This window comes from Balneola sp. EhC07 (genome assembly GCF_001650905.1).
Classification (GTDB): domain Bacteria; phylum Bacteroidota; class Rhodothermia; order Balneolales; family Balneolaceae; genus Balneola.
In genome coordinates this window covers 1-115,343 of sequence record NZ_LXYG01000001.1, presented here as the reverse complement: position 1 = coordinate 115,343, position 115,343 = coordinate 1, and the positions used below count along the sequence as shown (strand labels likewise).

General features: G+C 37.8%; 87 protein-coding genes (1 of these 87 running past the window's edge). 56 read left to right on the top strand and 31 right to left on the bottom strand.

Annotation, left to right across the window (positions count from 1 at the left end):
- A protein-coding gene (locus A8B79_RS00440; protein ID WP_066216523.1) for an ammonium transporter crosses the window boundary here: on the top strand, window positions 1-830 show its 3' portion. It extends 505 nt beyond the left edge of the window; 830 of the gene's 1,335 nt are visible here — the last part of the coding sequence; the start codon falls outside the window, past its left edge; the stop codon is at window positions 828-830.
- An 11-nt stretch (window positions 831-841) separates the two neighbouring features.
- On the opposite strand, the gene A8B79_RS00435 is transcribed toward A8B79_RS00440, so the two are convergent.
- A complete protein-coding gene (locus A8B79_RS00435; protein WP_235603510.1) occupies window positions 842-2,662 on the bottom strand; it encodes a dihydrolipoyl dehydrogenase family protein in 1,821 nt (606 codons plus the stop codon).
- A gap of 115 nt (window positions 2,663-2,777) precedes the next feature.
- Between A8B79_RS00435 and A8B79_RS00430 the strand changes: the two genes are divergently transcribed.
- From A8B79_RS00430 to msrA, 14 genes are all read left to right on the top strand, one after another.
- The gene (locus A8B79_RS00430; protein WP_066216520.1) at window positions 2,778-3,086 is read left to right on the top strand and encodes a hypothetical protein; all 309 of its coding nucleotides are present in this window, start codon (window positions 2,778-2,780) and stop codon (window positions 3,084-3,086) included.
- A gap of 62 nt (window positions 3,087-3,148) precedes the next feature.
- Window positions 3,149-3,625, top strand: a complete 477-nt coding sequence (locus tag A8B79_RS00425) for a hypothetical protein (protein WP_066216518.1) — start codon at window positions 3,149-3,151, stop codon at window positions 3,623-3,625.
- Window positions 3,626-5,896, top strand: a complete 2,271-nt coding sequence (locus tag A8B79_RS00420; RefSeq protein WP_066216515.1) for a TonB-dependent receptor — start codon at window positions 3,626-3,628, stop codon at window positions 5,894-5,896.
- A 190-nt stretch (window positions 5,897-6,086) separates the two neighbouring features.
- Window positions 6,087-6,947 (top strand): LEA type 2 family protein, encoded by an 861-nt coding sequence (locus A8B79_RS00415; protein ID WP_066216513.1) that lies wholly within the window; start codon window positions 6,087-6,089, stop codon window positions 6,945-6,947.
- 3 nt (window positions 6,948-6,950) lie between these two features.
- Window positions 6,951-7,409 carry a methylated-DNA--[protein]-cysteine S-methyltransferase gene (locus A8B79_RS00410; protein ID WP_066216511.1) on the top strand — a complete coding sequence of 153 codons (459 nt, stop codon included), beginning with the start codon at window positions 6,951-6,953 and terminating at the stop codon, window positions 7,407-7,409.
- A gap of 95 nt (window positions 7,410-7,504) precedes the next feature.
- Window positions 7,505-9,088: an amidohydrolase family protein gene (locus A8B79_RS00405; RefSeq protein ID WP_066216508.1), complete on the top strand. Its 1,584-nt coding sequence runs from the start codon at window positions 7,505-7,507 to the stop codon at window positions 9,086-9,088.
- Between the two features lie 17 nt (window positions 9,089-9,105).
- Window positions 9,106-9,570 carry a BAPKO_0422 family outer member beta-barrel protein gene (locus tag A8B79_RS00400; protein ID WP_066216499.1) on the top strand — a complete coding sequence of 155 codons (465 nt, stop codon included), beginning with the start codon at window positions 9,106-9,108 and terminating at the stop codon, window positions 9,568-9,570.
- Between the two features lie 24 nt (window positions 9,571-9,594).
- A complete protein-coding gene (locus A8B79_RS00395; protein ID WP_066216496.1) occupies window positions 9,595-10,137 on the top strand; it encodes a PepSY domain-containing protein in 543 nt (180 codons plus the stop codon).
- An 84-nt stretch (window positions 10,138-10,221) separates the two neighbouring features.
- A complete protein-coding gene (locus A8B79_RS00390; RefSeq protein ID WP_153038304.1) occupies window positions 10,222-11,016 on the top strand; it encodes a DUF6090 family protein in 795 nt (264 codons plus the stop codon).
- 248 nt (window positions 11,017-11,264) lie between these two features.
- On the top strand, window positions 11,265-11,975 hold the full coding sequence (locus tag A8B79_RS00385; RefSeq protein WP_066216491.1) for a hypothetical protein: 711 nt from the start codon (window positions 11,265-11,267) through the stop codon (window positions 11,973-11,975).
- Window positions 11,976-12,227: 252 nt separating this feature from the next.
- Window positions 12,228-12,932 carry a DUF6090 family protein gene (locus tag A8B79_RS00380; protein WP_066216486.1) on the top strand — a complete coding sequence of 235 codons (705 nt, stop codon included), beginning with the start codon at window positions 12,228-12,230 and terminating at the stop codon, window positions 12,930-12,932.
- Window positions 12,933-13,025: 93 nt separating this feature from the next.
- The gene (locus A8B79_RS00375) at window positions 13,026-14,336 is read left to right on the top strand and encodes a DEAD/DEAH box helicase (RefSeq protein WP_066216484.1); all 1,311 of its coding nucleotides are present in this window, start codon (window positions 13,026-13,028) and stop codon (window positions 14,334-14,336) included.
- A 219-nt stretch (window positions 14,337-14,555) separates the two neighbouring features.
- Window positions 14,556-14,942, top strand: a complete 387-nt coding sequence (locus A8B79_RS00370) for a DUF4019 domain-containing protein (protein WP_066216481.1) — start codon at window positions 14,556-14,558, stop codon at window positions 14,940-14,942.
- Between the two features lie 488 nt (window positions 14,943-15,430).
- Entirely contained in the window at window positions 15,431-15,925 is a 495-nt protein-coding gene (msrA, locus tag A8B79_RS00365) for a peptide-methionine (S)-S-oxide reductase MsrA (RefSeq protein ID WP_066216479.1), read from the top strand.
- 169 nt (window positions 15,926-16,094) lie between these two features.
- On the opposite strand, the gene A8B79_RS00360 is transcribed toward msrA, so the two are convergent.
- Together A8B79_RS00360 and A8B79_RS00355 are read right to left on the bottom strand one after the other, a co-directional pair.
- Entirely contained in the window at window positions 16,095-18,692 is a 2,598-nt protein-coding gene (locus tag A8B79_RS00360) for a M14 family metallopeptidase (protein ID WP_066216475.1), read from the bottom strand.
- 82 nt (window positions 18,693-18,774) lie between these two features.
- Entirely contained in the window at window positions 18,775-21,033 is a 2,259-nt protein-coding gene (locus tag A8B79_RS00355; RefSeq protein ID WP_066216472.1) for a DUF5916 domain-containing protein, read from the bottom strand.
- A 151-nt stretch (window positions 21,034-21,184) separates the two neighbouring features.
- Between A8B79_RS00355 and A8B79_RS00350 the strand changes: the two genes are divergently transcribed.
- From A8B79_RS00350 to A8B79_RS00340, 3 genes are all read left to right on the top strand, one after another.
- Window positions 21,185-22,141, top strand: a complete 957-nt coding sequence (locus tag A8B79_RS00350) for a pyridoxal-phosphate dependent enzyme (RefSeq protein ID WP_066216469.1) — start codon at window positions 21,185-21,187, stop codon at window positions 22,139-22,141.
- Between the two features lie 166 nt (window positions 22,142-22,307).
- Complete coding sequence (locus tag A8B79_RS00345; protein ID WP_066216466.1) at window positions 22,308-24,191, top strand: YfbK domain-containing protein; 1,884 nt, start codon at window positions 22,308-22,310, stop codon at window positions 24,189-24,191.
- A 179-nt stretch (window positions 24,192-24,370) separates the two neighbouring features.
- Entirely contained in the window at window positions 24,371-25,900 is a 1,530-nt protein-coding gene (locus tag A8B79_RS00340) for a vWA domain-containing protein (RefSeq protein WP_066216463.1), read from the top strand.
- Between the two features lie 87 nt (window positions 25,901-25,987).
- On the opposite strand, the gene A8B79_RS00335 is transcribed toward A8B79_RS00340, so the two are convergent.
- Complete coding sequence (locus tag A8B79_RS00335) at window positions 25,988-26,941, bottom strand: DUF2911 domain-containing protein (RefSeq protein WP_066216460.1); 954 nt, start codon at window positions 26,939-26,941, stop codon at window positions 25,988-25,990.
- A 111-nt stretch (window positions 26,942-27,052) separates the two neighbouring features.
- Between A8B79_RS00335 and A8B79_RS00330 the strand changes: the two genes are divergently transcribed.
- The 4 genes from A8B79_RS00330 to A8B79_RS00315 are packed head-to-tail and all read left to right on the top strand — an operon-like array spanning window position 27,053 to window position 30,665.
- Window positions 27,053-27,907 carry a hypothetical protein gene (locus tag A8B79_RS00330; protein ID WP_066216457.1) on the top strand — a complete coding sequence of 285 codons (855 nt, stop codon included), beginning with the start codon at window positions 27,053-27,055 and terminating at the stop codon, window positions 27,905-27,907.
- A 7-nt stretch (window positions 27,908-27,914) separates the two neighbouring features.
- Window positions 27,915-28,844 carry a hypothetical protein gene (locus A8B79_RS00325; protein WP_066216454.1) on the top strand — a complete coding sequence of 310 codons (930 nt, stop codon included), beginning with the start codon at window positions 27,915-27,917 and terminating at the stop codon, window positions 28,842-28,844.
- A 2-nt stretch (window positions 28,845-28,846) separates the two neighbouring features.
- On the top strand, window positions 28,847-29,593 hold the full coding sequence (locus tag A8B79_RS00320) for a hypothetical protein (protein ID WP_066216451.1): 747 nt from the start codon (window positions 28,847-28,849) through the stop codon (window positions 29,591-29,593).
- 4 nt (window positions 29,594-29,597) lie between these two features.
- Window positions 29,598-30,665: a hypothetical protein gene (locus tag A8B79_RS00315; RefSeq protein WP_066216449.1), complete on the top strand. Its 1,068-nt coding sequence runs from the start codon at window positions 29,598-29,600 to the stop codon at window positions 30,663-30,665.
- Between the two features lie 64 nt (window positions 30,666-30,729).
- On the opposite strand, the gene A8B79_RS00310 is transcribed toward A8B79_RS00315, so the two are convergent.
- On the bottom strand, window positions 30,730-31,707 hold the full coding sequence (locus A8B79_RS00310; RefSeq protein WP_066216446.1) for a DUF4369 domain-containing protein: 978 nt from the start codon (window positions 31,705-31,707) through the stop codon (window positions 30,730-30,732).
- A gap of 668 nt (window positions 31,708-32,375) precedes the next feature.
- Between A8B79_RS00310 and A8B79_RS00305 the strand changes: the two genes are divergently transcribed.
- Window positions 32,376-33,434 carry a T9SS type A sorting domain-containing protein gene (locus A8B79_RS00305; RefSeq protein ID WP_161485120.1) on the top strand — a complete coding sequence of 353 codons (1,059 nt, stop codon included), beginning with the start codon at window positions 32,376-32,378 and terminating at the stop codon, window positions 33,432-33,434.
- A gap of 165 nt (window positions 33,435-33,599) precedes the next feature.
- On the opposite strand, the gene A8B79_RS00300 is transcribed toward A8B79_RS00305, so the two are convergent.
- Window positions 33,600-33,968: an endonuclease domain-containing protein gene (locus A8B79_RS00300; RefSeq protein WP_066216861.1), complete on the bottom strand. Its 369-nt coding sequence runs from the start codon at window positions 33,966-33,968 to the stop codon at window positions 33,600-33,602.
- 232 nt (window positions 33,969-34,200) lie between these two features.
- On the opposite strand from A8B79_RS00300, the gene A8B79_RS00295 reads away from it, so the two are divergent.
- Complete coding sequence (locus A8B79_RS00295; RefSeq protein ID WP_066216441.1) at window positions 34,201-34,443, top strand: hypothetical protein; 243 nt, start codon at window positions 34,201-34,203, stop codon at window positions 34,441-34,443.
- A gap of 186 nt (window positions 34,444-34,629) precedes the next feature.
- Complete coding sequence (locus A8B79_RS00290) at window positions 34,630-35,403, top strand: hypothetical protein (RefSeq protein ID WP_066216438.1); 774 nt, start codon at window positions 34,630-34,632, stop codon at window positions 35,401-35,403.
- 18 nt (window positions 35,404-35,421) lie between these two features.
- Here the strand turns inward: A8B79_RS00290 and A8B79_RS00285 are convergent, their stop codons facing one another.
- Window positions 35,422-37,227: an ABC transporter ATP-binding protein gene (locus tag A8B79_RS00285; RefSeq protein ID WP_235603508.1), complete on the bottom strand. Its 1,806-nt coding sequence runs from the start codon at window positions 37,225-37,227 to the stop codon at window positions 35,422-35,424.
- A 202-nt stretch (window positions 37,228-37,429) separates the two neighbouring features.
- On the opposite strand from A8B79_RS00285, the gene A8B79_RS00280 reads away from it, so the two are divergent.
- The 3 genes from A8B79_RS00280 to A8B79_RS00270 are packed head-to-tail and all read left to right on the top strand — an operon-like array spanning window position 37,430 to window position 39,806.
- On the top strand, window positions 37,430-37,924 hold the full coding sequence (locus A8B79_RS00280) for an NfeD family protein (RefSeq protein WP_066216432.1): 495 nt from the start codon (window positions 37,430-37,432) through the stop codon (window positions 37,922-37,924).
- Between the two features lie 8 nt (window positions 37,925-37,932).
- Window positions 37,933-38,868 (top strand): SPFH domain-containing protein, encoded by a 936-nt coding sequence (locus A8B79_RS00275; RefSeq protein ID WP_066216429.1) that lies wholly within the window; start codon window positions 37,933-37,935, stop codon window positions 38,866-38,868.
- 2 nt (window positions 38,869-38,870) lie between these two features.
- Window positions 38,871-39,806 (top strand): SPFH domain-containing protein, encoded by a 936-nt coding sequence (locus A8B79_RS00270; protein WP_066216425.1) that lies wholly within the window; start codon window positions 38,871-38,873, stop codon window positions 39,804-39,806.
- Window positions 39,807-39,894: 88 nt separating this feature from the next.
- Here A8B79_RS00270 and A8B79_RS00265 read toward each other — a convergent pair whose 3' ends face one another.
- Window positions 39,895-40,743: a M23 family metallopeptidase gene (locus A8B79_RS00265; protein WP_066216422.1), complete on the bottom strand. Its 849-nt coding sequence runs from the start codon at window positions 40,741-40,743 to the stop codon at window positions 39,895-39,897.
- A 29-nt stretch (window positions 40,744-40,772) separates the two neighbouring features.
- Between A8B79_RS00265 and A8B79_RS00260 the strand changes: the two genes are divergently transcribed.
- The 4 genes from A8B79_RS00260 to A8B79_RS00245 all read left to right on the top strand — a co-directional run bounded on the left by A8B79_RS00260 (window position 40,773) and on the right by A8B79_RS00245 (window position 46,611).
- The gene (locus A8B79_RS00260; protein WP_066216420.1) at window positions 40,773-41,363 is read left to right on the top strand and encodes an RNA polymerase sigma factor; all 591 of its coding nucleotides are present in this window, start codon (window positions 40,773-40,775) and stop codon (window positions 41,361-41,363) included.
- A gap of 695 nt (window positions 41,364-42,058) precedes the next feature.
- Window positions 42,059-42,958, top strand: a complete 900-nt coding sequence (locus tag A8B79_RS00255; RefSeq protein WP_153038302.1) for a hypothetical protein — start codon at window positions 42,059-42,061, stop codon at window positions 42,956-42,958.
- A 62-nt stretch (window positions 42,959-43,020) separates the two neighbouring features.
- Window positions 43,021-43,992 carry a FecR family protein gene (locus tag A8B79_RS00250; protein WP_066216414.1) on the top strand — a complete coding sequence of 324 codons (972 nt, stop codon included), beginning with the start codon at window positions 43,021-43,023 and terminating at the stop codon, window positions 43,990-43,992.
- A gap of 6 nt (window positions 43,993-43,998) precedes the next feature.
- Window positions 43,999-46,611 (top strand): TonB-dependent receptor, encoded by a 2,613-nt coding sequence (locus tag A8B79_RS00245; protein WP_066216411.1) that lies wholly within the window; start codon window positions 43,999-44,001, stop codon window positions 46,609-46,611.
- Window positions 46,612-46,624: 13 nt separating this feature from the next.
- On the opposite strand, the gene A8B79_RS00240 is transcribed toward A8B79_RS00245, so the two are convergent.
- The 6 genes from A8B79_RS00240 to A8B79_RS00215 form a co-directional block, all read right to left on the bottom strand.
- Window positions 46,625-47,035, bottom strand: a complete 411-nt coding sequence (locus tag A8B79_RS00240) for a hypothetical protein (protein WP_066216409.1) — start codon at window positions 47,033-47,035, stop codon at window positions 46,625-46,627.
- Window positions 47,016-48,137 (bottom strand): 6-bladed beta-propeller, encoded by a 1,122-nt coding sequence (locus tag A8B79_RS00235; RefSeq protein WP_066216406.1) that lies wholly within the window; start codon window positions 48,135-48,137, stop codon window positions 47,016-47,018. Before A8B79_RS00235 ends, A8B79_RS00240 begins: the two co-directional genes overlap by 20 nt.
- Window positions 48,138-48,203: 66 nt before the next feature.
- Window positions 48,204-48,410: a hypothetical protein gene (locus A8B79_RS00230; protein WP_066216403.1), complete on the bottom strand. Its 207-nt coding sequence runs from the start codon at window positions 48,408-48,410 to the stop codon at window positions 48,204-48,206.
- Window positions 48,411-48,533: 123 nt separating this feature from the next.
- Entirely contained in the window at window positions 48,534-48,899 is a 366-nt protein-coding gene (locus A8B79_RS00225) for a helix-turn-helix domain-containing protein (protein ID WP_066216401.1), read from the bottom strand.
- A 132-nt stretch (window positions 48,900-49,031) separates the two neighbouring features.
- Complete coding sequence (locus A8B79_RS00220) at window positions 49,032-50,396, bottom strand: sensor histidine kinase (protein WP_066216399.1); 1,365 nt, start codon at window positions 50,394-50,396, stop codon at window positions 49,032-49,034.
- A gap of 11 nt (window positions 50,397-50,407) precedes the next feature.
- Window positions 50,408-51,784: a sigma-54-dependent transcriptional regulator gene (locus A8B79_RS00215; RefSeq protein ID WP_066216397.1), complete on the bottom strand. Its 1,377-nt coding sequence runs from the start codon at window positions 51,782-51,784 to the stop codon at window positions 50,408-50,410.
- Between the two features lie 269 nt (window positions 51,785-52,053).
- On the opposite strand from A8B79_RS00215, the gene A8B79_RS00210 reads away from it, so the two are divergent.
- Complete coding sequence (locus A8B79_RS00210; RefSeq protein WP_066216858.1) at window positions 52,054-53,304, top strand: efflux RND transporter periplasmic adaptor subunit; 1,251 nt, start codon at window positions 52,054-52,056, stop codon at window positions 53,302-53,304.
- A 94-nt stretch (window positions 53,305-53,398) separates the two neighbouring features.
- Here A8B79_RS00210 and A8B79_RS00205 read toward each other — a convergent pair whose 3' ends face one another.
- Window positions 53,399-53,755, bottom strand: coding sequence for a four helix bundle protein (locus tag A8B79_RS00205; protein WP_066216394.1), 357 nt, complete (start codon window positions 53,753-53,755; stop codon window positions 53,399-53,401).
- A 120-nt stretch (window positions 53,756-53,875) separates the two neighbouring features.
- On the opposite strand from A8B79_RS00205, the gene A8B79_RS00200 reads away from it, so the two are divergent.
- The 12 genes from A8B79_RS00200 to A8B79_RS00145 all read left to right on the top strand — a co-directional run bounded on the left by A8B79_RS00200 (window position 53,876) and on the right by A8B79_RS00145 (window position 74,841).
- A complete protein-coding gene (locus A8B79_RS00200) occupies window positions 53,876-54,565 on the top strand; it encodes an ABC transporter ATP-binding protein (RefSeq protein ID WP_066216391.1) in 690 nt (229 codons plus the stop codon).
- Between the two features lie 20 nt (window positions 54,566-54,585).
- Window positions 54,586-57,045 carry an ABC transporter permease gene (locus A8B79_RS00195; RefSeq protein WP_066216388.1) on the top strand — a complete coding sequence of 820 codons (2,460 nt, stop codon included), beginning with the start codon at window positions 54,586-54,588 and terminating at the stop codon, window positions 57,043-57,045.
- Between the two features lie 10 nt (window positions 57,046-57,055).
- Entirely contained in the window at window positions 57,056-59,470 is a 2,415-nt protein-coding gene (locus A8B79_RS00190; protein WP_066216385.1) for an ABC transporter permease, read from the top strand.
- A gap of 10 nt (window positions 59,471-59,480) precedes the next feature.
- On the top strand, window positions 59,481-61,892 hold the full coding sequence (locus A8B79_RS00185) for an ABC transporter permease (RefSeq protein ID WP_066216382.1): 2,412 nt from the start codon (window positions 59,481-59,483) through the stop codon (window positions 61,890-61,892).
- An 8-nt stretch (window positions 61,893-61,900) separates the two neighbouring features.
- Window positions 61,901-64,342 carry an ABC transporter permease gene (locus tag A8B79_RS00180; protein WP_066216379.1) on the top strand — a complete coding sequence of 814 codons (2,442 nt, stop codon included), beginning with the start codon at window positions 61,901-61,903 and terminating at the stop codon, window positions 64,340-64,342.
- A 12-nt stretch (window positions 64,343-64,354) separates the two neighbouring features.
- Window positions 64,355-66,769 carry an ABC transporter permease gene (locus tag A8B79_RS00175; protein ID WP_066216376.1) on the top strand — a complete coding sequence of 805 codons (2,415 nt, stop codon included), beginning with the start codon at window positions 64,355-64,357 and terminating at the stop codon, window positions 66,767-66,769.
- Window positions 66,770-66,780: 11 nt separating this feature from the next.
- Window positions 66,781-69,243 carry an ABC transporter permease gene (locus A8B79_RS00170; RefSeq protein WP_076782501.1) on the top strand — a complete coding sequence of 821 codons (2,463 nt, stop codon included), beginning with the start codon at window positions 66,781-66,783 and terminating at the stop codon, window positions 69,241-69,243.
- Window positions 69,244-69,250: 7 nt separating this feature from the next.
- On the top strand, window positions 69,251-69,937 hold the full coding sequence (locus A8B79_RS00165) for an ABC transporter ATP-binding protein (protein WP_066216372.1): 687 nt from the start codon (window positions 69,251-69,253) through the stop codon (window positions 69,935-69,937).
- Between the two features lie 2 nt (window positions 69,938-69,939).
- A complete protein-coding gene (locus tag A8B79_RS16105; protein ID WP_161485119.1) occupies window positions 69,940-70,212 on the top strand; it encodes a hypothetical protein in 273 nt (90 codons plus the stop codon).
- 46 nt (window positions 70,213-70,258) lie between these two features.
- Entirely contained in the window at window positions 70,259-71,230 is a 972-nt protein-coding gene (locus A8B79_RS00155) for a serine hydrolase domain-containing protein (RefSeq protein ID WP_161485118.1), read from the top strand.
- A gap of 209 nt (window positions 71,231-71,439) precedes the next feature.
- On the top strand, window positions 71,440-73,902 hold the full coding sequence (locus A8B79_RS00150) for an ABC transporter permease (protein ID WP_066216362.1): 2,463 nt from the start codon (window positions 71,440-71,442) through the stop codon (window positions 73,900-73,902).
- 60 nt (window positions 73,903-73,962) lie between these two features.
- Entirely contained in the window at window positions 73,963-74,841 is an 879-nt protein-coding gene (locus A8B79_RS00145; protein ID WP_066216359.1) for a class I SAM-dependent methyltransferase, read from the top strand.
- On the opposite strand, the gene mtgA is transcribed toward A8B79_RS00145, so the two are convergent.
- From mtgA to A8B79_RS00095, 10 genes are all read right to left on the bottom strand, one after another.
- On the bottom strand, window positions 74,842-75,792 hold the full coding sequence (gene mtgA / locus A8B79_RS00140) for a monofunctional biosynthetic peptidoglycan transglycosylase (protein WP_066216357.1): 951 nt from the start codon (window positions 75,790-75,792) through the stop codon (window positions 74,842-74,844).
- 46 nt (window positions 75,793-75,838) lie between these two features.
- Window positions 75,839-77,176 (bottom strand): InlB B-repeat-containing protein, encoded by a 1,338-nt coding sequence (locus tag A8B79_RS00135; RefSeq protein ID WP_153038301.1) that lies wholly within the window; start codon window positions 77,174-77,176, stop codon window positions 75,839-75,841.
- Window positions 77,173-78,480: a DNA recombination protein RmuC gene (locus A8B79_RS00130; protein ID WP_066216352.1), complete on the bottom strand. Its 1,308-nt coding sequence runs from the start codon at window positions 78,478-78,480 to the stop codon at window positions 77,173-77,175. The genes A8B79_RS00135 and A8B79_RS00130 overlap by 4 nt, the downstream gene beginning before the upstream one ends.
- Window positions 78,480-79,763, bottom strand: coding sequence for an NAD(P)/FAD-dependent oxidoreductase (locus A8B79_RS00125; RefSeq protein WP_066216347.1), 1,284 nt, complete (start codon window positions 79,761-79,763; stop codon window positions 78,480-78,482). The genes A8B79_RS00130 and A8B79_RS00125 overlap by 1 nt, the downstream gene beginning before the upstream one ends.
- A 5-nt stretch (window positions 79,764-79,768) precedes the next feature.
- Window positions 79,769-80,584: an alpha/beta hydrolase gene (locus A8B79_RS00120; protein ID WP_066216344.1), complete on the bottom strand. Its 816-nt coding sequence runs from the start codon at window positions 80,582-80,584 to the stop codon at window positions 79,769-79,771.
- Window positions 80,585-80,859: 275 nt separating this feature from the next.
- Window positions 80,860-81,393: a DsrE family protein gene (locus A8B79_RS00115; protein ID WP_066216339.1), complete on the bottom strand. Its 534-nt coding sequence runs from the start codon at window positions 81,391-81,393 to the stop codon at window positions 80,860-80,862.
- Between the two features lie 98 nt (window positions 81,394-81,491).
- Window positions 81,492-82,652, bottom strand: a complete 1,161-nt coding sequence (locus A8B79_RS00110; protein WP_066216336.1) for a DUF3095 family protein — start codon at window positions 82,650-82,652, stop codon at window positions 81,492-81,494.
- A gap of 60 nt (window positions 82,653-82,712) precedes the next feature.
- Entirely contained in the window at window positions 82,713-83,903 is a 1,191-nt protein-coding gene (locus A8B79_RS00105) for a phosphopentomutase (RefSeq protein ID WP_442855443.1), read from the bottom strand.
- Window positions 83,900-85,363 (bottom strand): hypothetical protein, encoded by a 1,464-nt coding sequence (locus A8B79_RS00100; protein WP_066216329.1) that lies wholly within the window; start codon window positions 85,361-85,363, stop codon window positions 83,900-83,902. The genes A8B79_RS00105 and A8B79_RS00100 overlap by 4 nt, the downstream gene beginning before the upstream one ends.
- 75 nt (window positions 85,364-85,438) lie before the next feature.
- Window positions 85,439-87,232, bottom strand: a complete 1,794-nt coding sequence (locus tag A8B79_RS00095) for a M3 family oligoendopeptidase (RefSeq protein WP_066216324.1) — start codon at window positions 87,230-87,232, stop codon at window positions 85,439-85,441.
- A 241-nt stretch (window positions 87,233-87,473) separates the two neighbouring features.
- Between A8B79_RS00095 and A8B79_RS00090 the strand changes: the two genes are divergently transcribed.
- The 4 genes from A8B79_RS00090 to A8B79_RS00075 all read left to right on the top strand — a co-directional run bounded on the left by A8B79_RS00090 (window position 87,474) and on the right by A8B79_RS00075 (window position 96,580).
- Window positions 87,474-88,514, top strand: coding sequence for a WD40/YVTN/BNR-like repeat-containing protein (locus A8B79_RS00090; protein WP_066216322.1), 1,041 nt, complete (start codon window positions 87,474-87,476; stop codon window positions 88,512-88,514).
- Between the two features lie 389 nt (window positions 88,515-88,903).
- A complete protein-coding gene (locus A8B79_RS00085; protein WP_066216319.1) occupies window positions 88,904-92,524 on the top strand; it encodes a multifunctional oxoglutarate decarboxylase/oxoglutarate dehydrogenase thiamine pyrophosphate-binding subunit/dihydrolipoyllysine-residue succinyltransferase subunit in 3,621 nt (1,206 codons plus the stop codon).
- 94 nt (window positions 92,525-92,618) lie between these two features.
- Window positions 92,619-95,243, top strand: a complete 2,625-nt coding sequence (locus tag A8B79_RS00080; protein WP_066216318.1) for a DEAD/DEAH box helicase family protein — start codon at window positions 92,619-92,621, stop codon at window positions 95,241-95,243.
- A 116-nt stretch (window positions 95,244-95,359) separates the two neighbouring features.
- Complete coding sequence (locus A8B79_RS00075; RefSeq protein WP_066216315.1) at window positions 95,360-96,580, top strand: aspartyl protease family protein; 1,221 nt, start codon at window positions 95,360-95,362, stop codon at window positions 96,578-96,580.
- Window positions 96,581-96,842: 262 nt separating this feature from the next.
- On the opposite strand, the gene A8B79_RS00070 is transcribed toward A8B79_RS00075, so the two are convergent.
- Window positions 96,843-99,446 carry a T9SS type A sorting domain-containing protein gene (locus tag A8B79_RS00070; RefSeq protein WP_066216312.1) on the bottom strand — a complete coding sequence of 868 codons (2,604 nt, stop codon included), beginning with the start codon at window positions 99,444-99,446 and terminating at the stop codon, window positions 96,843-96,845.
- A 137-nt stretch (window positions 99,447-99,583) separates the two neighbouring features.
- On the opposite strand from A8B79_RS00070, the gene A8B79_RS00065 reads away from it, so the two are divergent.
- Window positions 99,584-99,991 carry a hypothetical protein gene (locus A8B79_RS00065; protein WP_161485116.1) on the top strand — a complete coding sequence of 136 codons (408 nt, stop codon included), beginning with the start codon at window positions 99,584-99,586 and terminating at the stop codon, window positions 99,989-99,991.
- 44 nt (window positions 99,992-100,035) lie between these two features.
- Here A8B79_RS00065 and A8B79_RS00060 read toward each other — a convergent pair whose 3' ends face one another.
- Complete coding sequence (locus tag A8B79_RS00060; RefSeq protein ID WP_161485115.1) at window positions 100,036-100,734, bottom strand: M23 family metallopeptidase; 699 nt, start codon at window positions 100,732-100,734, stop codon at window positions 100,036-100,038.
- Window positions 100,735-100,844: 110 nt separating this feature from the next.
- On the opposite strand from A8B79_RS00060, the gene A8B79_RS00055 reads away from it, so the two are divergent.
- The 6 genes from A8B79_RS00055 to A8B79_RS00025 all read left to right on the top strand — a co-directional run bounded on the left by A8B79_RS00055 (window position 100,845) and on the right by A8B79_RS00025 (window position 108,962).
- On the top strand, window positions 100,845-101,711 hold the full coding sequence (locus A8B79_RS00055) for a TolB family protein (RefSeq protein WP_066216302.1): 867 nt from the start codon (window positions 100,845-100,847) through the stop codon (window positions 101,709-101,711).
- 114 nt (window positions 101,712-101,825) lie between these two features.
- Entirely contained in the window at window positions 101,826-103,511 is a 1,686-nt protein-coding gene (locus A8B79_RS00050; RefSeq protein WP_066216301.1) for an amidohydrolase family protein, read from the top strand.
- 16 nt (window positions 103,512-103,527) lie between these two features.
- Complete coding sequence (locus A8B79_RS00045) at window positions 103,528-104,889, top strand: amidohydrolase (RefSeq protein WP_235603507.1); 1,362 nt, start codon at window positions 103,528-103,530, stop codon at window positions 104,887-104,889.
- 8 nt (window positions 104,890-104,897) lie between these two features.
- Window positions 104,898-106,211 (top strand): amidohydrolase family protein, encoded by a 1,314-nt coding sequence (locus A8B79_RS00040; protein ID WP_066216296.1) that lies wholly within the window; start codon window positions 104,898-104,900, stop codon window positions 106,209-106,211.
- A 132-nt stretch (window positions 106,212-106,343) separates the two neighbouring features.
- Window positions 106,344-108,071, top strand: a complete 1,728-nt coding sequence (locus A8B79_RS00035; RefSeq protein ID WP_066216294.1) for a M28 family peptidase — start codon at window positions 106,344-106,346, stop codon at window positions 108,069-108,071.
- A gap of 399 nt (window positions 108,072-108,470) precedes the next feature.
- Window positions 108,471-108,962 carry a hypothetical protein gene (locus tag A8B79_RS00025; RefSeq protein ID WP_153038299.1) on the top strand — a complete coding sequence of 164 codons (492 nt, stop codon included), beginning with the start codon at window positions 108,471-108,473 and terminating at the stop codon, window positions 108,960-108,962.
- A gap of 320 nt (window positions 108,963-109,282) precedes the next feature.
- Here A8B79_RS00025 and A8B79_RS00020 read toward each other — a convergent pair whose 3' ends face one another.
- The 4 genes from A8B79_RS00020 to A8B79_RS00005 form a co-directional block, all read right to left on the bottom strand.
- Entirely contained in the window at window positions 109,283-109,714 is a 432-nt protein-coding gene (locus tag A8B79_RS00020) for a 6-carboxytetrahydropterin synthase (RefSeq protein ID WP_066216285.1), read from the bottom strand.
- A gap of 206 nt (window positions 109,715-109,920) precedes the next feature.
- Window positions 109,921-111,213, bottom strand: a complete 1,293-nt coding sequence (locus tag A8B79_RS00015; RefSeq protein WP_066216283.1) for a hypothetical protein — start codon at window positions 111,211-111,213, stop codon at window positions 109,921-109,923.
- 31 nt (window positions 111,214-111,244) lie between these two features.
- Window positions 111,245-113,944, bottom strand: a complete 2,700-nt coding sequence (locus A8B79_RS00010; RefSeq protein ID WP_066216280.1) for a TonB-dependent receptor — start codon at window positions 113,942-113,944, stop codon at window positions 111,245-111,247.
- Between the two features lie 349 nt (window positions 113,945-114,293).
- Window positions 114,294-115,343 (bottom strand): T9SS type A sorting domain-containing protein (locus A8B79_RS00005; RefSeq protein ID WP_153038298.1); only part of this gene is annotated, 1,050 nt, incomplete at its 5' end.

Below are 115,343 nucleotides of genomic sequence, written 5' to 3'. Positions count from 1 at the left end.
TTTGGGGTGGAGGATTTTTGAGCGAATCAGGAGAAATGGATTTCGCTGGTGGCACAGTAATTCATGTAAATGCCGGAGTTGCTGGATTAGTATTGTCATATCTGGTTGGAAAAAGAAAAGAACACAGCCTTGAAGAAGTTCGAAAACCTTCTTCGATCAAGTTTATGATCCTGGGATCGGCTCTGCTTTGGTTCGGTTGGTTTGGATTTAATGGCGGAAGTCAATTAGCGGCCGATGGTATTGCTGCAAATGCCCTTTTGGTAACAAATATTGCTGCTTGTGCCGGAGCTTTGATCTGGTTAACTATTGAATGGTTTATTGTAAAAAAACCCACTTTGATTGGTATGGCTTCGGGTGCAATATCCGGATTGGTTGGTATTACACCAGCTTCTGGATATGTAGATGTGACAGGCGCTCTGGCTATTGGTTTATTATCCGGAATAGTAGGGTATTGGGGCGTTGTTCACCTAAAATCATTGATGAACCATGATGATACCTTAGATGCATTTGGTATTCATGGATTGGTTGGAATTTTCGGGGCTTTGGCTACAGGAATATTTGCTAATCCCGAAATTAATAATGGCGCCGGTTTACTATATGGAAATCCCGGTCAATTTTTAGTTCAAGCCAAGGCTGTTCTTATCACTATTGCCTATTCAGGCATAGCAACCTATGTAACCTGGAAGATAAGTTCATTGATCACTAGTGGTGGAAGAATTGAAGAAAAACTTGAGTTAGAGGGCATGGATATTGGTTATCATGGCGAACATCACATTATAATCGGAGATAGCCAAGTAGTTTCACAATCTAACTCAACATCATTTAATTAAGGTGAGCTTCTCTAAACTACTCTGTCAGGGTCACTGTAATCCGGAATTTCTCCTTTATAGCCAAATATGCGCTTGATCCACTTTACGGTTCCGGCGCTTTGGTTTCTGATGTACCACTGATCGGCAGCACGCCTGGCTCCCAGTCCCCAGCTTGGGTAAGGATGAATGGTGTCAGCTATATTTCTGAGTGAAACCCCATTTTTCATTGCAACAGCATATTCTGAAATAAATTCACCTGCATGAGCTCCAACTACCGATGCACCTAAGATTTTTCCGGAAAACTTCTTGGCAAAGATCTTGATCATGCCTACACTTTCGCCTTCTGTTATAGCTCTGTCTATCTTCGAATATGGAAAACGATACACTTCAAACTTCTCTCCTTTTTCATTTAGCTCTTTCTCTGTAGCCCCAACGTGTGCAATTTCAGGTGATGTAAAAGTAGCCCATGTTATATGTTTCAGATCCATTTTCATTGGGATTTTAAGCATTGCCCTGGAAGTAGCTATTTTCGCCATGTGTTCACTCATGTGAGTGAACTGATATTTACTTGCTATATCACCAATGGCGTAAATATTTTTCTTATTGGTTCGGCATGAATTATTAATGGTAATTCCTTTTTTAGTATACTCAACGCCCGCCTCGTCCAGGCCTAATCCTGCCAGATTTGGTTTACGACCGGTAGCCATTAACAATTTGTCTCCGGCAACTGTTTTCTCTTTTCCGTCAACTTCTATATGTACAGAAACTTTCCCATTATTCTGAGATACAGATTTAACAGAAGCTCCCAATTCGTAGTTTACTCCTTGTCTTTTTAGTTCCTCAAACAAAATATCCGTCAGTTCGGGATCATCATTCATCATTATTTCCTCTGCCATATCTATAACAGTCACTTTACTCCCGAGATTTGTAAATGCCTGACTCATTTCCGTTCCGATCGGTCCACCACCAATAATGAGTAACTCTTCGGGCAGATCTTCGACCTCAAACAAACTGTCATTAGTTAAATAATCAACAGTGTCAATTCCTTCGATCGGCGGAACAAAAGCACTTCCTCCTGCAGCGATAAAGAAAAATCTGGAGGTCACTTTTCTTTTTTCTCCATCAGGTAATTTAATTTCTATTGTATGGGCATTTAAAAAGCTTGCTTCACCCTCAACAACGACAATTCCCATATCTTCAAAAATTTCCGGACGGTCTGCATCTTCGTATACTTCCTTCCGAATATCATCTACATGTTTAATTACTTTTTTGAAATCGATTTTTGGTTCACCATCAATCAATCCGTATTTACCCGCATCTCTGACTTGCTGAGCTACTTTACCTGCCTTCAAAAGGACTTTACTAGGCACACAACCTGTCCATGTACAATCTCCACCCAACTTGTGCTTTTCGATCATCATGGTTTTTGCTCCAAAGTTTGCACAAATACCGGATGCAGTCAGTCCTGCTGCTCCTCCTCCAATTACTACGCTGTCAAATTCAAAGCTTCCTGTTCCTTCGCTTTCACTGTCACTAACTCTGCTTCTTATCTTTTTGACTGTAGAATAAGCACCTCCGGCTACAAGAAGTACCACAACGCCATACACCCACCAAGGAACATTCTTTCCTGCAACTATCAGGTATAAATAAGCGGATATAAAAAAGAATGTGGTACTAAGAGCAGGAATTGCAATATTCTTTCCTTTACGGTAGTTCTTAACCAGCCAGCCCAAAGAAAGAGTGAAAAAAGGGATCGCACCAACGTATATAGAACCGAATATCAAAGGATTAACTCCATATTGCTCACCAAGACCAAGAAACCAATCTTTAGCCATTTCAAGAAACTCTGCCATATTGAACCGTGTTAGTTATGTATCAAGTTGTAATAATGTACAATAAAGATACCATTCACATAGAATTATACTTCACGAAACTGTAAATTATAACTCAGTATTGAACATCTGCTTTATGATCAAAAAACGATCTTTTTATTTCATACCTGTCGCATTTTTTGCTGTACTGGGTCTGTTTACCTCGTTGGTACATTACCACAGTGAGGGATTGGAATGTTTAGATCATGCTGAAGAAGCTCATCTTGTTCAAACCGAAGATTTTTGTCCTATTTCCACACTTGTTACGGACGATGATTTTTCTACCCCTTTTACTTTTGAAGTACTTCTATCTTCTGAAGATCAAATCATTCTGTATAATTCAGAAGAAGAGATTGACAATTTCATCGCTTCAAAATCCGGACGCTCCCCTCCTTTCACGGCTTAAGACCCATTCACTGCCTTTAAGGCATTCTTAATTACATTTTATAATCAAATTTTATTTAAGCCATGAAAAATTCATTTACTCATGCGGCTAAAACCGCTTTATACCTACTATTAATAACAGGCCTGTTCGCAGCTTGCAGTAACTCAACCGGATCAGATGATCACGAGCAAGAGCCCGTCGGAATTAGAATCAAATCAAATGGTCAAGGTGTGCTGGAATATATTGCACATCCATCAAATAGTACTACTACAGGTAGTTTATCTGTTGCCAATGGAAGTACAAATTCGTTTACAGTAGTTTTCCTGGATGAAGACCTGGATGAGTTTACGCCGGAGCCTGATGAACATTCAATTACATTTTCAGGAGCCGGTAACATTGCAGTTTTTGGGAATATTAACTCAGATTCTGCACCTTTCAGTTTTGATGTAACTGGAACTGCGGAAGGTTCATCTACTTTCAAACTTACAATGAATCATCAAGGTGCCGCGGAATTCGTTACTGTAGATCTTCCAATCTCGGTAACTACTTCTTCTAACTAGATGAAATACTTTTCGATATTAACAGCTTTGTTCCTAATGATGATCTCCGGATCATCTATGGGACAGAGTTCATCTTATTCAATATCAGGAAATATTTATGATAAAGAGACAAATGAGTCTATTCCTTTCGCATACATTCACCTGGAAGAACTAAACAGAACTGCTGTTTCAACAATTGATGGTGAGTTTGAGATAAAGAACATTCCTTCCGGAACCTATACTTTAACAGCTCACAGAATTGGATACAGAACTCAATCTCAAAAAATTGAGATAAGTAATAATAATCTTGAACTCGATATAAAACTAAATGTATCGGTACTTAGCTCTGAAGCTATTGAAGTTGTTGGAGAGGCTGAAGACTTAACCGGTTCCGGATTAGAGCATGCTTCAAAAAAGATATTTGGTTCTGATTTAAGACGAAATTTAGGTTCTACTTTATCTGAAACGCTTACCAGTTTACCGGGTTTTGACCAGAGGTCGAATGGAGCTGCCCCCGGAAGGCCTGTTATTCGGGGCTTAGGTGATGAAAGAGTCATGATCTTACAAGATGGAATCAGTTCCGGAGACGTATCTGCTCAGTCTTCTGATCATTCCGTTACTATAGATCCGGTTTCTGCTACCGAAATTGAAATTGCCCGTGGACCTGCAGCATTAGCTTATGGTTCTAACGCAATTGGTGGTGTTATTAATGTAGTCAAGAATCAAGTTCAAACTACACTTCCTTCTCAGCTTACCGGTACTCTATCCTTAAATGGACAAACGGTTAATTCAGGTTTATCGTCAGCAATTAATATTTCATTCCCGGTTAAATCTTTCGCCATTCAAGCTGATATCAATGGTAGATATGGATTGAATACTGACACGCCCAGAGGTGAGATCAGAAATACTTTTTATGAAACTACCAACGATGCCATTGGGGTTAGTTGGATTCGTCCCTGGGGATATGCAGGAGCCTCAACAAGTATTTATTTTAGTAATTATGGAATACCACCTGACCCAAATGGCCATCCTGATGGAGTAGATATTGAATTAAGAAAATATCAATACGATGCCCGTTCAGAAATACTTATCAAAAACGGCTTTTTTAAAGTAATTGAAATTGATGCATCATTTAAAGACTATAATCACAAAGAAATCGAAGGGAAAAGCAGTAATGGCAATCCTGTTATCGGAACAGAGTTTGATCTGCTTACAACCAATATTAATATCAGAGCGAAGCATAATAAATTCGGATTATTAAATAACGGCTCTTTCGGTTTCTCCTCAGAAATTGAAGATTATGTAGTTGATGGAGCAGGCACACCGCCTTCAAATAATTTTAAAATTGGCGCATACATAATTGAAGAATCGGATCTAGGACCACTTCATCTGGAAGCCGGAGCCCGTTTTGACTACTCATTGGCTACAACCGAGGAAAGGGGATTATTTTATGGGATTGGTGCCCGTAACGGTTCCATCGATTCTACTTTTTATAAGGACCGTGACTTTTCAGCTCTTTCAGGATCTGTTTCAGCTATTTATGACTTGGGAAAAGGATTTTCTGTAGGATCTACTATTCTGAGATCTTTCAGGGCTCCTTCTTTGGAAGAATTATACTCCGAGGGACCTCATTTAGCTTCCTACTCATTTGAAATAGGGAACCCTGATCTTGACCCCGAGCGCGCTTGGGCTAAAGAAATATTTGTTGGCTATCAGAACCGTATAGTAAATGCAAATGCTGCTGTTTTTCATAATGGATTTGATAACTATTTATATGCACGGAATACGGGACAGGCAAATATTCAACGTGCTGATTTATTGAACTACCAATTCATTGGAACTTCAGCAGAACTCTATGGATTTGAGACCTCCGCTGAAGTTCAATTATCAGAAACATTAGTAACAGATTTTTCTGTTAGCTATACAATTGGCCAACAAGACACTACTGATGAAAATGGGAGTAATAAAGGAACAAGACCGTTACCGCAAATACCTCCATTCAAAGCAAAAGCTTCTGTTAAGTATTCAAAAGATGGATTTGAAATTGGTACCCGATTCAAATATGCAGCAAAACAGGACCGAACCGGTGAATTTGAAAATCCTACAGACTCCTATTTTTTAACAGACTTATTTGCGCAATACAGATTCAACACTAAGAAGCTTCTTCACACTCTTTCGTTAAATGTGAACAATCTTCTGTACAAGGAATACTATAACCATCTTTCCAGAATTAAAGATCTGAGACCGCAACCCGGAAGAAACATTACAATTCTGTACAGGATCTATTTTTAAACAAAAAAAAGCCTCAATTTTTCAAGATTGAGGCTTTGTTTTAGGTTTCAAAAAAGGGTTTGAAAAATAGATTTGCGTCTTCATCGCATTATCTGTTCCCCTTAAGCGAGTACAAGAGAAACTCAGTCACACTTTGTTACAATTTATTTTGAAAATTTTTTTCCTTATTAAATCGCTGTAATTTGAGCACATGAAATTCTTTAAATACCTCCTTTTAATTACACTATACGCCACATTCAATATCAACTGCTCTGCACTAAAAGATTTGGCGTCCATACAAAAACCTGATCTTTCAGTAAATGATGTCAGGATTTCTGATGCTTCATTAAGTGATCTTGAGCTTACTTTTGATATAGAAGTTGATAACCCTAATGCGGTTGCTGTAAATCTTACATCATATAATTATGATTTCCTGATCTCCGATAGAACTTTTGTAAGTGGAGACCAAGCTTTAAGCACAGAAATTTTATCCAACAATAAAAGCATTGTGCAAATTCCGGTACGCTTTACTTATGATGAACTATTCAAAACCTTTTCAGATATCCGAAAACAAGATGAAACAAGCTACGCATTAAAATCTGTGATAGGAGTTGACTTACCTATTCTGGGATTCACAGAAATACCTTTGGAAAAATCCGGAGTAATTCCGGTTATTAAAACTCCAAAAGTATCCGTTTCCAGATTATCTGTTAAGAATTTATCTTTTACTAAAGCTGATCTTGAATTGATCCTCAACATTGATAACCCCAATGCTTTTGGAATTTCGTTAAGCGACACTGACTATACAATATCTTTAAATGGACTTGATTCGATCTCAGGAAAATCTTTAGATCCCATCAAGATCGAAGAAAAAGAATCAGGTACTATTTCGGTTCCTGTTTCATTAAACTTTATCCAATTGGGTAGAAGTGCTTATAATGTTATAACAGGAGATCAGCCTCTGGAATATACGATTTCCGGCAACTCGGATGTAGGATCAACGCTTCCATTTTTTAAAACTACCCCTTATAATTTTGATCGCTCAGGAACTGTCAACATTTTTAATAATTAAACAATGACCTTTGTAAGCTATCTGGAAACTCCAATCGGTTATCTCAGAATACTTTCTAACGGAAGTGGAATTACAGGAATTAAGTTTATGGATTTTGACGGTCCCGAAGATCCTGACATTCATACCGAATCGGCAAAAACACAGCTTAAAGAATACTTTGGAAATAAAAGAGATCGGTTTGATCTTAATCTGCTGCCGGAAGGAACCGATTTTGAGCAAAAAGTCTGGTCGCAGTTAAATAATATACCTCACGGAACAACTACTTCGTACGGGAAAATAGCCTCTCACCTTGGCGATAAGAATTTTTCGCAAGCAGTTGGTTCAGCAAATGGAAAAAATCCTATCGCAGTAGTAATTCCATGCCATCGTGTTATTGGTTCTGATAACAAGCTGGTTGGTTATGCAGGGGGAATGGAGCGAAAAGAATGGTTGCTTAAACATGAAGGCGCTTTACTTCTGTAACTAACTTTTACTATCACTAACATACCTTTTACTTAGATTTGTAATCGATTTCTGCTTCAAATCAGATCTAAGTTTCAATAACTAACTTTTTCGAAATGAAAAAAATATTTCAGCTGATCCTACTTGTACTTTTAACCTCTCCTTTGTTTGCACAAATGAGCGACGCTCCTGACCGAGCAGATGGAGAAGGTCCTTTTGATCGCTTGATCATCAGAGGAGTTAATATGATCGACGGTACCGGCTCCCCTGCTACCGGACCTGTTGATATCGTAATTGAAGGAAATCGAATTGCCAGTATCAGAACCGTTGGTTACCCGGGACTTCCGATCAATGAAAACAGAAGACCAAAAGCTGAGGCTAATGATAAAGTAATAGACGCAACGGGTATGTATTTACTTCCGGGTTTCATTGATATGCACGCACATACCGGAGGTGGGGCTCAGGGAACTACTCCGGAATATGTATATAAACTTTGGATGGCGCACGGAATCACAACCATCCGCGAACCGGGTTCCGGAAATGGAATGGACTGGACACTCCGTCATAAAGCCAAAAGCAAAAAGAATGAAATTACGGCTCCAAGAATTTCAGCATATATTTCGTTTGGGCAAGGAGCCTCAGAACAAATCATCAATGAAAAGCAGGCTCGCGATTGGGTTCAAATGATCCACAAAGCAGGAGCTGATGGAATTAAATTTTTCGGTGCATCCCCGAAAGTGTATGCAGCTGCTATTGATGAAGCCAATAAACTTGGTCTTGAAACAATGACCCACCACGCCCAAACCAGAGTGGTTTATAATAATGTACTCACCTCAGCTCGGTTAGGTTTAACCAGCATGACGCACTGGTACGGTTTGCCCGAAGCTCTTTTTGAAGATCGTATCATTCAGGATTACCCATTGAATTACAATTATAATAATGAGCAACACCGCTTTGAAGAAGCAGGAAAACTCTGGAAACAAGCAGCGGAGCCATATTCTGAAAAGTGGAATGAGGTTATGAATGAGTTGTTAGAACTGGATTTTACCCTTAATCCTACCATGACTATTTATGAAGCCAGCCGGGATCTGATGGCTCAACGTCGAGCTGAATGGCATGAAAAATATACACTACCTTCTCTTTGGAGATTTTATGAACCCAGCAGAATTTCACACGGTTCGTACTGGTTAGATTGGGGAACTGAGCAGGAAGTAGAATGGAAAAACAACTTCCGTTTATGGATGAAGTTTGTGAACGAGTATAAAAACCGAGGTGGAAGAGTAACTTTGGGTTCTGATGCCGGATATATCTACAAACTATATGGTTTCGGTTATATTCAGGAAATGGAAATGATGAGAGAAGCTGGTTTCCATCCTTTAGAAATTTTCCAATCAGCTTCTCTTAAAGCAGCTGAAGTGTTGGGAATGGATGACGAACTCGGGACAATTGAGGTAGGTAAACTTGCAGATATGTTAATTGTTGATGCAAACCCCATGGCAAATCTTAAAGTGTTGTATGGAACAGGTGCTATTTTGGTTGACAATGAGAACAATGTTAAACGCCATGGTGGAGTTGTTTACACTATAAAAGATGGAATTGTATACGATGCCAAGCAGTTATTAAAAGACGTAGAGAGTATGGTTGATAAAGCAAAAGCCAAAGAAAGCTTCGAAATCACTCAACCCGGAGTTAAATATTAATTTAAAACAACTTAGCTATGAAAATTAAAGCTTTACTCACATTAGCAACCTTAGTAATCGCAACTACTTCGCTAAAAGCACAAAATGAAGGGATTGCAGTTGGAGCTCAGCTGTTTTCACCTACAGGAATTACTGCCAAGGCAACTATTTCAGAAACTGCTGCGATAACCGGTGTTTTAGGATTTAATTTTAATGAGTTTAATAACATTATAAATCTACAAGCCAATCTTATACTGAGTGGAAATAGTGATTCCTTTAATGTTGAATCAGGAGTATTGAGGCCCTATTACGGTGTAGGTGTAAACTTCCTCTTTTCAGAAAATTCTGATACCGGAATTGGTTTCAGGATACCTTTGGGAATGGAATATTCGTTGCAAGACCAGCCTGTTGAACTTTATATGGATATTGCTCCAACAGTGAATGTTGAGACAAGTTCCGCATTCTTTCTCAGCAGTTCGATGGGATTACGTTATTTCTTTTAAACTGATAAAGCCAAAATATAATTAATGAGTTGGCACGCACGGCGGGATAACCGCAAAATTCACAGATGGGGAGCTATTATTATAGCTCTCCCTTTTTTGATCGTATTAATTACAGGACTTTTCCTTCAGGTAAAAAAGGAGTTTGCCTGGATTCAGCCTCCAACTCAGGAAGGTGTTTCTACAGATCTTGAAATTACTTTTGATGAAATTCTTGCAATATCTTCAACTATTGATAAAGCAGGTATTACAAAATGGTCAGATATAGATCGCCTGGATGTTCGCCCGGATAAAGGAGTAGTAAAAGTACGCGGGGTAAACAACTGGGAAATTCAGATAGACACCAAAACAGGTAATGTGCTCCAAGTAGAATTTCGCCGTTCCGGAATTATTGAAACCTTACACGATGGTTCCTGGTTTCATGATTCAGCCAAACTTTGGATCTTCCTCCCTTCCGGCATAATTGTAACTATTCTTTGGATCACCGGAATCTATATGTTCTTCATTCCCTACCTCCAAAAGCGGAAGAACAAAAAACGTTTGGATGAACTGAAAAGTAAACACGAGTAAACCCCCACTGGGTAATTTTTAGAATTTTGAAATAACCTCTGTTTTAACCAATTTCCTCTGTTAATAACAATGGGGGTTTGGGATATGTTTAAGTTTTTTCGACGGGTACGACAGGCTCTCCTTTCTGAAAGCAAGTTCAGCAAATATCTATTATATGCTATTGGGGAAATTGCTCTAGTAATGATCGGTATTTTATTGGCCCTTCAGGTTAATAACTGGAATGAAGAGAGATTGAAGAAAAACAGAGAGCAAGTATATCTGAATCTTTTGCTAAGAGATTTAAATACAGATATAGAGTTTTATAAATCAAATATTGAATTTTATGATCTGGTTCTCGAGAGTGGGATAAAAGTATTAGACTTTTCAGATGGTATAAATGATCTTAAATACACAAATTGGGAATTACTGGTAGACGCCTTCCATGCCAGTCAAATCTGGCCCATTATTATCGAAAGTGCAACCTACGAAGAATTAAAAAGTGCCGGTGAGTTGTCATTACTTAATAATTCAGTCTTAAGAGACCGGCTGGGATATTACTACGGAGGAGGAACATCCAGATACCAGAGTACTATTGGTATAAACCCTCCATACCGTAAAATGGCCCGAATGCAGATACCTTTCTCTATTTTGGATTACATGTGGGATGAATGCCATGAGACTGTCGGTGACATACAAGTATTACACAAATGTGATCCGGTTATTACCGAAGAAAAAGCCGGTGAAATATTGAATAAGTTAACCAACAATGAAGAATTGATGGGAGAACTAGGTTTTTTTATGTCAGCTATTCGTGGAGGATTTGAGCCATTAAGAGAACAGTTTAAACTTTCCGAACTAATTGTTAGTGAAATTAACAAATCTTTGGAGAAGGATAATTAATGCTACGCTTCTTCCTCAAAATACTATTTGAACCGCTGATTAAACTGATTTCAGGATTAACACAGGTTTTTAATCGTTTGTCATATCGAACAAATGTGAGATATCTAAAAATGATGCTTGGGGGTTCGAGATCTTTAGACTTCTCGCTACCGCTCGAAGTGACAAGCCATAACTCCGCTCCATCCCTGAAATCAGTTTAACCCACGACTCCTATGCTGAGATTTTTTAGACAAATACGACAAAAACTTATGGAACAGAATAACGTTCGAAAATACCTCCTTTATGCTTTAGGTGAAATTGCTTTGGTAATGATCGGGATCTTACTCGCTCTTCAGGTGAATAACTGGAATGAGGAAAGAAAAAAAGCTGATCTTGCAGAATCCTACTTAACTGCTTTAAAAGAAGATCTAATATTGGATATTGAAAATTTTGAGTATCAAATAGAAGATCTGTCTTTTCAGTTATCTCAAATTGACAGTCTGGAAGAAATACTATCTGAGCCTTCTTTAACCAATTCGGATTTTAATGACCTCATCAAAGCTAATCTTGATATTATTCAGACTTTTGAGACTGCTAATCTGAACAACAATACATTTCTGACTCTTCAAAATACCGGCAGAGTTGACCTGTTAGATGAGATCATCCAATTTAGATTATTGGATCTGAATTCTCTTCAAAAAGTTTATCAGGTTATGATAACTGACAATCTTCAGCTGAAATATAATTTAAGCGAAGATTTTATCAGTGAGGTTCCATTTTACTTTCACGAATTTAAAATTGAAATAAACGCCGATGTTGAAAGTGATATATGGAATAATGTAAACTGGGTGCAGGCACGTAGAAAGTTTTACACTTTCCTGAATATGATGAAAACGGTGAATGAGGTAGCAATAGAAATCACAGAAGAACTAAAATCAGAATCAGAAGATCTTTTGGAACTTCTGAATAATTTAAACTAATGCTCCGCTTCTTTCGCCAAAAACTGTCTGAACCAGGGATTAACCGGATGTTTGGATTATCACGGATTTTCTATTTTTTGTCATGTCGAGCTACTGCGAGACATCTAAAGATTTTGATGATAGTTCAAGGATTTTTAGACTTCTCCCTTTCGCTCGAAGTGACAAGCCATGGATTCGTGACATCCTTCAATCCCATTAATCCGCGGTTCAAAACCTATGCTTAGATTCTTCCGCCAAATACGAAAAAAACTCATGGAACAGAATAAACTTCGTACTTACCTCCTGTATGCGATTGGAGAAATTGCTTTAGTTATGATCGGGATATTGCTGGCACTTCAAGTTAATAACTGGAATGAGAAAAACAATCAAACACAAACTGCGCAGTATCATTTAGAAATTCTTAAGCAAAATCTTGAAGATGATAAAGAACAACTTAAAGATCTCTTACATAATGCCTATGACAGAGAACGTATGGCCTTGAACATGTCGGACATTATTCAATTAAAAACCGAACCTAATGATTCAATTGCCGGTAATATTGCACAATTACTTTTGGAGTTCAATTTTAAACCCCGAACCAATGGTATTGATCTATTAATTTCTTCCGGTAGTTTAGATGCACTTAATTCAGATATTCAGAACTCTATATCTAAATATTATCTATCTACAGAGGCAATTCAAGAAAGAGAAGAGATATCTAATAGGTTTATACATCAGTATGAGACTTTTGTATTTGAAAATTATAGTCAAATTTGGGGAAAAGGTAATACAAATGATATGTTTGTTCCGCTCTATAAAGATGACCAAAGACCTCCGATTTCTTTTGATCTTGAATATTTTTTATCCGATAAAACGATGGAGGCTTACATTTTTGCTCGGCTCTATCAGATTAGAAAACAAATTGATACATATGATCAGGGTCTATTGATGCTTGAAGAACTAAGCCAAAAAATATAAAAACTGATGGCACGCTTCTTATAAAGTAATCTCTTAAAGCAGAATCTCAGTTTTACTCTCATTTCCCGTCCTTAAAAGCCGTAGTTTACAGACATGTCATCTTCTATAAAAAATCAACGCGCTATTCTGGATAAACTGAGCATTAAAGAGCTCAATGAAATGCAGAAGACAGCTAAGTTCGCTATTCATACAAATGCTAATGTAGTTCTGCTCTCCCCCACGGGAACAGGAAAAACACTCGCTTTCTTATTGCCGATCGTCGAAGAACTGGATCCGGAATGTGAGCAGATTCAAGCCCTGATCCTGGTTCCTTCCAGAGAACTTGCTATTCAGATCGAACAAGTCGCTCGTGAAATGGGAACCGGTTTTAAGATCAACGCATTTTATGGTGGCCAATCTTTTTCCAAAGACAGATCCGAACTGGAAACGCCTCCTGCTATTTTGATCGGAACTCCCGGAAGAATCGCAGATCATTTACGGCGTGAGACTTTTGAAGTAACAGATATCAAGTCATTGGTACTGGATGAGTTCGATAAGTCGTTAGAGATCGGTTTTGAAGCTGATATGACTGAGATCATTGATGCCTTACCAAACGTGAAAAAGAATATCCTTACCTCTGCAACCAAAGGCATTGAGATCCCGGATTTTGTAGGGTTGAAAGATGAAGAGATTGTCAATTTTCTTGATATAGATAAACCTGATCTTGTTATAAAAACGGTAATCTCTCCCGAAAAAGATAAATTGGATACTCTGGTTGCATTGCTGAATCAGCTTGGCGATAAACGAGGTCTTGTTTTTTGTAATTTTAAGGATTCCATTCAAAGAGTAAGCGATTTCTTAAATCACCATAAAATTCCGCATGGTTGTTTTTATGGCGGACTTGAGCAAAATGATCGTGAAAATGCATTGATCAAATTCAGAAATGGAACACATCGTTTATTGATCGCTACAGATCTGGCCGCTCGGGGAATTGATGTTCCTGAAATGGACTTCATCGTTCATTACCATCTCCCGCTTAAAGCTGAAGAATTCACTCACAGAAATGGTAGAACGGCCAGAATGCATAGTGATGGCGTTGCATATGTTTTAAAATGGAGTGATGAAGATCTTCCTGACTTTATTCAACCGGATGGAGTTGAAGAATTATCGGTTTCAAATCCGCCAACAAAGACAGAATGGAAAACGCTTTATATCTCGGGTGGACGTAGAGACAAAATTTCCAAAGGAGATATCGCCGGTTTTTTCTTTAAAGAAGGAAAACTCAAAAAAGGCGAATTAGGTGATATTGAACTAAAGCAGGAATCGGCATTTGCAGCTGTTAAAGCTGATAAAGTGGAACAGGTTCTCAAACTCATCGACAATAAAAAGCTAAAGACTAAGAAAGTCAGGATTTCGGTGGTTTGAGTTTAAAATTTCAATACAACTGACTGAAATAACTAATTTTTAGTAGTGATTTAAATAATCATTTATATATTACTTTATAGCAAAATTAAAAAACTTCAGCAATGATATTGTCAAAAAAGAAATCTGAATCCCAAGCATTTATTTATTTCATGTTTTTTTTTAGGAGTAATCATTTCCGGTTGCGGGTTTTCTGAGTCTTTAAATGAATCAGATGTCGTTATGGATAATTTCTTTAAAGACAGGATAGAGAACAAACATTCAGGATCTGAAAGATTTTATGCTGAGTCTTTTTTAGAAAAAGTAGATAAAAAAGAATGGGCCAGAATTAAAACCCTGGTTGAAAAAGCAAACGGTACACTTCTTTCTTACGAAAAAACATCTTGGAATATCAATAAGAGATCAAATACCAACCCTGATAAATCCGGTACATTTATCGCTTATACATATAAAACTACATATGATAATGGAGCTGGTACAGAAACCATTACTGTTCTAAAAAATCAAAATAATCCGAGTTTTAGAATCATTTCTCACAATTTTAATAGCGAAATGATACAAGACGTTATTAATCAAGGTATCGATCAGGTAACAAAAGAGGATTCCTGAATCCACAAATTTTTCTGTTCTTAGAAATATTTGTGATCAAAACTACATTGTTCAATTTTAATTTACATAAAATTTAGCTCGGTTCCAGCTAACGCAAGCGTCTCGCTTGTGCATTTCTTACAAAAAATTCGTCCAAGTGTGACGCTTGAACTAGAAAAAACCTTCTCCTAATTTATGTTCCATACTCGTGAATGAATGTTATTGGTAACTCCGATATAAATCGTAGTTCTTCGATACTAAGTAAGAAAGTACACATAGCCTTTGTTCATGACTATTAAGACTGTTTCAAGACCTATTCCTTACAAAGATCCTGAAACAAGTTCAGGATGACCCTATATGTTTTACTGTTCATAAACTCTCATCGAATTACCTAACATCTACAAGGATGACCATGATTAAACTTTATCCAAAGCAACTTTTCTGCTATCATATCTGTTAATTAAACCTGAAGCAATACAAATCACATTAGACTAATTGAAAAAACTGAGATGGAAAATTTGAAGAAAGCCTATATAGCCGGCGGCTGTTTTTGGGGAATGGAAGATTTATTCAGAGTTCGTCCGGGAGTTAAAGATACTGAAGTTGGTTACATCGGCGGACAAAATGAAAACCCCACTTACAGAAATCACCCCGGTCATGCAGAAGGCATAGAAATTACTTACGATCCAAGCGAGACTTCTTTTAAAGAGTTACTGGATTACTTTTACAGAATGCACAACCCAACTACGGTCGATCAACAAGGGAATGATCGTGGTAGCAGTTATCGCTCTGCCATCTTTTTTCAAAATGAAGAGGAAAAAGAAATAGCTGAAGAAGTTATTCAGGTCGTAAATGTATCTAACAGATGGGATAGTGAAGTAGTTACTACTTTAGAGCCCTACACCACATTCTGGCCAGCTGAACCTGAACATCAGGATTATTTAGTTAAACATCCCAACGGATATACCTGCCACTTCGAACGGTTTGAAGAGAGTTATTTTTAGGGGTATTTGCTTATATAGAAGTTAACTCTTCCAGAGTTTAATATTTATCATTTCATTTTCGAATCTAGTTTTAACTCCGGAAGAGTTGGTGTAAAAATCATTCTATAAGTTTCTGAAACAAGCTCGGTCTGACGGCTTCAAGTCCGTCTGACCGAAATTCTAAAAAATATCAAAAACCCGGTACAAGCATAACCGCATTCTGCATCATTCTTGCCGGACCAATCCAGAACATTCTGTATTGAGTGTTATCCATTAAAAAAACTACATTTCCACTTCCCATTCCCTGAACTGCTGCGAATGCCTTACCGGCAGCTTTCTCTTTGTTTTCTTCTGAAGCATAACCAGAAGCCAACACTCCGTCTGCATCTTTAACATAATACCCAACTGAACTGAAAGATGGATCAGGCTTTAAGGCATTAGTACTGAATTTCAAAGAGTACAGTTTGTCCTTCATTCCAAAAGCTAATGGATGTGAATTGTCGATCATGGCCTTAAATGCAGAACCCGGAATTCTTCTCAATCCGCTGGAATCTTCCTGATCTTTATATCTGGTGTACGCTGCCGGATCTATTTTATCTCCATCTTCGTCCTCTTCTTCTTCAAATAATTCAGCAGATGAAATTCCTGATTCCTCTTTTGTCAACCAGCTTGTAGCTCCTTCAGTTGCGACCAATGTTCCACCATCACGAACCCAATCCTTTAATCGCTCTCTGGAGTTTTCATTAAAAGTTCCATTTAACCCATACCCTCCCGGTAAAATGAGAACGTCATAATCGTTCAGATCTAATCCGCCAAAACTACCTGATCGTATTCTGTCGATGCCAAATTCGGTCCATTGATCAAAAAGGAACCAGATCTGTCCAGCAGTATATGAACTAAATCCTGAATCAATCATCAAACCCACTCTGGGCTTTTCTATTGGTCTCATACTAGGAGATCCCAGATCGCTACCGGAATCCATTCTACCTGTGTTGAAACCGGCAACTTTCACATCTGCATAATCAGCAATTGTTTTCATATCCTGATGAATAGCATCTCCTTTATGAAGGTTTCTTCCCAAGAGCACCACCAAACTTCCTCTGGAATATTCCGTTCCAACTTTTGTAAATCCTTTTTCAGAAGAACGCACTTTATAACCGTGCTTCCACAGTTGAGCTAATGCTTTAGGCGCATTTCTTTGATTCCAGTCGATCACATAAGCATACTGAGCATTTCCGTTTGTAATTCCATTCGGATGAACTACTTCCTCATCGATCTGAGTTGTGTTTACTCTGATATTCGATGTAGTCCAGGCTGCATCCAGATTATAAGCCAATGGCGCCGACCATGTACTCATATCGTACATAACCGAATCTTTGATCTCCAGCTGTCTTCTCATAATTGTATTTATGAAAAGATGCGCCGGTTGATCCGTTTTGATAATAAAATCTCCTGCTTTGAACGACCTTGATGAAGCGTTTCCATCCCAATAACTGAAAGCATTTCTGATATTGAAATCATCGTTTGCCTGTTCAACCTGCACGCCCTGTTTCAACATCAAGTTCACAACATCGTAAGTATAATCGTTTGAATTGTTTGGAAGGATATAGGCTTTTGTATTTCCTTTTTGGGTATTCTGAGAACGAGCATCTTGAAAATATTCTACAAGTGCTTTTCTGTTTTCAACTGATGTCTTTACTATAGAAACGCCGTTCTTATAGTGATCAAAAACTCTTTGTCGAAGTGTAAGCACATAGCCGTCATTAGTTTCAACTGCTCTTCCACCACGACTGTGGCCGCCCTGCTCCGCCAACATTCCAATTCCACCCATAATACTTGGATAAGAAGAACCGTAACCCGGATAAAAGAAATCGAAGCGTTCCCGGGTTTCAAAGTTAACCTGAGCTTTATCAAATTCCTCGATTGCTCCACGACCAAAAACATCTGCCCATTTTTCATAATCAGCAGGCAGTTCATGATTCCTTGGAGTAGTTCCCGGCATCGTAAAATAGTTGTTGTTAAAACCCTGCTCATGAAAATCAATATGAACCTGAGGCATCCATTCCTGATAAACTTGTATTCTTCCTGCTGATTCAGGATGTATCAACCAAGTCCAGTCTCTGTTCAGATCAAACCAATAGTGATTCGTTCTACCACCAGGCCAGATCTCGTCGTGCTCCAGATCCTCTGCGTTTACATTCAGTACATTTGCCTGACTGGATTTGTACCAATATACATATCGATCACGACCATCAGGATTGATCATTGGGTCAATAATAACTACTGCATTGTCTAACCAGTTTTGTGTTTCAGAATCTGTAGAAGCTACTAATCGGTATGCCGTTTGCATTGCCGCTTCGCTACTGGAAGGCTCATTTCCGTGAACATTATAACTCATCCAAACTACTACCGGCTCTTCATTTACTGATACCGAATTAGGAGTATTAGCTACTTTTAAATTCTGTGCTCTTATTTTATCAAGATTACTGTGATTATCTGCGGAAGTAATGATCGCATAGTTCACAGAACGATTTTCGTAAGTGCGAGCATACTCGTGAAAAGTGATCTTATCAGAAAGTTCTGCCAGCTTCTCAAAATAGCTCATTACCTGATGATGGAAGGTGTATTGAGTGCCTAATTCGTAGCCCAGATATTCTGTTGGCGAAGGAATGGAATTATTATAACTGACAGAGGGATCGAACTGAAATCTTTCTACTGCATCCTGTAATTGAGCCGATGCAGAAATTGAAAGAAATGCAGTTATAAAAAGTAGCGTAAATTTTTTCATAGCGTAGTTAATTATTGTTGTGATCAGACTAACAAAATTTGTGGTAAAATGGGGTTAAATAATTTCCTGAGATCTTTTTCCTCTAGAAAATAAAAGTATGAGTGTACTTCACAAGAAAAGACCCGGATTCAATGGAGGGTAATCTCGGCAACCCCGTTTCTCTTGGATCTCTATTTGTATATGACTGCTCATTAACAACCAAATAGAAATCACGTCCTTCACTAAAGTTATATCTGAATCTTATATTTGCTCCGACTTTTTCAGACACATTACTGTATTGCATAAATGCGCTTAAAGTAGCTTTTTTGTTGAATGCGTATTGACCTCTGAATTGCCCAAGATGAGAGGTAAATTCTTTTGTTGATCTATTTCCTATATCGGGAAAACTAAGATGTGTAATCCTGTAGCTGCCTCCCAATTCAACTTTTCTGGAAACAAAGAATCTTGGACTTACATCCAGTTCCATAATGTTCCCATCGTAAAGTGTTCCAAATCCTCCATTAACACCTCCAGCTACTTTCCAGGCTTCGGAGAACTGATAACTGAAACCTGCTCTTGCCGTTTCATATACTTGTGAAGGAATAAATATCTTTCCTAATAAACTAAACGATTCCCCAACGGGCACATCGTCCTTTTCAAAAACAGCATTTATATTAAGCTGTCCATATTGCTTAAATCGACCTGTCCATTGAGTTGTCAATGTTCTTGATTGTAGGCCGGTATTAAAATTTCCAAACTCATATTCGTCATTATAAAATCGTCCAAAATAAGATGCGCTAATACTTGTTCTCTGAAAAACAGATTCTTCTTCTGGTAACCATCCATAGGCTAATTGCAGATATTTCTGAACGTTGCCGCCCACTCTTACATATCCGATTTCAGGATTAAAATCATTTCCCAGCCTTGTAACAGTAGCTTGATACCCAAAACCTGTACTGGTCACATTACGAGCAGACAACCTTAATGCTGATGTTTGATCTAAATCATATCTCTGCGAACTTCCCAGGTCATTGTCAACTGATTGGGAGACTCTGAATTCTAAAAAATGATTACTGAAAGTATTGATATCTCCGTCAGCACCATATACAATATTTGAACTTCCGTCTGCACCTAACCGACTTGTAAAGATCCCTCCGAGATAAGACGCTGAATTAAAAGCCTGCTTTCGTAAACGAAGCACTCCAAAATTTTCGGATGGCAGATTATCATTTTTTGCTGTTTGAAGATTTAAAAATCCTACATCCAGATCATTAACTCGTCCTGTTATCCTTGCTCCACCCAAAATCCGAACTTGATTCCCGCTACCATCTAACCCAATTCTTCTGCTGTAAAACACTCTGTCTCCTCCGAATGAGAAATCAAAAAGCCCCGCTCTTTGTTGAAAGAATTGTCTCTTTTCAGGAAAGAACAGTGAGAATCTAGAAAGGTTCAATTGTTGATCATCGGCTTCAACCTGAGCAAAATCAGTATTTACCGTGGCATCTAATGTCAGATTGCTGGTTACATTGTATTTCAGATCAAAACCAACTTCTCCTGTAAAATCATTCTCGAAATTATATTCGGATGAATCTGAATTGAGTGTACTAACTGAATTAATCCCTGTTAAACCATACGGAGTGATATATAGTGGGTTTTTAGATTCCACATCTTCGAGTATTACATCCTGAGCTTGTGATGGTTTCGCATTTCCCAACGACCAGTTTGGCGGAATAACAGGAAATATATGACGCTCATTATTTTTCGCGAGCCAGCGATACACTATGATTCCCATTTCCGTGGTATTATTAACTTCCTGTACTCCAATACTCGAAAAAGGAATCCTCATTTCGGCAAACCAACCTTCCTCTGTTTGAGTGGTTTCCACATCCCAGAATGCATTCCAGCTGTCATTAAAAACATTTCTTCCCCCGCTGAAATCGGCATCATTTGATAAAGCTATATCAAAGCGTACTCCATCGGGGTTCGTAAAAAACCAAGTAGCATTTTGGTTATCATTGAATCCATCAATAACGATTGCAAATACATCGTCGCTGCTATATTTATCTCTTGTTAAGGAATTAGTGGTTATGCTTTCCGGATTGGATGTAAAAAGTTCCCCTGCCACATATATATAGTTATCGTCATAACCCACTTTGAATCTTGTGACCTCACTCATCTCTCCCATAAAAACCGGTTCATATTGTACAGGCGTAAAAGCGGGAATAATATCCCAGGCGGGCTCGTCTATTTTACCATCTAAAATGATCGGAGATTCGATCCGTGACAATCTTAAGCTTTCCTGAGCTTTTGCGCTTTCAACAAATGCCAAAACAAACAGTATCCCTAAAAGTCTTTTCCCCAAAAAATGCTCCTTTATTTTAAAGTGTACGAAATTAGAACTTAAAAGCCTGAATCAGAACTCACTTTTCCAATTTTTACACCTTTATGCTGCTTTTAAAAGTTCAGTATTAAAGTCCCATTCTCCTTATTTTGGCTAAACTATTTGATAATCAATGATCGATACACTTTCTATTCCTACCATTTCTGACATTAAAGCTGCTCATCGGATAATTGATCCGTACGCTCATCGAACTCCTGTTCTCACCAGCGCAAAGGTGAATAACCGCTCGAATGCTGCCGTTTTCTTTAAATGTGAAAATTTTCAAAAGGTAGGAGCTTTCAAATTTCGCGGTGCCTGTAATGCGGTTTTAACTTTATCGGATGAAGAAGCTGGGCATGGAGTAGCCACTCACTCATCAGGAAATCATGCACAGGCACTTGCTTTAGCAGCACGGATCCGTGGAATAAAAGCTTACGTGGTTATGCCGGAGAACGCGCCGAAGGTAAAAGTAGAAGCAGTTAAAAACTATGGTGCAGAAGTTACGTTTTGTGAGGCAAGCTTGGATGCCCGAGAAGGCACTTTAGCGGAAGTTGTTAAAAGAACCGGAGCGACGATCATTCATCCTTACAACGACTGCAGAATTGTGGCCGGACAAGGTACAGCTGCTGTTGAATTGTTAGAGGAATGTCCTTTTCTGGATATTGTAATGACACCTATTGGTGGTGGTGGTTTATTGAGTGGTACAGCTTTGGCGGTAAAATCCATTAACCCCGATATTGAAGTAATTGGTACAGAACCTGTAGAGGCTGATGACGCCTATCGTTCATTCAAAGCAGGAAAATTAATTCCTGCATACAGTACCAATACTATTGCAGATGGACTCAGAACCTCCCTTGGGGAACTCCCCTTTCAGATCATCCAAAAACATGTAGATGATATCCTTACTGTAGATGAAGAATCTATCATTTCTGCAATGCGGTTTATCTGGGAACGGATGAATATGATCATTGAACCATCTTGTGCCGTTCCGGTTGCAGCGTTGTTCAATAATCAGGAGAGATTTGCAGGCAAAAAGATCGGGATTATCATTACCGGTGGAAATGTAGATTTAGACAACCTACCGTGGTAGAGTAAATACCAATTTTCAAATTACAAATAACAGCTTTAAAGTTCATTATACGTTAGTTCAACCATCTCCTGTGCTTGCTCGTCCTTATAACATCCTTATGTGATTTAACATCGGTTTACAATCGGTTAGGTTGAGTCACAATCTTCACTAAATTTAGGGAACCGTTATGAAGACACTCATTGCAAGCCTGTTGCTTCTCATCCTTCCGGAAGTAATTGATATACCAAATCCGGTAATTGTACAAGACAAAGTTAAAGTTCAGGGAACTGTCATTGATGCAGATACTCAGCAACCAATAGTTGGTGCCACAATTATTCTGAAAGAAGAGACCATTAATGAAACCTCTGATGCAGACGGTAATTTCGAATTCTTCGTTGAACCGGGAAACTACATATTAGAGGTTCAATACATTGGATTCAAAAAGTCTGGAAGACTAATCATGGTTCCAAAATCTGGGCTTGGCAATTTAATCATTTCATTAGACCCTGACGTTATTACCTTAGAAGAACAAATAGTAATCTCAGATGCTATTCAAACCAAACAGTTGGAAACTCCTCCTGGATTTGCGGGAAGGGTTAATTCTTATTCTGCTCGATCTATTCCATTTCCACCAAGTAATTTCAACACCGAAGAATACGCTGAAATTTCTGAAAACACCTTCAAATGGGCAACCAAAACTCCGCTTTCTACTTTTTCTATTGATGTGGACGGTGCTTCTTATTCCAATGTTCGTCGAATGATCATGGACGGTCGCTTGCCTGTAAAAGATGCGGTTCGTGTAGAAGAGCTCATTAACTATTTCAATTATGATTACGAACATCCTGGAGGAGAACACCCTTTTTCAGTGAATACCGAGGTTGGAAAAGCTCCCTGGAACCCGGATCATCAATTGGTTCAAATCGGAATTCAAGGTGAACAGATCGAAGCAGATGATCTTCCTCCAAGCAATTTAGTATTTCTATTGGATGTTTCCGGCTCCATGAATTCTTATGACAAACTTCCTCTCCTTAAAAAGGGATTCAAATTACTTACCAATCAATTAAGAGAAGACGATTATGTATCTATTGTTGTGTATGCCGGTAGTTCGGGATTAGTACTTCCGCCAACGTCAGGTGCAGACAAAGAAACAATTTTAGAGGCATTGAATAAACTTAGTGCCGGCGGTTCTACAGCGGGAGCCTCAGGAATCAAGCAGGCGTATCAAGTTGCTAAAGAACATTTCAAAGAAAATGGGAATAATCGAATCATCTTAGCTACTGATGGTGATTTCAATGTTGGCGTTTCCAGTAACAGCGAACTTGTGGATCTAATTGAAGAGAAGCGAGATCAGGGAATATTTCTATCTGTGCTAGGATTTGGTTCCGGAAACCTGAAAGATTCTAAAATGGAGCAGATCGCCAATAATGGAAACGGAAATTATTATTACATCGACAATTTACTGGAAGCCAAAAAAGTACTTGTTTCAGAAATGGGAGGAACCCTTCACACTATTGCAAAAGATGTCAAAATTCAGGTTGAGTTCAATCCTCAGAATGTAAAAGCATATCGGTTGATCGGCTATGAAAACCGTTTGCTAGCTGATGAAGACTTCAACAATGACAAAAAAGATGCCGGAGAACTTGGATCAGGACATACCGTAACCGCGTTGTATGAAGTGGTCCCGCACGGAGTGGATATAGATTCATGTTTAAGTGATATCGACCCACTTAAGTATCAAACGCCAACTACACCTGTAAATGGTTTTGATGATGAATTAATGACTGTAAAACTCCGATACAAACAACCTGATGGTGAAAAAAGCCAACTTCTTTCCCAGATAATAAAAAGATCAGATAGATCTGAATTATCAGAAAATCTCAAGTTTGCATCATCGGTAGCTTCGTTCGGTATGATACTTCGGGATTCAAAATTCAAAGGAAACAGTTCATTCGAAATGGTTCAACAATTAGCCAAAGAATCAAAAGGTGTTGATGAAAACGGATATCGTGCAGAATTCATAAAGATCGTGGAGCTTGCAGAGCTACTTTATAAAGGTGAAGCGAAAAAGTAATTTCACTATCCAATGACCACCTAAGAACAACCAATTTCCAGGTCTCTTTACTAACTTGGAAATTGGACGTTGGTTATTCAATATAGATTGTTGAATAAGTATGGTTAACTAAGTGAATTCGTATACGGGAACTTTTTCTTAAGAGTGAAGTAATTTCAATATTAACTAAATCTCTCGCTATGAAAATTTTTACTATTGCTGCTTCACTTGTTTTATTCATTTCGTGTACCGGAAGTTATTACTCGAACATTTATCATCCGCCACAACCAAATTTACAACCCGGTGAGGAATACGAAACAATAACTGAGAATACTTTTCTCACTCCATCTGAATATCCTCTATCCACTTTTGCTATTGATGTAGATGGAGCTTCATATTCAAATATCCGGAGAATGATCATGGATGGTCGCCTCCCTGTAAAAGACGCTGTAAGGGTTGAAGAAATGATAAATTATTTCAACTACGATTATCAACAACCCAAAAATGAAGAGCCATTTTCAGTACATACTGATATTGGACCATCTCCCTGGAATCCCGAACATCAACTTGTGCAGATTGGTATAAAAGGAAAAGAAATATATGCTGACGATCTGCCCCCAAGCAATCTCGTTTTTTTACTTGATGTCTCCGGTTCTATGGGCTCAAGAGATAAACTTCCATTGCTAGTGAAAGGGTTCAAACTATTGGTTAATCAATTAAGAGAACAAGACCTTGTATCCATTGTTGTTTATGCCGGAAGTTCAGGATTGGTACTTCCTCCTACTTCAGGGGATCAAAAAGAGAAAATAATCTCTGCTCTCGATGATCTATACGCCCAAGGATCTACAGCCGGTGGGGAAGGAATTAAACAAGCATATAAAGTAGCTCTTAAAAATTATAAGCAAGAAGGAAATAACAGAGTTATACTTGCCACGGATGGTGATTTTAATGTTGGAGTTTCATCTACATCCGAACTTGTTAAGCTTGTTGAAGAAAAAAGAGAACAGGGAATTGATTTGTCGATCTTGGGTTTTGGTACAGGAAATCTGAAAGATTCTAAAATGGAGCAAATCGCCAATAATGGAAACGGTAACTATTATTACATCGATAATTTACTGGAAGCCAAAAAAGTACTTGTTTCAGAAATGGGAGGAACCCTTCATACTATTGCTAAAGATGTGAAAATTCAGGTTGAGTTCAATCCACAGAACGTAAAAGCATACCGATTGATAGGCTATGAAAACCGCTTGTTAGCTGATGAAGATTTCAATAATGATGAAAAAGATGCCGGAGAACTTGGAGCCGGACACACCGTTACTGCTTTATATGAGGTTATACCTGAAGGAGTGCCTATTTCAAATAACTTACTTCCGGTAGATCCTTTAAAATATCAGGGGCAAATTTCTGAAGTACAAAGTAAGTACGGTAACGAATTATTGACCGTTAAACTACGATATAAAAATCCAAATGAGGATCAGAGCAGTTTAATAACAGAAATAATTTATAAATCTGAAGACACCGACCTTAATGAAAATCTCAAGTTTGCATCATCGGTAGCTTCCTTCGGTATGTTACTTCGGGATTCAAAATTTAAAGGAAACAGTTCATTCGAAATGGTTCAACAATTAGCCAAAGAATCAAAAGGTGTTGATGAAAACGGATATCGTGCTGAGTTTATCAAGATCGTCGAGCTTGCCGAGTTACTTTATAAAGGTGAAGCTAAAAATTAATTTCAACATCCAATAACCATTTGACAACAACCAATTTCCAAGTTAGTTAAGAGACTTGGAAATTGGACATTGGTTATTCAATATTGATCATTGATTGATTGCATCAATCCGGTTTTGCATAACTTGTTTGGTTCTGTCATCAGATGCCAACTCTTTTGCTTGTTTGTAGGCTTCTTCAGCCTTTTTAAGTTCCTGGGCTTCTTCATAAACCTCTGCCGCTGAATAATGTGACCTCCAATCATCTGACCACTCATTTCTCATTTCTTCGGCTTCTTTTAGACCTTCTTCTTTTTTGCCATTTAACACTAGTAATTTTGCATGTAAGCCTAATGTTTGAACACTTCGGTCAATTTGTAAAGCTCTTGCCGCCCATTGTAATGCTACATCCAGTTTGTAATCATTATTTTGCAGGTATGTTGCTCCCTGAACCCAACCTTGCCACGAAAATGCCGGAAGTGTTCTAAACTGATTTTCAATATGAGCAAAAGTAGTTTCCATTGGTATCTCAACTTTAAAAGGAACTTTCAAATGAGCCCATTTCAACGAAATATCTACGGAAGTGTCAGTATAATCACTAAATGAAAACTTCATCCATTCGTATTTACTGTCCATTTCTTCAGGAGTTACTGTAATCCGAAGTGCATCTTCACTTTCATCATAAAAATAACTTCCCCAGGCTTCATTGAAGTGTGAAAAAATGATCACCCATTCATCTTCTCCGGGAATAGTATGCATTCCATAAGAACCCGCTTTTAGTTTTTCCCCATTAATAAGTACATCATCAGTTACAGTGAAAAGAGTATTCTTATTTGCGCCTGTTCTCCATACTTGCCCATAGGGAACAAGTCCGCCCCAAATTTCCCGTCCTTTAATTCCTACTGAGTTATATTCAAAACTAATGCTTGTAAATCCTATGGTAATACTTCGTGTTTCCTTGGGGCTTGCCTGCGGAAGAGTCAGCGACACCGGTAGCTGAGCCAACACCTCCGTTGATACAAAACACATCATTAAAAATACTGCTGCAACAATACTTCTTTTCATTTTAAAGGAATTAATTTATGGTTTTGTCTAATCTAACAAACTTTAAGAGAATATTTCTGATTTGAAACAATGGAAGTGGCTTTTTCGTCTTAGTGAAAAAATTGCACCACCATGACACAAAAGGGCAGATTTAAAAAATCCAATAACAACGACGATTTCGACTTAGATTCCTATCTCGATGAACAAGCTCATAAAACTGCTGAAGCCACTCCACAAGTTGAAGACGAGCACGAAACTTCTTTCTTAAAAAATGCAGGCCTTGGTCTGGCTCTCGTATTCACTGCATTCCTTTGGTATCACGATTGGAGCCCGAAACAAGCTTATGCAAGTATTTTTGGTAGTGATGAAGCAACAGTAGTAGCAACAGGTCAAGCCGGGAATCAAATTGTAATAGACATTCCTGAGATCAGAATTCCCGAAATCACTATCCCTGAAACACGAGAGATTCAGCGAGCCATAGAGCAAGAACTAGCCAGAGCTTCAGCAAATGAAGAACTCCCATCAGTTACTGATTATTTAGTGGAATTAAAAGAACTCGGATTGCTGGAAGACGATAAGCTAAGCGCTTTTCAGGCTCGTCAACTTCATTCAGCAGGTGTCCCTGTTACCTATATTCAGGAAGTAGACAATGCAGGTTTTTTGGATGAGTTAAACTTTGTAGCTATTTCTGAATTCTATAACAACGATATCCCTCTAAGCTATATTTCTGAATTTGAAGAGGCAGGCTTTTTAGATAAAGTTAATTTTATCGGAATAAGCGAGTTCTACACAAACAATGTAACTATGGATTATCTAAGAACACTGGATCGGGCCGGATATCTTGATGATCTGAGTTTTGTGCATATCACAGAGTATTACAAAGCCGGAGTAACAACGGAATTCCTGAACGACCTGAAAGCAAAAGGACTGTATGAAGATCTGAGCTTTGTAGATGTTGTGGAAATGTATAAAGACGAAAATAACTAGGACTATTATGAGTAATCAAAGATTTAGGAATGACCTAAATAATAATTCCGATCCGGATTTTGATCTGGATGCGTATATAGATGAGCAAGCAAACGCCGGTGATCAGAATTTTGAACAAGAATTCGATTCGCATCCAACAACAAAAAGAAATCTGTTGGCCCTTTCGGTTATTTTAATTCCGGCAGTTTGGTTCTTTTTAAGTGACCCATTTTCGATTTTCTCTGATGACTCAAACTTTACTTCCTCTCAGGCAGGTCAGACCATTGTAGTAGAGAGACCACAACCTGATGTAAGGGTAATTACAGCACCTGCTCCTCCCATCCCTCGTCAGGACTTCAATTTTAATTTTAATTTCGACCCAGGTAATAGTGTTGCTGATCTTGGGATGAGCTATACGGAATATCTGGCACAGCTAAAAGAATATGGATATTTAGATTATTTTGGAGGAAGCGCTTCAACCAGACTATACCAAAACAATGTTCCTGTTGAATACATCGATCAATTTGGAAAAGCAGAAGTTCTAAATAATTTCGGAAGCACTTCTATCTCAAGATTGTACCAAAATCAGGTTCCATTTGAATATATACAAAATCTTGCTGATGCAGGTCTGTTGGAAAATTTTGGAAGTACATCTATCTCCAGATTATATCAAAACCAAATACCATTCGATTATATCATAGGATTTAAAGAAGCTGGAATTTTAGAAGACTTCGGGAGCACATCCATTTCCAGATTATATCAAAATAATGTACCTAGAGAATACATTTCAGAATTAGCAGAAGCCGGATACTTAGATAATTTTGGCAGCACATCTATTGTAAGACTCCATCAAAATCAGGTGCCTGCGAGCTTTCTTAAAATACTTGATGACAAAGGTTTATTAAATGATATGTCTTCCGAATCAGTCGTAACAGCATATGAATTAGAAGGTCAGTAATTATGAGTTCACAAAGATTTAGAAATGAGTTAAGAGGAGATCAGGACGATCCTGATTTCGATCTTGATTCCTATATACATGAAAAATCACATTCAGGCGAGCAATTTGAAGCTCAAGCTAATAACTCTTCAAAAGGTTCCTCTTTTCTAAAGAACACTTTTCTAGTTGTAGGACTTTCCCTTTTCGCCTTGTTGTACTTTAATGACTGGAGCCCTAAGCTGGTTTATGGTAATATTTTCGGAGTAGAAGAATATCAAAAACAATCAGTTGCCCCTGAGCCTTTACTTCCGGTCACCGCTAATTCAGAACCTGATGTTGTTATTGCTGACAGTGACCCGGCAGGAGCTAACGATATTGTTGTTACACAAGGACTTGAAAACTTGGCTCGTTTAGAGGCTCTTGAAGCCTTAGAAAGCCTCGAAGGTTTAGCTGAACTGGAAAACCTGGCAAGCCTTGAAGGTTTAGAAGAGTTGGCGAAGCTTTCAGCACTTGAAGCACTTTCAAATCTTGAAAATCCATCTTTCATTCAAGTAGAAAATAATTCGACTGAATTTCCTGCTAACCTGGAAGATTATAACACACAATTAAATGAAGCCGGACTCACTGATAAATTTGATACAGAAACGGTGGCTGAACTTTTCGACGCCGAAGTTCCGGTTCCTGTATTGAAAACATTGAATGACAGTGATCTGTTAAATACATTCGATATTTCATCGCTGATCGAAGGATATAAGAATCAAAGAAATTAATATTATGGCAAACCAAAGATTTAAAAATGAATTACGTGGAAATCAGGATGATCCTGATTTTGATCTGGATTCTTACATAGACGAGCAAGCCAATGCCAGCGATACAGAAACATTTGATCCGGAATATGTAGACCCACCAACCTCCACTAAAAGAAATATCATTGCTTTATTACTGTTTGCTGTGATACCGGCTGTATGGTTTTTAACGAGTAGTCCGATTTCCGTGTTCAACTTTGATAACGGCAACCAAACAACTGTTTCTCAGGGACAAAATGTAGTACAAGCACCATTACCTCCCGCTGCACCACTGCCTCCAAGAATTTCAACAACCGAAGGAGTCACTAGCGTATATCTGGATTATTTACAAGCTGCGAATGAAGCCGGATATACGAATCAAATCAATCCTACCGGAATACGGGCGCTGTACGATAGCGGTGTTCCCCTTTCTTATTTAGAACAGATGAATCAAGCCGGTTTTTTGGATGATTTTTCTTACTCCGGAATTATCGGATTGTATAACGGTGGAGTTCCGATGGAATATTTAACGATGATGAACGAAGCCGGATATTTGGATGACTTTTCTTATTCAGGAATCATTGGTCTATACAATGGAGGCGTTCCGACTTCTTATCTGGATCAACTTAATGTTGGTGGTTATTTAGATGATTTTTCCTACTCAGGAGTAATCGGTTTGTATAATGGTGGCGTTCCTAATGAGTTTCTTGCCCGAATGGAGGCCGGCGGTTATCTGGACGAATTTTCTTACTCAGGTTTGATAGGCTTGTACAATGGCGGTGTTACGGTTGAGTATCTGGACAGATTAAATGCAGCAGATCTGCTGAACGATTTCTCTTACTCTGCCATAATCGGGCTCCAAAGTTCGGGCGTTACTACTGATTACATTATTCAATTAAAAGAAGCCGGTTTCCTGAACACCTTTTCTTATTCAGGAGTCATCGGTTTGTACAACTCCGATGTACCAGTAAGTTTTATTCAGGAACTGGACAGCAGAAGTCTCCTCGTTGATATGAGCTATACCGATGTGATTCGTGCTTATGGAGATGGGAATTAGTCCCGTCATCCATATAGAGCCGTGTGCTGAACTTTATCATTAAATAAGGGAGCTTTCTTTCCAATCAATTTTGTTTTAAACGATCTGAATTTTCAACCATCTTGGTTAATGTACTTTCATCGATCCAGTATGCTTGCCCACTTTTATAAAAAGTATCTACCATATAAACATACACTGCATCTAATCCCTTAGTCTTAGTTTGAGCGTATTTATTAGTCAAAGTCATTACTATATATCTGAATACTTCCTTATCCATAGGGTTAGCAAATATCTTTTTGATTCCTTGTATAATAGAATCTGAATTTGATCCATAAAGATCTTCTAAGTATTCGTTTAGTTTGTTCTCGAATACAGGATTTCTATAGATTCCCCTATTCTCAAAGTCAGTCCCATTCCAAAAATTAAGCTTATACTTTTCGATTTCTCTTTGCCGGATAGTATAATCGTCAGAATAAATCCTACTAATATCAACTTCAGGTCTAAGAATTAAGTTTAAAAATTGACTATAATAAGTGTCTGAATGTGTATCCTTTTCTCTTCTCCGCAATGCAGTCACTTGTTCATTTATTGACGAAAGTTCTTGAGCTTTTCTTAAACTATCAGCTCCCGATAATCCCTCAAGTTCCTCTCTAATACTTTTAGCTCTGGTAGTTAAAGGAGCCATTTTCCTCTGAAGGTCAAAAAATAACCGGTTTTCAGTGGATCCTAAGACTTCCATTTTACCCACTAAGTCACCAATTTCAGACCTCATTGAAAAACTATCCTCATTAACTAAAAACTCAACAAAAACGCCATTGGGTGTATATAAAAAATACATTCCGGGATCTAGGTCTTCATCACCTTCAAAAATAACTCTTCCATTAGTGACCTTAGCTGTATCAGCGATATACGTTTTTTTACCCACATAATATCCTAAGTAAGCTTCTTCTTCAGTCCAACCTTCAACAGTAATTATAATATCATGAGAGTCATCTCTTTCCTGCCCAAATGAAGACGTAATAAAAATTAAGGACACAATTATAGGTGTGAGAAATATTTTCATAGAAATTTTTGTTTATGAATCACTTAATAGAAATTATTAAGAAAATACTATGGCTTTGAAATGTCAAGCCTGATCCCTGAATTGTAATTCAACTAACCTATCGCAAGCGTCTCGCTTCATCTCGTTCCCAAGCAGAGCTTCAACATTGCATTCCGAACGGGACGTTCGGAACGAGGTTGTGAGGTTTACTAGTTCCTAATCCCCACAACATCCCTCTGATCTCACACAAGTGTTCGATCGGTCTCCCTTCGAAGGGAGATTTAGAATCTTTTCATCAATTCTCTGACCCACCCTTGTTCCCTCCCTAACATCAGGGAGGGAAACTCTATAATTCCATTCAGATATTAATTACAACGTCCCCTTCCCTTGTTTAAGGGAAGGGACAGGGATGGGTTCGAACTTGTACCCAATTAAATTATTCTGTTACTTCGATTAAAAATGAGAACCTGCATTACTAAATATGGATTCATTAGTCGATTTTAAATCAAATTAATACAAATGTCAGAAATTACTCCTATTGATAGAATAAAAGAGTCGTTCTGGTTTTTAATTTTAATAACTAGACAAAGGTTTGAAAAGAATGGTTTTTGATAATGACTAAGTATTTTTTTTTAGTATCTATAATGAATATGATGCTCGTTTTTTCAATTCATGCGCAAAATTCACAGGTGAAAATCATTATTGTAGCTGGTCAATCTAATGCTTTAAATTGGCATGCTAATGCAGCTTTACTGGATACGAACAGCGTAGATGAATTAATTAAGTATTACTATCATACGGGCTTACCTCCTACCAGATCAGGAACCCCAATTAATTCCACTTCAAACAATACATGGACAACATTATCCTATCAAACTCAAGAGCCATATATCCTGCATAACAAAGATTTTTTTGGCCCTGAAATTACACTTGCAAGAGCGTTGTATTCAGAACTTCCGTCTATTGCAGTTATAAAAACGACCTATGCAGGAACAAGCTTAGCTGATGATTGGAAAAAAGGACTTAATTCAGGAGATCAGTTGTACAAACTCATGATGGCACAAATTGATACAGCAACAAGTATTCTTAAAAATGAAGGATACAGCTATGAGTTCGAAGGCTTTTTTTGGATGCAGGGTGAATCTGATGCAGCTAATTCAACTTATGCCAGTAACTACCGTTCTAATTTAGAAAATTTCATACAAGAGCTCAGAACCGATCTTAATACTCCGGATCTCAAATTTATTTTAGGAAGAATTGGAAACACTGCATCTTATCCTCACAAAGAATTAATAAGAGAAACTCAAGTTGAGGTAGCCGATTCCGACTCACTAGTTGATTGGGTCAGTATCGATGGCCTGCCTGTAGATACGGATAAAGTTCATCTTCTTGCTGAAGGAGTGCAAGAGTTAGGTATAAGAATGGCAAATTCATGGATGAATTTATCCGGTATAGCCATTGGAAACGAGGAGGTTAGTGTTGAATACAAAATTAAGTTATTGCAAAATTACCCCAACCCTTTTAATCCTGTTACTACAATTTCTTTTGAGCTTCCTTTCTCATCTTTTGTAAGACTAAGTGTTTTTAATCAACTGGGGCAAGAAGTTTCAACTCTTTTGAATAAAAAGATGATTGCCGGTAAGCATTATATTTCTTTAGATGCTAGTTCACTATCCAGTGGAATTTATTTTTATCGTTTGGTTACAGCAAATCACCAAATCTCAAAAACAATGTTACTCATTAAATAACCTGTTTCAGTTCGTCGCTTATAATTTTCGCTACTGAGCCTTCTCTGACCCACCCTTGTTCCCTCCCTAACATCAGGGAGGGAAACTCTATAATTCCATTCAGAATTTAGTTAAAGAGTCCCCTTCCCTTGACTAAGGGAAGGAACAGGGATGGGTTCGCTAACTTTAAGAAATAGCTTCCATTATTTTTTCAAAAACAAGCTTCTCATTAACAAGTTCTTCATTTTTAAACCGAATAACCTTCAATCCTAAGTTCTCCAGAACTATCGTTCTTTGCCGGTCATAATCTTTTTGATAATCATGCACTTTACCATCAATTTCTACGATCAGCTTATGTTCTGCACAATAAAAGTCAGCGATATAAAAGTATCTTTTAATTCCAGACTGTGTGTGAACGAAGGGTTTTTGACGAATAAACCTTAATCCCTTGAACCGTCTTTTTCTTACGAGTTCCCAGAATAGCTTTTCTGAAGGAGTTGGATTTCTCCGAAGCTCTCTTGCCAGTTCAGTAATATTTTTTCTAGATAAGTCCATTGAAAACAATACTGAATTCGTATTAAATTTTCTAGCCAATTCTCTGACCCACCCTTGTTCCCTCCCTAACATCAGGGAGGGAAACTCTATAATTCCATTCAGAATTTAGTTAAAGAGTCCCCTTCCCTTGGCTAAGGGAAGGGACAGGGATGGGTTCGCACTTGTGCCCGACTAAATTATTCAGTTACTTCGATTAAATAAATAATCCCTTATTGACGAAATGTGAATAGCCATGCTTGAACTTTTTAATGGAAGCTTAGTCATCGGTCTTGTAGTAAGTGTATCTGCTTTTTTAATTGGCTTTTTACTACGTAAAGGAATAGAGATTACTAAAAACCGGCTTCCCCAGAAACCTGATGGAGTTTGGCCAACCAGTTATTTTTTAATAAATCTGGCATCTATTTTTTGCTGGGCTTTAATTGGATTGGGTTTATTTGTAGGTTTAATACTAGTTATTGAATATATCCAATACTGATTTAACCTCATTCCCAAGCTCTGCTTGGGAATGCCAGTCGGAAGCTCCTGCTTCCTATGACAAATTGAAGCAAGTGAAGAAGAGCTTCAACATTACGTTCCGAACGGGACGTTCGGAACGAGAACTAAACGAAAACTCAGACTATTATATGAAAAATCTTACATCAAATATTCAAGTTACTAGGATATGAAAACTTGTGTTTTCTGTGGAAGCAACGTCAAAATTTCGAAAGAACATGTTTGGTCTTCTTGTCTTTTAAAGAAGAGAAAAGGTAATAATAAATATACAAGCAATTCTGTCGCTGATAAGTTTGTAGGACCTAATTCTTTACAAGTAAAAGATGTTTGTGAAAAATGTAATAACGACAATCTTTCTGAGCTAGATAGTTATATATGCCAACTTTATGATTCACAAATTAACAATGTCATCGAGGTAAATGATAAAATTTTATTTGAATATGATTTTTCTCTATTGTCTCGATGGCTATTTAAAACTCTTTATAATAATGCTAGATCAGGAAATGCTGATAAATATTTTATTGCACTTCTAAATACATTTAACCAATACATCCTAAATGGGACTAATAACCCAACAGCGTTTTTAGTCTTTCTTCAGCTTATAATTCCTTATGAAGAAGGCAACACTAAGATACCGCCAACTTACATGACAGCTGGAACAATAAATATTCCAAAACTTAATGTTGAAGATGTATATACATTTGTTGTATGTATAGATTCTTTTCGTTTTTTTATTGTTGTGCCTAGATTAAATGCAGAAATTAATATTTCCGAGCTTGAAGAACTGTTCTCTCAACTTCCTGCAACTAAGGCATCAGTTAGACTTAAAGATTCTATAGATAAACAATTAATTTCTGCTTCTGAAATTACTACACTATATGCTGTTGGCCCATTAATTATGAATGATTTATGTCTTTGGAGTAAACTAATTGACAAAAGATAAATTTTGCACAAGCACAGCTCACCCAACCTCCCCTGCCAAATCTCTGAACTGCAACTCATATAAATGGCTGTATAAACCGCCGTTGGCCAGTAATTCGGTATGCATTCCTTCTTCTACGATTTCGCCTTTATCCAGTACCAGAATTCGGTCTGCATTTTGAATAGTTGATAGACGATGGGCGATCACAAATGTGGTTCTGCCTTTCATCAATCGGTTTAAGGCTTCCTGAACTTGTGCTTCCGATTCGGAATCCAATGAAGAAGTCGCTTCATCCAACAGTAAAATTTCGGGGTTTTTTAGGATAGCCCGGGCAATTGCCATTCGCTGTCTTTGTCCACCGCTTAGCTTCACTCCTTTTTCACCGATCAATGAATCATATCCATCAGGATGTTCAACTATAAAATCATGGGCATTGGCATCTTCAGCAGCCTGAATGATCTCTTCATCTGTAGCATCCAGTTTTCCGTACTTCAAATTGTCTTTTATCGTGGTACTGAACAAGTGAACTTCCTGCGGCACAATGGATATATGCTCCCGAAATGATTTTACTTTCAGGTCACTGATCGGAGTTCCATCCAGTTTTATTACTCCCTTCTCAGCGTCATAAAATCTTGGAATCAGATTCAACAACGTCGTCTTTCCGGCTCCACTTGGACCAACCAATGCTATCGTCTCTCCTGCTTTTGCTTTAAAACTGATATTCTTTAAAACCGGTCGCTCTTCTTCATACCGGAAACCAACTTCCCTGAATTCCAATTCTCCTTCCACATCGGTTACTTCAATTGCATCCGGTTTGTCATCTATCTCCGGGATTTCATCCAACAGTTCAAAAATACGTTCTGAAGCTCCGGCTGCGGTATTTACGGCCGTGTATAATCTGGAAGTCTGGCTAATGGATCGGGAAATATTCAGTGCATAAATGATGAAAGCCACCAGATCTCCCGCACTTAATCGACCTTCAAGAACTTCTTTTCCTCCATACCAAAAAATAACCACTAGCGTACCCATGAACATGATTCCCACTCCGCTCCAGAACAATTGAGTAAGCACTACTTTCTTCCGGACGGTTCCGAATAATTTCTCAATAGAGTCAGAGTACCGGGTTACTTCATAGGTTTCCCGAACAAAAGCTTTCACCAAGCGAACAGCTCCAAGTGCGTCCTCGGCAACAGCGGTAGAATCTGCCAATTCATCCTGAATTCCTCGTGACAGTTTTCTGATCTTCTGTCCGAAATAACGAGTGGCAATCGTTACAAACGGAACGGTTACGAAGATCACCGCACTCAGTCTCCAGTTCAATGCAACCATCAACGAAACGGAACCGATCAGCGAAAAAGAGATCGTTAATAATTGTGGTAATGAATCCGTCAACGCTGTTCTGATGGAACCAACGTCGTTTGTAAGCCGTGAAGTGATCTCACCTAAACGTCTCTCCGCAAAGAACTTAAATCCCAATCGGTGAAGATGTTCATATACTTTTTTCCGGAGATCGGTGACAACCCTTTCCCCAACCCATTCCAGAAAATAATTCCCGGTAAAACTGAACAGCGATTGAAGTACGAACAATCCTATCAAGCCAATGGCGAGTAAGTTTAATAAACTGCCATCTCCTTTTTCGAATACTGCGTCCAGTAGTTCTCTTAGTCCAAGCGGAACTGTGAGCCAGATACCCGATGCCAGTAGAACAACAACCGTTGCAAAGTAGAACCTTCCTCTGTACGGTTTACTAAGCGCAAATATCTTGATCAGCGTATCCTTTAAGGAAGCAATGGAGTGATTTTTCTTTTGTTCTTCTTTTTTATCGGGCATTTGTGTCTTAGTCATTCAGAGCGAAAGCGATGAATCTGCAAGTCTGGTTTATACTTAGATTTGCAGATCCTTCGGAAGTATCCTCAGGATGACAATATTTAATTACTAATCATCTCAGGATGACAGCTCAAATAAACGCAAAATTAGTGCCAAGTAAACAAGATTTTTATCTCGCAATTTGGTATCTACTAAAGACAGTAAAATTCATCACAAAGCTATGGACAGCGAACTACTTACCTGGATCTTTTTAATTGGTGGAGTCATCCTGATGTTGCTCGAATTTGTGCTTCCGAGCGGTATGGCATTGATCTTAGGAGCAAGCGGACTTCTTGTTGCACTCGCACGTTTTCTCGGTTTTCTGGACGACCCGATTACTGCAACTATGGCATGGATATTTACTTCTGCAGGAATTTCTATTATGGCAATGCCATTCATAAGAAAATATTTGAAGGGAGAAACTTCTTATAAATTTGCGGATGAAGATTACGAAGCCATGGATCAGATCGTAGAAGTGGTTGAACCGCTGAATGAACATAACGACGAAGGAAGAATTCGTTTTCAAGGAATTTCATGGCAGGCCAGAACTTTGGAGGGAGAAGTTCCCGCAGGCACAAAAGTTAAGATCAAGTATCGAGACAATACCACCTGGATAGTAGAACCCGTGGATCAGATTCAGGAACCAACCTCAGAAAAACTTAAACACAAAAATTAAAGGCTATCATGTTTTGGACAAGTGTTCTTATCACATTAGTCGTTCTGTACTTCATTCTCACCCGATTATTTATCATCGTGGAAATGAGAGAAGAAGTAATACAAGAGCGACTCGGTAAATTCAAAAAGAACTTAAAACCGGGATTTCATTTTCTGGTACCGTTTGTGGATCGCCCGGCTTACAGACGCGAAATGCGTGAGCAGGTTCTGGATGTTCCAAGCCAAACTTGTATCACCAAAGACAATATTGAAGTGGCTGTTGATGGATTAGTATACATTAAAGTGATGGATGCCCACAAAGCCAGTTATGGAATCAATAACTATCAGGCGGCGGCTATTAATCTTGCTCAAACCACCATGCGTTCTGAAGTTGGTAAGATCACATTGGATGATACGTTTTCTGAACGAGAAGCCATGAATGAAAATATCGTTCGGGAAATTGATAAAGCTGCCGGTCCGTGGGGAATTAAAGTACTTCGGTATGAGATCAAGAATATCCGACCTTCCAATGAGATCGTGGACACCATGGAAAAGCAGATGGAAGCGGAACGTGAAAAACGAGCTGAGATCACTCATTCCGAAGGTTTTCGCCAGGCAAGGATCAATGAATCTGAAGGTGAACAACGAAGCCAGATCTTGGTTTCCGAAGGTGCTCGTCAACGCCGAATTAATGAAGCGAAAGGTAAAGCCAAAGAAATTGAATTGATCGCCAATGCAACGGCAAATGGAATTCAACGAATTGCGGAGGCCATGCAAAAACCGGGTGGAGAGCTTGCTGTTCGTACAAAATTGGTGGAGCAATATATCGAGCAGTTCGGTTCTATACTTAAGAATTCAAACGTTTCAGTACTGCCTACAGAAACGGCGAACTTGAAAACTTTCTTTGAAGGGGTAAGTAAAGTGAGCGATCACACAAAGAGTAAAGAAATTAAAGGAGACAACTAGTCATGGAAATCATTGAAATTATTAGCCAGGTTCTGGTTGGTCTTTTTACTTTGTTCATCATTTTCAAAGTGATCAAATCATTACGTCTTGTACCAAATCAATATTCTTACATTGTAGAAAGGCTGGGAAATTATCACAAAACGCTTGGACCCGGATTTCATGCACTGGTTCCTTTTGTAGATAAAGTAGTTTATAAACAAGATCTGCGTGAAGAAACCATAGAAGTGGAACCGCAAGAATGCTTCACTAAAGACAACGTAAAAGTTGAAGTAGACGGCGTGATCTATTTAAGCGTTATGGATCCGGTAAATGCAAGCTATGGAGTTACGGATTATCGCTACGCTGCTATTCAGTTGGCACAGACTACAACGCGTTCGGTAATCGGACTTATGGACCTGGATCAAACTTTTGAAGAACGTGCTTTCATGAGTAAAGAAGTGGTTAAAGTACTCAGCGAGATCGAGATACCGTGGGGAATTAAAGTTCATCGCTATGAGATCAAAAATATTCTTACTCCAAGAACAGTACAAAATGCAATGGAGAGACAAATGACCGCAGAGCGTGATCGTCGTGCCGTTATCGCAAAATCTGAAGGAGTTCAAGGCTCTAAAGTAAATGATGCGGAAGGTATCAAAGCGGAAATGGTGAATATTTCTGAAGCAGAAATGCAGCGACAGATCAACGAAGCGGAAGGTTTGGCTAATGAGATCGAATCTATTGCGACGGCTACCGCCATTTCCATCGAAAAAATTGCAGCTGCACTTTCACAACCTATGGGAGCTGAAGCTATGAAACTTCGTCTTTCTGAGAAATACCTGAATACACTGGAAGGATTGGGTCAGGATAAAAACGACATCATTCTACCAAAAGATATTTCAAGCTACGATGCGGTTATGAAAGGGTTGTCTTTGGATGAATTTAAGGAGAAGAAGAAGTAAGAATATCCAATATCCAACACCCAACATTCAATATCCAGTAACCAATTAAGGTTGGAATTTGGTTCTTGGGTATTGAGATTTAGCTATGCTAATAAGCTGTATAGGTTTCTTTTTCTTTTAGAGTTATGATCCCATCTTTGGTTGCAAATTTGACAGGTATTGAAATAAAGCCTCCACCCTTTTTTGCTTTTAATACCGTGAAGTGAAGATGAGGTCCTGTTACATAACCGGTAGCGCCGGAATATCCTATTCTTTCTCCTGCTTTAATTTTCTGTCCTATTCTTACAGAAACACCGTTCTTTCTTAGATGCGAATATTGGGCAAAAGTACCATCGTCATGTAAAATGGTTACATAATTAGCTTTATCTAAAAATGATTTGCCACTTCCTCCTTTAGAATAACTTTCCTCTGTTTCCACCACAATCCCTGCTCTGGAAGAGTACACTTCTGTTCCTTCTTTCATATTGAAATCCAAAGAATACCGGCTTTCTCCACTATGTGAAAACTTTCCGTTGTATCCCTGATCTAAACGGTGTTGTTCTCCAATTTTAAAAGGAAGTCTATAGCCCTCTTTGTCATTATGTTTTGCAAGAATACTACCTTGATAAAATATATAGCTGTATTTCATTCCCCAGGATGATTTTGGGTCTTTAACCTTCATTTCAGCAATTTTTTCTTTAGACCTCCCATTAAGGACTGTAATAAGTGGGTTACTTTCTGATGAAGTCATATTAGTCAGCTCAGCATCTAGCTCTATGGTTACAGGATAGTAATTACTATTCGATGCATACAAAGCAACTCCATTTTTTATTTCTCTTTTTTCTATAGTTACTGAGTTATCCTGAATTACCTTGAATCCACTTACAATAAGGATTACTGACAGCGCGATCGCGACCAATCTTATACTTTTAATATTCTGAAATCTTTCTTTGTTCATTAACACTACTTGGAATTATATTCTCTGATATGAACTCGCTCTTATTACAACTTATTTTATTGTTGGCCTCAGTTGATTCTGATGAATTAACCGATCCCGAACTCGCTATAAAGATAAAGAACGGAAATCACGAGGCATTTAAAAAGTTTTTTGACCGCTATAATGCATTTCTTCTTAATTATTTAATGAAGAGAGGAACTGCCAAAGAAGCCGCAAAAGACTTGGTTCAGCAGGCTTTTGTTATGATCTGGGAGAAACGCGACGAAATAGACGAAACAAAGTCTCTTAGAGCATTTCTGTTCAGAATCGGATATACAAGAATGCTGAATCTATTCAGAGATCATTCCAAATTCGATGAAGAGGCAGATCCGGAGGAGAATACATCTCATGAAGAACCTGAAGATGAGGATAACAAAAGAGCTGAGCTTAACAGCGCAATTGAACAAGCTATTTCAGCTATGCCTGAAAAGAGGCAAGAAGTTTTCCGGCTCTGTTTTATTCAGGAATTTACTTATAAAGAAGCTGCTCAGGTATTAGACGTATCCGTAAAAACAGTTGAAAATCATATGGGACTTGCACTAAAAGATATGCGCGAATCATTAAAACAGTACCGTTTGTAGATGTCAGCTAATTCGCTTACAAAAAATTATTCTGCTTAATCGTCCTGACGTTTTCAGAAAAAGTTTCCTACTACTCCGATCTTTAGAATTTTTGGCGAGCCAAGAACGCAATGTAATCTACGGCTCCGAAGGAGCAATCATTACACTCTGGCTGATTCTTGAATATGCATCATACACAGGTAGACCTTTTGTAATGATTAGTCGATGTAATGGAGTTCACGCCAATAATTCTTGGCGGGAGCTTTTGGTACTTTTGGCGGTACAAAAGTACACAGAGCAAAGAGGTAGTTACTTATTTTCAGGCTAAAACAAGTCTACCTACTTTTGTCTTGATACAAAAGTAGCAAAAGATCAAGCCGAAGTATTTAAGACGGGTTCACTGATCCTGCGCTGAATAATCCTAAAGGTCTTCGTGCATTCTGAGGTAATTAGTACACTCTTCACCAGAAAGGATTATTCCTGCTTCGCAGACGCATCCGGATCATACTCTCTTCTCCGTCTTAAATACTAAGGGCGAATTTTTCTACGATTATCAATATTAAACTGTCAAAGAATTACGTAACATCTACACCGTTGACTGCTATCTGAAATTTGTTTTTTGATTTTTTTAAAAAGGATTGGGGGTATTCAATTCTACTCGTGTACTAAAGGCAAATGACACAAATGTCTTTAATAAAAACAAAAGAGAAATCACTATGAAATCTTTACAAAACATATCAAAACTAACACTATTGGGCTTAAGCCTCTTAGTTACCTTTGCAGCTTGTTCTGCCGTAAATAATGATGTTGACACCCTTTCTGATGAAGACATCGAACTGGCTACACAAATTATCGGAGAGTCTGTATCTGATGAGAACTCCGGGATTATGAGTAGTATGTATGATGCCGTTTCCACTGTTGGCGATGAAGGCATTTCTTATGGAAATGATCACAGAAAAGTTGACCCGGATGGCAGAAGCGGAAGAGGAAGAGAAAATAATTACTCCTATTCTTATGATTCTGATACCGGCACACATACCTTAGAATATAATCGTAGTGTAAATCATGGTGACTTCAGTAAAAATATAGCACTACTGAATACTTATATCTTCAAATCTCCTGAAGGTGATTTTATAGCGCGCCCAAGAGCTAATGCAGATTCTATTGAAAGCGTAGATTTTACAGGAAATAAATCAGGTTCTGTAAATTCCCGAAGAGGAAGTTCTGAATTCGCTCGTGCAGATACTTTCGCTATTGCCGGCTTACACAGCACAAGTTCGATAGTAAGTATTGACGGAACTCATCACGGAGAAGGAAGTGCTTCAGGTTTTACCAGAGACAGCGTTGAGGTATCCAGAGATTTTACTGTGGACATTGAATTCCTGAATGTTGAAATCGAAAAAGATACCGTTGAAGCTAATGGTAACCTGGAACAAGGTGTAACCGGAACACTTAATTACAGCATAGTTTTAAACAAAGCTTTTGGGGATGAAGCTGATACTCAAGTAATTGAAGGTACTATTGAATTAACGGGAGACGGAACTGCCCTGTTAAGATTCAAAAAAGTAGCCAAAGTTGTTCGATTCTCATTAAAAGACGGATCAACAGAAGATTAAACTACTAACCAACATGAACTGCAGGTTGATGATTTAACCTGCAGTTCTTTTATATTAGAATCATGGAAACTAAAGACCTTTTACCTGATAACGATCAAGACCTGCTGTTGGCTAAACAGTTGGATTCTGCGTTACAATCGGGTGAAGGTTTTTCAGGTATTCAGGACCCATTGATTCAATCTCTTTTAGCTTACCAAAATAAAGAGCATACTCAGATTGACACTTTAATTTCAGAATCTTCTGAAATGTGGGATAAAGTGTTTTCAGAAACTACATCACAAAAGAAAGCCAGGATCACATCACTTTCAACCCGAAAAACGAATACATGGGCTTGGGCAACAGCAGCTACTGTATTGCTTGCAGCTTTCCTGGGAATTTTTTGGTTCACAAATTTAGATAATCCGGTTTTAGTCGCTCAAAGTGGAAATGCCATTGAATCGGTAATATTAGCAGATGGGTCTCAAGTGTCGCTGCGTCCGTATTCATCTCTCTACGAAATCGAATTATCAGATTCTAAGAGATCCTTTGAGCTTGAAGGAGAAGCCTTTTTTGTAGTTACTAAAGATATTAATAAACCTTTTTCTGTTGCTTCAGATAATGGAATTGTTACCGTATTGGGAACGCAATTCAATCTGAGCACATGGGGAAACGAGACAAAAGTATTTCTTGAAGAAGGAAGTGTGAGACTCTCCGATCTCCATCAAAATTCCATCGTTCTTAAACCGGGTGAAAAAGCCACTATATCTCAGAACTTATTAAGCAATGCATCTCCGGCAGACGCTGAAGAATTTAAAGACTGGCTGAATGACGAAATTGTTTTAAATAGCACTCCTGTTTCGCAGGTAATAAACGAACTTGAACATCATTTTAAAGCAACGATTGATATTTCAGGTATGCAAAATACATCAGAGCTGATATCTGGTACAATTGCATTGGATGAACTTTCTACCACACTCAATGACTTGGGTGTAATTTTAGGCGGCACATTCAGAGAAGTAAATTCAAATAGCTTTAAGTTTATTCCTTTAAATTAAGGTTTCATGAAAACCTTATTAAAAATAACTTTCTTTCTTTTTTGGGCAGGAATTGTAAACCAAAGCTTTGCACAGGATTCTTCTTCTCCAAAAACCTTGTTAGAATTGATCAGTTCTATTGAACAGACTTCAGACATGAGATTTCTGTACCGAGAAGCACTCGTAAGTAATATAAATGTCACCGTTTCTTCTGACTCCCCCACTCTTTATGAAGATCTCAGGTCTCAGCTTCTGGAATTTAATATCGGGCTTCAGGTAAACTCTGAAAGAAACCAAGCCTTGCTTTTCAAAACCGGAAATAAACAAAACAAACAAGAAGCTGTTATTTCTGGATATGTAGTTGATGCTGAAACCGGAGATCGATTGCCATACTCTACCATATCCTGGCTCGAAAATGGTGAAATTACAGGTGTAGCTTCCTCAACTTCAGGCACCTTTCACGCCCGCATAAATTCTTCCGGTTCATCGATTCCTCTTTTATTCTCCTTTGTAGGATACGAATCGAAACGGGTTGATTTCGACATTTCATCAAAATCTGAATTGAATGATATTGCTGTACGATTGCAACCAAGACTCTATGGCGGCAGCGAGATCATAGTTAATGGAAACTCTTTATTCAGTCCATCAGATACTGTGTTCAGTAGTTTAATCGAAGCCGGATCTTTTAGTCCTTTGGGGGACAACAACTCTGCAAAAGCTTTACAATCACTTCCATCGGTACTTGCGGGGCCGGCCATCCAGGATGGTTTAAATGTCAGAGGCAGTTCATCAGATGGCTTTCGCGTATTACTGGATGGAATAACGCTTTATAACCAAAGCCATTTATTCGGATTGCTGGACGGTCTTAATGCAGACGTTCTCAGAACCAGTGGTTTCTTTTATGATGTCACACCGGCTCAATTTCGGGCACCTCTTGGTGGAACACTTACCTTTTTAACCAAAACCGGAAACCTTCAAAATTTTGAAAGTTCTGTTGGCCTCAGTAACACCGCCTTAAGCGCCACTTTGGAAGGCCCTGTTGTTTTGGGAAAATCCAGTTTCCTGTTTTCAGGTCGCCATTCTTACATCGATGATTTAAACTGGTTTAACAATCAGGGAATCATAAAATACGGGCTGGATATAGATCGCAATTATGATTTTCAAAGTGATACGGTACGCAAATTTATAGATCGAAATGTACAAAATGTAAATGGTAATGCTTTTTTCTACGACTTACATGGTAAGCTGTATTTCGAGACTAGTTCGGGTTCACAATTGATTGCAAGTATGTACTTTGGGAAAGATGAAGCCAACCAATCCTATGATCGCCGAATTCAGCAACAATCACAAGAATTCAATACCAATAATGAGTGGTCGAGCAAAATGGTTAAGCTGGCTTATAACACTCAACTTCAACATGATATAAATTCTGAAAGTAGCATAGGGTTCAGCGATTATTATTCAAACTATTTGAAAGAGGATAACGACTTCCGAAGGCCCGAAAACGACAATAACAACCAAAACGCGACTATTGAGATCTTGCCGTTCAATTTAGAAAATGAACTTCAGGAATTTCAGATCAATCAGAGGTTCAGCAAATCCTTTGAACATTTTGGATTAGATTTTGGAGTCACTTACAGCGATTTCGAAGTTCTATATACTGAATTAAGTCCGCGTAACCAATCCTTCCGAAGCAGACGAACAAGTCAGTTACTGGACATGTTCAGTCAGTTTGATTTTGCAAATTCTACCGAAGCTCATGTCAGTTTAGGAGGCAGGTTATATTATTTCAGCAATGGAAAATATTTAAAATGGTCTCCAAGAATTAAAGCGCAGTTCTTACCTGAATCAGCAGTTTCATTTGGACTAGGCTATAGTAAAAACTATCAGTTCTTACATCAATTAGATTTTTTGACTGTAAACAGCACTGATTTTTGGGTTATGACTAATAATGAGCAACCACCCTCTTCAGTCAGCTATTTTACTACAAATGTAAGATTACGACCTTCAAATTCACTTTTCTTACAGGTTGAAGGCTATTATAAACTTTTTGACAATCTGCGAATTCACAGCTTAGCCGATCATTTTATTTCATCCTTTTTTGATGAAGATGATACAAACCCATTCCTTTTTAATAATACAGGAGTTGGTAAGGGTATTGAATTTCTACTGAAGAAACGATTCTCCCGATTCAGTCTTTCATCTACCTACACTCTGGCTTCTACAGAACTTGAGAATTTACTCATCAATGACGGCAAACCTTTTCATCCTTCTTATGACCGGACACATCAGTTTTCTTTGATTGGTGATTTAGATCTGTCTAATGGACTGAGTTTTTATGCCTCCTGGAATTTTGCAACGGGGACTCCAAATAATGTGCTTTCAAGAGATGAACAAGCAGAAACCAGAATCGGGGATTACTCAAGGCTGGATGTTTCTCTTAAATATATTCTCAGTACCGGAAATACAGAAAAAGCTGAATTCTTATTTTCTGTTTATAATCTGTTAAACACTCAAAACCCTTGGTATTCTGATTTTAAAGCAGGCAGGAATACAAACAATAACCGAATTATCCCCGGTTTGACTACCGTTTATGATCTGGGAATTCAACCCAGTTTCAGAGCAAAGCTGTATTTCTAGAATTGTATATTTTTTAATCCTTTCCTAGCTCTCCCAAATCTATAACCTTATCATCATAAATCAAGATTTTATAAGGCAAAAAAGGGATAAGTTCTCTTTTTCTAAATAACCCTTTCTCATCTTGAATTGAAAATAGTTTAATTGAATTTGCTGTTAAGTAATTCTCAAAATTAGAAACATATTTTTCATTTACAATTAATATAACTTTGTTAGAATTGGCATATTTACTATTCCACTCTTCAATTTCTTGCTCACATGGGGAACACTGGTTTACAGATGTAAATAATACAAATACCGAATCAGGTATTTCTTTTTCCCAGCCCAATTCCGTTAAAGTATCTACATATTCTTTAGGATGCTTGTTTGAGCAAGAAACAAAAACAATAAGACTTAAAATGATATAGCTAAATCTCGATAAGCTCATATATCCCAATTTTAAATTCCTCAGGATCCTCATCTTCAATAAAATAAAATTTGTTATTTTGCACCTTAATTAAGCGGTGATTAGCCTCTAGTGTTGTTATATAGGTATAATTTTCTTTTGAGTAAATTGAAAAATAGTAGTGCAAGTCAGATAAATCCTTAGAATCAAACCATTCCTCAGTACCATTTAAATAAAAATTACCTATGTATTCATCAGTACTAAACACTAATTCATTATTACTTTCTGATAAGCTATTAAGATAGTTTTCTTTTCTATTTCTGTTTTTTGATGATTTTTTTTCTCCCTCACCATAATTATCCGATTTAAACCCAAAGTACTTTATAAGGCTACCTGTTCTTAAATCAAACTCTTGGAATCTATAACTGTTTTGGTGTGAGACTAAAATAGTTTGTTTTTCTCTATCTATATAAAAAATTGGTCTGTAATAATAAGATTCGATATGCTTAAGATAGGGGTCGTAAGTACCTATATATCTATTTTTAAGTTCATCATTTTGGTTATCAACCTCAGCAATCATAATCAAAGGAGAATCGATTAATTCCTGAGAGTTATCAGTTGTTGCTACTGCCCCTGCTCCAAGAATTCCTACATATATATTTTTACCAACTACCTCAATATCATGTGAGGTTATATAATATTCTTTATTTTTAATCTTATAAATTGAAGTAAGATTAAGAGAATCATTTACGATTTTGATACCTCTTAAAGCATCATCGTAAACGTATAAATTATTAAGCTCATCCAATGTATATGCATATACAAGTTCAAACTCTAGGGGACCTCTTCCTGCCCTTCCAAATGTTTTTAAAAATTTACCCTTACTGTCATAAATAATGAACTTACTTTCAATCGTATCAAAAAAGTACATATTTCCAAAGGTATCAAACTCTATGTTATATAGAGGTGCGCCAATACTACCATTTTTATGATTTTCAAGAGTAATAGTAGAAATCTTATTCAATTTTAGCTGAATGTTTTCTTTAGTTTTTTTTGAAAAGTAAGCATCATTTGCATCTTCTTTTTCTTTTTGAACGCAGCTTAGAAAAGCTAACAAGAAAAAACACTGAACAAATAGTTTCATTGAATTAAATTTTAAAAAAGCCAACCTAGAAACTAGATTGGCTTTATTATTAAACGAATTTATAAGCTATCCTTCTATTATTATAACTGGCATTACATAACAATCTCGAGGATTACCAGCACAAGGATACCTATCGTACCTATCAGCCATTGCCCAATATCCATCCCCATCAAATGCCTCTGCTTTCTCGGGTTTTGCCAATAAAAAGCTCATGATAATTACAAAAATAAATGTAAATCCAAATCCAAATGATTTTAATTTCATATTCTTCATAGTCTTTCGAATTTAAGTTAATATTAAAAACCGATTATAGGTTAGACTAAGTGATTAATAATAACAATCATTTTCTGTATCTCTTTTCTGTATCTCTTTTCTGTATCTCTTTTCTGTATCTCTTTATCTGTATCTCTTTATCTGTATCTCTTTATCTGTATCTCTTTTCTGTATCTCTTTTCTGTATTCGATTGGTGAGAGTTTCGTATGCCTTTTAAAAAATTTATATAGACTTTGTTCGTTTACAAACCCGAACTCCAAACAAATAGAGTAGTACTTTTCGCTTGGATTTTTAGTAAAATATTCAATAATGTTTTTAATTCGTATCTCTACAAATGCTTCGGCTGGTCTCAGTCCATAAAACCTTCTATAGTCATAGGAAAATTTACTAGTTTTCTCGTAGCCCATGATTTCAGCCCATTCATTTACATTAGATATAGATGTTATATTTTCCTCCAACAAAGAATTAGCCTCATGAATTTCTTTCATAAAAAATAAGTTTTAGATTAATATTTCACCTATTTGAAACCTATATTTTTATGCCCTTCCTCTTGAATTTAATTCAATTAAAGCTATTTAAAGATTATAATCAAACTCTATCTTCTTTTTGATACTTAACCATTAAAACCTCAATCTAAAAACTGTTTTCCCTTTTTCTGACTCCAGCAGATACAAACTCCCGTTGTGTAGCCTCATAATTTGCCTGGATAAACTCAACCCGATTCCTGATCCCCCTTCCGGAGAGTTCTTGCTTGTTGTATAGAATGGAACGAAAATTTTCTCTGCTGATGACTCTTTTATACCCGGCCCATTGTCCTGAACATCTATAAAAGCATGTCCGGATTCATCAATACCACCTTTTAAGATCACTTTAGGGTCCTGCCTGTTTTTCAAAACCTTGAATGCATTTTTTACAACGTTGATCAAAGATTGTTCTATCAACTGGCTGTCAGCAACTACTTCAATAGAGTCAGATTCGAATTCAGTTTCAACCGTTATGGATCTGGAAAGAGCTTCTCCTTTCATTAAATTTTTAACTCTGTCTACGATTTCTTTCAGGTGTACAACATCAAAATCAGGACTTGGAATTTGTGTAATGTTCCGGTACGAATCCACAAACCGCATTAAACCTAAGCTTCTTTTGTTGATCGTCTGAAGAGCCTCCTTTACATCTTCCATTGTTTCTTCGGATATATCCTTATTCCCTTCTTCGCTCAATAAATTACCCGCTAACATTGTATTTACTGTATCAGATAGTGAGGCGATCGGTGTAATGGAATTCATGATCTCATGTGCTAAAACCTGAGTTAAGTTTTGCCAGGCTTCCATTTCTTTTTCTTCCAACTCAGATGAAATGTTGCTTAAAGAAATGATCTTATAAAGGTCTCCTTTTACTCTGAACTCGGTAGCAAAAATAGCGATCTGAGATTCTCTGTTTTTTATGGATGTTCGTACCAAAGTTCTGGCTCCGCCTTTCAGATCCTGAACAGCTTCAAATAAAGGCTCACTGATCTTTTTAAGTTGAGATACATTTCTTAAAACCGCGGTTCCCAATATCTTTTTTGCAGCCGTATTAAATAATTCTATTTCACCATCTTTATTGAAAGAAAACAATCCAATCCCAATATGCTGAACCACCGTTTCCAGATACTGATAGCTCTCTTCTCCTTTGGCTCTTTCCCGATTAAATTTTTCTATGATATTGTTGAAAACAGAGTTCAGTGATTCCAACGATTCTCCATATCCTTTATTAGAAAAAGACTGTGAGAAATCATTATAACTTATAGCTTCAAAAAATCGCTTAAGATTCTTATTTGTTATCTCGACATACCTGATAAGATTTATAACCTGAAGTACAACTACTACTCCTATCAGCACTAAACTCACATAATATTGAGTGTTTAATGCTATATAAGCTCCAACCAAAAGAACTATAAACAGAAATAATACTCTAAAAATAATTCCTACTCTCAGACTTCTAAGCATTATGAATCTCTTTAAAGTCCATATTTGTCCATCCTTCTGTAAAGTGACGCCCTGGTCAGACCAAGTTCCTCTGCTGCTTTAGAGATATTTCCTTCATGCTTTTTAAGTGCTTTTCTAAGAACCATTTTTTCAACTTCTTCCAGATTGTAATCTTCAAAAACAACTTGTTCGCTATCACTTATTTCCTGAGTTAAAAGAAAATCGGAAGGTTGCAATATTGTGGATTCACTCATAATCACAGCGCGTTCAGTTGCATGTTGAAGTTCCCGCACATTTCCCGGCCAACTGTGTTTCTCTAGCTTTTTGATGGTTTCTTTTGAGCATCCACTTACTTCCTTCTTGTATTTTTTTGAATACAGTTTTATGAAATGATCTGTTAATGCTTCAATGTCTTCAATCCGATCTCTCAATGGAGGTAACTGAATTTCTATGGTATTGATCCTGAATAAAAGATCCTGCCTGAATTTGGTGTCAGCTACCATTTCATTTAAAGACTGATTGGTTGCACATACTAATCGTATATCAATTTCTTTTGATTTTGCGGAGCCAACTCTGTTTACCTTTCTGTTTTGTAACACAGTAAGAAGTTTAGACTGAAGCGGTAACGGAAGATTTCCGATCTCATCCAGAAATAAAGTTCCTCCGTTGGCAAGTTCAAACCTTCCTGCTTTGTCTTCTTTAGCATCTGTAAATGCTCCTTTCACATAACCGAACAATTCACTTTCAAAAAGAGATTCTGTGATTGCTCCCATATCCACATTCATAAATACATTTTCATGGCGCGCTGATCTTCTGTGAAGTGCCCTGGCGATCATCTCCTTCCCGGTTCCGTTTTCTCCAAGAATTAAAACATTGGCATCAGTAGCTGCTACTTTCTCAATGGTATTGAATACATTTATCATTGCAGGACTTCTTCCGATGATATCCCGGTAATGATGATCTATATCGCTGTTGATCTGCTTTTGTGTCTCTTTTAATTCTGCTACTTCTCTTTTTGAATCCGTGAGTTGCATTGCGGACATTACCGTTGTAAGAAGCTTTTCATTCTTCCAGGGCTTTAATACAAAATCGGTGGCTCCTGCTTTTACGGCTTGTACAGCTTTATCAATATCACCATAAGCAGTTATAAGAATCACGGCTATGGAAGGGTCTATTTCAAGAATCTTTTGTAGCCAGAAGAAACCTTCTTTACCGCTACTCACATCTTCGGTAAAATTCATATCCAACAAGATCAGATCGTATCTGTTGTTTTTCAGAAGTGTTGGAATAGAATTCGGATCCTTTTCAGTTTCTATGGATTTCACATGTTGCTTCAAAAATAAACGGGCTGCCTGCAAAACATCGGCATCATCATCTACTACTAAGATCTTTCCTTTCTTGGAGGTCATATCAATTTGTTAGTTCACATCCTTTTATCAAATACTGTACCTAAAATGAATTCTATTGTTAAAATCGATTCCGGTTTATATAAAACGAATAACCTGAAATTTCAGGTGTTCGATATCGAACAGTAAGTGTATCAAAATGAACAGTAAAATCCTACTAAAGCCTCAAAAACACTGATCTGATGAGTTTCTGATGCTTTGGCACAGTAGTTGACATTATATAGGAAAGAAAAACATTCATCTTTAAAAGAGTTTAAGAACAGCCCATGGGAATGGACAAGAAAATTGAAAAGAAAAAGTGGACGCCTAAAAGGATTGGTCTAATTGTTATCGTTTTAGCCTTCATTGGATTTACTATCTACAGCTTTGCTTATATGGATTTCAGATCCACACTCAATGTCGAAAAAGAAAAGCTGACTATTTCCACTGTTGCTGAAAATTCGTTTCAGGAGTTTATTCAGGTCTCTGGAACAGTTCAACCAATTCGTACCATTTTTCTGGATGCACTGGAAGGCGGTGTGATCAAATCCGTTAATCTGGAATCGGGAACCAATGTAGAAAGAGGTGACACCATCGCTGTTTTAACAAATTCTGCTCTCCAACTAAGTGTACTTCAGCAGGAAGCAAGCCTTTATGATCAGATAAACAACGTCAGAAACTCCCGTTTAAATCTGGAACAGAATAACCTTCGGTTGAAAGAACAATTGATCAGTGTAGAAAATCAATTGAACCTTGCTAAGCCTGAATTTGAAAGACAAAAATCTTTGTACGAGAAAAACCTCACGTCTGAACAGGAATTTCAACAGGCTAAAGAAAATTATGAGTATCAGAAGAAGAGATATGAAATAAGCTCCGAGTCCTTTAAACGTGATTCAGTTCAAACAAGATCGCAACTCAGACAACTTGATGAATCTGAAAAACGAATGTTCAGAAGTCTGGATGGAGTTCAGGCTATTCTTGAAAATCTGATCGTGACTGCTCCAATTAACGGACAACTTACCACTGTAGAATTACAACAAGGTCAATCAATAAACAGAGGCGAAAGAATTGGACAGGTCGACATTTTAGATAATTATAAGATCAGAGTTGGTGTGGATGAATTTCATTTGTCCAGAATTACTACCGGTCTGGAAGGCTCTTTCAATTTTGCCGGCCAAACCAATGAATTGGTTATTACGAAAGTTTATCCGGTTATCAATAATGGCCAATTTCAGGTTGATATGGAATTTGTGAATGAGGCGCCGTCCGGATTAAGAAGAGGTCAAACTGCAAGAATCCGACTAGAACTTGGAGAGTCCTCAAATGCTTTGCTTCTCCCAAGAGGCGGTTTTTATCAAACCTCGGGAGGAAATTGGGTATTCAAGCTTAATGAAGATGGTACTCAAGCAGTAAAACAGAATATTCGATTAGGTCGACTGAATCCTGAGTATTACGAAGTATTGTCGGGATTAGAAGCTGGTGATAAAGTAATTACATCAAGCTATGACACTTTTGGAGATAATGAGGTTCTTGAACTGCAATGAGCATTCTGAAAAAGAAATATTGCCAAAATGAATCACCCAAAGACTTTTCAAAAAAGCTAACAGCTGTTAGCTATCAGCTGTTAGCTTTTCCTCCTCATTTTCTCCCAACTGCTATATATAATTTGCTCAACATTTTTTTTACTTCTATTAATTCATCAAGAATTATTTGGCAATTACCATCACTTACAAACCGTAGGTCATTTGATAAAATAATTTGGTATTCCAGTTCTGAAGCAGAGCCAAGTGCTATGTTTAAGAAGTATGCAAACTGGGAATCACTCCCTCTGCCACAACCTTCAGCAATATTTGTTGGAATTGAAGATGCTGAGCGTCGCATCTGTGTCACGAGTCCATATATCTCTTCTTTTGGAAAGCTTGTAGTAAGCTCATATACACGCAGTGCTACTTTGTGTGATTTCTCCCATACTTTCAAATCTCTGAAATTCTTCATAAGTCAATATAATTCATTGGTTAAAGCTGTTAGCTGTCCGCTAAAAGCTGACTGCTTTAACCAAGTAAGACACACTAAACCAAATTCCTTACATAACTTTTAATAAAAACATAGAAAACAATGATACAAGCAAGAAATCTAAAAAAGGTCTACTCAACAGAAGAAGTAGAAACAACTGCTTTGAACAACGTGAATATCGAGATCAAAGAAGGTGAATTCGTAGCCATAATGGGTCCTTCGGGTTGTGGAAAATCCACTTTGCTGAATATTATGGGTTTGCTGGATAATCCCAGTGACGGCGAATATCATTTTCTGGGACATGATGTTTCTAACAGAACGGAAAGAGAACGTGCTCAGCTTCGCAAAGGAAATATCGGATTCATCTTTCAAAGCTTTAATCTGATCGACGAGCTTACTGTGTTCGAAAATGTGGAACTCCCTCTTCTCTATCTGGGAATGTCATCAGACGAAAGAAAAGAAAAAGCAGAAGCAGCACTGGAAAGAATGAGTATGATGCACCGGCGTAATCACTTTCCTCAACAACTATCCGGTGGACAGCAACAACGTGTAGCCATTGCCCGTGCAGTTGTAGCAAATGCTAAACTGATCCTTGCCGATGAGCCTACCGGTAACTTGGATTCCGATCACGGTAATGAAGTAATGAAAGTGCTTGCAGAATTAAATGAGCAAGGAACGACAATCGTAATGGTAACTCACTCTCCACACGATGCGGACTATGCGATGCGCGTAATTCATTTATTTGACGGACATGTAGTTACTGAAAATATGCAAGAAGGCTTTCACGTCTAAAACTATTAAAGGAATCTGCCATGCTTAAGAATTATATAAAGATCGCCCTTCGTAGCCTTTTCAAACAAAAGATGTACTCCTTTATCAATATTTCAGGATTGGCTTTAGGAGTTGCTTGCTGTGCGTTGATCCTGCTCTATACAACAAATGAATGGAGTTTTGATAAGTTTCACTCCAAATCAGATCGGATATATCGTGCATGGACATTGGAAGACTATGGGGAAGGTGATATTTATTTCAATACAGTGACGCCATTTGTATTGAAACCTACTCTTGAGCAAAGCATACCTGAAGTTGAACAAATAGCCCGACGATATGTATTCAATGATCTTGTTAAACGATCTGAATCTGATGAGTCTTTTTCAACTTCAATACAAGCGGTAGACCCGGAATTCTTTTCCATTTTTGATTTTGAACTATTGAGAGGCGACTCTGAACAGCTTTTTTCAGGGCTGAATGAAGTTGTACTTACACCGGAATTGGCAAGCCAATACTTCGAGAATGAAGATCCATTACAAAAAACTCTTTTAATAATGATGGGAGGTGAATTCCAAGCATTTACTGTTACCGGGATAATAGAAGAGCCTCCAACTAATTCCAGTATTCAATACGAATTGCTTATCCCAATGGAAAAGGCTAAGACGATTCTAAACCCAAACTCACTACTGAATTGGTACAGCGTTACTCCTGAAACTTACGTGCTTCTAAATGATCAAGCTGATTTATCTTCTGTAAAAGCAAAGTTCCCTGCAATGATGCAGCAGGCACTTGGTGAGGATTATAATGAAGGAGAATATGAAGTTGGGCTCCAGCCTATCACTGATATTCATTTAAATACAGAATTTCCGGTTGGAATTGCTTCCGTAAGTGATCCGACCTACTCCTACATTTTAGGAGCTATTGCTCTTTTAATACTAATTATTGCTTGTGTCAATTTTATGACCTTGTCCATAAGCAGATCTACTTCAAGGGCGAAAGAAGTCGGGATCAGAAAAACGATTGGAGCAGAACGGCATCATCTTATGTACCAATTTTGGGGAGAGGCACTGTTGATGACTGTATTTTCAGTCGGTTTGGGTGCTCTTATTTCTGAGATTTTGCTTCCTTTTTTCAATCAACTTTCCGGAACACAGCTTTCACTTCAGCTAAGTATTGACAGTATTCTACTCTATTCAGGTTTGGCTCTTTTCATCAGCTTAATTGCCGGTATTTATCCGGCTCTTGTTCTGTCAAATTTTAAACCTATTGAAGTACTCAAAGGCAAGCTTCAGATAAAAGGAGATAAAAGCCTTTTCAGAAAAGGAATGGTTGTATTTCAATTCACGATTTCCATTTTTCTGATCGCCTGCACTCTTATGGTCAATAAGCAGCTGGATTTCCTTCGTTCAAAAGATCTGGGCTTCCAAAAAGAACAAGTAGTGATCCTGCAGACTGATCTCAAACTTGGACCGCAGATGGGACTTTCAAGGATTACGCAAGAATCTGCTCATAAAAAGGAACTCCTTGAAAGTCAAATCTCCGGGAATTCAAATTTTATGGATCTGGCTTCTTCCATTTACACTCCTGCACAGCAAGGTTGGATTGGAGTTGATTTTAAAGATGCTGATCAACAGACAAGACGAATGAATATCAATTTTGTTGATGCTGATTATCTGAATATGATGGGGATTGAAGTTTTAGCAGGTAGAAGTTTTTCCGATGAAATCACTTCTGATGAGCGCAGAGCTATTATTGTAAATCAGGCTCTGGTAGATGATTATGGATGGAAAAATGCAATTGGCAAAAAACTTCCGGGAAGTAATTTTGAAGACCACGAGATCATAGGTGTAGTTGAAAACTTCAATTATCAATCCTTACGGACTGCTGTTGAACCTTTAGCTTTGTCTATCAACCCTTCTTTGCTATTAAGTGGTATTGCAAATATTGGATTTTTTAACTCTCCTTCACCTAGGATTTCATTAAAAATAAGCTCCGACAATATCCCCCAAACGATCAGAGAATTGGAACAAACCTGGGCGGCAGTTTCACCCGGAGCTCCATTTGATTTTCAATTTCTGGATAGTTCTATTGACAGCCAATATCGACAGGAAGAGAGATTACAAAAAATAGCAATATCAGGTTCAGCTCTTGCCATTATTATTGCTTGCCTCGGTCTTTTTGGTCTCGCTTCGCTAATGATCTCAAGAAGAGTTAAAGAGATTGGTATCCGAAAAGTTCTTGGTGCTTCTGCTGCAAGCATTACTCTTTTAGTTAATAAAGAATTTACAATCCTTGTACTTGTATCCATCCTTTTAGCTGTACCGATGGCCTGGTATGCAATTGGTGTTTGGCTGGATGACTTTGCTTACAAAGCTGATATAGGTTTTTGGACGTTCCTGTTAGCAGGAGCAATCGCAATTTCTATCTCCTGGATAACGATTAGCATCCAATCTATTAAAGCTGCACAGGTAAATCCGGTTAAGAGCCTCAAATCCGAATAAGGAAAACATTATGCTTAAAAATTATTTCAAAATTGCTTTCAGATCATTCAAAAAAAATAAAGCTTACTCTGCTATCAATATTTTTGGCTTAGCTATTGGAATTACGTCACTCATATTCATTCTTCTTTTTATACAAGATGAGCTGAGTTATGACAAATTCCATGAAAATAAAGATCGATTATATAGAGTTACCGGTTCTTATGATCGCGGAGAACAGAAAAGAGTAGAAAGTGCATTAACCACTTACCAATTGGGGCCTCAAATTGATTTTCAATTTCCACAAGTCGAAAAAGCAGTTAGGATAAGCCCAAATAATAATTCTAACTTTCTTATCAATGGTGAAAACATACATCAAGAAAATATTGTTTTTGCTGATAGTGGTTTCTTTGATGTCTTTTCATTCCCATTAGTCGAAGGGGATAAAAAACATCTCTTTAAAGTTGCCAACGAAGCCGTTCTTACTCAATCTACCGCCCAAAAAATGTTTGGCGATGATAACCCAATTGGTTCTGTCATAGAAATGGATGGTATTCCTATTACTATTTCTGGAATTATGGAAGACACTCCATCCAACTCTCACTTTAGTGCCAGTATGATAATTTCATCGGAAACCATACATGATCAATATCCTAGTTGGGTACGCGATAATTGGAGCGGAACCAGTCATTACACATACATACTTCTCGATAAAAATATATCTCCTGAAGTATTTGAGCAGGAATTAAATAAATATTGGGATAGCACATTCAAAGAATATGGAGATATCGCCCAGTATGCTGAGTTTTCCCTTCAACCATTATCAAAGATCCACCTCGAGTCTAATCTTGTTAATGAAATTCAAGCTAATGGAAATTTGACCTACGTTTATATTTTTGGCGCAATAGGATTTATAATTGTTGTAATTGCTGCCATTAATTATATGAATTTAGCTACAGCACAGTCACTTAACCGCACTAAAGAAGTAGGTATAAGAAAAGTTTTAGGAGCCGAAAAAGGGCATGTAAAAAAGCAATTCTTAAGTGAGTCGCTACTTATATCTACAATAGCCTTTGTAGTAGCTCTAATTTCAGTAGAAATCATTATTCCTTTCTTCAACCAAATTACCGGTAAAAGTATTGATGTCATTTTCCCCAATGACCTCCCTCTAATCTTCGTAATTTTTGCTTCGGTACTTGTTATCGGTCTTATTTCAGGTGGATATCCTTCATTTTGGCTATCTAGACTATCTATTATCCGAACTCTTAAATCGAACAGTCTGGGGTCTAATAGAGGTGGAGAGTTATTAAAAAGAGGATTAGTAACGCTTCAATTCAGTATTTCGGCAATCGTTCTGGTGAGTACCATCCTAATATCCAAACAGATTCAGTTTGTTCAAAACAAAAATCTTGGAATTAATCCTGAACAAGTTCTGGTTATCCCCTTCCAAAATTCTGAAATCGCCAATCGGTTCACAGAAATTAAAGAAGAGTTGATAAAAGAATCATGGGTTTCTAGTGTTACTGCTACCAATAACCCGTTGCCCGGTAGAATTACCAACTGGAGACCCTATAGAACTAACGGGAGTGATGAAAACCTATCCATACCAACGATTGTTGTTCATGATGATTTTATTGAAACCATCGAAGCGGAAATTAGCGAAGGTAGAAATTTTTCTAAAGATAGAATTTCTGATCGAACAAATGCTTATTTGATAAATGAAGCGGCAGCTCGTTTTCTTAATCTTACTAATCCGGTAGGTTCTAAATTGGTAGGAAGTACGTTTACAGGAAATGAATGGGGAAGTAAAGATGCAGAAATTATCGGAGTGGTTAAAGATTTCCATTTTACATCACTTCACGATGAAATACAGCCCGTTGTATTTTCGCTTTCCTCAGAGCAAACAACTCCTCTTAATAATTTAGCCGTACGTGTGCGTGCAGAAGATTTAGAAACCGCTATCTCTGGATTAGAAAGAACCTGGAATACATTTTCTAATGGGGTGCCTTTTGAATATTCATTTTTACAGGATGATATTTCACTTTTATATGACGCTGAAAAAAAGTTTCTCCAGCTATTCTCGATTTTCACAACACTAGCAATCATCATTTCTTGTCTTGGTATTCTTGGTTTAGTTGCTTTTGCTGTAAATCAAAAAATGAAAGAAATTGGCATTCGAAAAGTATTGGGAGCAAATGTTGTTGATATCATTTGGGCATTTGTTAAAAGCTATTCCCAACTAATTATTATCTCAAACCTTCTTGCATGGCCAATCGCTTATGTTCTCATGAAAGATTGGCTAGAAGACTTTGCATACCGTGTTCCAATAAGTATGCTAGAATTCGTAATAGCGGGCGCAATCATTTTTCTAATCTCAATAGGCACCATTTCAATAGTTGCTTATAAAGCCGCTCTTTTGAATCCCGTTAAGAGCCTTAAATCTGAATAAGGAATAGATTATGCTTAAAAATTATTTCAAAATTGCGTTTAGAAATCTCTTAAAGAATAAGAGCCAAACTTTCATCAATGTTGGCGGACTTACACTCGGTATAATCTGTGCTATTGTCATTTTTCTGGTCATTCAATTCGATCTCAGTTTTGATAAATGGCATTACGATTCCGATAGAATTTACCGAGTGGTTAGACACGAAACTGAATTCGGAAAAAGTGTTTACTATCGGGGAGGTCCATATCCCCTTGCCGAAGCTATTAGAAATGATGTTACAGGTATTGAGAATTCTACTTTAGTTTTTAATAACCTTGCTAACGAACCGATCATATCATATTACGACAACGGCAATCTTGTTAAGAAATTAAAAGAAAGTGATTTCGCTTTTGCTGATCCCGACTACTTCAACATCTTAACTTATACCTGGTTATCAGGAAACCCTGAAACTGCTATTAAAAATCCTAATACTGCTGTTGTAACTCAAAGTTTTGCAATGAAATTGTTTGGCACAACTGATGTTGTAGGTAAATCAGTAGTCTTTAATGGCGGTACAGCTGCAGATATTGAAATCACAGGCGTAGTTAAGGATATGCCTGAAAACTCAGATTTCCCTTTCACATTTATTGGAGCTAATTCAACTATGGATAGAAATGGAGAAACTGCTGAAAATCCTAGTTGGGGAAGTAACTCAAGCTCGATGCAAACTTACGTCAAGTTGGAGTCCGGCATTACCGAAGAGCAAATCAATGAACAACTCGAAGCACTGATCGTAAAATACCGAAACGAGGAAGTTGCTGCTGAGTTAGATCTCTTTCTACAACCTCTTTCCGAAATTCATTTTGACAGCCGTTTCAGTAATTATAATGGACGCGTTATAGAAAAAAGCATGTTGTTTGCTCTTGGTATAATTGGTCTATTTTTACTTATAGCAGCTTGTATCAACTTCATAAACCTTAATACGGCAATAGCTGTAAGCAGATCGAAAGAAGTAGGATTACGAAAAACCTTAGGAGGAACAAAATCTCAATTAATGCTTCACTTTTTTGGAGAAACAGCTTTTATAACTCTCATAGCCTTAGTACTTGGGGTTGGTTTATCAGAGATTGTTCTTCAAAACATATCCCCTGTTTTAGGATTTTCTCCTGAGATGAACTTCTTATCTAATTTTGAATTACAACTATTTATTGTATCAATATTCCCGTTGGTAACTTTGCTTGCGGGTTGGTATCCGGCTCAACATCTCTCCAATTTTAATCCAATAGAAGCCATCCGAAAACAAATTCAGTCAAACTATGGGAAAGGGCTAACTTTAAGAAGAGGATTGATCGTTGTACAATTTACCATTACTCAGATTTTGATTATTTGCACACTAATAATGGCTTCACAAATAAGATATTTTCAAGATCAGGAATTAGGTTTTGAAAAAGAAGCTGTTGTTCAGGTTCCCATCCAAAATGAGGATATGCCGATTCTTAATGTTTTCAAAAGCTCATTAATGAATAAAACTACTATTCAAAATGTCAGCTTCTCCAACACCGGAACAACAAGCAACAGTGTTTGGGGTGGAAATTATATAATGACCGAAGACTCCATTAGGCACGAAAATTCTGGCCAAGTCAAATTCATTGATGAAAATTTTATTGACACCTATGGACTCACCTTGCTGGCCGGTACAAATATACAACCATCCGATACTGTTAACGCTTATATAGTGAATCAGTCATTTGCAAAAGAAGTTGGGTATGGGGATAACCTATCGGGCTTGATCGGTAAAACAACTTCCATGTGGGGAACAGAGGCCCCTATTGTTGGAGTAGTTAAAGACTTTAATACTCAATCTTTACATGAAGATTTGGCTCCGGTTTTATTGGCTCCCAGAAAAAGCTTCTTTCTCTCAGCTGTTAAAATTAACACCTCCAGAACTAAAGAAGCTTTGGGTGATATCGAAAGAGCTTTTAATTCAGCGTTCCCGGATTTGGTATTTGAATACTCATTTCTGGATGAATCGATAGAAAGCATGTATGAAGATGAACAACGTACAGCAAAAATTATGAATGCATTTACTTTAATTGCAATCATAATTGGTTCTTTGGGACTATTTGGGCTTGTTTCTTACATGTCTACAACCAGAACCAAAGAAATAGGTGTTCGAAAAGTACTGGGGGCAAACCTACTGGATATTCTAAAATTATTTGGAACAGAACTGGCTCTTTTAACTGGAATTTCGTTTGTGATTGCGGCCCCTATTTCATGGTATTTGATGAGAAACTGGCTTGAAGAATTTGCTTATAAAATTGAGCTTGGAATTGGAATCTTTCTGATCGCACTTTCGGGAATCTTATTGATATCTGTATTAACCATAGGATATAAGTCGCTCAAAGCCGCACTTGCAAATCCGATTGAATCTCTAAAAAGCGAATAGGAATCATTATGTTTAGAAATTACCTGAAGATCACACTTAGAAACCTTTGGAATAATAAGAGCTACTCGTTCATAAATATAGTAGGACTGGCATTTGGTTTAGCCAGCTGTATCATTATTCTTTTGTATGTTAACAACGAATTAAGCTACGACAAGCATCACAAAAAAGCGGACAGGATAGCTCGTGTGGCCTCCTTTATTGATTTTTCAGGTAGTTATTTAGAGTTAGCTACTACTTCAGCTCCCATGGGACCAACTCTGAGAAACGACTACACAGAAGTAGAGGATATGGTGCGTTTTCGTCCCAGAGGAGAATTCCTTGTACGCTCCGGTGACATAAATATCAAAGAAAGCGATATCATATTCAGTGATCCATCCGTCTTTAATGTATTCACAATTCCGGTAATTCATGGCAATGCTGAAACTGCATTATTAGAACCCTACACATTAGCCTTATCCAGATCAAAAGCTTTAAAGTATTTTGGAACGGAATATGTTGTTGGTAAAACCCTTCTGCTGGATGATGATCAAACATTTGAGATCACTGCAGTGTATGAAGATATGCCTGAGACTTCTCATTTCAATTTCGAGTTTCTTCTTTCCATGGAAACTAATGCAGATGAGGCAAATAACGGCGTCTGGATTAGCAATAACTTCAGAACTTATTTACTGCTTAAAGAAGGAACCGACTTAAATGCTTTTGAAGAGAATTTTAAAAGCATCAAAAAAACTTATATAGAACCTCAGCTTATTCAGTTTACCGGAAATACTCTTGAAGATTTTCAGGAAGCTGGGAACAGTATTGAATATGAACTGCAACCCCTTACTGATATTCATTTATACTCAGATCTAGTTGCAGAATTTGAGCCAAATGGAAACATAAAATACGTTTTCCTCTTTTCAGGCCTGGCCGGGTTTATCCTGATACTCGCCTGTATCAACTTCATGAATTTATCAACGGCACGTTCAGTAAAAAGAGCTAAAGAAGTTGGAATTCGTAAAACACTTGGATCGGTTAGAAAACAACTGGTTACTCAATTCTTTACTGAGTCTATACTTCTTTGCTTGTTTTCTTTTCTGATTGCTCTGTTGATAGTGGAACTTACTCTGCCCTTCTTTAGCAATCTCTCAGGAACCAACCTTATATCTAACTACTTTTCAAACACTAATTTGATTCTTTCAATTGCAGGAATTGTTTTGCTAACGGGATTATTATCCGGAAGCTACCCCGCTGTTATGTTATCAGGATTTCAACCTATAAAAGTTTTAAAAGGTGTATTAGATAAAGGTACAAGCAGATTCAGAAGTCTGTTGGTTGTATTTCAATTTAGTGTTTCTTTGGTTGTAATTATTGGATTACTGGTAATTAATAAGCAGTTAGACTTTATCCAAAATCAATCGTTAGGATTTCAGAAAGAACAAACTGTAATTATCCACGATGCATATACACTGGACACCAATTTGAATGTGTATAAAGAAGAATTACTGAAAGAGCCCGAATTCAAAAATGCTACCATTTCAAGCTATTTACCGGTCAGTGGTTTTTCAATGAACGATCAAACCTTTTGGCCTAAAGGGGACGATCCTGTTCAGGGAAATACTTCTTCGTCTCAAGTGTGGCGTGTAGACACTGATTATATCCCTACTTTAGGAATGGAGATCATTGAAGGACGAAATTTCTCTGAAGACCGAGGAGCTGATGAAAACACAGTGATCCTGAACGAAGCTCTTGCCAATCGCTTCGGGTTTGAAGAGCCTTTAGGTGAAGTCATTACAACTTTCACTCAAAGACCTGATGGAAGTTTTGACACCGAAAACTTACTCGAGTTTACAGTAATTGGAATTGTTAAGAACTTTCATTTCAGATCGCTTAAGGAAAATATTGCTCCTCTTGGCCTTTTCAAAGGTAACAGTAGAGGAAATGTTATCTTTAAAATTGACTCTCAGGATGCAGGAACCGCACTAGCCAAACTTGAAAATTCCTGGAAAGAGATGGCTCCCGGTCAACCGTTCAATTATTCTTTTCTGGACGAGCGCTTTGATCGGATGTACCGAACGGAAAACAGAGTGAGTAATCTGGTTTTTGCTTTTTCGGTCTTGATAATAATTATAGCCTGTCTTGGTCTGTTCGGACTATCGGCTTACAGTGCTGAACAAAGAACTAAAGAAATTGGCATACGAAAAGTTCTGGGAGCCAGCGTATCGGGTATAGTTTCTTTGGTTTCAAAAGACTTCCTCAAATTGATACTGATCAGTTTCTTAATTGCAGCTCCGGTTGGTTACTTCATTATGCAGCAATGGCTCAAGGAATTTACTTACAAGACCAATATCGGATTTGATGTATTCCTTATCTCAGGAATTGGAATCATCCTGATTGCATCTATTACAGTTAGCTGGCAATCCATAAAAGCAGCTCTGACAAACCCGGTTAAATCATTAAAAAGCGAATAGAGAGGTATCACCATGCTTAGAAATTACTTCAAAATTGCCTGGAGAAACTTAGTCCGTAATAAATCTTACGCTGTGCTAAACGTTTTAGGCTTATCAGTAGGCTTGGCGTGTTGTATAATAATTACACTATATGTGACTAATGAGCTTTCTTATGATAAGTTCCATGATAACTACAATGAACTTTATCGTGTTGTAGAAACCATGGAAGTTGAAGGAAAAGAAGAAACATATGCCAGTACTTTTTCTGCATTAGCACCATCATTGAAAAACTCCTTCCCGGAAATTGAAAATATCACTCACCTATACCCTGTCGCAGGACTGGTGACCGGACCGAATAACAAGAAATTTCAGGAAGATAAGATCATTTTAGCTGACTCCTCCTTTTTGGAAATGTTTTCGTTTAAAATGTTGCTAGGCGATGAAAAAAGCGCCCTTGATCAGCCGTTAACAATGGTGATAACTTCATCCGTGGCTACCAAGTTTTTTGGAAATGAAAACCCTGTCGGAAAAACACTCAGTTTCAAAGATACCAGAAATGTTTTCGACTTTGAGATAACAGGAGTAGTGGAAGATTCACCCTCTAACTCGCACATCAATTTTGATTATGTGATATCGTATGAGAGCTTAAAATCGTTAAGACCTTGGGAGTACAATGTAAAGTATTACCCTCCAATGTATACGTACGCACAGATTTCTGATCCAAATACAGCAGATAAAATTGAATCATATCTCCCTGAATTTTCATCTCTGTATTATGGGGAAGACAATAGCTATATGAATGCCTTTTCACTTCAACCTTTGTCTGATATTCACCTGAGATCCAATCTTCAGAATGAACTTTCTTCAAACTTCGATATAACATACATCTATATATTCTTAGCTATTTCCGGTTTTATCTTGATCATTGCTTGTATCAATTTTATGAATCTTGCTACCGCCAGCTCTATGAAAAGAATAAAAGAAGTTGGTATGCGCAAAACCCTTGGAGCTGAAAAAAGCCAACTTATCAGACAGTTTTTAAGCGAGTCTTTATTGATGACGACGCTTAGCTTGGCTATAGCGGTATTCATTGTTGAAGCTGTACTTCCCTACTTTAATATTATTGCAGAAAAATCCATTGAGTTTTCTCTATTCAGTAGTTGGGAACCTATTGTTGTATTTATTGGACTGATCTTGGTTGTGGGAACAATTTCCGGAAGTTACCCCGCCTTCTATCTGTCATCATTTCGGCCAATACAAAGTTTAAAAGGAGAGAAAGCCCGACAAAGCTTTTCCAGTATCTTTTTTAGACGTGGATTGGTCGTTTTTCAGTTTTTCATATCAACAGGTTTGATCTTTGGAACGGTTATAGTAACACAACAACTGGATTTTTTAAAAAACTCTAAGCTTGGCTTTGATAAGGAAGAAGTTCTCATGATTCAGATGCGCGAAACTTCCGATCAGATCAATGCAAATTCTTTAAAACAAGAATTATTGACTGTTCCAGGAGTTAAGAGTGTTTCAGCCGCTTCAGGAGTTCCGGGAATAGCTTCCGGTATTCATGGGTTTACAGTTATTCCTGAAAGCAATCGAGCAGACTCTTCTATTTTACAAACACTGACGGTTGATTTCGGCTATTTGAACACATTGGGAATAGATGTGCAACAAGGAAGAAATTTCTCAGAAGAATATGGAACGGATGAAGCTTCAGCATTCATCATCAATAAAACGGCTGCGAATAAATTCAATTGGGAAAACCCGGTAGGAGAAGAACTTACTTTAAAATACTGGCTGGCAGATCAAGTTTCTAAAAAAGGTCAAGTAATTGGAGTAGTTGACGACTTCCAATACAACTCCCTTCATACATCCATCGACCCTGTAATTATTCATGTACTAAAGGGAACTTATTATCATGATTATCTGGCTCTGAAGCTTTCAACTAATGATCTGCAATCTGTTATCTCGGATCTGGAGTCGAAATGGGCTGCTTTCAATCCGGAAAGACCGATGGAATACGCTTTTTTAGATGATACCTTTGACGCACTTTACCGCTCTGAAACCAGACTGAGTAATATTTTCAACATTTTTGCCGTACTGGCAGTGTTCATTGCCTGCTTAGGATTATTCGGGCTGGCATCTTATAGTACTGAACAACGATTTAAAGAAATTGGAATTAGAAAAGTACTAGGAGCAAAGGTCACGGATATTGTCCGTTTATTGGGTAAAGAATTTACAGTTTTGGTTTTCATCTCTTTATGTATCGGGTTTCCGGTAGCATACTTTGCCACCTCAAAATGGTTGAATAATTTTGCCGAACGAATTGATGTCAGTATCTGGCTGTTCCTGTTCAGCTCTTTAACAGTTCTTTTTGTTGCATGGGCTACCATAAGTTTTCAAACAGTAAAAGCGGCATTAATGGACCCGGTTAAGTCATTAAAAAGTGAATAAAGAATAACACTATGTTTAGGAACTATCTCAAAATTGCACTGCGTAATCTTAAGAAATACAAGATAGATTCATTTATTAGTTTATCGGGACTCGCTATCGGTCTTTGTTGTTGTATCATCCTTATCATGTATGTGCGTTTTGAATGGTCTTATGATAATTTTCATACTAATAATGATTCTATTTATCGACTTACGGAACAGACGGTTAATTCCAGAAATAATGAGATTAGACATAACACAGTCCATCCCTACCCTCAATCCATAGCTTTGGAAGAAGAATTCCCGGAAATTAAAACTCTTATTAATATCTCCGGAGGAAGTGCCCAGTTCTTAAAAGATGGAAAATATATATTAGAACCCATAAAGCTTGCAGACCCTGAGTTCCTTTCTGAATTTACATTTCCGCTGATCTATGGAGATTCAAAAACTGCTCTTAGCAATGTCGACAATATTGTGATCACGGAATCAGCTGCAAATAAGTACTTCGGAAAAACAAACGCAGTTGGTGAATTAATGACAATCCGTTTGAGAGACGAACCCAAGGATTTTATGGTTGCAGGAATCGCAAAAGATGTTCCTGCTAATTCAAGCATTCAATTTAATTTTTTACTTCCTTTTGAAAATCAAATAAGTAGTGCTCCAGCAAAAGAACAAAAAACCTTAAGAGAAAGTTGGTATATCGGTTTTTTGGAAACCTGGATCACATTAAAAGAAGATGCTACTAAAAAAGATCTCGAAGCTAAGTTTCCGGCATTTCTGGAACGCCATTATGGAAATAGTTGGGTTGAACGAAATCAGATTAAATATGCACTACAGCCTTTATCACAAGTGTATTTTAATGAAAACTATCGTTCCGGGGTTACACAAAGCTCGAACAAAACATACTCACTCATTCTTGGGAGTATTGCTCTCGTCATTCTCTTGATTGCAGGAATCAATTTCATGTCACTTACTTTAAGTCGATACACTTCCCGATATCACGAGATCGGTATTCGAAAAACTGTAGGAGCCATCAGACATCAAATTAAATTTCAAATTATCGGAGAAGTTTTTATAACCTGTTCTTTTGCAATTATCCTTGGAATAGTTTTAGCTGAATTATTAGCTCCTTTTTCCGATGTTTTGTTTCAAAAAGAACTTGACCTCAGCCTTATTTCTGACCCAGTTCTGTGGATATCAGTGCTTGGGCTTTTAATAATTTTGACTCTTATCACTAGCTTGTATCCTGCTGTAAAGATCTCAGGAAAAAATGCCACCTCTCTTTTTTCAGATGACAGATCTGCACAAAAAATCCCAATGCTGATCAAAGGACTTATAGTCGTTCAATTCGGGCTTGCAATAACCCTTATGATAGGCACTTATGTGATGCAAGGTCAGATCAATTTTATCCTGAATAAAGATCTGGGCTTTAATCCTGAAAATGTAGTTGCTGTAGAAATTAATTCTGAGCTCCAAAATGCGTTGAAAATCGGACAACTTTATTCTACTGAAGCAGAAAGAATTCCGGGTGTACTTTCAACCTCAGTAACCGCCGGAGAATACCGAGATTTTTCTGAATATGGAATAGTTGATATTGGTATGGCACAAATGATGTCATCCACAACACTTACACAACTTGGAGACGGAATCCCTTCTGAGGCTGTTGATGCTCAGTATCTTCAAACAATGGATATCGAATTACTGACCGGAGTAAATTTTTCAAAACAAGCTAATACCTTTCCTTCTGATGAGATAATTGTTAATCAGGCTTTTGTTGACGCTATGGGTTGGGATAATCCGATTGGGCAAATCCTTGAAGATAAACCTGAAAATCAGGGCTGGGTTGGACCATTTGACGGAAAAAAAATAATTGGGGTTATCGAAAACTATCATTTTAAAAGTCTGTACGATCCACTTCAGCCAATGGTTCTTCAACATATTGAAACCGGTGACCAAAATCCCGGTACTATCCTCGTTCGTCTTTCTTCAGATAGAATGTCGGAAACGGTTTCTAATCTGAAATCACTCTGGAATTCCATTGCAGAACAAGAAGCCTTTAATTTGGCTTTTATGGATGATATGGTTCAACGTCAGTATAATGAAGAGATTCGTTGGAATCGTATTATCCGAATATCATCTATGGCTTCTATCTTATTGGCTTGTTTTGGGCTTTTCGGCTTGTCTGCATTAGTAGCACAAAGACGGATTAAGGAAATTGGAATCCGAAAAGTTTTCGGAGCCTCTATTAAGAATATTCTGGTTCTGATTTCCAAAGATTTTGTTCTATTGGTTATTTGTGGATTTGCAATTTCTGCACCAGTTGCTTGGTACTTGAGTAATCAATGGCTTACCGGTTTTAGTTACAAAATTGACCTTGATGCTCTTCCCTTTTTATACGGTGGATTAACAGTTCTTTTAATAGCCTTAACAACTGTAAGCTGGCAATCGGTAAAAGCAGCGCTCCAAAATCCCGTAGAAAATCTTAGAAATGAATAAATAATTTATGATCAAACTCAGAAACATAGACCGATACATCGACAAACGACTTCAGCGAAACTTCATCCTTAAAGGAATTGATCTGGATATCGCTGAAGGTGATTTTATAAGTATCATGGGTCCCAGTGGCGCCGGAAAATCCACATTGCTTAATATTATTGGTTTTCTGGATGATGCCAATGAAGGTGAGTATTATTTTTTGGATGAACCTGTTCATGGACTGAATGAAAAGCAGAAATCAGAGTATCACAGATCTTATATAGGTTTTGTTTTTCAGGCGTATCATTTGATTGACGAGCTTACTGTTTATGAAAATATTGAAATGCCCCTCCTCTATCGAAAAGTAAAAGGAAGTCAGCGCAAAAGTATGGTCGCGGATATGCTGGATCGTTTTAATATTGTCGCAAAAAAAGATCTGTTTCCTAATCAGCTCTCCGGTGGGCAACAACAACTGGTTGGAGTAGCACGAGCTTTGATCGGAAGCCCTAAACTCATCTTAGCTGACGAACCAACCGGTAATCTGCATTCAGATCAAAGCAAAGAGATCATGGAAACCTTTAAGAAATTAAACAAAGAAGACGGAGTTACTATTATTCAGGTAACTCATTCTGATGAAATGGCATCCTATGGAGATCGGATCATCAATCTTCAGGATGGTGCTGTCACCGAAAACAATCCCTATGAGGAGGAATGATCATGCAAAACGTAAGAGTTCAATTCACGATCCCAAATGTTGAAAAAGTTGCTAACCTTGATATTCACGTGAATGGAGAACAAAGGAGTCTTAAATTTCGGGTTGAAACATTCAACTGGGATTCTGATAATGGCAGTTCTGAAGATCTGGTAAATATTCTGAGAGACCGAATCCAAAATTATGATTCTCAATGGGAATTATATCATATTGGTGCTCCGCAAGAACATAGCATACCGATTACATTTCGATTCAATGAAAAAAATTCTGAGAACTAAATTTTATTTACAAATAAACATTCTCCTTTTGGGGTTCTGCTTTTTCGTGAATACGGAACTGAAAAGTCAGTCTGTAGAAAGATCTGATCTGAATGCCATTTTCCAAAAAGCCGATCAAATTGAACGGGTTCGCACCCTTATAATTCAACAAAAGGGTACAAGACTAGCAGAAAAATCCTTTGATGGGAGGAATCTAAGCCATCCTTTTAATATTAAGTCTGCTTCAAAAAGCATTATTGGTTTACTAACCGGAATTGCCATTGAAAAAGGATTTATCCCTTCCATCGAAGAACCTATAAAAACGTATTTCCCTGAGTATTTCGAAGAAAACCCGGATTCCCTTAAAGAATCTATTACCATCCGCAATTTACTCACTATGCAAACAGGTTTGAGGTCAACCAGCTCGGGTAACTACGGAGCTTGGGTAATTAGTGATAATTGGGTTAAATATGCTCTGGATCAGGATTTCGTATCTCAAATAGACGGAAGAATGGTATATAGTACCGGGACTTCTCATCTGTTGTCTGTCATTATTACAAAAGCGAGCGGAATATCTACAAAAGCTTTTGCTGAAAAATACTTGTTCGGTCCAATGAACATTCGTGTGGGCGGTTGGGATAAAGATCCACAGGGAAATTATATGGGTGGTAATAACCTTGCTTTAAAACCTGCTGATCTGGTCAAGATCGGTCAATTAATGCTCGATAATGGAAGATATGGTGACGAACAACTAGTCTCAAAAGATTGGGTTAGTGAGTCATTCGGTACATATACCTACAGTAACTACAATCCATATGGATATGGTTACCAATGGTGGAACCAATCAATTGGAGGTTACAAGACTTTCTTTGCCTGGGGAAGCGGTGGACAATATATATTTATAATTCCCGAACTTGAAACGGTAGTTGTGATCACTTCTTCAACTGCAACTACTGATCGCAGAAGAAGTTATAAAACTCCGGTATTTGAGCTTGTTCAGTTTGATATAATTCCCTTTCTGGAATCTCGCATCAATTAAAAATGAACTTTTAAAACCAAAAAACACTTCTTAGACAGAATTTGGTTTTTCAAATTGTTTTTGTGTTATCCTAGTTTTAATAATTTGTAACAATCTGAACCTGATTTACTCTATTACCTGTACGAGAATAAACTTCTCCGGGGAACAAAAAATAATGGCTTAGGTGTTTGTAGCAAATTTTCTGAGTTGCTGTCTGGCAGGATTCATGCATGTTTAAAAATTATATTAAAATTGCTATAAGAAATCTCCTTAAAAATAAGGCGTATTCTCTTATAAATATTTTAGGTCTTTCTATTGGTCTGGCAACAAGCCTTCTGATATTGTTGTATGTAGTAAATGAATGGAGTTATGATCTGTTTCATAGTAAATCTGAACGTCTTTTTCGTGTTGTTCAAACTATGGAGTCTGAAACTAATGTTGAAGAAGATGCCACTACACCTTTTCTTTTGGGGCCCGTTCTGGACGCTGAATTCCCGGACCTGATCGAAAAATCAGTTCGGTTTTATAATCTTCAGGAGAATTCTCATACCTTCAGAAATAAACAAAAAGGAGTCTCTTTTAAAGAGAGCAATTTCTATTTCGTTGATTCTACTTTTTTTAGCGTCTTTTCTGCAGAACTTCTTAGAGGAAGCCCAACTGAGGTTTTAAAAAATCCCGGTTCACTTGTAATCAGTGAAGAGCTTTCTGAAAAATACTTTGGGAATGAAGACCCTGTTGGCAAAATACTCAACTACAAGGGTGTAATTGACTTCACAGTTACAGGAGTTATGAAGCCCTGGCCGGATCGATCTCATATGGAAGTGGATCTCATTGCTTCATTTAGCAGTCTTAATCAAATATACAGCGCTGATCAGGAATATGACCAAAACTGGCTTTGGAACCCTATCTGGACTTACCTTCTCCTTGAAGAAGGAATCGATGCTACTGACCTGGAAGCTCAACTCTCTGCTGTCGAGGAAAATTATTTCTACGCTTATTCTGGTTGGCCGGTTGGTGAAACCATTTCGCTTTCGTTACAACCTATCTCTGATATTCATTTATACTCAGATCTGAATCAGGAAATGGAAGTGAACAGCTCCGATCTTTATCTGTATATCTTATTAGTCGTTGCCGGTTTCATTTTGATCATAGCGTGTATAAACTTTATGAATTTATCTACAGCCCGATCTCTGGAACGAAGTCGGGAAGTTGGAATGAGAAAAGTTCTTGGTGGCTACAGAAAACAATTGTTTTATCAGTTTATTGGTGAGTCATTCCTGATCTGCCTGATCGCTATTGTAATCGGACTTTTACTGGTTTTTGCCTCCCTGCCATACTTTGGAGAAATGGTTGGAATTGAACTTTCTTTAAATCTTTTCTCACATTTTGCAATTATCCCCGGGCTTTTACTGCTCACTGTTTTTGTAGGCTTATTTGCCGGATCCTATCCTGCTATTTATCTTTCCTCTTTTGAACCTGTGGATGTTCTTAAGGGTTCGGCTGTACAAGGAAAGAAAAGTGCTCTGTTTCGTAAAATGTTGGTCACCTTTCAGTTTACCCTTTCAATAGTTTTGATAATTGGCACTGCAGTTATTTATAAACAGATCCAATTTATTCAAAATAAAGATCTGGGATTTGATGAAAGCTCTGTTGTACTATTGCCAACCAAACAAAATCTGGTAGCCTGGGAATTTGAGACCTTTAAGGAGAAGGTACTTTCTTTTTCACAGATCGAATCAATTACAGGTTTAAGTAAAATTATAGGCTCTGAAAAACAGGAAAATTATCACGTTGTTCCTGAAAAATTTGGAGAAAGCAATGATGAATTGAATCTGGCATTTCATACTACTCACGATCTTGTAGAAACATTTGATCTGAAATTAATCGCCGGTCGGTCTTTCTCCAAAGATTTTGCAACTGATGCTGAACAGGCGGTTCTGATCAATCGTAAAATGCTGGAAAAGCTGGAGCTGAATAACCCGGATGAAGCCTTGGGTGAGGTCTTCTATTTTTATCCTAAAGACGGAGGAAGGAAAGCTAAATCAGTGATCGGCGTTTTGGAAGACTTCAATTACGCCTCACTTAAAAAAGAAATCGAGCCTCTTACTATTTCATTAGTCGAAGGCACTATCCCTTTTTTGGGCTATATAGAACACACTGCTGTGGAAATTGCTCCCGGAAACCCAAAAGAAGCACTTGCTCATATAGAAAAAGTATGGAAAGAAGTTAACCCGATAGATCCATTTGAATTTCAGTTTCTTGACGATCGTTTAGCTCAGATCTATGAAACGGAGAAAACCATGAGTACACTTTCTCTGGCGTTTTCAATACTCTGTATTCTTATCGCTTCACTTGGCTTACTTGGGCTTGCGTCTTACTCCGCTCAACTTAAGGAAAAAGAGATCGGAATCAGGAAAAGTCTGGGAGCTTCTGTTACTGATATCGTTAAATTACTGTCTAAAGACTTCCTGACTCTTATTGCCATTGCAAATCTCATTGCATGGCCACTCACATATATAATAGCTCAGAACTGGCTCGAAAACTTTCCTTATCGATTTGATATCACTTTCACTCTGCCCATCATTTTTATAGGTTCAGGTATTTTTATAATGATCATAGCTTTGGCTACAATAAGCTACCATGCATTAAAAGCTGCTCTTGTAAACCCTGTTGATGCAATTCAAAATAATTAGAGCGAAATTTAATCTGTATTATCCGAAACAGTTTTTTCATTTTTATGGTTAAGTTCAGAGATGGCAAATAAACTATCTCTTACTGCATCATACATCGCTGTAAAGTTTTACGGGCTAACGTTGAATCCCAAGATCGCTTCCTTTTTCACTCCTTTTACTATCAGCTTCTATGGAAAGGTAGTGTCTTATTTACCAGCCAAACTGAGCTGGAATCAAACGGCATTCCGCGTACGGTTTTGGAGAAACTTCTTTGTCTGGTGGGAAGAACTGCTGCTTCCCGGAGACCTGATGCATATCATTTCCCGAAAATATTATGTCGAGCATGCTGTCCGGAAAGCCATTAATGAGGGATGTGAGCAACTTGTAGTTCTCGGTTCGGGATTTGATCATAACGGAGCATTATTTGCCTCTGAAGATATACCATCTTTCGAGATAGACACTCCTTCCATGATAGAGCATAAACGAAAAATGCTTACTCAAAATGGTTTTAATTCAGAATTCCTGAACTTGTGCCCAATCGACCCCGCTAACCAGAACATAAAAGAAGTGCTTTCAGAAACAGGGGAATTTGATCCCAACAGAAAAACCGTTTTTCTTGCGGAAGGCTTCTTCGATTATTTATCCCTCGACAGTACCCGGGTTATACTGGAAAACATAACTGATATGTGTCCTGATCTAAAACTGATCAGTACTTTTTTTGATCTGAGTGAACTGAACTTCTTCCATCGGTTTATGTTTACGAGCGGAGTAGCTATGGTCGGTGAAACATTAAAACTTCCTCTTAACAGGAAAGAGTATATATCTCTATTGAATGAGTTTGATCTTAAAGTTGAAAATGAAACGAGCTATTTAAAGATTGAAAAGGAACTGATCTCAAAAATGAATCTTGACCTTCCTGTACTTAAAGGATTCTATGTTCTGGAAAGCACAAAATGTTGATCAGAATCTGAATTCCCGATTTTTTACAGAATCTGTAGTCGAACTGTCCGGTTTTTCAGTTCTATCAGAACTTATCCCACTTAGTGAAAGCCCTACTCTGGAAATCTGAATTCTGTTTATAAATGGAGCATCAAAAGTAAAAGAAGAATCTGTTTGTACCGAGTCTTGCATAACTTCAGGTTCAGGATAATTGTAATAAGCAATTCCACTCAGGTTCATCATATTCTTGAGTATCCAATCCTTTCTTTCCTTCACATATGGAGAAGCAGGCTCCACTCTCATTCTTTTCGGGTTGGGAAGAACAGCCGCCATACGCGCCGACTCATCGTCTTTCAAAAATTCAGCTTCTTTATCAAAAAAGTGATCCGATGCTTTTCCTATTCCATATACACCCGGACCAAATTCAGCAATATTCAAATAGATTTCCAACACACGTTCTTTGCCCCAAAGTGCATCTATGGTTAAAGCCAATCCCGCTTCTGCACCTTTTCTCACAAAGTTCTTATCGCTACTCAAGAAAAGATTTTTAGCAACTTGTTGAGTGATTGTACTGGCTCCACGGACTCTCTCCCCTTTTTCCATTTCCTGATAGGCTTCAGCTATCGCCACCAGATCAATTCCGGGGTGCTCCCAGAATTTCTGATCTTCTGATGCAACTACAGCCCACTTAATATTCTGTGGAATATCTTCATACTCTACCCATCTTTCTTTCAGGCTGTATCTTTCCACTCCGATCTCTTCCCAGTCTTCCTGAAGAGTAAATGCCGTAAAAGATGGATTTACCCATTTAAGAGAAACCAGCACTAAAAAAGAAATTAAAACAAATCCGACGAAGCTGATCGAAGCCCACTTCATCGTCTTTTTGGTATAAACCCAAGTTTTTGAAGCAATTTCTCTAAGATCGGTTTTTTGCTCCTCATTTTCCGAATGTTCAAAATCTATGTAATCCATACCCTCTTATAGACCTGCTAACGGATTTTGTTCTGAGGTTTAACAATTAATCCGTTCGTTTCACATCTTTAAAACATTTGTAAGAAATAGTGAAGCTATCTTTCTTTGGGTTGCCCGTGCTTCTTTCTTTTCTATCTCTTGTAAAATATTTTGGAAATTTATTGTCTTCTAAAAAACTCGAATACTTATAAACTTCTTCTTCCAAGACTAGAGTTCTATTTCTATATCTCTCTTCTTCGATTTTTCCGATTCTTAAGGAAGCAGGATTATAATTTAAAACAATACCTCCTTCACTCATTAAAGCATCGTACGTTGCACCGATAAAACCATTTCTCCCTAAAACATCGGTAAAAATTGAGGGCGCTTCATCAAAGGTAGTTATATGTGTTGTCGTTCCTATCTCATTAGTCAGACATTCATTTTCGTATGTATAATCTACATAGTAATGAGAGGTATCTCTTGATACACCATAAATTTGGAAATTTCTACCCTCAAAATGTGACATACCACACACTGAGTCGTAGTCTATCCTATCCGAAATAAATTCTTCAGTTCCATTGAATTGAGAATGAAGAAATCTAAACTCCGTAAGTTTTTTATCATTCCAAATAAAATTGTATTGACCTCTCACATCGCTATCATATTTATAATCCAAGTAAATCATATTTCCATTGCTATACTCTAGAGAAACATCAACACCATTCAGCGAGTTTTCACCATTTCGTAAATAATCTATTTCTTTCCTATAGCTTATTAAATATCTCCCATCGTAATCGAAAGAATAATCAAGAATTTTAACCGAATCGCTATCGCTCTTTAAATTAAACCCTTGTAGTGAAGTTGGAACACAGTACGTTTCAAGCTCTACAAAACTAGCTGTAAGGTTCACCTCTTCAGTGATCAAAATTTCCAGAGTGTCTTTTTCAGAATCAATATATCCAGTCCATTTCTCGAACTTCCATCCCTCTTCAGCAACTGCTACTAATCTCACCTTAGTACCTACTTCATAATCGGTTTTTGATTTTATAACTGATTCCAGTACATCTCCCATTCCTTCTTGCGATATATTCAACGAATACTTTCTCTTGGTAAAATTAGCTATTAAACTTTCATCTTTAGCCATAGAGAATTTCAGAGGATTTTCAGAAGAGTTAATACTTCCTTCCCAATTCAAAAAGACAAAAAATTCATTCGAATAAGCAACCAATTCAACTTCTTCATTCTTTTTAATCAATGTATCATTTAAAACATTTAGATTACCTGAATTCACAGGATTAATCTCAAGAGTTAAATCATAATATATAGTTTTGTCGTCACCACAAGAGCTAATTCCAAATAATGAAAAGACTAATAGAATTTTGATACACGTTAGCTGAGACATCATTCTTGTTTTTTGAAATTATCAGGAAGTTTCTTTGTAGCTTTAACACCCAATTTACGCAGCTTCTCAACTTGCCCTACTAAGTTTCCCGCTCCTTTCGACAAACGATTCATAGCTGTATCGTAGCTATCTTGGGTTTGACGAATTCGAGTTCCGATGTCATCCATGCTTTCTACAAAACCAACGAATTTATCATACAGTGCACCACCACGATCTGCAATCTCCAGTGCGTACTTATTTTGCCTGTCGCGCTTCCAGATGGTATTTATGGTAAAGAGTGTGGCTAACAACGTTGAAGGGCTCACGATCACTATATTCTTTTCGAACGCTTCATTATACAAATTCGGCTCGCTTTGCAATGCGGCTGCAAATGCCGGTTCAACAGGAATAAAAAGCAAAACAAAATCTGGGGTTTTATCTGCGTAGATCTGTGGATAGTTTTTATCACTCAATCCTTTTACATGAGCTTTTACGGATAATACATGCTGCTTCAATGCAGACTGAATTTCTGTTTCATCCTCAGCTGATGTAAATCGTTCAAACGCAGTTAAAGACACTTTGGAATCCACGATCAGGAATTTCTCGTCCGGAAGTTTAACGACTACATCCGGTTGTAATCTTCTGCCGTCATCGGTGGTTTCGCTTTGTTGAGTAAAATATTCTTCATCCTTACGCAATCCGGATTTTTCCAAGATACTGCCCAGCACTACTTCTCCCCAATTTCCCTGTGCTTTGGAATCTCCTTTTAAAGCTTTGGTCAGATTTTTAGCGTCTTCACTCATTTGTTGATTGAGTTGAACCATATTTTTGATCTGCTCCCTTAAACCCGATCGCTCCTGAGTTCCTTTTTCGTAGGTTTCTTCCACTTTCTTTTTGAACTCTTCCAGTTTGAGCCCAAGCGGATTCAATATTTGATCTAAACTCTCTTTATTCTGTTTACTAAATTTCTCTGATTTTTCATCCAGTATCTTATTGGCAAGATTTTCGAACTGAACTTTCAGTTCTTCCTGCATGTTCGCCAGTTCACCTTTCTGCTCAGCTAGCTTTTCCTGAAGCGAACTGTAATCTGATTTTAAACCGGCTAGTTGTCGATCAAGATCAGCGCTTCTGTCTCTTTCTTCTTTTAGCTGAGATTCTTTTTCCTGCTGAAGAGCTTCCAGCTTTTGCTCGGTTTCGGTGAGCTGCTCATCCAAATTCGAATTCCTTTCTTCCAGTCTGGAAGTCTCTGATTTCGATTTAAAATGAGCGATGAAAAACCCTGCGGTTGCTCCTACTGCCAATGCTATAACTGCTAAAATGTAATCCATTAATCTTTTTCTCTATTTTTAAAAGGGCGAATTATCAGGCGAATCCCTTTATCGTAAGTTATGTAATTCTGGGTCCAGTTAATTAAAGCAACAACTCTGTTTCTGAATCCTACCAGAGCCATCAAGTGTACGAACATCCAAACCAACCATGCTAATATTCCGTCAAAGAAAAACTTCCCGACTTCTGCCACAGCTTTGTTTCTTCCTATCGTAGCCATCGAACCTTTATCAGAATATGAAAAGGGTGTCATTTCTTTTCCCTTTGCTAAGCTATTCAGATTTTTTGCTAACAAACCTCCCTGTTGAATAGCCGTTTGAGCTACCATAGGATCGCCATTTGGGTTTTCGTCAGATTTCATCAAACACACATCTCCGATACAATAGATCTCATCATAACCTTCAACTCTATTATATTGATCGACAAGGACTCTCCCACGTTCGATAGATTTTGAATCTAAGCCGTCAATTAAATTTCCCGAAACACCCGCAGCCCAAACTAATGTTTTTGAAGGCAGTTCTTTATTATTAGTTTTTACAGTTGAACCATCAAAGTTTTCAACTTTGGTATTTAACCAGACATTAACGCCCATTTTAGTCAAATACTCTTTGGCTTTTTCGCCGGCTTTGGGATCCATTGTTCCCAGAAGTGTATCGGTTGCCTCAACCAGATGAACATTCATTCTTCTCAAGTCAAGATCAGGATAGTCTTTGGGTAAAACATGTTTTTTTAATTCTGCTAAAGCCCCTGAAAGCTCAACTCCTGTAGGACCGCCACCTACTACCACATAATTCATTAAACGCTCCCTTTCCTCCAGATCACTTGTTAAAAGTGAGGCTTCGCAATTTTCCAGAATAAGACTCCGAAGATTCAAAGCATCCGTCACTGATTTAAGCGCCATGCTTTTTTCTTCAATCACTTTATTACCAAAGTAGTTTGTTTTGCTCCCTGTGGCTATTATCAGGAAATCATAATTAATTGGACCAGCTTCGGTGACAAGTCTTTTATTTTCTGAATCAATTTTAAGTGCCTTGGTATTTCTGAAATAGAATTCTGATTTTTTCCAGAGGATCTTTCGAAGAGGATATGCAATGGAGTCAGGCTCCAGTCCCGAGGTTGCAACCTGATATAACAAGGGCTGAAAATTATGATAGTTATTTTTGTCTATAAGCACTACCTGATAATATTTTGAAGAGATTTGGTTCAGTATCTTCAAACCACCAAAACCACCTCCTATTACTACAACTCTCTTTAAGTTTGATTCAGGAATATTAAGTGCTGACATTTTAACTACATGTTTTTTAATATTTCAGGTGTTTTTCTCCGAACTTCTTTATTGAAAAAAAGTCCGTTATGTCTTTGTCCTTCCAACATATAATGTTGATCGTTTCCATCCAAGAATTGATTTAATTTTATTGCTCTTTCTACAGGCAACACCTGATCATTTTCTGCATAAAAAACAGTAATGGGTTCATCGATCTTTTGCAGAGCCAGATCTGTTCTTAGCGGATATCGAACCAAAAATGAAGGCAGAAAAGGGTACGCTGCATTTTTCATATCCACCATGCTGTAATAAGGTGTCCACAGCATTAATCCTTTTGGATCATTAGCTGCAGCAACCTGCGCCGCAATTCCTGAACCCATAGAATAACCAAGCAGAAAAATAGTCGATTCCTCGTACTCTTTGGTCATTTCATTATAGAGAATCATCATGTCTCCAACCAGATCTTCTTCATTTTTGAGCATCCCTGTACTTTTACCAAATCCGCGGTAATCAGGATACAAGACATCATATCCTTCGTTCATGAACAAGCTAAATTTTGCGGGACTGGTATCATTATTTCCTGCATTTCCGTGAAAATAGATCACTAGTCCTTTGGCTGAATCCTCTACTTTTGCGTGTATAGCATGAATTTGAGCATTATCAGTGGCTTCAAAAAACCGTTCTTCGAAATCAAAATCGTAATTATAAGTATGATCTACTGGTAATGGGCGCGGACTGAATAGAATTGAATTCTGAATGTTATAGAAATAAACACACACTGCAACGTACAAAATACAAAATGTGATAAAAGTAGCTAGTAAAGATTTTTTTGTCTTGGACATGGAAGACTTTTGAGTTCTTTTGAAGCTACAAATACCAACCGAAAGAAGTTCGATAATTTGTAATTGCTGTAATATTTATTAAACGCTAAGGTCATCCTGAACTCGTTTCAGGATCTTTGTGAAGCCTATATCTAAAACATTGGCAGATTTATAGCCAGAGACACACCTTAAGATCCCGAAATAAATTCGGAATGACCTGCTTGCAATGTTTAGATTGGTCTAAATAAATTTTTCTACTAATTATATGATATCTAAATGGATAACCATATAACAACTCAATTAAAAACCATCTGATGATATCCTTTATGCATATATGTTGTCACAACTGTCAACATAGAAAGTCCGATCTTTATCTGAGAATTCACTTCATCATGTTCATAATTTCGGGCCAGTAAAGATTGACCGCACACGTATAACTCAACACCAGCTTCCTTTAACTCGTCGATTAGTTGCAGATTAGGATTATCCAGTTCGTATTTCTTTTGATATGCTTCGTTATTGAGGATCACATCCGTTGCACCACCATGTATTGCAACAGCCACATTCAGGTTTTCAGCTTTCACTCCACCTAATCCATGAAGATTCAACATTCTGGCAACATTATTGAGTCCGGGATTTATGCTTTCTTTGTCTCTCTGCAGAGTTTTGAGATCTACTACAATTTTATACTCAATTTCTGAATCGGGATTTATCGCTCCTTCAATTTCATATATGGTGCCATAGTTTTTAATAATCGGATTGACTCCTTTTTGGGCAAAAGCGTTCACTGTACAAACTAGTACTATAAAAATGGTAACTGAGTATTTCATGTCTTTTTTGTTTTAGCTGTTAGCACTTAGCCGTTAGCCAATTCGAAGCATTTGCTAACGGCTATCAGCTAAAAGCTTATTTGATTAAATTTCAGGTTCTAGTTACTACCAAATTTTGTCTTCAATACTCCGGCAGCTTTGGTATATCCACCATCTCCTCCATCCACGAAATGTATATGTTGATCTTTCCGGTCTCTCACGTAGCAAGACATAATGCTTTCTTTACTCCGATGTGTACCAAATTGTATCTCTGCATCATATTCCATCTTGTTCAGAAATTTTTCCAATTCATCGTGCTGTGTTTTCAACCCGGATATTACTGTATTTATGCGTCCATCAAGTACTAATGTATCTGTTAGCTCTACAAGCGTATTCAGATATTCTTGTCCTTCTTCATTGAATCGCAGATAAAACTTACCAACAGCGGTAGAGAATGTTCTCTTCAGAAAAAATTTAAAATTTCTGGAACCGTGCTTTATTTTCATTTCTGAGTTTATTCTATCCAGAGTAGCGTTCAGACTTAATCCTGCGATACTGATCGGGCTTCTCTTTTTATGTGGACCATAAATTTTCTCAATTTTATCCAGCACTTTCTTATACACAGGACCCTGATCGTCTCTGTTGCAGGCGTTTACCAATAAACATAAAATTTCATGTTGATCTTGGGGTGGTTTGATTCGGTCCCACCTGCATTCCATTCCTTCCAGATTTAATATATTCTTCAGCACTTCAGGCGACTTATAAGAATCGTTTTCGCCTTTTATAATTCTTTCCACATAATGAAGACCGCCTCCAAGAATAACCGGTATAGAAAGATGTTCATTGATCTTTCCTTTAGCCAGTTTCAGCTTATATCCGTTTTCATAAACTTCCGACACAGGCATGTTTCCTACCCGCAAAAAAAGATCGAAATTATCAAAACTGTTGTGCTGATGTTCATTCAGAGCGTTCAGGCAATCTTCCAGTATTTCAGAAGGAATCAAAAGAGTGGCTCCATCTCCGCCGAAAAAGAAAGGAATTGTAATTTTAGCTTCATGAGCTATATTCAAAACTGCAATAATGCTTCCGGTGGCGATCAGATTCACCACTTCATGATTTCCTGAATTTATTGATCGAGTGGAATCTAAAATATCAGTTATAACAACGTGCCAATCAGAGGGTACATCCGCAAACAGTTCTTCTTTCTGCAACAATGAACCGGTGGATTGCCTGTATTCGGTAAGCTCGGAATAAAACTGGGAGTTGCTCTTGATATTCATTACATCAGAGGGTAGGAAATTCTGTATAGAATGCAAAGAAGGCTTTCAGGAAAACCAGATTTACTTTAGAAAACTCTTTCCCGGAAACGAAGACTTGACCTCAAAAAAATCAGCAACAGATACAGCAACGTCCGCAAAGGTTCCCCGAGTTCCCAAATTCATAGATCCGTCTGACGGGTTATCCGTCAGATGGAGGGTTTTGCTTTTTGGATACACCAACAAAGGCACAAACTCTCTTGAATGATCGGTGGAATTCGAGCACGGGTCATTACCATGATCGCCGGTAATTACAAGCACATCATCAGCTTTTAACTTAGAAAGAATTGCAGGAATGGCTCTGTCGAATTCTTCCAGACTCTTACCAAAACCTTCAGGATCCAGCCTGTGACCATATAACTGATCGGTATCTATCAGGTTTACAAAAACAAAGCTATTTTTGACTGCCGACATCGCCGAAAGCAGCTGGGATATTCCTTCCGCATTATTTTTGGTTTTGCGGTATTGCGAAAACCCTTTCCCTGCAAAAAGATCTACTACTTTACCAATAGAGTAAGTCTTAATTCCATTTGCCTGAAGCACTTCGTTAATATTATTCTCAGGAGGAATTGCAGAATAATCTTTTCGCTGATCAGAAATTCGATCGTACGGATACGTTCCGGTAAAAGGTCTTGCTATAACTCTGCCAACTTCATGTTCACCAACACAGATTTCCTTTCTGGCAAATTCACACCATTCATAAAGCATTTCAACAGAGGCCACGTCTTCATGACAAGCAACCTGAAAAACACTGTCTGCAGATGTATATACAATCGGATATCCGGTTTTGATATGTTCCTCACCATAATCCCGAATTACATCTGTACCTGAATAGGGAAGATTACACAGTGCTTTTTCGACTCCAATTCCTTTACAAAATTTCTCGATCACATCTTCAGGAAATCCATTTGGGTACGTTGGAAATGGTTTTTCGAGATGAATACCTGCTATTTCCCAATGTCCTGTTGTGGAATCTTTGCCGGCGGATACTTCCCTCATTTTTCCAAAAGCCGCAGTCGGATTTTCTTCTTCAGGAACTGATGACAAAGGAATAATATTTCCAATTCCCATCTTGCCCAGATTCGGAAGTTTACATTGAGTTTCTTCACTCACATTACCAAGCGTGTTCATCCCTTCGTCGCCGTAGAGATGAGCATCTTCCTGAGCGCCGACACCTAATCCATCAACTATTATGAGATAAAAGTTTCCCATTATGCCACAACCGCAACCACTTCAGAATCATTTACAGCTTCCGCGTGTGCTTTTTTCGCTTTCGTAAGAACCTGATAAGAGTTTGAGCAATCCTCACTCAGCTGCGTTAATCCTATTTTGAACCTGATATTTATGGTGTGTCCGTTCGATAACCTGAGTCCATGTGCAAGACGGGTTTTAAATTTTTCTATCCATGCTTCAACAGCATCTTCTTTATCACTTTGAATGATGAAGCTGTACACGTAATCCGAGTTAAAGCCAATAAATCCCGGAAAACCATATACACTTGGATTCAGAAACCGAACAAAGTCTTCCTGTATCTTCTGAAGCTCTTCAAGTCGGAATTTAGTTCGTAAAGCTGAAATATCATCCGGAGAAATCAAACCAAACCAAGTTTTGGTTCTGGAAGCACTTCCTGTTCTCTTTAATTCTGTATCTACCGTTGCTTCCCATAACTCGGGCATATATGCATCGAAACTGTGCGTGAGCAGATCCGTGGTCATTGACGCTTTATTCAGCGTGGCCTGAATAGTTAAGCTTGCAACACGAACTAAGTTTGAAAGTTTATGTTTGGTGGAATCTTTAAATGACAGAGGATCATCATCACTCACAACAACCACGGCTTGTCTGCGGTCATGTATTACGATCGGAATGGCATAACTAGCCCCTTCTGTAATTCCTTCTCCGCTGGAAATTCGCTTGGGGTTATTATTGAAGTGCATCGAAAATACCGGCTCACCTTTTTCAAGAGCGTCGTAAGCAACACTTTTGTCCTCAACTTTGAGTCCAATTTTACCCGGTTTTGCTGACTTTTCTGAATTCAAAACAACATTCCAGGTATCCATTCCATGACAAAGCAGTGAAACGTTTCCCTTGGGAATACAACTTTGCATTTCATTCAGCATGGTTTTCAAAATTTCTACTTTATGCTGACGGGGATTGAACTTCGAAAGTGATTTTTCATACACTTCCCATTCTTTCTGTTGCTCATGCAGATCTACCACTTCCAGATAGGTATCCAATACATTTACAAGTGCATTGTTATATGAAAGTATCTGATCTTTGATCCGCTCTACTTCAATATCCAGATCGCTTTCAAGAACTGTGATCGCAACTGTTTCTCCTTTGTTTCTGAATGGTACCAGCACCATGGTTTTAGCCTGTACAAAATCGAAATAGTGCATCAATTTACCTTTGGCAATATCCTCACCTACTTTCAGGACTGTAATATCTTCGATCTCTTTATAGTCGTTCAGGAAATGATGCTCAAAATTCACACGATCCTGAAACATCACATTTGGCAAAACTGTGCTGTTTGTTTCCCATACAAATTGTTGCCTGGAGTGATTTACCCAGCACATGTACGTAAGTTGCACTCTGGTTGAAGTTCTCAACAAGTGTACCAGATCTTCCATGATCTGTTTAAATTCCCGTAGTGCTTTATCCTGCCTGTCTAATGCCATCTAAATTCTGTAGAATAAATTCCAAATAACAAATTACAATGTAACAATTGATTTTTGTTCTTTGAAATTTGTTTGTTATTTGTTTTTTGAGATTTGCTTATTCAACTCTTCTGCTTCTTCGATCATCATCTCAAGCGACTTCAACCCTTTGTTCCAAAAATTCGGATCAGTAATATCTAATCCCATTTTTGCCACTAATTCGTGTGGCCATTCTGATCCACCTGCGCTTAGCAGTTCCATATATTTATCAGCAAAGCCATCAGGGCGTTCTGTAAATTCCTGATACAAAGCCATCACCAACAACTCACCGAATGCATACGCATACACATAACCCGGAGTGTGTAAAAAATGAGGAATGTAGCTCCACCAGATCCCATACTCATCAGTTAAAGTAACCGAATCACCGTATAGTTTCTCTTGTTGCTCCATCCACAATTCTGAAAAACGCTCAGTTGTTAATTCGCCTTCTTCTCTTCGGGCAGTATGGATAGCATCTTCAAATCTGTTCATAGAGATCTGTCGGAATACCGTTGCGATAGTATCATCAATTTTACCGGTGATCAATGCCAGCTTTTCTTTTGGATCTTTGATCTCCTTCAGCAATTTCTGGAAAACCAACATCTCGCCAAAAACTGACGCCGTTTCCGCAGTAGTAAGCGGCGTTCCGGCCTGCAACGGACCTTGCTGTCTGGATAGATATTGATGAACTCCATGCCCTAATTCATGAGCCAATGTCTGAACATCTCTGATCTTCCCGTCAAAGTTCATAAATACATACGGATGCACCGATGGAACTGTACTTGCTGAATACGCTCCACCTCTTTTTCCCGGTTTTATAGCTGCATCGATCCAATTTTTCTCAAAGAACTTTGCGGTGATCTCCCCCATTTCAGGATGAAATTTTGTGTAAGCGTCTAACACCATTTCTTTGGCTTCATCCCACGAAATCGTTTCTTCATTTTGGATGATAGGAGCATAGCGATCGTAATCCTTCATTTCATCCAAACCAAGCAAGTCGGTTTTTAACTTGTAGTATCTTTGAACCAGATCGTAATTTGATGTAACTGCTTCAACTAAAGCTTCTACTGTCTCATCATCGGTTTCGTTGGCAAGATTTCTGGATGAAACCCAGCTTTTATAATTTCTGAAACGATCGTTGGTGGATTTATCAGCCAGAACGGTATTAAAGATAAAAGTCAGTGTTCTGCTCAGATCGTTAAATGTTTCTGATAGCGCGGCATGAGCTTTTTTCCTGATCTTTTGATCGCCTTCATGCAGTTTACTCAGAGCTTCCTGTTCAGTCAGCGATTCACCGTCAATATGAAATTCTGCAGCGCCGAGTGTTTCATCAAAGAAACGAACCCATGCACTTCTGCCGGTCACCGACTTTGCAGACATAATTTGTTCCTGTTGCTCTTCCAGAACATGCTTTTTGTAGCGTCTTGAAGAATCCAGATAATGAGAATAGAACGAAAGTTGAGGATCATTGATCAAAGCCTGTGCTTTTTTCTTATCCACTTTCAGCCATTCCACATCAAAGAAAACCAGTTTTTGACTAAGCTCAGAAGATAACTCATTCGACTCCTGCACTAACTTTCCGTAATCAGAATTTGACGTATTGGTACTCCATTGCAGATAAGCGAAAGATCCGATCTTCCCTCCTTTATCCTGAATTGCTTCGTATTCCTGAAGCAATTCTTTAAACTCAGCAGCTGAAAGTGAATCTATTTTACCCTTGTATTTATCAGCAAACTTATCAGCCGCTGCCAACACCTCTTTTTTATCTTTTTGTAATTGAGGATCGTCTGAAGATTTGTAAAGATCACTCAAGTCCCAGTTAATTTTTTCTGCGCCGTTTTCAGCCTTCATACAGGTATTTCTCAAAGATTAAATGTAAGCTTTGAATATAGCAGTTGTAGGATGGGAATTAAAGCCGATGTTAAACTAAATAATGAGTAGTTGTAATGAGATTTATTAGTCAAACAATTATTATAAAAAAATTGATAAATATCACCGTTATTTATTACCATCAATTAAAATGATAAATGTTAAATCAAATCTTATTATAATCTTAGTACTGTATTGCACATTTTTCAATGTGTCATGTTCTTTGATTAAAGAAGATTCACAACCAGGGTATTCCCATTGCACTGATCTCATTTCTCCTAATGAATGGACTTCTTTAGGCCTTTCCAGTTTAGAAGTTACTGCGATAGAGACCCACCCTAATAAATCAGATGTTATTTATGCAGGCACAAGTTCTGACTTTAGTACTGGAACTGAAGGACAGTTATTCAAAACAACTAATTGTGGTAAAAATTGGGAATTGCTTTTACAAGGAGGAAGTTTTAGAGAAATTCAGATAAATCCGAAAAACACGGATATAATTTATGTAACGAATGGTAATATTTATAAAAGTATAGATAACGGTAAAAATTGGGATATATCTAATGATGGAATAAATTTTAATGGAGGGGTAAGTGTATCTACAATACACTTAAATGCTAAAAACCCAGAAACTTTATACGCAGGCACTTCTGGGAATTTTAAAGGGAGTCTCTATAAAAGTCATAATGGCGGTAAAAACTGGTCTGAGATTCAAGGAATCGGCTTAAAGGAAAACTGGTTCAAAGCTGGTGTTTCTAGTATTAGTTTAAGTCCATTTGATTCTAATACTATTTATGTAGGAACAACAGCAAAAGGCGACATACTGCTTAGTTCGGATGGCGGAAATACTTGGAAAGAATCGGGTTTATTTGATACTGGCACAATTGTTCATTCCATTCTGATTAGCCCATTAAGAATACAAGATTCGATAATCAGCTTCGCAGGACTAAATAATAAAGGACTATACAGATCCCAAAATGATGGCCAAAACTGGAACCTAGTAACAAATGATTTTCTTTCTGATACTACCAGTATAGTAGAGATTGAGTATGATAATCACAAAAATTCTGTTCTAGTTATAACAACATATAATGACAGCGGAAATATATTTGAATATGATATTATCAATCAGGTTTGGAATCCTATTCCTTCCCCGATTATTAATCAAAGCTTTTATTATTCGAAGCTTAAAGTCTATAATATTAATAATACTTCTTATCAATACTTTGGAACGAACGGACTTTTTTTAAAAACAGAAGAATAAGTATGAAAGGCTTGGATGCAATTCCTTACAAACTTATTGTTTATTACATTAGTCAGAGTATAGAAGCAGAGCTTCCAGTGGGCGTTACGCACCGGAGGTACGGAACGAGAGCTAATGACAAAGATATTTGAACCGATCTACGGAATGAAAGCTGGTCAAAATTATCAATCTTAATCCACAGACTTAAGATATTATTATGGAAACTATTCCTTAAAAATCTTTGTGTTTACCTATGACGATAATCAACAGAAGAAATATCGTTTTTTAAGATTGTAATCCTTAATTTTAAGCGCTTTTTAAATTTTCTTCGATATCGAACAAATTATTTATCAGCATAAACAAACAGATTCATTTAGTTGCATACAAAATCCGCACGAGGTTAACACCCATTGAAATCTCTTGAAGCCGTCTTCGGTCCTAACTCTGCCCTGGTAGAAGAACTTTACGATCAGTATAAAGAAAACCCTAATTCAGTACCTGCGCATTGGCGAAACTTTTTCGATGAGCATGATGGCAAGTCAACCAATGGCTCCAAAGCTGAAAGCAGTGCTACTGCTGTTGAAACTCCTCCTCAGCCAAAAGCAAAACCGGCTCCAAAAAAACCGGAATCAGCTTCTGGCGCTCCGAAAAATGCTGAGCTGGAAAAAATTAAAGGCGTAGCTACAAAGATCGTTGAGAATATGGATCTCAGTTTAGAGGTTCCAACAGCTACTTCTTTGAGAGTGCTTCCTGTAAAAATGATGATCGAAGACAGAACCATCATCAACACGCATTTGCTTCAGCGCAATGAACCGAAAGCGTCTTTTACTCATTTTATTGCATGGGCTATTATCAAAGCCCTGGACGAATTTCCATCTGTAAATAATGCTTACCATTTTGATGGTGACAATCATTTTAAAGTTGTTCCGGATCAGGTAAATCTTGGAATTGCGATCGATCTTCCTAATAAAGACGGTACCAGAAATCTTGTAGTTCCTAATCTTAAAGGCGTAAATAAAATGAACTTCAAGGAGTTCCTGCACGCCTACGCCGAATTGATCAACAAAGCCAGAAACGGCAAACTGAAAATTGACGATTATCAGGGAACAACGATAAGTATCACAAATCCCGGGACTATCGGAACCGTTTCTTCTGTTCCAAGATTGATGCAGGGACAAGGTGCAATTATTGCAACCGGTGCTATCGACTACCCTGCTGAATATCAGTCCATGTCGAAAGAAATACTGAACCAACTTGGAATCAGTAAAGTAATGACGGTGACTTGTACATACGATCACCGCGTGATTCAGGGAGCCGAATCCGGTTCGTTCCTGAAAAAGATCAATGATCTACTTACAGGACAGGAAAATTTTTATGAAGAAATTTTCAGCGATCTTGAAATTCCTTACGAGCCGATTCCTTATTCGACGGATACTTACTCAGGTCCGTTTGGCGGAAAATCTGACTCTCTGGAATATGACAGACGTGCCATCGGTGTTTGGAGATTGATCAATATGTACCGCATGCGTGGTCATGTTCTTTCTGATCTTGATCCGCTTGGTAAAGACCCTAAATATGTTCCGGAATTGGATCTGGAATATTATGGACTTTCATTATGGGATCTGGATCGTGAATTTTATTGTGGTGGATTCGGTGGCAAAGAAAAAGCTCCTCTTCGCGAGATCGTAAAACTTCTGCGTGATACTTATTGCGGAAACATTGGTGCGGATTATATGCACTTGCTTGATCTGGAAGAGCGTCGCTGGTTAAGAAACACAATGGAATCCAGCGCCAATAAAGCTGATCTTAATAAGGATGATAAAAAACAGATTCTGCACAAGCTGAATCAGGCAATGGCTTTTGAAGAGTTTCTTCATAAAAAGTACATCGGTCACAAGCGGTTTTCATTAGAAGGCGCCGACACGCTGATCCCAATGATTCATTTTATGCTGAACCGCTCTGCTGAAAGTGGTATTGAGAAAGCATTTTTCGGAATGGCTCACCGTGGAAGATTGAATATGTTGGTGAACATCTTGAACAAACCGTACCACAGAGTATTCGCTGAATTTGAAGGCAGTGTGGATCCGGATTCTATTCAGGGATCAGGCGATGTTAAATATCACCTGGGAACAAAAGGCGTTCACAAAGCTGGAGAAGGCAAAGAAGTTCAACTGGAACTAATGCCAAACCCAAGCCACCTGGAAGCAGTTGACCCTGTGGTTGAAGGTGCTGTAAGAGCGATGCAGGATCACTATGATGGCGATGACGCTGAGAAGAAGATCTTACCGGTTCTTATGCATGGTGACGCAGCATTTGCAGGACAAGGTGTTGTTCCTGAAACATTAAATATGTCTCAACTGGAAGGATATAAAACGGGCGGAACTGTTCATATTATCATCAACAACCAAATTGGATTTACTACTCTTCCAAAAGACGGACGTTCTACTGAGTATGCTTCTGATCTGGCCAAGATGATCTTAGCTCCGATCTTCCATGTAAACGGTGATAAGCCGGAAGCTGCGGTTCATGCTATTCAAATGGCTGTTGATTACCGACAGAAGTTCGGAAAAGATGTGATCATTGATTTGATCGGATACAGAAAACATGGCCATAATGAAGGTGACGAACCTGCATTTACACAACCGGGCATGTATAAAGAAATTAACGACCAGCCTCCGGTAAGAGATCTTTACACTCAGTTCTTAGTGAAAAACGGCGAGCTCACAGAAGATGAGACACAGGAGATCTTTGATGAATTTGATAAACTTCTTCTGGAAGCTTTTGAAGATGCCAAAAAATCACCGAATGTAGATATCACCGAAGATATTTTCGATCGTACCGAAACAGATCAGAAAAACCGTACCAAGTTTCCTGACACCACTTATTCTGTGGATGAGTTAAAAGACATTGCGGTTAAAATTAATACTGTTCCCAAAGACTTTGACGCAAATCCGAAGCTTCTGAAACAATTAGCGAAACGGGCAGATATTGTTGAGAAGAATGAAAAGAAAATTGATTGGGGTTTTGCTGAAGCACTTTCATTTGGTTCCATTCTGAAATCCGGAAGAACTATTCGTATTACCGGTCAGGATGTGGAAAGAGGAACTTTCTCACATCGTCATTCTGTATTACACGGAACTGAAACAAACCAGACTTTCACCCCATTAAATAACCTGTCTGATGATCAGGGATATTTCCATGTTCACAACAGTTTATTAAGTGAATATGCCGCAATGGGTTTTGAATTCGGTTACAGTGCTCAGGAAAAAGATGCACTTGTTATATGGGAAGCTCAGTTTGGTGATTTTGTGAACGGTGCTCAGATTATTATTGATCAGTTCCTTTCATCAAGCGAAGCCAAATGGGGACAAACCACTTCATTGGTTTTAAATCTCCCTCATGGATATGAAGGTCAGGGACCGGAACATTCATCGGCAAGATTGGAGCGTTTTCTTCAGCTTTGTGCCGAAGATAACATGCAGGTCATGAATCTGACCACTCCGGCTCAGTATTTCCATATGTTGAGAAAGCAAACATTCCAGGAAGCAAAAAAGCCGACTGTCCTTATGACACCAAAAAGCTTGCTTCGTCACCCGATGGCAACTTCAAATACACAGGAGTTGGCGGAAGGAAAATTCCAACCATTTATTTCTGATACTGAAGTTACCGATGCTGAACGCTTAGTTATCTGCTCCGGAAAAGTGTATTACGATCTGCTTAAATATCGTAAGGAAAATGACATTAAAGACGTAGCTATTGCACGTCTGGAACAGTTCTATCCTTTCCCTGATGATGATATATCGGAGCAGCTGAAAACTTTTAAAAATGTGAAAGAAATCGTTTGGTGTCAGGAAGAACCTAAAAATATGGGGGCATGGTCATTTGTAGCTCCTCGTTTTGTAGAGCTTCTTGAAAAAGGACAAACTCTTACATATGCTGGACGTCAGGCTTCTGCATCTCCTGCAGCCGGACAAAAGAAAATACATGAAGCTGAGCAAAATGCTTTAGTTGAAGATGCACTGAAGAGATAGCAACTCAGATCATGTTAAATATTAAAGCCCGATAATTAATTTTATCGGGCTTTTATTTTATGAAATAGGTAGTTAGGTTCGAAATTAAAAAATTGTGACGGAATTCCCATCAGATATTCGATTCAAGTTTCCATGGAGGGGTTATCAGGAAAGGGTTTTAAAAGAATTAGATTATCATTTAGGTGATAATAAATTACACGTTATTGCTCCTCCGGGTTCGGGAAAAACTGTATTAGGGCTAGAGGTAGCAAAACGGCTAAATCAACCTGTACTGATACTTAGCCCTACCCTCGCAGTCAAAGATCAATGGATACAACGTTTTTGCGAATTATTTCTACAAACAAATGTAAGACCTGATTGGATCTCAGATGATATCAAAAAGCCAGAATTTTTTACGGTTTCAACTTATCAATCTCTTATCTCACTTGATGAAAGCGATCTGCAAAAGCTAAAAAACAAAAACATAAAAACCATTCTCGCCGATGAAGCACACCACCTTCGGAATGAGTGGTGGAGAAGACTAACTGACCTTTGTGATTATCTTAACCCAACCGTGGTTGGGCTTACAGCAACGCCACCTTATGACGTATCATATTCTGAATGGAAACGATACTCTGATTTTAATGGCCCTGTTGATGCTGAAATCTCAGTTCCTGAACTCGTTCAGTCCGGAGAGCTTTGTCCTCATCAGGATCTTGTGATGCTTTCTTCGCCTACTGATCAAGAACTTGCTACTATTTATACATTCAGAAAAGGAAGCCATGCAATCTATCACAAAATAAAGAGTGACGATTATTTTAAACAAATTGCTCAAGGTCATCCTTTCTTCCAAAACCCTGATGAAAACTTAGAAAGTATTTATTCAAGTCCTCGAAATTATGCAGCTCTTTTGGTCTTTCTTAATGAAGCCGGAATAGAAATTCCTGAAAACCATAAAGAAATTATTGGAAATTCGGGAGTTGAAGTACCAAAACTGGATGAGTTTTGGTTTCAAATACTTTTGGAGTTTTTTATTCAAAATCAGCAACATTATTTCACTCCTTTTCAAGAGTATCTTCATCAACTTGAAAAAGATTTAAGGAAGTTCGGATTACTCAAAAATAATAGGGTAAGATTCTCTAAAAGTAAGGAGATCAGAAACGGGCTTATAAAAAGTATAAATAAATTAGGCTCGATTGATAGGATTGTAGAGATTGAACATGCTGCCCTTAAGAATGACCTTAGATTAGTTATACTTACTGATTATATACGCAAAGAAATAGTTCAGCAACACGGCACCCTTATCGACAGCATTGGTGTAGCTCCGATTTTTGAATTTTTGCGAAGAAAAAATCCCAGCTATAAAATGGGAATACTAACAGGTAGTTTAATTGTATTACCTGAAGAGTCTACAGAAATTTTGAAGAATATTATCCCTGATCGATTCTTAAAGGATCTAAAAACCAAGCCGTTCCAAATTGATAATTCATATAGACAAATTGAGGTGTCGGGAAATTTAAGTGGTCGGATTATTCATTACATCACTGATCTTTTTAAAATGGGAGGTTTAAATGTACTTGTTGGAACAAAGTCGCTCTTAGGTGAAGGTTGGGATGCTCCTTTTTTGAATACTTTAATTCTGGCTACTATGGTTGGGTCTTTTGTTTCATCAAATCAACTTCGAGGAAGAGTGATCAGAACAGACCCTTCCAATCCTTCGAAGACCGGAAATATTTGGCACTTAAGTACTATTGATCCCTCTGTTAAAAATGGTGGTTACGACGTAAAGCTTTTAGAGCGTCGGTTCGAATCTTTCCTGGGACTCTCATTAAACACCCAAGACTCTATAGAAAATGGCTTGAATCGCCTCAATATCCCGAAAGGGCTTATAAATGTTAAAAAAATAGAGGCGTTCAATGACCGATCTGTTGGGTTGGCGTTGAACAGAAATGTAACCAGCGAAAGATGGATGCAAGCTATAAGATCCGGGGATCAACTTGTCAAAGAAGTAAAAATTCCATTCCCTTCAAACAAAGAACATTCAAAGCTTAAGTCATTACATTTAACCAGAACTATTGGGTACTCTTTTGGAGCTTTCTTAACAGCCTTTACTGGTTTTTTCTTTGACAATTTTTGGAGTCTCTTACAAGCTTTTGCTACCTCTAATACTAAATCTCACTTTTATGATTGGGTACTTATTACAACAGTAATTCTGTTCTGTATTTTTAGTGTCGGCTTATTTAAACATCTTAGAGCACTTATCAAATATCGCGACATTTCTAAAGATATAAAGAATATCTCCATTGCACTTTTAAACACTTTATTGGAACTCAAAATCATAAACAGCCCTGTTTCAAAAACTGATATTAAAGTCGAAATGCTTTCAGATGGCTCTGTTATTTGTCATCTAGAAGGCTGCTCAGATTCTGAGAAAAATACCTTTATAGATATGTTAACTGAGATAGTAAATCCGATTGAAAATCCCCGATATATAATTATAAGAAAATTTACTCTGTGGAAACTTTATACCCAAAGGGATTATCATGCGGTACCTGAGTTTCTGTCGAAAAATAAAACACGGGCTTCCCTTTTCTCTAAAAACTGGGATAGGTTTGTTGGAAACAATAAATTGGTATTCATTAGAAATTATGAAGGTAGAAAGCTTCTATTAAAAGCCAGATTCAACTCCCTTTCTTCTGAATTTGAAAACACTCCAAAAACGATTCGAAGATGGACTTAAATTAGAATGAGATTTATATTCTAGTTTAAGCCCGATAATTAATTTTATCGGGCTTTTTTATTTACCATACCCGACTACTAAATTTTCCGAAACTCTGAACTTTATTTTTCGTTTCTATGGCTATGAAAGCAAAAAATTTAATCTATAGTATCAGTACCGGCCTACTTTTCCTTCTTATAATCTCATCCTGCAATTATATATCGAATGTTCATTTACTATCCAGAGGAAGTGTTGAACAAAGTAATTTTCTTGAATCTATTGATTTTGAAAACCGACATGGTCTGATTGTTGTTAAAGGGTTCGTGAATGAACATGATGATACATTAGAATTTATATTCGATACAGGAGCATTCGACAATAAAATCACTCAAAGTTGGGCAGATGATTACAAGCTAAAGGAAAGAGCTACTAAAGATAAGTCTGACTCTCAAGGTAATTCGAATGAGATCTCAATGACTTTGATTGATCAGATATCATTAGGTAATGTTGACTTCAAAAACACTGCAGCAGGCATTATCGAGTTCCCTAAAAATTCACTATCCCCATGTATTGCAGCTGATGGAATTATTGGAGCAAATCTAATTCGTGAAGCAAACTGGAAGATCGACTTCGTAAATAATAAGATCTGGATCACAGATGATTTTTCCAGATTTGATGAATTAGATACAAAGAACATACCCGCTATTAAGTTCAAAAAGCCATTGTTATCAGGAACACCAAAAATTGATATTTCAGTAAATGGACAAGAATTAGGGAATATCCTTTTTGATCTGGGTTCGAACGGAAGCGTGGATTTACCTTTATCATTGAAAAACACAATTTTTGAAGCTCAAACCACACAATGGGATACTACTTTAGACAATTCATCTTCAGGAATATGGGGTACTAATTTTGATTCCGTTTTCTCCGTACAGTCAGACATTAAACTTAACGGCTATGAGTCTACTAATGCAGATGTTAATTTTGCTGAAAAAGGTTTCCCAAAAGTAGGTAATGATGTTTGGGAAAAATATGATATATACATGAACTATGATAAAAAGCGTATTTATCTTAAACCAAATGCCCGGTTTAATTCTTCAACCAAAAAACAAGATTTCGGTTTTATCCCGTACTATCATTCTGATAATGTTTGGACGGTAGAAAACTTAGTATTGGGATCACCTGCTCATAGATCCGGTATAAAATTTGGAGACACGATCACTAAGATAGATGGTAAAACTCCGGATCAATTCTATTCTTCATTTTGTGGATACTTCGACTGGGTTACAACTTATTTAAAAGATAAAACCAGTATTCAGATTGAAACAAGAGACTCTGTAATTGAGATTGAAAAGTAGTTTTATTCTCTTCTTGACTCTCCCCTAACGTCATGTACTGTCTTTGGAAAAGATCAGAGAATGATGAGAATATATTCAATTGGAGAACTGGCTAAGGCGTCCGAGGGTTTTCAATTAGAACTCTTAGATATTATGATAAGACAAAGCTTATTGAACGAGCTAAGTATAACTAAAGTAATCAACAACCAACGCCAATTATCCAATCACCAAGTTAAATAATTAATTGGTAATTGGATGTTGGATATTCTTATTGGATTCAGTTCTATTTAATAAGAACCATTTTCTTGGTAAGATTCGCTCCTGTTGCTGTTTCCAGTCTATAAATGTACACACCGGATGCCAGTGAGCTTGCATCAAACCTAACTTCCTGTGCACCGGCTGCCTGTCTTCCATTAACCAATGTAGCAACTTTTCTTCCTGTGATATCATACACACTCAAACTTACATTTGTTGAAGAATCCAATGTGTAACTAATTGTTGTGCTTGGATTGAAAGGATTTGGATAGTTTTGATTCAGAGAAATAGTAGTTGGACTTTCAAGAATCTCATCTTCGTTACTTGTAAGAACTCCGAATTTAAATCGCATCCAAACAGGAAAGTGATCAGATGTTTCACTTAGGAAACTTCCAACATAAAATGGATTCTCAACGCGTTCTGTACCTTCAAAATATTCATCTGAAAGTTCTGAACTAAATGTAATGTGATCGATCATTGAAGTACTGGATCTTGAAGTAAATCCATTTTCTTCCAGCACTTTAGTTACGATGGTGTATTCAGAATCATCATCAAAATTCTTATAAGGAGAAGCATTGCTGTTTACGATTGACTCAACGATTTCGTCATTATAATCTCCCAAAAAGATCACATTCTTATCAGCAAAATTTCTATCCAGATATTCTTTCATTTCTCCTGAAGCAACCAATCTTTGATTGTAATCCGAAGACGGATCATTAACTGTGGCTTTTGCGTGAATATTGAATGCATAAATCTCTTGTTGCTCATTATTTATATCGGCCATAAATCTGAACATTAATGGGTAACGACCATTTGCCCAGTTAGACTGAGTGAACCCATCACTTGAACTTAGCGTGGCGCTTTCTAGTGAATCAATTGTAGAACGCTTAAACAAATATGCAGTTTCCTGAGTTTGTGAGAAACTTGCAAGAAATCCGCCATAACCTTCCAAGCTATCAACCAAAGCATTAAATCTGTTAGGGCTTGAAATTTCCTGAAGAGCGTAAATATCTGCATCAATGGTTTCAACTACAGTGATCACATTTCGTAATTGCAGATCATCATCATCAGGTCCGTTTCCGGCATCACCAAACCACTCAACATTCCAGGTAACTATATCCAGAGTCTGATCTTTTGAAACTTCATCTCCCGGATAACTTACTTCTTCAACACCCATGTCTTCAGTGAATCTCGGTAGCAGTTGATAAGTCCCACCAAACTGTCCTATAACACCAATTATATTTGCGGGTTCGGTTGGGGCAATAGCATCTACAAGATTTGTATTGTTATCTATTCTCATTTCAGCAGTTCCTATACCATCGGCAATAGCATAATTCTGGTTACCCTGAAAAGCACCGGAGTGATCAATGGTTACATTTTGAACAACTACTAACTGACCTTCGTTAGCTTCCATATTAAGTTGCTCAAGATTTACAATTCTTGGTGTTACATCCACTTTCTCTACATCAAATACTTCGTAGACAATGTTATCATCTTCCTCTGTATCTGAGATCTGAAGTAAAAAGTCTTCATCTGCTCCCGGAACACCTCCTTTGAATACCGTAAGTGGTCCGGATACCTGAATAGAATCTCCGATCTCAGCTGCTAAATGTAGTGGCTGCCAAAAAACGGCGATACCTGCTGTTGCATCCTGCATGTATAGCGGTCCACCAAACTGATTCGCTACGGTAACACGTCCTGCAACAGTCACTCTAGTTCCAAGCGGAAGTTGACGTGCATCCACTATAGAAATCACATCTCCATCTGCAAAACCTTCTCCACTCAGAGTAAGAGAAAAACTTGAAGCATTATCTGCATTACTGGTAATGGTAATGTTTCCCTGAAATGTACCATCACTGGTTGGCTCAAAAGTCAAAGTAAGATCTGTGGTTTCGTTAAATGCTAATGTACTGTCAGAAAGAGTTGATGATGAAAAACCTTCACCTGTCACTGTTACATCAGAAATAACAAGGTCAGGGTTTCCTGTATTTTTGATTTCCATTGTTTTGGTAAGCTGTTTTCCTTCAAGTGTGGAACCAAAAGAAATCATATCAGAGTTATTCGCTGTGGCATTATCCACTAAAACACTGATAGTTGCTTCTGCAGATGCTTCTACATAGTCAGTTATTCTTATATCATCAATATTCATTCTGTCTGTTCCGGCCGACTGTATGAATTTAAATCGGATATTTCCTTCTACCTCTACAGCAATAGTATACTCAGTGAGTTCTGCGGGTGCGATAATTACATCACCTACATTGGTCCAACTTGAACCTGAATCTGTTGAATACTGAACCTGAAGCGCTGCATCTTCAGAGTTATTTCCATAATGAGCGAGAAGGAAAGAAACTTCATCAGCACCATTTGGTTTATCGAATTGCATGAAGATGTTTCCCATCTTGCCATCTCTTCTATCCATCCTCACACTCTGAGAACCATTGAATTTATCGTTGCTTAAACTTCCTAAAAGCGCATCGTCTAAAAACCAGTTTCCTGTGGAAAGTGTTACAGAAGCGCCTGTATAACCGGCTTTTTCTCCACTATCAAAGTTCTCAAAGAACTGTGCTTGACTTAAAGAGGTTAATAATAAAGTTAGAAACAGAAGTGAAAATGAATAGCGTAGTAATTTCATATAAATTTTAAATGTGTATTGAAAACAGACTTAAAGATACCATTCTCATATTAACTCTGCGTAAAAATTAATGAATTAAAATATGAAGCTTAGTTTCTTTAACTTCGCTTATGAATTGTTCTCAGATTTTAATTTCCTTGTTTATTTCTGCAACCCTATGTGTCAGTTGCACCTCCACTACTCAAAAAGTACCAGATTATCTGGTTGGTTCTTTTCAAGATGACTACAATATTGAATACGAACTAACTGAAAAACTATTTTTTCAGAAACCAGGAACCAGATTCCATATCCTTAAGTGGAATATTGATGATCAGTATTTTATAGCCCGAAATGATTCTCTTAATTCATATAATCCGAATTTATACTCTCGGATAGATTGGGTAAAGTTTGAAGAAATGCAGCCATTCGAGTGGGGATTCTGTTTAACTGCTTATAAAGCTGCTACTCCTGATTCAGCTGAGATTGCTGCTGTACCGGATCGAAATAATCCTAAAACAGGCTGTAACGGTTATCCCTTTTCCAGAATGAAACCAAGTACAAAGTAGTTTGGATCCTCTTTCGAATTACTTTTTAAACTTATCCTGACCTTCTACAATCCCTGAAATAAGTTTTTGTTAAGCTGTATTGAATCTTCTTTAACAAACTTAAATGGAGATGCAAAGGCTTCTTTCGGAGAACTCTCAGAAGATCTGTATAAACCTCCGCCGGTTTCCAGAATTTCAACAGCTTTTAAAGATTCGTTTGCGGGCCCCTCATATATATATCCGTAAATATTTCTGTAAAGAACTACATGGACATGACATCCTGTTGAATTTCCTGTGCTTCCAATTTTACCGATCAAATCTCCTTCATTTACATATTCTCCTTTAAAAGCTTCTAAAATTTCAAAATGAGCTGCCCTGAGTGCGAAAGTTGAATCTCTATCAGACTGAATGATCACCTGATTTCCATATCCCGTAAGTAAATGATTTGGGACTTCTGTTACAGTAGAATAGATCACCTTCCCTGAAAAAGGGGCTCTGAACGGCTGCCCGAAGCATTCTGATTCGATAGGCAAAGAATAGTCTATTGCAAAATGATCCGATCCATTATGAGTAGCTTCTCCATGTCCTCTGGTTATCAGCCACCCTTCAACTTCTGTAAAAGGCCATTTAATTATTGATAATTCAGGTGGTACAAAGGTGTCTAACCCCATTGAACCTGTTCTATTTATACTGGAATCATCCGAACAACTGATCAATAAAAAGATCACCGATAAAGTATAAAGCAATATATTTCGTACGCTCATTCTCATTCAGGAGGTTATATTATTTCACCAAAGTTTGTTATAGATTCCTTTTAAATATATTCTATAATAATAAATTAGAAAACATCTAAGCATCCAAATAAACCAATTGTATGAAGAAAGTTGCTCTATTTTTATTCATTGCATTACATCCCTTTTTTTCCTTTGCGCAAAACAGCACTGAGATCTATTTGTTTGAATTCACCTATAAAAACAACGGTTATCAACTGAATAACCCCATCAATGTTTCAGATAATGAAGGTTATGATAACCAACCTTCATTTACAGAAGATGGAAAATCATTGCTTTATGCTTCAACCAGAAACGAACAAACAGATATTCTGTGGTATGATATTGAATCCGGTTCAAAAAGATGGATTACAAATACTCCCGGTGGAGAATACTCTCCTGTTTTAATGCCTGATGGAGAACATATTTCTGCTGTTCGGCTTGACCCGGATGGTCTTCAGTTGTTATATAAATATTCAATTAAAGATGGCTCGTCAGAGGTATTGATTCCAAATTTAAAGATTGGATACTATTCATGGTTTTTAACTTCGCGTATTGTTGCTTTTGTACTTGGTGAGCCTGCTACACTTCAGGAAATTGATCTGTCACATAACGAAATTGTTGCTGTAGATGAAAACCCTGGTCGCTCCATACACTATATTCCGGCCACAAAAAGGTATAGTTATATTGATAAATCAGATCCCGATAATTGGAAAATAATGAAAGCTGTTCCAAATAATTCAGAATGGACTGAAGAGATCACCTCAACTCTTCCAGGAGCTGAAGATATGGTTTGGTTAAATATGCACACCATATTGATGGGTAAAGATGATAAACTCTATTATTTTGATACCCACTCAGAATCCACTACTTGGAAACTATTTGCTGATCTTTCAGAATTTGGTCTTTCAGGAATTACGCGTCTGGCTAAAAACAGGAATAAAATAGCCGTAGTTGTAAACGGGAAATAGCTCCCTTCTATTTTTTAAACACATTTTTACTTATTTGACTGTCGAATATTTAGCTAGTACGGTTTCAATAAGATATATTAGCCTCAACCTATAAAACTAACTAAAATCTCTAGAATGAAAATACTACGAAAAACACTTTTTCGTCTGTTGTTCATTCTTCCTTTAATAGGATTTACCAGCAATATAAAAGCTCAAAGTGATCCTACCGGTGAATCACCGGCAACTCGCACTTATGCGATCACAAATGCTACGATTGTTCAAGCTCCGGGTAAATTAATGGAAGAAGGTACTATTGTAATTACAGACGGGTTGATTACAGCTGTTGGAAAAAACGTAAATATCCCTGTTACTGCTGAAGTTATTGACGGAACAGATATGTTTGTCTATCCGGGCTTTATTGACGGAATGTCCAATACGGGAGCTGAAAGACCTGCAAATCCGGAACGACCGGACAATTTATTCACTCCGGACCCTCCAAATTACTATGCCGGTATTACTCCTGAAAATCAGGTGGTCGACCAGATCAAAGTGGACGAAAACAGTATTGAAGCTATGAGGAAAGTTGGTTTCACAATTTCACATACTGTGCCCTATGGCAGAATGCTTCCTGGTTCAGGCGCTTTAATACTTCTCAGAGATGCTGACCATCCGGATAAATTGATCCTAACCGAAGGATCTTCACTTTATTCACAATTTTCGGGTGCTCCCGGTGCTTATCCCGGAAATACGTTGGGGATTATGGCAAAATTCAGAAACCTCTACAAAAATGCGGAGCTTTCTAAAAACCATTCAGAATTATATGCTTCAAATCCTGAAGGGGTCGCTCGTCCAACCAGAGACAGAGTTTCAGAAGCTTTCTACCCTGTGATAGAAAAAAGACAATCTATTTTTTATAACGCATCAAATTCTTTGGAAGCCAGAAGAGCTATGCGATTACAAAAAGAACTAGGTTTCAATTTAGTACTAGGAAATCTTCAGGAAGGCTGGGATTTAGCAGACGAAATTAAAAGTACTAATACAAAAGTATTTATGTCGTTGGAGCTTCCAAAAGAACCCAAAAGCAGCAAAGAAGAAGACAAATCAGACGAAGTAAAAAGATTGGAAGAGAGACGTATGGAGTTTTATAAAAAGTATATATCTCAATATGCCGAACTTCAAAACGCCGGAATAAAATTCGGGTTTTCTTCTATTGATGCTCGATCAAGCCAGTTAAAAGATAATTTACTTACAATTATCGAAAACGGTTTAAGCGAAGATCAAGCTCTCGCTGCATTAACCACAAATTCTGCTGAGCTACTTGGAATAAGTAAAATTGCCGGGACTTTAGATGAAGGCAAGATCGGTAACTTAATTGTCTCCAAAGGTCCTTATTTCGAGAAAAAATCTCAGATCAAATACGTTTTTGTTGATGGAGAAAAGCATGAATATGACGTTAAAGATGGTTCAAAAGTAAAAGAAGGTGACGAAACTCCTGTTGCTGATCTGGATGCTATTTTAGGAGCCTGGAATTACGAATTCACCACTCCTCAAGGAACTCAAACAGGGAAATTCATTTTTACGAATGAGTCCGATATCCTATCAGGAACTATGACAAGCTCAGATGGAACTCCTGATACAGACCTTCAAAACATAAGTTTTTTAAATGGAGAACTTAGCTTTGATTTTTCTATCGATGCCGGCGGACAATCCGTAGACATTGTAGTAGTTGGTGTGGTAGATGGAAATAATTATGAAGCTGAAGCGAGTGTAGCTGCTTTCAATTTTACTTTCCCAATTCAAGCAACAAAAGATGAGGCTTAAAATGAGATTAATAAATATGATAAAACTATCCTCCTTTTTGATGCTGTTTTTGTGTACTTCTGTATTACAAGCACAAACAAAAAAGGGTGATGTACTAATAAAGAATGGAACTGTAATTACTATTACTGACGGAACTCTGGAAAATACAGATGTTCTGGTTCGCAACGGCAAAATCGACCGGATAGGCAAAAACCTTAAAACACCAAACGGCGTTGAAGAAGTAGATGCAACCGGCAAATTTGTAATGCCCGGGATTATTGATGCCCATTCGCATATCGCAGGAACTTCCATAAACGAAGGAACCAGCCAGGTTACTGCGGAAGTAAGTATGGAAGATGTAGTTGATCCTCTTGATGTAGGCATTTACAGAGCACTTGCAGGTGGTGTAACATCTATTCATTTAATGCACGGTTCTGCAAACGTAATCGGCGGACAAAATGAAACCTTAAAATTGCGTTGGGGAAGTACAAATCCTGAAGATCTTCGTTTTGAAGGCGCTCCCAGAACTATAAAATTTGCACTGGGTGAAAATCCAACCCGCGGCGGACGTTCAAGAGGTATTCAACCTCAAAGCAGAATGGGTGTGGAAGCAATGCTCAGAAATACTTTTAATGATGCCATCAAATATCGTGACGCATGGAATGCATACCGTTCAAACAAAAGCTCAAGAAAAGTAGCTCCTGAATACAGCCTGCGTATGGAAACAATGGTTGACATTCTGGAAGGCGAAGTTCTGGTTCATTGCCATTCCTATCGTGCAGATGAGATCTATATGCTGATGAAAGTCTTCTCTGATTTCGGTATCGAAAAATTAACTTTTCAACATGCAAACGAAGCATATAAAGTAGCTCCTGAACTGGCTGAATTCGGAGCATCAGCTTCTGTGTTTTCTGACTGGTGGGCTTATAAGCTGGAAGTTTACTATTCCACTGCATATAACGCAGCTATCCTGACTGAAAACGGAGTAACAACTTCGATCAATTCAGATTCAGGCGAGTTGATTCGTCACTTATTTCACGAAGCAGCTAAAACCCAAAAATACGGAGACCTTTCTGATAACGAAGCTTTAGCTTTAATCACTCTGAATCCGGCTAAACAATTGGGCATTGATAACAGAGTAGGTTCTTTGGAAAAAGGAAAAGATGCTGATATCGCTATTTTTGATAACCATCCATTGTCAATTTATGCTGTACCGCAAATGACTTTCGTGGACGGTGTAAAGTATTTTGATATCGAGAATGATGTTGCTGATCAGAGAATCTATATAGATCCTGAATCTACTGTTGAGGATGTTCAGATCCTTTACTCAAATGATCATGACAGATGCATGGAAGGTGCTAATGTTGTGAATTTCACTGACCTCTTTAATAACAAGTGAGGAACCAAATGAAAAAATTTATATCCATATTAAGTGTACTTGTACTGCTGCCATTATTTGCCGTTGCGCAAAATGATGGAGGAATAGTACGAGCCGATAATTCAAAATTTGCATTGACCAATGCTAAGATCTATACCGTAACAAACGGAGTTATAGAAAATGGTACCATCATAATTAACAATGGCATTATTGAAGCTGTTGGAGCTGATATCAACATTCCGGGCGATGCTCAGGTTATTGATTATTCCGGACAGGAGATCTATCCGGGAATGATCGATTCGGGAACACGCCTAGGTCTATCCGAGATCGGCAGTATTTCCGAAGCTAATGACTTCAGAGAATTTGGTGAAATAACTCCGAATATGCAGGCTTTAACCGCTGTTAATCCAAACTCTGTAGCAATTCCTGTTACAAGAGTTAGTGGTGTAACTTCTACTTTAACTATGCCTGCCGGTGGACCACTTCCGGGAACTGCTGCTACTATCAGTCTTTTTGGTTATACTCCGGATCAAATGTTTGCAGGCTCTAAGGGTGTGGTCATGAACTTCCCTTCTACTGCACAGCGCGGTTGGAGACGAAGAACTCCTGAACAGATCGAGAAAGCTCGTGAAAAAGCTCAGGAAACCATCAACGACGCTTTTGATAAAGCAGAATTATATGCGAAGATCAAAGAATCAGATGATGCTCGCTACTATCCGGAGATGGAAGCTCTCGCCAAAGTTGTTAACGGAGAAGTATTACTTTATATAGAAGTAAACTCAGCAAAAGACATCCTTAGTGCGTTAGAATGGATTGAAGAGCGCGGATACGAAAACGTGGTACTAACAGGTGTTGCTGAAGGCTGGCGAGTTGCTGAAGAAATAGCTGAAGCAGGACTTCCTGTTATTACAGGACCTGTACTTTCAACTCCAACCCGTGGCTCTGATGCTTATGATACAGCTTATAAAAACCCGGGCTTGATGCAGAAAGCAGGAATCAAAGTTGCTCTGCGTACTATGGACACTGAGAATTCACGTAATCTTCCATACAATGCCGGTTTTGCGGCTACATACGGCATGGGAAGAGAAGAAGCATTAAAAGCCATTACAATCAATGCTGCTGAGATCATGGGTGTAGGAGATCAACTTGGATCGATCGAGGTAGGTAAGAAAGCAAATATCTTTGTTTCTACCGGAGACCCTTTCCAGACTTCAACAAAAATTCTGGATGTTTTCATTGATGGATATAAAATTCCAATGACATCCCGCCATACAGAATTATATGATGAGTTCTTAAATCGAACTCCAGGATTAAATAAGAATGAAGTTAAGGTGGATGGTTAATTAACACACTCTTTATTGCTTGAAATTAAAAGGGATGGTCCACAAGGGTCATCCCTTTTTTATTAGCTGCTCACTTTTTAGGATAAATAATTTTAGTACTTTCATTTTCAATTTTCTACTCACTAAACTTTTATGAAACTTAAGTCTCTTTCTCTGCTCATTATAGCATTCCTTTCTCTTTCCTGTACTAAGACAGATCAAGTTCACGTACCGTTAGTCCAGCCCTATTTTGAAATGACGGATGCAGAATTTAATGCAGAACAAGCTTTCGAAACCGTTGCCTATATAGAACAGTACTTCCGTGTAGTTGGTAACGAAGGATTTAACAACAGCATTTATTTTGTGGAAGAACTTCTTAAAAATGAAGGGTTTGTTGAGGAATCTGAAGCAGCTTCGAATGATCGTCTCACATACAGAATTGAAAAAAGGGAGCTAAACAGACCTACATGGGAACCTGTTTCCGGAATGCTTGAATTAGGCAATGGTGAGCCTTTACTCAATTTTGATAAGAACCGGAATATGATGGCTATCAATTCTTTTAGTACAAAGGGTGTGGAGGAATATGAAGTTGTGAATGTTGGCGAAGGAAGAGATCTAAATTTTGATACCGACGTTAAAGGGAAAGTCGTATTTGCAGAAACTTCAGTTCGTTATTTGTTCAATGAAGCGGTTGTAAAAAGAGGAGCTGCCGGAGTTCTTGCTTACAGAATGCCCCATTACACACAACCGGAGAAGAATCAAACTTCTATTCAGTTTTCAGGTATTTCACTGGATGAAGACAAAGAATCATGGGGAGTTTTACTTTCTTATGCGGCTAAAGAAAACCTTTTGCAAGCGCTCAAAAATGGAAATAATTCTTTAAAAATAGATTTGAGCACAAAGATCTATGAATCAGAAGAACTGACTATTGTTGCCGAACTAAAAGGAAGTAAATATCCTGAAGACCGCTTTGTATTCAGCGCACATGTTCAGGAACCGGGCGCAAACGATAATGCGTCTGGAGTGGGCGTTTTGGCTGAAGTTGCAAGCAGCAGTGCGCGATTATTGAAAGCAGGCAAGATCGATCCGGAGAGAACAATAACTTACTTATTCGGAGATGAGATCGTATCTACAAATCGGTACATCACCGAAGATGAAGAAAGAGCGAAAACCATTAAATGGGGAATGAGTCTCGATATGGTTGGTCAGAATACCGATGTCACCGGCGGGTCTTTTTTAATTGAGAAAATGCCCGATCCCGGAGCAATTTGGACTCGTGGAGATGAAAAACATTCAGAATGGGGTGGTCGACCACTAACTAAAGAAGAAATGACTCCTCATTACTTCAATGATTTTATTTTAAACAGATTTCAGGAACAGGGAAAAGCAAAAGGTTGGATCGTTAATGTAAACCCCTATGAAGGCGGAAGTGATCATGTTCCGTTTTTGAGAAACGATATTCCAGGTTTATTACTGTGGCATTTTACAGATCAGTTTTATCACACTGATAATGACAGGATCGACAAAGTTTCCAAATCGACTCTTAAAAATGTGGGCACAGGTGCATTAGTAAGTGCATTAACACTGACAGGAGATCAGAAAAAAGCCGCTACTTTAATTTTAGAGGAAACCACAAATGCTGCCATTGACCGGCTACATGTTGAATTTGAATTAAGCAAAAATGAACTCTCAGAAAATGGCGATCTTGAAAAGGAGATCGATATTTTAGAAACCTGGGCAGATTGGTATGTTAAATCAATTGAGAGATCTTCCGACATCCTTACAAAAGATGATCCCATGTTTACCGAACAGATCAATGCTGCAACCCAAAAAATAATTTCGGAGAAAAATGCTCTGGTTGATCTTTTGAAAAACCTATAGTTCTATTTTAAAGTAATAGATGAAAAGCCTGGAAATTTAAAACATGCCTGAATTCACTGGTGGTCCATATCGTAAAAGAACTTGGCTTAGAAGTAACCTACCATGGTTTCTAATCAATCTTGGTGTTGCTAAGAAAGGAAAAGATTGCGAAAAGAAAGATGGTTCACATGAATGGTATAAAATTGATAATCAAAGCAGCGGTTGTTACCATTGTGAGGTTGTTAAAACTGGCAAACTATGGCTCCAAGAACCCAGTACATAACAAAGCATTTTAAATCAGACGCGGGCGGAGTGCGATCAATAACTTGTGTGCAATAAAATAAATCAGTTACTTCAACAAAAACTTAATCCCTGTGCCCATTAAACGCAGGGTCGTTATGTTACCAAACCCATTAACCATTGAAACTAATTAAATACATCTTTATAGTTTTATTCTGTGTTTTGTTTTTAAATGCTATTTCTTGGTATTTCATTGGTAAGGAGCATTCTTTAGATCTGTCCTTAAATTATTTCGATTACCGGGGGCCTATACCCCATATTGATACATTATTTGTGTTTTCTACCTATACACTCGAAACCTCAGATGGTAGAATTGTGGAATTTGATGATATCTCTCATTTTAAAGAATCAACGAGATCATCTTTCTTAGAAAAGCTAAAAGTTGAAAGCCAAGTTCAAAATCTAATATTTAAAGATTCATCAACAGATCTATTTAGCGACTACCAATCTGGTAGTCTGAATTTCAGTGTAGATGTAGAGTATACTTATCCCTTCTATGTTAACTTTTTTTCGGGTGTTTCTGTCTATGGGTTTGGTGCTGAATATGAACAGAGCTTTATTTGGTTTTTCAAATGGTGGCCAGTTGGAGAAGCCAGTGGTGGCACGTCCTAAATTACAACTTAATAAGCGTTTCAAGCGGACTCCCCAAAGATCTCTTAAGTCTGTGACTTAAGAGTAGCAGCTCAGCAAGTTTGTAACTTGCATTACCAGCTTTGGTTTTTAAATTATGACATGCCTTTCTAAATCTATAATCCTCAACAAGCATAAGGATGGAAGTCACAGACTTCCCTTAGGCTATTCAAAATCCATCATCAAGGCACATTATTACAGGAAGCAGGAGCTTCCAAATTGCATTCCGCAGCGGAGCTACGGAACGAGAATTAACACGGATTTTACAGATGTGGCTGATTAGAGGCGTAAAATTTACATAACTAAACCTTCTTAAAAGGGCAATACTCTGCAATATTTCTTTCGGTTTCGTAGAGTTTGACGCTGTAGAGTACTCCTCCTTCCGAAGAAGCTTCTTCTACTTCTTCTTTTAACTCTTCATAAAACGCTTTAACCAGGTTTTCCGAACTTGGTAGGATTCCTTCCAAAAAAGGGACATCCAGATTCAGATTTTTGTGGTCGCAAGGTTCCACTATATTTTCTTCAATGATCTGCTTTAGATCCGAAAGATCAATTATAAAACCGGTTTCAGGATTTGGCTCTCCTGCTACTGTTACTTCCATAACATAATTATGTCCATGCCAGTTTGGATGATTGCACTTTCCAAAGGTCTTCTTGTTCCACTCATCACTTTTAGATGGATTATGCAGCCGATGTGCAGCGTTAAAATGTGTTTTTCTTGTTACAAGTACCAAAACTTACCCTTTTTTGAGTTACTCACTTAACCGAATAGTAAGAACTTCGGTTCCCGAATTATATAGCTAATAAAAGAAATTTACAGGATGAATCAGAAAAGTAATGACAAAAAAAAGAGCCCCGATTTCATCAGAGCTCTCATGTGATCAGCACACCTCACAATTTCTGTGAGACGTAATATGTAGAGTTAGCTACAAACTCTAATTTAGTTGTCGCTCCAGCGAACCCAATTTCCTGTTGCCCAGTTTGTAGAACCAAAGGCTCCTACGTATGTAGCGCTTGAATTAAAGAAACTGTTACTTGGAGGAGTTGCACCTGTTACCGGGTTTGCAACTGTGTAATCATAACCTGCTGCATTTGTGAATCCAGGTGCTTGTTCCATTGTTACTGCACCGAAATCAGTTGAATCAGCAGCATTGTTGAAACCTTCATTATTCCAAACAATAGTGTTGTCAATAGAAAGGTCGTTAGGGAACATAGCTCTGGTGTCATCTTCGATCTTGAAGTTCAAGCCATCAAAATCAGTAATAATGAAGTTTTCAAGAGTTCCGTTGAATTCTTCTCTTAAACGCATACCGTAGTTTTTATCTTCAGCATCTTTGGTTGCACCATCTTGCTTCAAGCCAACTAAAGTAACATTATAAAGTGTTGGGTTAGTTTCTCCACCTGAACCCAGTGTCTTAACACCATCAGACTCAAAACCATTATCTGCTCCGGCAAGCTGAACACCTAACCAGAATTGACCATTTCCGTTCCAACCCTCATCCATGTCGAAAGAATCATCATCGTTGAAAGAAGAGATCAGATATTTTGCGTTTACTGAGCCACCGAACCACTCAAAACCATCATCAGTACACTTGTAAACTTGTATGTATTCTAAAGTAGTGCCTGAGCCAACTGAATAAAGACTTAAGCCATTTAGCTCTGAACCTTCGGCGAAAGAGAAACCTACATATTCAATTCGAACATATTTAAGGATTCCGCTGTCATCGTTATTGTTGGTACCACCATACTGAATTGCATCAGGAAGACCTTCAACTTCTCCTTTTCCGCCATCGATATTGTTGATCCCTTCTCCGGCCAGCACGATGCCACCCCAGTCGCCCGGTAGTTTTGTATCACGAGCTGAAGTAAATACAATTGGATTGTTTGCAGTTCCTTCAGCAACTAATCTTCCACTAGACTTAGGTGTGTCAAAGTTTTCCGCATCTGCAGGTAGCGTTATGATTGCTCCTACTTTATCTACATCGTTGTTGTGATAGGTAAAGCTTACTTCTACTCCCGCATCAATAGTTAAAGTTACTCCGGGAAGTACGTAGTATTGTCCGGTTAATTCCTGATCTGTAGACCACCTTGTGTCTTCAGCGATTACAGTGCCGGGCAGAGCTTCATAGATTGCCGGTAACTCAGTGTCTTGATCATTGCCGTTATTATCATTACAAGATGCGAATGATAATGCTAAAGCAAACAGAGTTAGAAGCTTAAGATTAGATTTCATGATTTTTTGTATTGTTTTTATTTGTTAAGTATTAATTAAATGAATAGTTAAAACTGATTGAGAAACTGGTTCCGATCTCATATTGGTTAGTAATGATATCGCCTTGCTGGAATACCACATTGTCACCCAAAATATTTTCCACACTTGCATTAACTGATGCATTACCGAAGTTTTTAGTAAAACTCAGATCCAGCTTATTAAAAGATTGCTCATACTCGTCATCCGGTTGTTCGTTATTTCCTACAGCAGAAATACGATCTCCAAACTTGTTGAATGACAGAGTTATTTCGGAATCAATGGCAGTAAAAAAGTAGAATGCATTCATATTAAGTGTGTATGGAGATTGCCCGTACATTGGTCTCTCTGCATTCGCCTGACGGCCTTCAAACTCTCCATCAGAATATTCAACAGCTGAAAGGATATAAGAAAAGTTACCACTCAGTCTCAGTTTCTCAGTGATGTTCTTTCTTCCTTCTAGTTCAACTCCGTATAGGTCTGCTGATTCAACATTATCATAGCGAACTTCATTATTCTGAGTAATTCGATTAAATATCTCGATCGGGTTCTCGAATTTTTTGTAAAACATACTGAAGGCCAATAATTCACCAACATTAGGATATGTTTCTAGTCTAAGATCATAGTTATAGATCTTAGTTCGCTGAAGATCAGGATTCCCAAAAACGGTTCTCCCCCCTAATTCATCCTGAAAACTAAATTCTGACAGCTCTCTGAACTCAGGGCGAGCTAAAGTGATAGAGAACGCACTTCGTAGATTTGTCTTGTCACTTGGTCTGAATGTTGCATTAAAAGCAGGTAAGAGGTCGATCTCATTAACCAGAACTTCACTATTAATAGACTGAATTGAATTTTCTACTCTCAACCCGGAAACGAAATTCCAGTTACTGCTTGGCGACCAGTTTAAGGAGAAATATCCTGCAGCTAATTCCTGCTCACCATTGTATGAGTCTCTGGAGTTTGTACGCTCTGTAAGTAATAAACTTTCATTTAGGATATTTTCCGGAGTAAAAATTTCTTCAGGAGAAAGTGTTTTATCTATATCCGGTGCACCTGAAGAAGGATTTGCATCATAGATCAATTTAAATGATTCAAAATCTCTGTCTTTGTATAAACCAAATCCGCCAACTTTTACACTTATTTTTTGAACCGGCTTAAACTCATAATCCAGCTTAGCAGAGTAGTTATTATCATTTTGGAAAGAAAAGAAGTGAGAATTGCCGCGGAATGGTAATATAACTTCAAGATCACCGGCATCGGTTCTTACATATTGAGTAGTTCTGCGATCCGGAAGGTCTCTTACTGCTTTCGAATAAGTTAATGATGCGTCTAGGCTGGACTCCAGAAAATCCGGGAAATACGTTTCGAAAATTAAAGTGCTTGAATAGATCGCTCTCCTGTCAAACTCTGACAACGTTTGCTTGTTATCATTATCAAAATTGTAGTATGATCCTTCTACAGTTGAAAACAGATTGTCGGAGGAATTAGAGTACAAATTCTTGATACCGATCTTTGTTAATTCATTCGGCTTCATAAAAACGTTCAACATTCCATTCAAGCTGGTATTTTCTTGCCCTGAATTTCTGATGTAATCAGACCCTAGTAATGTTTCGCCGGTATTCTCATTAAAATTATTGATATACCTTAAAGTCTCATTTGTTCTTGAATCAGTGCTGTATCTATAGCTTAAGTTGGAAACTATACCGATCGGCATCTTGTCCTGATTGAACTGATTGCTGTAACTGAAACCAAATTTTTGACTGGGCAGAGACTGAATATTTTTAGATGACCAAGAGTTACTAAGCTCGCTCACTACTTTTCCCGCTTCTTGCGAACTTGTAATTTGGCTGTCTTCTATATCTCTTGGGAGGCTTCTGAAGCCGTTATCGTATCCTAAGAAATCAGTTCCACCACCGTTATAACCCAAATAGTTTTTGAAAGTTGAGTTAGTGTTGAACCCTGTAGTGTATGAGAAAGAAATGCTTGGATCGTTAGGAAATTCTTTCGTAATAATTTGTACAGAACCGCCTGAAAACTCACCTGACTGATCCGGAGTGTAAGTTTTTTGTACAACTATGTTATCAACTATGCCACTTGAAAGAATATCAACCGGTGCTTCCTTTTTATTCGGATTAGTGGAAGGAATTGGTGAGCCATTCAATTGAACATTACTATATCTGTTACCAAGTCCACGAACGTAAACGTCCTTACCACCAATTACAGATACTCCTGAAACCCTCTTCATGGCTGAACCCACGTTTCCGTCTGTAGAACGTGAAATTTCTTCAGATGAAATTCCGTCCTGAACTGCTATAGCTTTTCTTTGTATTGAAAGCAGTCCGGCCTCACCACTTTTGATAGCCTCTGCTGTAACTACAACTTCATCGAGGTCTGCTACATTTGTTTCCAATGCGATGTTGATAGAAGTGGATTCACCATCATAAACGACAATACCCGTTACTGTTTGAGTCGTATACGAGATATAGGATACTGTTAGCGAATACGTTCCTGCTTCTAAATTACGAATTGAGAAATGACCGTCCAGATCGGTAGCTGCCCCTTTTGTAGTTCCGGTTATTCCTACGCTAGCGCCAATAATTGTCTCACCATTTTCGGCATCGACAATGGTCCCGGTTATTTGTCCGGTTCCTTGTGCAAAAACTGCAATAGAGCATGTCCAGAGCAGTAATGTTAAGAAGTGTTTTAGATTTTTCATTGTGTGCTGATATTTTATTTTGATCACCTTATTTGGTGAACAAAAAATACCAACAGCACTTTGCTATACTGTTACCAGCAGTTTATGCTTTAATTACCGCACTGTTACCTTAATGTTAAGCGTCGCGCGCTGTAATGTAAAATCCCTCTCAAAATGCTTTATTCACTATTTTTTTAAAAACTGTTCTTTGCCCTTTTTTATTTTTCTGATATTGAGCGCAAAGTAGTTTTAAACAAAAATTATAAATAACTCTTTTAGACATTAAAAAAAGAGAGTTCCGATTCATCAGAACTCTCTTGTGATCAGCACACCTCACAATAGTTGTGAGACGTAATAACTAGAGTAAGAATTACTTGATTAAAGTCATTCTTTGTGTTTTAGTAAAATCAGCACCAGTTAAACGGTATAAGTAAATACCACTTGATAGGTTAGTAGCATCAAATGTTACAGAAGAACTACCTGAACTATATTGCTCGTTATTTAGTAATGTAGCCACTTCTCTTCCTAACATATCATATACCTTCAAAGTAACTTTTTGTGCACTTGGCAACTGGAAGCTAATTTGAGTAGACGGATTAAAAGGATTAGGATAATTTTGCTCAAGAACAACTGAACTCGGCACTGTTGTTACTTCTTCTTCATTGTTTGTAACAATACCTTGGTTGATAAAACCTAAAGCATCAAGCCCTGTCCAACCTACCATCCAGTTTTTAACTCCAAAAGCACCTTTATAAGTAACTTCTGTAAAGAACTCATCATCAGGAATCACTGCTCCTGATGATGCAGGACTACCTTCATTGAATCGAGGATCTAAACCAAATGTACTAGCGGTTCTATCAATACTTCTTATTAGAGGGTCAGAAATGGTATTAACATTAGCAGTAAGACCTAATTCAGTAGCTACAAAAGGTGCACTCGAAATTGAAGCGAAATCAGTTCCTGCACCAAAATCAAAGAAAATACTATTCTTGATGTTTAATGAATCTGCTGCTAATCGAGACTCACTATCAACCTCAGTTCCCTTCTCTTCCACTTCAACGGCTATTGCTGAATGCGCTGTAAAAATACTATTGTGATATTCACCACCAGTATTATCTCTGAATAACATGAACTCTCCACTACCATCACCCGCTGGAATATTGGATGATCCAGGACCAATGTACGTAGCATTTGAAATCACTGGGAATGCATATGGGTTAGTATCTTCTGATGACACTGAAGATCCATCCATTTCCGCTACACGACCGGCATTATCTGTATCTTGGATCGCAAACCAAAATTGACCTTTTCCTCTAAATCCTTCATCCCAGTCAAAAGAATCATCATTATTGAATGCAGAAATTAAGTACTTGGTATTTACCGTTCCTCCAAAAAATTCAAATCCATCATCACCTGATGC

Coding starts and splice junctions, on each gene's coding strand:
- A8B79_RS00435 (WP_235603510.1), bottom strand. CDS start 2,662: ATGGCAGAGTTTCTTGAAATGGCTAAAGATTGGTTTCTTGGTCTTGGT.
- A8B79_RS00430 (WP_066216520.1), top strand. CDS start 2,778: ATGATCAAAAAACGATCTTTTTATTTCATACCTGTCGCATTTTTTGCT.
- A8B79_RS00425 (WP_066216518.1), top strand. CDS start 3,149: ATGAAAAATTCATTTACTCATGCGGCTAAAACCGCTTTATACCTACTA.
- A8B79_RS00420 (WP_066216515.1), top strand. CDS start 3,626: ATGAAATACTTTTCGATATTAACAGCTTTGTTCCTAATGATGATCTCC.
- A8B79_RS00415 (WP_066216513.1), top strand. CDS start 6,087: ATGAAATTCTTTAAATACCTCCTTTTAATTACACTATACGCCACATTC.
- A8B79_RS00410 (WP_066216511.1), top strand. CDS start 6,951: ATGACCTTTGTAAGCTATCTGGAAACTCCAATCGGTTATCTCAGAATA.
- A8B79_RS00405 (WP_066216508.1), top strand. CDS start 7,505: ATGAAAAAAATATTTCAGCTGATCCTACTTGTACTTTTAACCTCTCCT.
- A8B79_RS00400 (WP_066216499.1), top strand. CDS start 9,106: ATGAAAATTAAAGCTTTACTCACATTAGCAACCTTAGTAATCGCAACT.
- A8B79_RS00395 (WP_066216496.1), top strand. CDS start 9,595: ATGAGTTGGCACGCACGGCGGGATAACCGCAAAATTCACAGATGGGGA.
- A8B79_RS00390 (WP_153038304.1), top strand. CDS start 10,222: ATGTTTAAGTTTTTTCGACGGGTACGACAGGCTCTCCTTTCTGAAAGC.
- A8B79_RS00385 (WP_066216491.1), top strand. CDS start 11,265: ATGGAACAGAATAACGTTCGAAAATACCTCCTTTATGCTTTAGGTGAA.
- A8B79_RS00380 (WP_066216486.1), top strand. CDS start 12,228: ATGGAACAGAATAAACTTCGTACTTACCTCCTGTATGCGATTGGAGAA.
- A8B79_RS00375 (WP_066216484.1), top strand. CDS start 13,026: ATGTCATCTTCTATAAAAAATCAACGCGCTATTCTGGATAAACTGAGC.
- A8B79_RS00370 (WP_066216481.1), top strand. CDS start 14,556: ATGGATAATTTCTTTAAAGACAGGATAGAGAACAAACATTCAGGATCT.
- msrA (WP_066216479.1), top strand. CDS start 15,431: ATGGAAAATTTGAAGAAAGCCTATATAGCCGGCGGCTGTTTTTGGGGA.
- A8B79_RS00360 (WP_066216475.1), bottom strand. CDS start 18,692: ATGAAAAAATTTACGCTACTTTTTATAACTGCATTTCTTTCAATTTCT.
- A8B79_RS00350 (WP_066216469.1), top strand. CDS start 21,185: ATGATCGATACACTTTCTATTCCTACCATTTCTGACATTAAAGCTGCT.
- A8B79_RS00345 (WP_066216466.1), top strand. CDS start 22,308: ATGAAGACACTCATTGCAAGCCTGTTGCTTCTCATCCTTCCGGAAGTA.
- A8B79_RS00340 (WP_066216463.1), top strand. CDS start 24,371: ATGAAAATTTTTACTATTGCTGCTTCACTTGTTTTATTCATTTCGTGT.
- A8B79_RS00335 (WP_066216460.1), bottom strand. CDS start 26,941: ATGAAAAGAAGTATTGTTGCAGCAGTATTTTTAATGATGTGTTTTGTA.
- A8B79_RS00330 (WP_066216457.1), top strand. CDS start 27,053: ATGACACAAAAGGGCAGATTTAAAAAATCCAATAACAACGACGATTTC.
- A8B79_RS00325 (WP_066216454.1), top strand. CDS start 27,915: ATGAGTAATCAAAGATTTAGGAATGACCTAAATAATAATTCCGATCCG.
- A8B79_RS00320 (WP_066216451.1), top strand. CDS start 28,847: ATGAGTTCACAAAGATTTAGAAATGAGTTAAGAGGAGATCAGGACGAT.
- A8B79_RS00315 (WP_066216449.1), top strand. CDS start 29,598: ATGGCAAACCAAAGATTTAAAAATGAATTACGTGGAAATCAGGATGAT.
- A8B79_RS00310 (WP_066216446.1), bottom strand. CDS start 31,707: ATGAAAATATTTCTCACACCTATAATTGTGTCCTTAATTTTTATTACG.
- A8B79_RS00300 (WP_066216861.1), bottom strand. CDS start 33,968: ATGGACTTATCTAGAAAAAATATTACTGAACTGGCAAGAGAGCTTCGG.
- A8B79_RS00295 (WP_066216441.1), top strand. CDS start 34,201: ATGCTTGAACTTTTTAATGGAAGCTTAGTCATCGGTCTTGTAGTAAGT.
- A8B79_RS00290 (WP_066216438.1), top strand. CDS start 34,630: ATGAAAACTTGTGTTTTCTGTGGAAGCAACGTCAAAATTTCGAAAGAA.
- A8B79_RS00285 (WP_235603508.1), bottom strand. CDS start 37,227: ATGACTAAGACACAAATGCCCGATAAAAAAGAAGAACAAAAGAAAAAT.
- A8B79_RS00280 (WP_066216432.1), top strand. CDS start 37,430: ATGGACAGCGAACTACTTACCTGGATCTTTTTAATTGGTGGAGTCATC.
- A8B79_RS00275 (WP_066216429.1), top strand. CDS start 37,933: ATGTTTTGGACAAGTGTTCTTATCACATTAGTCGTTCTGTACTTCATT.
- A8B79_RS00270 (WP_066216425.1), top strand. CDS start 38,871: ATGGAAATCATTGAAATTATTAGCCAGGTTCTGGTTGGTCTTTTTACT.
- A8B79_RS00265 (WP_066216422.1), bottom strand. CDS start 40,743: ATGAACAAAGAAAGATTTCAGAATATTAAAAGTATAAGATTGGTCGCG.
- A8B79_RS00260 (WP_066216420.1), top strand. CDS start 40,773: ATGAACTCGCTCTTATTACAACTTATTTTATTGTTGGCCTCAGTTGAT.
- A8B79_RS00255 (WP_153038302.1), top strand. CDS start 42,059: ATGAAATCTTTACAAAACATATCAAAACTAACACTATTGGGCTTAAGC.
- A8B79_RS00250 (WP_066216414.1), top strand. CDS start 43,021: ATGGAAACTAAAGACCTTTTACCTGATAACGATCAAGACCTGCTGTTG.
- A8B79_RS00245 (WP_066216411.1), top strand. CDS start 43,999: ATGAAAACCTTATTAAAAATAACTTTCTTTCTTTTTTGGGCAGGAATT.
- A8B79_RS00240 (WP_066216409.1), bottom strand. CDS start 47,035: ATGAGCTTATCGAGATTTAGCTATATCATTTTAAGTCTTATTGTTTTT.
- A8B79_RS00235 (WP_066216406.1), bottom strand. CDS start 48,137: ATGAAACTATTTGTTCAGTGTTTTTTCTTGTTAGCTTTTCTAAGCTGC.
- A8B79_RS00230 (WP_066216403.1), bottom strand. CDS start 48,410: ATGAAGAATATGAAATTAAAATCATTTGGATTTGGATTTACATTTATT.
- A8B79_RS00225 (WP_066216401.1), bottom strand. CDS start 48,899: ATGAAAGAAATTCATGAGGCTAATTCTTTGTTGGAGGAAAATATAACA.
- A8B79_RS00220 (WP_066216399.1), bottom strand. CDS start 50,396: ATGCTTAGAAGTCTGAGAGTAGGAATTATTTTTAGAGTATTATTTCTG.
- A8B79_RS00215 (WP_066216397.1), bottom strand. CDS start 51,784: ATGACCTCCAAGAAAGGAAAGATCTTAGTAGTAGATGATGATGCCGAT.
- A8B79_RS00210 (WP_066216858.1), top strand. CDS start 52,054: ATGGACAAGAAAATTGAAAAGAAAAAGTGGACGCCTAAAAGGATTGGT.
- A8B79_RS00205 (WP_066216394.1), bottom strand. CDS start 53,755: ATGAAGAATTTCAGAGATTTGAAAGTATGGGAGAAATCACACAAAGTA.
- A8B79_RS00200 (WP_066216391.1), top strand. CDS start 53,876: ATGATACAAGCAAGAAATCTAAAAAAGGTCTACTCAACAGAAGAAGTA.
- A8B79_RS00195 (WP_066216388.1), top strand. CDS start 54,586: ATGCTTAAGAATTATATAAAGATCGCCCTTCGTAGCCTTTTCAAACAA.
- A8B79_RS00190 (WP_066216385.1), top strand. CDS start 57,056: ATGCTTAAAAATTATTTCAAAATTGCTTTCAGATCATTCAAAAAAAAT.
- A8B79_RS00185 (WP_066216382.1), top strand. CDS start 59,481: ATGCTTAAAAATTATTTCAAAATTGCGTTTAGAAATCTCTTAAAGAAT.
- A8B79_RS00180 (WP_066216379.1), top strand. CDS start 61,901: ATGTTTAGAAATTACCTGAAGATCACACTTAGAAACCTTTGGAATAAT.
- A8B79_RS00175 (WP_066216376.1), top strand. CDS start 64,355: ATGCTTAGAAATTACTTCAAAATTGCCTGGAGAAACTTAGTCCGTAAT.
- A8B79_RS00170 (WP_076782501.1), top strand. CDS start 66,781: ATGTTTAGGAACTATCTCAAAATTGCACTGCGTAATCTTAAGAAATAC.
- A8B79_RS00165 (WP_066216372.1), top strand. CDS start 69,251: ATGATCAAACTCAGAAACATAGACCGATACATCGACAAACGACTTCAG.
- A8B79_RS16105 (WP_161485119.1), top strand. CDS start 69,940: ATGCAAAACGTAAGAGTTCAATTCACGATCCCAAATGTTGAAAAAGTT.
- A8B79_RS00150 (WP_066216362.1), top strand. CDS start 71,440: ATGTTTAAAAATTATATTAAAATTGCTATAAGAAATCTCCTTAAAAAT.
- A8B79_RS00145 (WP_066216359.1), top strand. CDS start 73,963: ATGGCAAATAAACTATCTCTTACTGCATCATACATCGCTGTAAAGTTT.
- mtgA (WP_066216357.1), bottom strand. CDS start 75,792: ATGGATTACATAGATTTTGAACATTCGGAAAATGAGGAGCAAAAAACC.
- A8B79_RS00135 (WP_153038301.1), bottom strand. CDS start 77,176: ATGATGTCTCAGCTAACGTGTATCAAAATTCTATTAGTCTTTTCATTA.
- A8B79_RS00130 (WP_066216352.1), bottom strand. CDS start 78,480: ATGGATTACATTTTAGCAGTTATAGCATTGGCAGTAGGAGCAACCGCA.
- A8B79_RS00125 (WP_066216347.1), bottom strand. CDS start 79,763: ATGTCAGCACTTAATATTCCTGAATCAAACTTAAAGAGAGTTGTAGTA.
- A8B79_RS00120 (WP_066216344.1), bottom strand. CDS start 80,584: ATGTCCAAGACAAAAAAATCTTTACTAGCTACTTTTATCACATTTTGT.
- A8B79_RS00115 (WP_066216339.1), bottom strand. CDS start 81,393: ATGAAATACTCAGTTACCATTTTTATAGTACTAGTTTGTACAGTGAAC.
- A8B79_RS00110 (WP_066216336.1), bottom strand. CDS start 82,652: ATGAATATCAAGAGCAACTCCCAGTTTTATTCCGAGCTTACCGAATAC.
- A8B79_RS00100 (WP_066216329.1), bottom strand. CDS start 85,363: ATGGCATTAGACAGGCAGGATAAAGCACTACGGGAATTTAAACAGATC.
- A8B79_RS00095 (WP_066216324.1), bottom strand. CDS start 87,232: ATGAAGGCTGAAAACGGCGCAGAAAAAATTAACTGGGACTTGAGTGAT.
- A8B79_RS00075 (WP_066216315.1), top strand. CDS start 95,360: ATGGCTATGAAAGCAAAAAATTTAATCTATAGTATCAGTACCGGCCTA.
- A8B79_RS00070 (WP_066216312.1), bottom strand. CDS start 99,446: ATGAAATTACTACGCTATTCATTTTCACTTCTGTTTCTAACTTTATTA.
- A8B79_RS00060 (WP_161485115.1), bottom strand. CDS start 100,734: ATGAGCGTACGAAATATATTGCTTTATACTTTATCGGTGATCTTTTTA.
- A8B79_RS00055 (WP_066216302.1), top strand. CDS start 100,845: ATGAAGAAAGTTGCTCTATTTTTATTCATTGCATTACATCCCTTTTTT.
- A8B79_RS00050 (WP_066216301.1), top strand. CDS start 101,826: ATGAAAATACTACGAAAAACACTTTTTCGTCTGTTGTTCATTCTTCCT.
- A8B79_RS00045 (WP_235603507.1), top strand. CDS start 103,528: ATGATAAAACTATCCTCCTTTTTGATGCTGTTTTTGTGTACTTCTGTA.
- A8B79_RS00040 (WP_066216296.1), top strand. CDS start 104,898: ATGAAAAAATTTATATCCATATTAAGTGTACTTGTACTGCTGCCATTA.
- A8B79_RS00035 (WP_066216294.1), top strand. CDS start 106,344: ATGAAACTTAAGTCTCTTTCTCTGCTCATTATAGCATTCCTTTCTCTT.
- A8B79_RS00015 (WP_066216283.1), bottom strand. CDS start 111,213: ATGAAATCTAATCTTAAGCTTCTAACTCTGTTTGCTTTAGCATTATCA.
- A8B79_RS00010 (WP_066216280.1), bottom strand. CDS start 113,944: ATGAAAAATCTAAAACACTTCTTAACATTACTGCTCTGGACATGCTCT.